Origin of the sequence: Enterobacter sp. BNK-18 (assembly GCF_047456135.1) — a bacterium.
GTDB classification, from domain to species: Bacteria; Pseudomonadota; Gammaproteobacteria; order Enterobacterales; family Enterobacteriaceae; genus Enterobacter; species Enterobacter ludwigii.
In genome coordinates this window covers 4,519,359-4,634,701 of sequence record NZ_CP179899.1, presented here as the reverse complement: position 1 = coordinate 4,634,701, position 115,343 = coordinate 4,519,359, and the positions used below count along the sequence as shown (strand labels likewise).

At 55.4% G+C, this 115,343-nt stretch carries 97 protein-coding genes and 1 riboswitch (2 of these 98 cut by a window edge); of the genes, 45 read left to right on the top strand and 52 right to left on the bottom strand.

Annotation, left to right across the window (positions count from 1 at the left end):
• Positions 1-1,373 carry the 5' portion of a dGTPase gene (gene dgt, locus ACMGG3_RS22205; protein ID WP_032679637.1) on the bottom strand. Its footprint begins 142 nt before the window's first position, so only the first 1,373 of its 1,515 coding nucleotides appear in the window; the start codon lies at positions 1,371-1,373; the stop codon falls past the left edge of the window.
• Positions 1,374-1,455: 82 nt separating this feature from the next.
• On the opposite strand from dgt, the gene mtnN reads away from it, so the two are divergent.
• From mtnN to ACMGG3_RS22190, 3 genes are read left to right on the top strand one after another with little or no spacing between them, the layout of a single operon-like run.
• Complete coding sequence (gene mtnN / locus ACMGG3_RS22200; RefSeq protein ID WP_014168692.1) at positions 1,456-2,154, top strand: 5'-methylthioadenosine/S-adenosylhomocysteine nucleosidase; 699 nt, start codon at positions 1,456-1,458, stop codon at positions 2,152-2,154.
• Positions 2,147-2,947 (top strand): vitamin B12 ABC transporter substrate-binding protein BtuF, encoded by an 801-nt coding sequence (btuF, locus tag ACMGG3_RS22195; protein WP_025205196.1) that lies wholly within the window; start codon positions 2,147-2,149, stop codon positions 2,945-2,947. Before mtnN ends, btuF begins: the two co-directional genes overlap by 8 nt.
• A gap of 27 nt (positions 2,948-2,974) precedes the next feature.
• A complete protein-coding gene (locus ACMGG3_RS22190; protein ID WP_014168690.1) occupies positions 2,975-3,598 on the top strand; it encodes a TRIC cation channel family protein in 624 nt (207 codons plus the stop codon).
• Positions 3,599-3,654: 56 nt separating this feature from the next.
• On the opposite strand, the gene erpA is transcribed toward ACMGG3_RS22190, so the two are convergent.
• Positions 3,655-3,999 (bottom strand): iron-sulfur cluster insertion protein ErpA, encoded by a 345-nt coding sequence (gene erpA, locus ACMGG3_RS22185; protein ID WP_013095643.1) that lies wholly within the window; start codon positions 3,997-3,999, stop codon positions 3,655-3,657.
• An 85-nt stretch (positions 4,000-4,084) separates the two neighbouring features.
• Positions 4,085-5,485: a H(+)/Cl(-) exchange transporter ClcA gene (clcA, locus tag ACMGG3_RS22180; RefSeq protein WP_020882610.1), complete on the bottom strand. Its 1,401-nt coding sequence runs from the start codon at positions 5,483-5,485 to the stop codon at positions 4,085-4,087.
• A gap of 177 nt (positions 5,486-5,662) precedes the next feature.
• On the opposite strand from clcA, the gene hemL reads away from it, so the two are divergent.
• Positions 5,663-6,943, top strand: a complete 1,281-nt coding sequence (hemL, locus tag ACMGG3_RS22175) for a glutamate-1-semialdehyde 2,1-aminomutase (RefSeq protein WP_414149462.1) — start codon at positions 5,663-5,665, stop codon at positions 6,941-6,943.
• Positions 6,944-6,999: 56 nt separating this feature from the next.
• Here hemL and fhuB read toward each other — a convergent pair whose 3' ends face one another.
• From fhuB to hrpB, 6 genes are all read right to left on the bottom strand, one after another.
• Entirely contained in the window at positions 7,000-8,982 is a 1,983-nt protein-coding gene (fhuB, locus tag ACMGG3_RS22170; protein ID WP_414149461.1) for a Fe(3+)-hydroxamate ABC transporter permease FhuB, read from the bottom strand.
• Entirely contained in the window at positions 8,979-9,869 is an 891-nt protein-coding gene (fhuD, locus tag ACMGG3_RS22165; protein ID WP_050737489.1) for a Fe(3+)-hydroxamate ABC transporter substrate-binding protein FhuD, read from the bottom strand. The genes fhuB and fhuD overlap by 4 nt, the downstream gene beginning before the upstream one ends.
• On the bottom strand, positions 9,869-10,666 hold the full coding sequence (fhuC, locus tag ACMGG3_RS22160) for a Fe3+-hydroxamate ABC transporter ATP-binding protein FhuC (protein ID WP_041162431.1): 798 nt from the start codon (positions 10,664-10,666) through the stop codon (positions 9,869-9,871). The genes fhuD and fhuC overlap by 1 nt, the downstream gene beginning before the upstream one ends.
• A gap of 50 nt (positions 10,667-10,716) precedes the next feature.
• A complete protein-coding gene (gene fhuA, locus ACMGG3_RS22155; protein WP_414149460.1) occupies positions 10,717-12,936 on the bottom strand; it encodes a ferrichrome porin FhuA in 2,220 nt (739 codons plus the stop codon).
• A 229-nt stretch (positions 12,937-13,165) separates the two neighbouring features.
• Entirely contained in the window at positions 13,166-15,691 is a 2,526-nt protein-coding gene (mrcB, locus tag ACMGG3_RS22150) for a bifunctional glycosyl transferase/transpeptidase (RefSeq protein WP_333062525.1), read from the bottom strand.
• 176 nt (positions 15,692-15,867) lie between these two features.
• Positions 15,868-18,297, bottom strand: coding sequence for an ATP-dependent helicase HrpB (hrpB, locus tag ACMGG3_RS22145; protein WP_414149459.1), 2,430 nt, complete (start codon positions 18,295-18,297; stop codon positions 15,868-15,870).
• 73 nt (positions 18,298-18,370) lie between these two features.
• On the opposite strand from hrpB, the gene thpR reads away from it, so the two are divergent.
• The 9 genes from thpR (at position 18,371) to panD (ending at position 25,332) form a co-directional block, all read left to right on the top strand.
• On the top strand, positions 18,371-18,925 hold the full coding sequence (thpR, locus tag ACMGG3_RS22140) for an RNA 2',3'-cyclic phosphodiesterase (RefSeq protein WP_014168680.1): 555 nt from the start codon (positions 18,371-18,373) through the stop codon (positions 18,923-18,925).
• Positions 18,915-19,619 carry a DNA/RNA nuclease SfsA gene (gene sfsA / locus ACMGG3_RS22135; RefSeq protein ID WP_014168679.1) on the top strand — a complete coding sequence of 235 codons (705 nt, stop codon included), beginning with the start codon at positions 18,915-18,917 and terminating at the stop codon, positions 19,617-19,619. Before thpR ends, sfsA begins: the two co-directional genes overlap by 11 nt.
• A gap of 176 nt (positions 19,620-19,795) precedes the next feature.
• Positions 19,796-20,251, top strand: a complete 456-nt coding sequence (dksA, locus tag ACMGG3_RS22130; protein ID WP_001155232.1) for an RNA polymerase-binding protein DksA — start codon at positions 19,796-19,798, stop codon at positions 20,249-20,251.
• Between the two features lie 59 nt (positions 20,252-20,310).
• Positions 20,311-21,201, top strand: a complete 891-nt coding sequence (gene gluQRS, locus ACMGG3_RS22125) for a tRNA glutamyl-Q(34) synthetase GluQRS (protein WP_014168677.1) — start codon at positions 20,311-20,313, stop codon at positions 21,199-21,201.
• A 42-nt stretch (positions 21,202-21,243) separates the two neighbouring features.
• Entirely contained in the window at positions 21,244-22,641 is a 1,398-nt protein-coding gene (gene pcnB, locus ACMGG3_RS22120) for a polynucleotide adenylyltransferase PcnB (protein ID WP_071842211.1), read from the top strand.
• Positions 22,638-23,117, top strand: a complete 480-nt coding sequence (gene folK / locus ACMGG3_RS22115; RefSeq protein WP_032679634.1) for a 2-amino-4-hydroxy-6-hydroxymethyldihydropteridine diphosphokinase — start codon at positions 22,638-22,640, stop codon at positions 23,115-23,117. Before pcnB ends, folK begins: the two co-directional genes overlap by 4 nt.
• Before the next feature lie 122 nt (positions 23,118-23,239).
• The gene (panB, locus tag ACMGG3_RS22110) at positions 23,240-24,031 is read left to right on the top strand and encodes a 3-methyl-2-oxobutanoate hydroxymethyltransferase (RefSeq protein WP_014168674.1); all 792 of its coding nucleotides are present in this window, start codon (positions 23,240-23,242) and stop codon (positions 24,029-24,031) included.
• Between the two features lie 11 nt (positions 24,032-24,042).
• Positions 24,043-24,894 carry a pantoate--beta-alanine ligase gene (gene panC, locus ACMGG3_RS22105; RefSeq protein WP_025205376.1) on the top strand — a complete coding sequence of 284 codons (852 nt, stop codon included), beginning with the start codon at positions 24,043-24,045 and terminating at the stop codon, positions 24,892-24,894.
• Positions 24,895-24,951: 57 nt separating this feature from the next.
• Positions 24,952-25,332 carry an aspartate 1-decarboxylase gene (gene panD, locus ACMGG3_RS22100; RefSeq protein ID WP_014168672.1) on the top strand — a complete coding sequence of 127 codons (381 nt, stop codon included), beginning with the start codon at positions 24,952-24,954 and terminating at the stop codon, positions 25,330-25,332.
• A 40-nt stretch (positions 25,333-25,372) separates the two neighbouring features.
• Here panD and ACMGG3_RS22095 read toward each other — a convergent pair whose 3' ends face one another.
• The 4 genes from ACMGG3_RS22095 to ACMGG3_RS22080 form a co-directional block, all read right to left on the bottom strand.
• Positions 25,373-26,620, bottom strand: coding sequence for a polysaccharide deacetylase family protein (locus ACMGG3_RS22095; RefSeq protein ID WP_078774278.1), 1,248 nt, complete (start codon positions 26,618-26,620; stop codon positions 25,373-25,375).
• A gap of 63 nt (positions 26,621-26,683) precedes the next feature.
• Positions 26,684-27,124, bottom strand: a complete 441-nt coding sequence (locus tag ACMGG3_RS22090) for a PTS sugar transporter subunit IIA (protein ID WP_020882597.1) — start codon at positions 27,122-27,124, stop codon at positions 26,684-26,686.
• Positions 27,125-27,229: 105 nt separating this feature from the next.
• On the bottom strand, positions 27,230-28,000 hold the full coding sequence (locus ACMGG3_RS22085; protein WP_014168669.1) for an ABC transporter permease: 771 nt from the start codon (positions 27,998-28,000) through the stop codon (positions 27,230-27,232).
• Complete coding sequence (locus tag ACMGG3_RS22080; RefSeq protein WP_014168668.1) at positions 27,997-28,923, bottom strand: ABC transporter ATP-binding protein; 927 nt, start codon at positions 28,921-28,923, stop codon at positions 27,997-27,999. The genes ACMGG3_RS22085 and ACMGG3_RS22080 overlap by 4 nt, the downstream gene beginning before the upstream one ends.
• Positions 28,924-29,030: 107 nt before the next feature.
• Between ACMGG3_RS22080 and can the strand changes: the two genes are divergently transcribed.
• Entirely contained in the window at positions 29,031-29,693 is a 663-nt protein-coding gene (gene can / locus ACMGG3_RS22075) for a carbonate dehydratase (protein ID WP_020882596.1), read from the top strand.
• A 101-nt stretch (positions 29,694-29,794) separates the two neighbouring features.
• On the opposite strand, the gene hpt is transcribed toward can, so the two are convergent.
• Positions 29,795-30,331, bottom strand: a complete 537-nt coding sequence (gene hpt / locus ACMGG3_RS22070) for a hypoxanthine phosphoribosyltransferase (protein ID WP_025205381.1) — start codon at positions 30,329-30,331, stop codon at positions 29,795-29,797.
• Positions 30,332-30,538: 207 nt separating this feature from the next.
• Between hpt and ACMGG3_RS22065 the strand changes: the two genes are divergently transcribed.
• Positions 30,539-32,929 carry a glucose/quinate/shikimate family membrane-bound PQQ-dependent dehydrogenase gene (locus ACMGG3_RS22065; RefSeq protein WP_020882595.1) on the top strand — a complete coding sequence of 797 codons (2,391 nt, stop codon included), beginning with the start codon at positions 30,539-30,541 and terminating at the stop codon, positions 32,927-32,929.
• A gap of 96 nt (positions 32,930-33,025) precedes the next feature.
• Here ACMGG3_RS22065 and cueO read toward each other — a convergent pair whose 3' ends face one another.
• On the bottom strand, positions 33,026-34,585 hold the full coding sequence (gene cueO, locus ACMGG3_RS22060; RefSeq protein ID WP_153853300.1) for a multicopper oxidase CueO: 1,560 nt from the start codon (positions 34,583-34,585) through the stop codon (positions 33,026-33,028).
• Between the two features lie 145 nt (positions 34,586-34,730).
• Here cueO and ACMGG3_RS22055 point away from each other — a divergent pair, with 145 nt between their 5' ends.
• From ACMGG3_RS22055 to speD, 3 genes are all read left to right on the top strand, one after another.
• Positions 34,731-35,078, top strand: coding sequence for a YacC family pilotin-like protein (locus ACMGG3_RS22055; protein WP_219288984.1), 348 nt, complete (start codon positions 34,731-34,733; stop codon positions 35,076-35,078).
• Positions 35,079-35,194: 116 nt separating this feature from the next.
• Positions 35,195-36,064 carry a polyamine aminopropyltransferase gene (gene speE / locus ACMGG3_RS22050; protein WP_014168661.1) on the top strand — a complete coding sequence of 290 codons (870 nt, stop codon included), beginning with the start codon at positions 35,195-35,197 and terminating at the stop codon, positions 36,062-36,064.
• Positions 36,065-36,859, top strand: coding sequence for an adenosylmethionine decarboxylase (gene speD / locus ACMGG3_RS22045; protein ID WP_014168660.1), 795 nt, complete (start codon positions 36,065-36,067; stop codon positions 36,857-36,859).
• Between the two features lie 31 nt (positions 36,860-36,890).
• Here speD and yacL read toward each other — a convergent pair whose 3' ends face one another.
• Both yacL and acnB read right to left on the bottom strand, forming a co-directional pair.
• Positions 36,891-37,253, bottom strand: coding sequence for a protein YacL (gene yacL / locus ACMGG3_RS22040; RefSeq protein ID WP_014168659.1), 363 nt, complete (start codon positions 37,251-37,253; stop codon positions 36,891-36,893).
• 188 nt (positions 37,254-37,441) lie between these two features.
• A complete protein-coding gene (gene acnB, locus ACMGG3_RS22035) occupies positions 37,442-40,039 on the bottom strand; it encodes a bifunctional aconitate hydratase 2/2-methylisocitrate dehydratase (RefSeq protein ID WP_020882592.1) in 2,598 nt (865 codons plus the stop codon).
• 412 nt (positions 40,040-40,451) lie between these two features.
• Here acnB and ACMGG3_RS22030 point away from each other — a divergent pair, with 412 nt between their 5' ends.
• The gene (locus ACMGG3_RS22030; protein ID WP_414149458.1) at positions 40,452-41,981 is read left to right on the top strand and encodes a DUF3300 domain-containing protein; all 1,530 of its coding nucleotides are present in this window, start codon (positions 40,452-40,454) and stop codon (positions 41,979-41,981) included.
• A gap of 10 nt (positions 41,982-41,991) precedes the next feature.
• The gene (locus tag ACMGG3_RS22025) at positions 41,992-42,783 is read left to right on the top strand and encodes a DUF2950 family protein (RefSeq protein ID WP_113656575.1); all 792 of its coding nucleotides are present in this window, start codon (positions 41,992-41,994) and stop codon (positions 42,781-42,783) included.
• Positions 42,784-42,835: 52 nt separating this feature from the next.
• Here ACMGG3_RS22025 and lpdA read toward each other — a convergent pair whose 3' ends face one another.
• From lpdA to pdhR, 4 genes are all read right to left on the bottom strand, one after another.
• Positions 42,836-44,260, bottom strand: a complete 1,425-nt coding sequence (gene lpdA, locus ACMGG3_RS22020; protein WP_020882589.1) for a dihydrolipoyl dehydrogenase — start codon at positions 44,258-44,260, stop codon at positions 42,836-42,838.
• A gap of 198 nt (positions 44,261-44,458) precedes the next feature.
• On the bottom strand, positions 44,459-46,354 hold the full coding sequence (aceF, locus tag ACMGG3_RS22015) for a pyruvate dehydrogenase complex dihydrolipoyllysine-residue acetyltransferase (RefSeq protein ID WP_370977569.1): 1,896 nt from the start codon (positions 46,352-46,354) through the stop codon (positions 44,459-44,461).
• Positions 46,355-46,368: 14 nt separating this feature from the next.
• A complete protein-coding gene (gene aceE / locus ACMGG3_RS22010; RefSeq protein ID WP_014168653.1) occupies positions 46,369-49,032 on the bottom strand; it encodes a pyruvate dehydrogenase (acetyl-transferring), homodimeric type in 2,664 nt (887 codons plus the stop codon).
• Positions 49,033-49,155: 123 nt separating this feature from the next.
• Positions 49,156-49,920, bottom strand: a complete 765-nt coding sequence (gene pdhR, locus ACMGG3_RS22005; RefSeq protein ID WP_013095596.1) for a pyruvate dehydrogenase complex transcriptional repressor PdhR — start codon at positions 49,918-49,920, stop codon at positions 49,156-49,158.
• A 537-nt stretch (positions 49,921-50,457) separates the two neighbouring features.
• Here pdhR and aroP point away from each other — a divergent pair.
• The 3 genes from aroP to ACMGG3_RS21990 all read left to right on the top strand — a co-directional run bounded on the left by aroP (position 50,458) and on the right by ACMGG3_RS21990 (position 54,351).
• Entirely contained in the window at positions 50,458-51,828 is a 1,371-nt protein-coding gene (aroP, locus tag ACMGG3_RS22000) for an aromatic amino acid transporter AroP (RefSeq protein WP_014168651.1), read from the top strand.
• A gap of 164 nt (positions 51,829-51,992) precedes the next feature.
• Positions 51,993-53,390, top strand: coding sequence for an MFS transporter (locus ACMGG3_RS21995; RefSeq protein ID WP_309163743.1), 1,398 nt, complete (start codon positions 51,993-51,995; stop codon positions 53,388-53,390).
• Positions 53,391-53,400: 10 nt separating this feature from the next.
• Positions 53,401-54,351: a family 43 glycosylhydrolase gene (locus ACMGG3_RS21990; RefSeq protein ID WP_032681654.1), complete on the top strand. Its 951-nt coding sequence runs from the start codon at positions 53,401-53,403 to the stop codon at positions 54,349-54,351.
• An 18-nt stretch (positions 54,352-54,369) separates the two neighbouring features.
• Here the strand turns inward: ACMGG3_RS21990 and ampE are convergent, their stop codons facing one another.
• Positions 54,370-55,224: a beta-lactamase regulator AmpE gene (gene ampE, locus ACMGG3_RS21985; protein WP_025205391.1), complete on the bottom strand. Its 855-nt coding sequence runs from the start codon at positions 55,222-55,224 to the stop codon at positions 54,370-54,372.
• Positions 55,225-55,233: 9 nt separating this feature from the next.
• Positions 55,234-55,785 (bottom strand): 1,6-anhydro-N-acetylmuramyl-L-alanine amidase AmpD, encoded by a 552-nt coding sequence (ampD, locus tag ACMGG3_RS21980; protein WP_032681656.1) that lies wholly within the window; start codon positions 55,783-55,785, stop codon positions 55,234-55,236.
• 87 nt (positions 55,786-55,872) lie between these two features.
• Between ampD and nadC the strand changes: the two genes are divergently transcribed.
• The 4 genes from nadC (at position 55,873) to hofC (ending at position 59,944) form a co-directional block, all read left to right on the top strand.
• Positions 55,873-56,766, top strand: coding sequence for a carboxylating nicotinate-nucleotide diphosphorylase (gene nadC / locus ACMGG3_RS21975; protein ID WP_047743424.1), 894 nt, complete (start codon positions 55,873-55,875; stop codon positions 56,764-56,766).
• A 173-nt stretch (positions 56,767-56,939) separates the two neighbouring features.
• On the top strand, positions 56,940-57,377 hold the full coding sequence (gene ppdD, locus ACMGG3_RS21970) for a prepilin peptidase-dependent pilin (protein ID WP_151712106.1): 438 nt from the start codon (positions 56,940-56,942) through the stop codon (positions 57,375-57,377).
• A 10-nt stretch (positions 57,378-57,387) separates the two neighbouring features.
• Positions 57,388-58,770: a type II secretion system protein GspE gene (gspE, locus tag ACMGG3_RS21965; protein WP_138014272.1), complete on the top strand. Its 1,383-nt coding sequence runs from the start codon at positions 57,388-57,390 to the stop codon at positions 58,768-58,770.
• Entirely contained in the window at positions 58,760-59,944 is a 1,185-nt protein-coding gene (gene hofC, locus ACMGG3_RS21960) for a protein transport protein HofC (protein WP_414149457.1), read from the top strand. Before gspE ends, hofC begins: the two co-directional genes overlap by 11 nt.
• Positions 59,945-59,977: 33 nt before the next feature.
• Here hofC and ACMGG3_RS21955 read toward each other — a convergent pair whose 3' ends face one another.
• The gene (locus ACMGG3_RS21955) at positions 59,978-61,021 is read right to left on the bottom strand and encodes a GMP reductase (RefSeq protein WP_014168641.1); all 1,044 of its coding nucleotides are present in this window, start codon (positions 61,019-61,021) and stop codon (positions 59,978-59,980) included.
• A gap of 228 nt (positions 61,022-61,249) precedes the next feature.
• Between ACMGG3_RS21955 and coaE the strand changes: the two genes are divergently transcribed.
• From coaE to yacG, 3 genes are read left to right on the top strand one after another with little or no spacing between them, the layout of a single operon-like run.
• The gene (gene coaE / locus ACMGG3_RS21950) at positions 61,250-61,870 is read left to right on the top strand and encodes a dephospho-CoA kinase (RefSeq protein WP_014168640.1); all 621 of its coding nucleotides are present in this window, start codon (positions 61,250-61,252) and stop codon (positions 61,868-61,870) included.
• Positions 61,870-62,613 carry a cell division protein ZapD gene (zapD, locus tag ACMGG3_RS21945; RefSeq protein WP_014168639.1) on the top strand — a complete coding sequence of 248 codons (744 nt, stop codon included), beginning with the start codon at positions 61,870-61,872 and terminating at the stop codon, positions 62,611-62,613. Before coaE ends, zapD begins: the two co-directional genes overlap by 1 nt.
• Before the next feature lie 9 nt (positions 62,614-62,622).
• A complete protein-coding gene (gene yacG, locus ACMGG3_RS21940) occupies positions 62,623-62,817 on the top strand; it encodes a DNA gyrase inhibitor YacG (protein WP_063156932.1) in 195 nt (64 codons plus the stop codon).
• 1 nt (position 62,818) lies between these two features.
• Here the strand turns inward: yacG and mutT are convergent, their stop codons facing one another.
• From mutT to leuO, 23 genes are all read right to left on the bottom strand, one after another.
• Positions 62,819-63,211: an 8-oxo-dGTP diphosphatase MutT gene (gene mutT, locus ACMGG3_RS21935; protein ID WP_014168637.1), complete on the bottom strand. Its 393-nt coding sequence runs from the start codon at positions 63,209-63,211 to the stop codon at positions 62,819-62,821.
• A 57-nt stretch (positions 63,212-63,268) separates the two neighbouring features.
• Positions 63,269-65,974: a preprotein translocase subunit SecA gene (gene secA / locus ACMGG3_RS21930; protein ID WP_014168636.1), complete on the bottom strand. Its 2,706-nt coding sequence runs from the start codon at positions 65,972-65,974 to the stop codon at positions 63,269-63,271.
• 60 nt (positions 65,975-66,034) lie between these two features.
• Positions 66,035-66,538: a secA translation cis-regulator SecM gene (gene secM, locus ACMGG3_RS21925; protein WP_072255744.1), complete on the bottom strand. Its 504-nt coding sequence runs from the start codon at positions 66,536-66,538 to the stop codon at positions 66,035-66,037.
• Between the two features lie 283 nt (positions 66,539-66,821).
• A complete protein-coding gene (gene lpxC / locus ACMGG3_RS21920; RefSeq protein WP_014168633.1) occupies positions 66,822-67,739 on the bottom strand; it encodes a UDP-3-O-acyl-N-acetylglucosamine deacetylase in 918 nt (305 codons plus the stop codon).
• Positions 67,740-67,840: 101 nt separating this feature from the next.
• A complete protein-coding gene (ftsZ, locus tag ACMGG3_RS21915; RefSeq protein WP_008501978.1) occupies positions 67,841-68,992 on the bottom strand; it encodes a cell division protein FtsZ in 1,152 nt (383 codons plus the stop codon).
• A 63-nt stretch (positions 68,993-69,055) separates the two neighbouring features.
• The gene (ftsA, locus tag ACMGG3_RS21910; protein WP_006173845.1) at positions 69,056-70,312 is read right to left on the bottom strand and encodes a cell division protein FtsA; all 1,257 of its coding nucleotides are present in this window, start codon (positions 70,310-70,312) and stop codon (positions 69,056-69,058) included.
• Positions 70,309-71,151, bottom strand: coding sequence for a cell division protein FtsQ (gene ftsQ / locus ACMGG3_RS21905; protein ID WP_014168632.1), 843 nt, complete (start codon positions 71,149-71,151; stop codon positions 70,309-70,311). The genes ftsA and ftsQ overlap by 4 nt, the downstream gene beginning before the upstream one ends.
• A gap of 1 nt (position 71,152) precedes the next feature.
• Entirely contained in the window at positions 71,153-72,073 is a 921-nt protein-coding gene (locus ACMGG3_RS21900) for a D-alanine--D-alanine ligase (protein WP_068795209.1), read from the bottom strand.
• Positions 72,066-73,541, bottom strand: a complete 1,476-nt coding sequence (gene murC, locus ACMGG3_RS21895; RefSeq protein WP_014168630.1) for a UDP-N-acetylmuramate--L-alanine ligase — start codon at positions 73,539-73,541, stop codon at positions 72,066-72,068. The genes ACMGG3_RS21900 and murC overlap by 8 nt, the downstream gene beginning before the upstream one ends.
• Positions 73,542-73,599: 58 nt before the next feature.
• Complete coding sequence (gene murG / locus ACMGG3_RS21890) at positions 73,600-74,664, bottom strand: undecaprenyldiphospho-muramoylpentapeptide beta-N-acetylglucosaminyltransferase (RefSeq protein WP_020882577.1); 1,065 nt, start codon at positions 74,662-74,664, stop codon at positions 73,600-73,602.
• Positions 74,661-75,905, bottom strand: a complete 1,245-nt coding sequence (gene ftsW / locus ACMGG3_RS21885) for a cell division protein FtsW (RefSeq protein ID WP_014168628.1) — start codon at positions 75,903-75,905, stop codon at positions 74,661-74,663. The genes murG and ftsW overlap by 4 nt, the downstream gene beginning before the upstream one ends.
• Positions 75,905-77,221 (bottom strand): UDP-N-acetylmuramoyl-L-alanine--D-glutamate ligase, encoded by a 1,317-nt coding sequence (gene murD / locus ACMGG3_RS21880; RefSeq protein WP_025205419.1) that lies wholly within the window; start codon positions 77,219-77,221, stop codon positions 75,905-75,907. The genes ftsW and murD overlap by 1 nt, the downstream gene beginning before the upstream one ends.
• A gap of 2 nt (positions 77,222-77,223) precedes the next feature.
• A complete protein-coding gene (gene mraY / locus ACMGG3_RS21875) occupies positions 77,224-78,306 on the bottom strand; it encodes a phospho-N-acetylmuramoyl-pentapeptide-transferase (protein ID WP_008501985.1) in 1,083 nt (360 codons plus the stop codon).
• Complete coding sequence (murF, locus tag ACMGG3_RS21870; protein WP_014168626.1) at positions 78,300-79,658, bottom strand: UDP-N-acetylmuramoyl-tripeptide--D-alanyl-D-alanine ligase; 1,359 nt, start codon at positions 79,656-79,658, stop codon at positions 78,300-78,302. Before murF ends, mraY begins: the two co-directional genes overlap by 7 nt.
• A complete protein-coding gene (gene murE, locus ACMGG3_RS21865; RefSeq protein WP_324285210.1) occupies positions 79,655-81,142 on the bottom strand; it encodes a UDP-N-acetylmuramoyl-L-alanyl-D-glutamate--2,6-diaminopimelate ligase in 1,488 nt (495 codons plus the stop codon). The genes murF and murE overlap by 4 nt, the downstream gene beginning before the upstream one ends.
• Complete coding sequence (locus ACMGG3_RS21860; protein ID WP_014168624.1) at positions 81,129-82,895, bottom strand: peptidoglycan glycosyltransferase FtsI; 1,767 nt, start codon at positions 82,893-82,895, stop codon at positions 81,129-81,131. Before ACMGG3_RS21860 ends, murE begins: the two co-directional genes overlap by 14 nt.
• A gap of 15 nt (positions 82,896-82,910) precedes the next feature.
• Complete coding sequence (gene ftsL, locus ACMGG3_RS21855) at positions 82,911-83,276, bottom strand: cell division protein FtsL (protein WP_008501989.1); 366 nt, start codon at positions 83,274-83,276, stop codon at positions 82,911-82,913.
• On the bottom strand, positions 83,273-84,214 hold the full coding sequence (gene rsmH, locus ACMGG3_RS21850) for a 16S rRNA (cytosine(1402)-N(4))-methyltransferase RsmH (protein WP_014168623.1): 942 nt from the start codon (positions 84,212-84,214) through the stop codon (positions 83,273-83,275). Before rsmH ends, ftsL begins: the two co-directional genes overlap by 4 nt.
• A gap of 2 nt (positions 84,215-84,216) precedes the next feature.
• Positions 84,217-84,675: a division/cell wall cluster transcriptional repressor MraZ gene (gene mraZ / locus ACMGG3_RS21845; protein WP_025205427.1), complete on the bottom strand. Its 459-nt coding sequence runs from the start codon at positions 84,673-84,675 to the stop codon at positions 84,217-84,219.
• A 599-nt stretch (positions 84,676-85,274) separates the two neighbouring features.
• Complete coding sequence (cra, locus tag ACMGG3_RS21840; RefSeq protein WP_014168621.1) at positions 85,275-86,282, bottom strand: catabolite repressor/activator; 1,008 nt, start codon at positions 86,280-86,282, stop codon at positions 85,275-85,277.
• Positions 86,283-86,461: 179 nt separating this feature from the next.
• The gene (gene ilvN, locus ACMGG3_RS21835; RefSeq protein ID WP_003856371.1) at positions 86,462-86,953 is read right to left on the bottom strand and encodes an acetolactate synthase small subunit; all 492 of its coding nucleotides are present in this window, start codon (positions 86,951-86,953) and stop codon (positions 86,462-86,464) included.
• Between the two features lies 1 nt (position 86,954).
• The gene (gene ilvI / locus ACMGG3_RS21830) at positions 86,955-88,679 is read right to left on the bottom strand and encodes an acetolactate synthase 3 large subunit (RefSeq protein ID WP_014168620.1); all 1,725 of its coding nucleotides are present in this window, start codon (positions 88,677-88,679) and stop codon (positions 86,955-86,957) included.
• A gap of 380 nt (positions 88,680-89,059) precedes the next feature.
• Positions 89,060-90,004 (bottom strand): transcriptional regulator LeuO, encoded by a 945-nt coding sequence (gene leuO / locus ACMGG3_RS21825; protein ID WP_032669418.1) that lies wholly within the window; start codon positions 90,002-90,004, stop codon positions 89,060-89,062.
• Positions 90,005-90,639: 635 nt separating this feature from the next.
• Between leuO and leuL the strand changes: the two genes are divergently transcribed.
• The 5 genes from leuL to leuD all read left to right on the top strand — a co-directional run bounded on the left by leuL (position 90,640) and on the right by leuD (position 95,499).
• A complete protein-coding gene (leuL, locus tag ACMGG3_RS21820; RefSeq protein ID WP_071530973.1) occupies positions 90,640-90,726 on the top strand; it encodes a leu operon leader peptide in 87 nt (28 codons plus the stop codon).
• A 91-nt stretch (positions 90,727-90,817) separates the two neighbouring features.
• Positions 90,818-92,389: a 2-isopropylmalate synthase gene (gene leuA, locus ACMGG3_RS21815; RefSeq protein WP_014168617.1), complete on the top strand. Its 1,572-nt coding sequence runs from the start codon at positions 90,818-90,820 to the stop codon at positions 92,387-92,389.
• The gene (leuB, locus tag ACMGG3_RS21810; RefSeq protein WP_020882572.1) at positions 92,389-93,480 is read left to right on the top strand and encodes a 3-isopropylmalate dehydrogenase; all 1,092 of its coding nucleotides are present in this window, start codon (positions 92,389-92,391) and stop codon (positions 93,478-93,480) included. Before leuA ends, leuB begins: the two co-directional genes overlap by 1 nt.
• Positions 93,481-93,482: 2 nt before the next feature.
• Complete coding sequence (leuC, locus tag ACMGG3_RS21805; RefSeq protein WP_020882571.1) at positions 93,483-94,883, top strand: 3-isopropylmalate dehydratase large subunit; 1,401 nt, start codon at positions 93,483-93,485, stop codon at positions 94,881-94,883.
• A gap of 10 nt (positions 94,884-94,893) precedes the next feature.
• On the top strand, positions 94,894-95,499 hold the full coding sequence (gene leuD / locus ACMGG3_RS21800) for a 3-isopropylmalate dehydratase small subunit (protein WP_014168614.1): 606 nt from the start codon (positions 94,894-94,896) through the stop codon (positions 95,497-95,499).
• A 201-nt stretch (positions 95,500-95,700) separates the two neighbouring features.
• Here the strand turns inward: leuD and ACMGG3_RS21795 are convergent, their stop codons facing one another.
• Positions 95,701-96,879 carry a sugar efflux transporter gene (locus ACMGG3_RS21795; protein ID WP_020882570.1) on the bottom strand — a complete coding sequence of 393 codons (1,179 nt, stop codon included), beginning with the start codon at positions 96,877-96,879 and terminating at the stop codon, positions 95,701-95,703.
• A gap of 119 nt (positions 96,880-96,998) precedes the next feature.
• The gene (sgrT, locus tag ACMGG3_RS21790) at positions 96,999-97,151 is read right to left on the bottom strand and encodes a glucose uptake inhibitor SgrT (protein ID WP_014168612.1); all 153 of its coding nucleotides are present in this window, start codon (positions 97,149-97,151) and stop codon (positions 96,999-97,001) included.
• A gap of 88 nt (positions 97,152-97,239) precedes the next feature.
• Here sgrT and sgrR point away from each other — a divergent pair, with 88 nt between their 5' ends.
• The 4 genes from sgrR to thiQ all read left to right on the top strand — a co-directional run bounded on the left by sgrR (position 97,240) and on the right by thiQ (position 102,318).
• On the top strand, positions 97,240-98,895 hold the full coding sequence (sgrR, locus tag ACMGG3_RS21785) for an HTH-type transcriptional regulator SgrR (RefSeq protein ID WP_047743405.1): 1,656 nt from the start codon (positions 97,240-97,242) through the stop codon (positions 98,893-98,895).
• Positions 98,896-98,931: 36 nt separating this feature from the next.
• Positions 98,932-99,032: riboswitch (TPP riboswitch) on the top strand.
• 31 nt (positions 99,033-99,063) lie between these two features.
• Complete coding sequence (gene thiB / locus ACMGG3_RS21780) at positions 99,064-100,047, top strand: thiamine ABC transporter substrate binding subunit (RefSeq protein ID WP_063925655.1); 984 nt, start codon at positions 99,064-99,066, stop codon at positions 100,045-100,047.
• The gene (gene thiP, locus ACMGG3_RS21775; protein ID WP_182268202.1) at positions 100,023-101,633 is read left to right on the top strand and encodes a thiamine/thiamine pyrophosphate ABC transporter permease ThiP; all 1,611 of its coding nucleotides are present in this window, start codon (positions 100,023-100,025) and stop codon (positions 101,631-101,633) included. The genes thiB and thiP overlap by 25 nt, the downstream gene beginning before the upstream one ends.
• Complete coding sequence (gene thiQ, locus ACMGG3_RS21770; RefSeq protein WP_020882567.1) at positions 101,617-102,318, top strand: thiamine ABC transporter ATP-binding protein ThiQ; 702 nt, start codon at positions 101,617-101,619, stop codon at positions 102,316-102,318. The genes thiP and thiQ overlap by 17 nt, the downstream gene beginning before the upstream one ends.
• Positions 102,319-102,345: 27 nt before the next feature.
• Here the strand turns inward: thiQ and ACMGG3_RS21765 are convergent, their stop codons facing one another.
• Positions 102,346-103,113, bottom strand: a complete 768-nt coding sequence (locus tag ACMGG3_RS21765) for a DedA family protein (protein ID WP_014168607.1) — start codon at positions 103,111-103,113, stop codon at positions 102,346-102,348.
• A 128-nt stretch (positions 103,114-103,241) separates the two neighbouring features.
• Positions 103,242-104,087 (bottom strand): arabinose operon transcriptional regulator AraC, encoded by an 846-nt coding sequence (gene araC / locus ACMGG3_RS21760; protein WP_025205437.1) that lies wholly within the window; start codon positions 104,085-104,087, stop codon positions 103,242-103,244.
• Between the two features lie 336 nt (positions 104,088-104,423).
• Here araC and araB point away from each other — a divergent pair, with 336 nt between their 5' ends.
• The 6 genes from araB to rluA all read left to right on the top strand — a co-directional run bounded on the left by araB (position 104,424) and on the right by rluA (position 114,533).
• Positions 104,424-106,133 (top strand): ribulokinase, encoded by a 1,710-nt coding sequence (araB, locus tag ACMGG3_RS21755; protein ID WP_032681674.1) that lies wholly within the window; start codon positions 104,424-104,426, stop codon positions 106,131-106,133.
• Between the two features lie 10 nt (positions 106,134-106,143).
• A complete protein-coding gene (araA, locus tag ACMGG3_RS21750) occupies positions 106,144-107,646 on the top strand; it encodes an L-arabinose isomerase (RefSeq protein WP_014168604.1) in 1,503 nt (500 codons plus the stop codon).
• Between the two features lie 52 nt (positions 107,647-107,698).
• Positions 107,699-108,394: an L-ribulose-5-phosphate 4-epimerase gene (araD, locus tag ACMGG3_RS21745; protein ID WP_032679615.1), complete on the top strand. Its 696-nt coding sequence runs from the start codon at positions 107,699-107,701 to the stop codon at positions 108,392-108,394.
• A gap of 74 nt (positions 108,395-108,468) precedes the next feature.
• Positions 108,469-110,826 carry a DNA polymerase II gene (gene polB / locus ACMGG3_RS21740; protein ID WP_414149456.1) on the top strand — a complete coding sequence of 786 codons (2,358 nt, stop codon included), beginning with the start codon at positions 108,469-108,471 and terminating at the stop codon, positions 110,824-110,826.
• Positions 110,827-110,954: 128 nt separating this feature from the next.
• Positions 110,955-113,861, top strand: a complete 2,907-nt coding sequence (gene rapA, locus ACMGG3_RS21735; protein ID WP_032681677.1) for an RNA polymerase-associated protein RapA — start codon at positions 110,955-110,957, stop codon at positions 113,859-113,861.
• Positions 113,862-113,873: 12 nt separating this feature from the next.
• The gene (gene rluA / locus ACMGG3_RS21730) at positions 113,874-114,533 is read left to right on the top strand and encodes a bifunctional tRNA pseudouridine(32) synthase/23S rRNA pseudouridine(746) synthase RluA (protein WP_014168600.1); all 660 of its coding nucleotides are present in this window, start codon (positions 113,874-113,876) and stop codon (positions 114,531-114,533) included.
• 29 nt (positions 114,534-114,562) lie between these two features.
• Here rluA and djlA read toward each other — a convergent pair whose 3' ends face one another.
• On the bottom strand, positions 114,563-115,343 hold the 3' portion of the coding sequence (gene djlA, locus ACMGG3_RS21725; RefSeq protein WP_014168599.1) for a co-chaperone DjlA. The gene runs 35 nt beyond the window's last position; only the last 781 of its 816 coding nucleotides appear in the window; the start codon falls outside the window, past its right edge — the gene reads right to left on this strand; the stop codon is at positions 114,563-114,565.

Below are 115,343 nucleotides of genomic sequence, written 5' to 3'. Positions count from 1 at the left end.
GCTTCGACATAAGCCAGACGGTGGCGGGTTGAAAGTTTCTGATAAAGCCGGGATTCGATCGGTATTCGCCGCACGCGCTCTTTTTCCACCAGCTCGCTGAACTCGTCGACGGATAACTGCAGCAGAGGTCGATAGATTTCGAGTAACCCACTGATAACCCTGTATCCCTGCAGCTCAAGCTGTTCAACATCCGGATGGCTGAAAACATGACGCACGGCCACGTTTTTATAGAGTTCAAGAAGCTGGCTAAAGCTGCTGTCATCTTCCAGCAACGCATGGTTGAATTCGCCGCTATAAATTAACGGCAGGTTGTCTATAAAGCGCGAGGCGGCATACGGCACCAGTTTATTTAATGTATTGACCCGTAAATACATAAAGAACTGATCTTCCGTGCTGCGGCTTAATGTATTTGAACGCGATTTCTCCCAGGCATTTTCGACAACCTGAGCAAACAGCGAGCCTTTTTCATGCGTTCCCCAGGCCTCATAAAGATGCTGATAAAGTTCTTCGACGCTGAATATTCTTTTCTCAACGGCGTCTTCCAGGTCGGCAACACAATATGAAATGTCGTCGGCAGCTTCCATAATCCAGGTTAAGGGGAAGCGGCCGTTTGGTGTCAGAGAAAGTTCTTTACGCAGGCGCTCAATATAGGCTTCTTCGGAAAGATAATAGCCCGGCTTTTTCATCAAATAACTGTGCGACGCGGGCGTCTCGCCCATCCACCAGGCCGGTCGCGTATATTTCAGGATGCACCCCACCTGTGCCCAGGTCAGGTTCATACGCATCAGGGAGTGGACCAGCCGGATCCCCTGCGCATTGCCTTCGAAGTGACAGAGGTCGTGACGGACTTTACGCCGCAGGTCGTTCAGCGCGTCTTCACCTTCGCGCAGGCGTAAATCCCGCACCAGGCAGCGGTCATCGCTCAGAGGCTGGCTTACCGCATCAGCAGGATAAAGCCGCTGTTTAAACCAGTCATTTATGGCGGCTTCGCCAAAATGACCAAAGGGCGGGTTGCCGATGTCATGCATCAGGCAGGCCATCTCAACGATGCTCTCAAACGGCCCGGTCAGCTCATTCAGCCCATAGGTTTCGAGAAGCTGCTGCTCTTTGAGACGGCTTAAGATCTCTTTGGCAATGTAGCGGCCAACCTGCTGAACTTCCATAGAATGCGTTAAGCGCGTGCGCACCGCAGCGTTACGTTCAAGCGGAAACACCTGGGTTTTTTGCTGTAAACGACGGATTGCCGGCGAGTTTATGATCCGCCCACGATCGCTTTCGAAGATACGCAGGATCTCATGCTCGCTCTTGTCGCCCTGCGGCGAACGGAAACGTCGGTGCCAGTTAATTTTGGTGCGAAAATCGATTGGTGACATGTGCTCCCCCGCGTGAGAATGCGTTTCCTCTTAACCGCATGATAGACTATGCATCTTAACAAGGCACATCGCGAGTAAATCTATGAAAATCGGCATTATTGGTGCAATGGAAGAAGAAGTTACGCTGCTGCGTGACAAAATTGAGAACCGTCAGACTCTCTCCCTCGGTGGCTGTGAGATCTATACCGGCCAGTTGAATGGCGTTGACGTCGCTCTGCTGAAATCAGGCATCGGTAAGGTTGCTGCTGCGCTGGGCGCGACCCTGCTGCTCGAACGCTGCAAGCCGGACGTTATCATTAACACCGGTTCTGCAGGCGGCCTGGCGTCGACGCTGAAAGTCGGTGATATCGTTGTTTCCGATGAAGCGCGTTACCACGATGCAGACGTTACCGCATTCGGCTACGAATACGGTCAGCTTCCGGGTTGCCCGGCCGGGTTTAAAGCCGATGACAAACTGATTGCGGCGGCTGAAAGCTGCATCGCTGAGCTGAACCTCAACGCGGTACGCGGCCTGATCGTCAGCGGTGATGCGTTCATCAATGGATCCGTCGGCCTGGCGAAAATTCGTCATAACTTCCCTCAGGCCGTTGCCGTTGAGATGGAAGCGACCGCCATTGCTCACGTTTGCCATAACTTCAACGTTCCGTTCGTGGTGGTTCGCGCCATCTCCGACGTGGCTGACCAGCAGTCTCATATCAGCTTCGACGAGTTCCTGACCGTTGCGGCAAAACAGTCCACCGTGATGGTGGAGCGCCTGGTGCAGAAACTGGCTCGTGGGTAACCCATACATCAGGGCGCTGGTCGCCCTGCTTTTTCTCGCACCGGCATGGCTATTTGCCGCGCCGCGTGTGATTACGCTCTCTCCGGCAAACACCGAACTGGCCTTTGCCGCCGGGATCACGCCTGTCGGCGTGAGCAGCTTTTCGGATTACCCTCCGCAAGCGGCCCATATTGAACAGGTGGCGACCTGGCAAGGGATGAACATTGAGCGCATCGTGGCGCTTAAACCCGATCTCGTGCTCGCCTGGCGCGGCGGTAATGCCGAGCGGCAGGTCAACCAGCTCTCTTCGCTTGGGATCAAGGTGATGTGGATTGATGCGGTGAGCATTGAGCAGGTCGCTCAGGCGCTGCGTTCTCTGGCCCCCTACAGTCCTACTCCAGCAAAAGCCGAGAATGCCGCGAAACAGATGCTCAGCGACTATGCCGCGCTGAAATCCCGCTACGATACCCCCGTCAAAAAACGCATCTTCCTGCAATTTGGCAGCCAGCCGCTGTTCACCACCGGGAAAGGATCCATTCAGAATCAGGTGCTGGAAATCTGCGGCGGTGAAAACATCTTTGCAGCCAGCCGGGTGCCGTGGCCTCAGGTCAGCCGGGAACAGGTGCTCGCACGCCAGCCACAGGCCATCGTGGTGGTCGGAAATGCGAGCGAGATTCCTAAAATTGAACAATTCTGGCAACGTCAGCTAAAAATACCGGTGATCCCCCTCACCAGTGACTGGTTTGAACGCGCCAGCCCGCGTATTATCCTCGCCGCAAAACAGCTCTGTGCCGCGCTGGCAGAGAGTCACTAACAACATACCCCGCTCGAGGATTTAACGATGCTCGTTTATTGGCTGGATATTCTTGGCACAGCCGTTTTTGCTATCTCCGGCGTTTTACTCGCTGGAAAACTGCGCATGGATCCGTTTGGCGTGCTGGTGCTGGGCGTGGTCACCGCCGTGGGTGGCGGGACGATACGTGATATGGCCCTGGCGAATGGCCCGGTATTTTGGGTAAAAGATCCAACCGATCTGGTGGTGGCGATGGTCACCTGTCTGTTGACCATCGTGTTGGTTCGCCAGCCCCGCCGGTTACCGAAATGGATACTCCCGGTACTGGATGCCGTCGGTCTGGCCGTCTTTGTGGGCATCGGGGTCAATAAAGCCTTCAATGCGGGAACGGGCCCGATGGTGGCCATCTGCATGGGCGTGTTAACCGGGGTCGGCGGCGGGATTATTCGCGACATTCTGGCGCGTGAAGTTCCCATGATCCTGCGTACCGAAATCTATGCCACGGCGTGTATTATTGGTGGGATTGTTCACGCGACGGCGTATTACACCTTTGCGATGCCGCTAGAAAATGCAGCCATGCTGGGTATGGTGGTCACGCTGGGGATACGGTTAGCGGCGATACGCTGGCATCTGAAGCTGCCGACGTTTGCGCTGGATGATAATGCACGATAAGCGTTGTTTATAAGCCCGGTGGCGCTACGCTTACCGGGCTTACGACTGCATCCCTGTCAGATGCTGAACGAAGAGCCACATCCACAGGTACTTGTCGCGTTCGGGTTAGTCACAACGAAGCGCGAACCTTCCAGGCCTTCAGTGTAATCCACCGAACCACCCACCAGGTACTGCAGGCTCATCGGGTCAACCACCAGCGCAACGCCCTGCTTCTCGATAGTCATATCGCCGTCGTTGACCTGATCGTCAAAGGTAAAACCATACTGGAAGCCGCTGCAGCCGCCACCGGTAATATAGACACGCAGTTTCAGATCCGGATTGTCCTCGTCGGCAATCAGGGTTTTCACTTTGTTGGCTGCTGCTTCGGTAAATTCCAGCGGCAACGCTACGTCATCACTCATCTTATGCTCCCATGAATACTGCTACTGCTATTGGGTAAAATTCACCCAATTCTTTATGTCATTATCTAATACCCTGGTAATTCATTCAAGTATTCTGCGTCGGGGCCCGCTCGGCCTCTTGTTTTGCCAGGGTACGAGCAAGAATGGTGGAGTATAGCGGTTTTCCACCCAGGAATTGGGCTAATAGTGTCGCGCCGAGACAGGTAATGATCATTGGCAAAATGAGCTGGTAATTATCCGTCATCTCCAGAACCAGCACGATGCCGGTCAACGGCGCACGCAGGGACGCCGCCAGCAGCGCGCCCATTCCGGCAATAGCAAAGGTCCCGGCGTCCAGATGATAGGCCGGAAATCCGGCAGCAGCGACCATGCCAAACGCGGTTCCCAGAAGCGTACCCAGCGCCAGCATCGGGGCAAAAATACCGCCAGGCGCACCGGAGGAGAAGCACAATACGGTGGTAATCACCCGTGAAATAAACATGAACAGCAACAGACCAATGCTGAAATTACCCGCCGCGGCAATCGGTATCAGCCCGAAGCCACCGCCTGCGGCATTGGGCTCAATGAAGCCGAGCACGCCGCAGCCGCCGCCCAGCAGTCCGCCGATCAATACCCAGCGGGTGGTATTCCCACCGTGAATGCGCTGGAACATATCCTGAGCGCGTAAGATAAGCGTGTTAAACAGCGGGCCGACCACGCCAAAAATCATGCCGAGGATCAGGTACAGCCACAGCGTATTCACCGGCGCATTGGTCAGTTTCCCCACCTCAATCACCGCACCTTCGCCATTAAAAATGCGAAAGACAATGCTCGACATAATGACGCCGGTGAATACCGCTTTTATCGAGATCAGGTTGTAGCGAAACTGTGCCCGCATCTCTTCAATAATGAACAGGATCCCCGCCAGCGGTGCGTTGAACGCCGCCGAAAGGCCGGCCGCCGCCCCCGTTGCCAGCAGTGTATGTCGCGCCTCCGCGCTGCGCATGCGAAAAAGATCGCCGACCATACGCCCAACGTTTCCGCCCAGCTGCACCGTTGGCCCTTCGCGCCCGAGCACCATGCCTGCCCCGAGCGTTCCCATGCCACCGATAAATTTTACCGGGATGACGCGCCACCAGCGAACCGGCCTCAGCTCTTCCAGTGCGCCTTCTATTTCAGGGATCCCGGAACCGCCCGCTTCCGGCGCAAATTTACGGACCAGGAAATAGCCCACCATGGCAAACAGCGCAGATAAGCCAAAGGCCCACACCCATACCCATCCACCGCTATAGGCAAAACCCGCCACGGTTCCAATTCGCCAGTTCATTATCGCGTTAACCGCTTTTTCGAAGGCGATACCCACCAGCCCGGCAACTGCGCCGACCACGGCAGCAGCCAGCAGGATAGCCAGCGGCGTTTTATCACGATTAAGCAAGCGCCGGATGCTGATACGGTGCTGCGCACGTCTGAACTGCTGTTCAGTATAAGAATGAGTGTCTGCTTTCATTACCGTTTCTTTTCGTCATACAAATAACCGCAGGGATTTTACCAGAGTGCGTAATATCATCCCGTGAAAAATACTTAACAATTGTTTGGGCATGAAAGGGGGCAAAAATTTCATTACCTTCCGAGGATCACTTAGAATAGTGTGCTTAATCATTTTATACGAACCAGGAACGACGCCATGAGCAAGTCTGAAAACCTCTACAGTGCAGCCCGCGAGCTTATCCCAGGTGGCGTGAATTCGCCTGTTCGCGCCTTTACCGGCGTAGGCGGTACGCCGCTGTTTATCGAACGTGCTGACGGCGCGTATCTGTATGATGTCGATGGCAAAGCCTATATCGATTATGTCGGCTCCTGGGGTCCGATGGTGCTGGGTCACAACCATCCTGCTATCCGCAATGCGGTGATTGAAGCCGCCCAGCGCGGCCTGAGCTTCGGCGCGCCAACCGAGATGGAAGTGAAAATGGCGGAACTGGTCACCGAACTGGTCCCGACAATGGACATGGTGCGTATGGTGAACTCCGGTACCGAGGCCACCATGAGCGCGATCCGCCTGGCACGTGGCTTTACCGGCCGTGACAAGATCATCAAATTTGAAGGCTGCTACCACGGTCATGCGGACTGCCTGCTGGTAAAAGCCGGCTCCGGCGCGCTGACCCTCGGTCAGCCGAACTCACCGGGCGTACCGGCTGACTTTGCGAAGCATACCCTGACCTGCACCTATAACGATCTGAACACCGTTCGGGCAGCCTTCGAGCAGTATCCGCAGGAGATTGCCTGCATCATCGTTGAACCTGTCGCAGGCAACATGAACTGCATTCCACCGCAGCCGGAGTTCCTGCCGGGTCTGCGCGCCCTGTGCGATGAGTTTGGCGCTCTACTGATCATCGACGAAGTGATGACCGGCTTCCGCGTCGCGCTGGCGGGGGCACAGTCTTACTACGGCGTAGAGCCGGACCTGACGTGCCTTGGCAAAATCATCGGCGGCGGCATGCCTGTCGGTGCATTCGGGGGACGTAAAGAGGTGATGGAAGCGCTGGCGCCGACTGGCCCGGTCTACCAGGCGGGAACCCTTTCCGGCAACCCGATTGCGATGGCCGCAGGTTTCGCCTGTCTGACCGAAGTCGCGCAGCCGGGTATTCACGAAACCCTGACCGATCTGACAACTCAACTGGCCAACGGCCTGCTGGAGGCCGCGCAAGAAACCAGTATTCCTCTGGTGGTAAACCACGTTGGTGGGATGTTCGGGATTTTCTTCACCGATGCGAAAACCGTGACCTGCTATCAGGATGTGGTGAAGTGTGACGTTGAACGCTTCAAGCGCTTCTTCCATCTGATGCTGGAAGAAGGCGTCTACCTGGCACCATCCGCGTTTGAAGCAGGCTTTATGTCCGTCGCGCACAGCGAAGACGATATCAATAAGACTATCGATGCTGCGCGCCGGGTCTTTGCGAAGTTGTAAGACAGAAACGATCTGCTGCCCTCTCCACCCGGAGAGGGCAATACCCCACCGCCCTTCTACCTGCTTTGCTTTCTCAACAAATAGATAAAGTACGGCGCACCGATAAACGTCGACAGCAACCCGGCAGGTATCTGGTACGGGAACAGCACCATCCGCCCCAGCCAGTCAGCAACCACCAGTATTACGCCCCCCGTCAGCGCCGACATCACAATGTGCGGCATCGTGCGACGAAATCCCATCATTCTGGCAATGTGCGGTGCCATTAAGCCGACAAAACTCAGCGGGCCGATGGTCATGGTGGCCGTTGCCGTGAGGCATGCGGCCAGCAGCAGTAACCCGATACGGGACGGCGCCAGGGCCATCCCCACCGCACGCGCGGTCTCGCCGCCCAGCGGCAGAATGGTCATCCAGCGACGGCACAGCGGCACCATCGCCAGCAATACGATCATTGCAATCCCGGAATGCACGACCTGGCTGCCGGTGGCGCTGTACGTTGAACCGGAGATCCAGGTCAGGATCTTGGCCATACGCGGATCGCCACTCGCCTGCAGCATCATCAGCAGCATGGTAAATGCCGTGCTGAGCGCCATCCCGGCAAGCAGCATCCGGTGAGGGGAAAACCCACCACGCCCGGAGGCAATGAGGATGATCAGCAGCGTCACCGCCGCGCCAACGCTCCCGGCAGGCATCAACCAGCCGAAGGCATTTCCCGGCACCAGGAACAGCATCAGGACCACGCCAAAGGCGGCACCAGAACTGATACCCAGAACCTCCGGGCTGGCCATCGGGTTACCGGTCAGACGCTGGATAATACAGCCCGCCACCGCCAGCATGACCCCGGCGATTAACGCCGAGAGAATGCGCGGCCAGCGCCACTGCATGAGTTCGTTAAGCAGCTCCCCGGACGCCCAGTGCCAGCCCACCGCATCGCGTCCGAAAGCGAGCGCGGCAAATGAGATAACAATCAGCACTGCCAGCCCGGCAAGGCTGAACCCCAGCACTGACTGGCGCTCAGCATAGACCTTATCGCCAGCATCCATCGCTGGCGCGCTGATACTGCGCAGACGCGGCAGCAGCCACAGCAGCAGCGGTGCACCGATAAGCGCCGTCATCGAACCGGTAGACACTTCCATCCAGACGCGTGCCAGCCAGAGAATGATTTGATCGGAAAGCCAGAGGATCAACGCGCCAATCAGCGGGGCTAACATCAGGCGCGCCAGCAGGCGGCGCGCACCGAGCATTTTTGCCAGCAGCGGCGCAAACAGTCCGATAAACCCGATGATGCCTACCGCATTAACCAGCAGGGCACTGAGCACAATTGCCAGCGTCAGCGCCCCCAGACGGGCCAGCGACAGCGCCAGCCCCAGATTACGCGCCACGCCATCATCAAGACCCATTAACGTCAGCGGGCGCAAGAGCAGCAGCGTCAACACGACGCCACCGGCGAGCTGCGGCCACAGACGCTGCACGACGCTCCAGTCGGTCTGGGTGAGCGTACCGGTGCTCCAGAGGAACATGCTTTGCAGCTGATCGTGATGGAACAGCACCAGCAGCTGATTAATCGCGCCGCAGTACAGGCTCACCACCAGCCCCGCAAGAATAAGCGTGACGGGGGAGAGACGTTTGCCCCAGGCGACGCCGAATACCAGCGCGCCCACCACACACGCACCGGCGAGGGCAGCAAACTGCGAGGTCAATGCCCCAGGCAACGCCCAGAGTGTGGTAATCGTGATCCCAAGCTGTGCCCCGGTCGCCACGCCAAGCGTCGTCGGCTCGGCCAGTGGGTTACGCAGTACCTGCTGGAATAAAACGCCCACCAGCCCTAATCCCGCACCGACCAGCAGCGAAATCGCAAGCCGCGGCAACAGACTGTAGTGGAACAGCATTTGCTGAATATTATCGATATCTGGCGTCACCAGCGCCGCACGCCACTGGTCGCGCGGTAAGGCCGTCGACAGATTGAACCAGGTCAATACCAGCGCGCACAGGAAAATGAGGCAAAGTAACAGTGCCGGGAAACGGGCAATACGCTTACTCATGCCTGGCCTCCCAGCGCGTTGTCCAGCACGCGGGCAAAGTGCATGGCAGAAAGCGTCGCGCCGTAGAACCATACCGCAGGTGCGCGCAGGAACCGTTTTTCACGCACAAACGGCATAGCCTGCCAGAGCGGCGTCGCCATCAGGGTTTGCATCTCCCGCTCGTTGCCGTGGTCAAAGCACAACACATCCACATCGCGAAATGCCGCAAGACGGTCAATCCCCACGGCGGTGCTGCCCCAGAAGGTCATCTCCCCTTCCCAGGCATTACGAATACCAAAACTGTCGAGCACGTCCTGGAACAGGCAGTTTTTCCCAAAGACCAGCATATGGCGGGCATCCAGCAGCGTCACCATCAGCAGCGGGCGATCGCCCCGGTGAGCAAAACGCGGCTTCAGGGTGTTAATCAGGGCATCAAAATCGTCGAGATGTTTTTTGGCCTCAACCTCACGGTTAAGGAACTGTGCCATCTCGTGGAGGGAGTTTTTCGCCATCGCCAGCGGATTTTTACCGTCGCTGAAGGAGAAACCACGGCCGGGCGCAATCCGTGCCATTGTCTCTTCTGACGGGCCGTAACCTGCAGACCAGAACAGGAATGACGGCTTCATCTGGGTGAGCAGTTCGAGGTTTGGCTCGGTGCGCAGGCCGATGTCGATTACCGAGTCCGGTAGCCTCGGCTCATTCACCCATAGCCTGTAGTTAGGAATATCCGCCACGCCATAGGGCGTAACGCCCAGCGCCATCATCAGCTCTACCGGCAACCATTCCAGCGCCACAATGCGGTGTGGATCGACCGCAGCCGCACGCGCGGTATTCATTTTTAACAGCAGCGGTGAAAGCGCCATTGCCGTCAGCAGACGACGGCGACTCATCAACATAGAATCCAGCATCAGTACACAAAGCTCACCGGTGCAGCCCCGGCAGGGTGAGGCAAAATCCCCATTGGAATACCGTAAATGTGTTCCAGCGTTTCACTGCGCATCAGTTCAGACGGCGTCCCCTGGGCGATCATTTCACCGCCGCGCAGGGCAACGAGGTAATCGCAGTAACGCGCGGCCATGTTGATATCATGCAGGACCGCGATAACCGTCAGACCGCGCTGCTGGCTTAAACGATGCACCAGCGCAAGCACGTCGACCTGATGGGCAATATCCAGCGCAGAGGTCGGTTCGTCGAGCAGCAGGCAGCGGCTGTCCTGGGCCACCAGCATTGCTATCCACGCGCGCTGACGCTCCCCTCCTGACAGGCTGTCTACCAGACGGTGGGCCAGCGGTTTTAGCCCCACCAGCGCAATCGCCTCTTCCACTTTCTCTCTGTCGGCCACGCCGAAACGGCCAAGCGCGCCGTGCCACGGATAACGCCCAATCGCCACCAGTTCACGCACGGTCATCCCCTCCGCCTGCGGCAACTGCTGCGGCAGATACGCCACTTTGCGGGCAAAGGCTTTACTGCTCCAGCTCTCCAGCGGCTGACCGTCCAGCAGGATATCGCCTTCTGACGGCAGCTGATGGCGGCCAAGCATTTTGAGCAGCGTTGATTTACCAGAGCCGTTGTGACCAATCAGGCCTGTCACTTTACCTGCCGGGAAGGTCAAAGAGAGCGGATGCAGCAGGGTGCGTCCGGGCACGCGAAAGGAGAGATTATTGAGCGTGAAGGTGGTGTCGGATTGCGTTTGATTATCCTGCATATCGGCCAACTTAAATAAAAAGGGCACGGCGAACCGTGCCCGAAGAGAGATTAGAAGCGGAAGGTCGCGGTGGCGACAACCTGACGTTCAGCACCCCAGTAGCATGCATAATCCTTGTAGCAGCTGGAGACATATTCCCGATCGAACAGGTTATTCACGTTCACCGCCACAGATGACCCCGGCAGACCCAGACGGGCCAGATCGTATTTCACCATCGCATCGGCAAGGGTGTAGCTCGCGACGTTAAACGGCTGATCTTTTTTGTCGCCGCTTGAGTAGTAGCTCACCGTGTTACCGATGTAACGGGTACCGGCACCAATCGTCAGGCCGCTTAAGGCCGTGTCGGTGAAGGTGTAATCTGCCCACAATGACGCCTGATTACGCGGCACTTCCGCCGGACGTTTACCTTCAAAGGTGCTGTCATGGGTGTACTCAGCATCAATAAAGCTGTACGCCGCGGTCACGTTGATATTGGCGTTAACCGCTGCCTTCGCTTCCAGTTCGAAACCGCGAGAACGGATCTCACCGGTCTGGATACTGTGAGTATTCGTTGGATCGTTCGGATCCGCCGTCAGGTTCTTATCCTTAGTCAGCTGGAACAGCGACGCGGTGACCACAACCGGCAGGTCTTTCGGCGCGTATTTCACACCCGTTTCATACTGCTTACCGCGGGAAGGGTCGAACGGTGTGCCGTTACGATCGGCGCCCGATACCGGCTCAAACGACTCGCTGTAGCTGAAGTAAGGCGAGATACCGTTATCAAAGAGATAGTTAATCCCCCCGCGCCAGGTGAAAGCCTGATCGTGGTTTTCAGCCAGCGAATCGGCCGTACCGCGCGTCAGCGTTGAGGCCATCACGTAGTCGTAGCGTCCGCCCAGCGTCAGCACCCACTTATCCCACTCCGCCTGATCCTGAGCATAGAGCCCGGTCTGTTCATTACGGTTAACGACGGAGTAGTTAGACCATGGCAGGTTGGTGTTGATGTTCGCGTTGCCGTAATCCGGGTTCTGGATATCAATAGGGTCGGCGGAACCGTACAGCGCATTGATATCATTACGCATACGCGAGTAATCAACGCCCGTCAGCAGCGTGTGGTCTACGGCGCCCGTCGCGAATGTCGACTGCAGCTGAGTATCCACGGTGAACATATTCAGATCTTCATCTGAACGCACATAAGCGCGGTTAATTTTGCCAGGCTCAGCGTAGCCATTGCCGTAAACAGAGCGGTAGAGCGTATGCACTTTTGCGTAACGCAGATTCTGACGCACGGTGAACGTGTCATCAAACTGATGCGAGAAGCTGTAACCAATCAACTGCTGGCGACGAGCCATCTTATTATCCGCTTCACCTTCGTTGAAATCGGTTGGGATCTTATGCTCATTGCCGTTTGCGTCACGGTATGGCACCACGGTCCCTTCCCGTGGCAACCAGCCGTAGTAGCCCGCTTCCGGATCGTTCTGGAAATTGCTCAGGAAGGTGAAATCGGTTTTGTCATCCGGACGCCAGCTAAAGGAGGGCGCAATCGCATAGCGGGTTGATTTTGACATCTCCTGCTGTGCGTTCTGACTACTGCCAAGACCGGTCAGGCGGTACGACCACACGCCATCTTCATCGATTGCATCACTGAAATCGAAGCCCGTTTGCCACAGGTTATTGGTCCCCATTTTAAACTGGACTTCTTTCAGCGGCTCGGTCAGTGGGCGTTTGCTCACCATACTGACGATACCGCCGGGATTGCTGTTGCCGTAGAGCACAGACGTAGGTCCGCGCATCACTTCTACGCGCTCAAGGAAGTACGGATCCATGGAAGCTTCGGAGTAGTTATTCCCCATCAGCTTCATGCCATCGAGATACTGGTTGGTGTTTACCGTCGAAGGCGCGGTAAAACCACGAATTGAGACCACATCATAGGTGGTGGAGCTGCCGCGGGTCGCAAACACGCTCGGCGTATAGCCCAGCGCCTCTTTTACGGTCGCTGGCTGGCGGCGTTCCATTTCATCACGCGTTACCACGGAAATAGACTGCGGGGTCTTTTCAATCGCGGTATCGGTTTTGGTCGCCGTTGCCGTGCGTTTTGCTGCGATCGTTGGCGCAGGCCCCCACGGACTTTCCTGGGCGGCAGGCGTGGCAGTGACGGTGATGGTTTCTTCTTTTTTCTGGGTTTCAGCCGCATGTGCATACGTAGACATGCCGGCAACCGCTGTGGCTACGACGACCGCGATTTTTCGCAGCGACGTGTGAATTGGCTGAGCAGTATTGGAAAGCGCCATGTTTATCTCTGATGGAAAAGTGAATGATAACGTAAACGAGAATTATTATTATGACCGCAGAATAATATGCGAAACGTTGGCTGCATAGCAAGCAGTAAGCGGCCCTACGAGAATTAAGGGTTTAAGAAATAAACAAGAGAAAACGAAGGGTTAATCAGAATGAAAACGAGGGTTAAGGAAATGGAAAGTACAGGTAAAAAAATCCCCCCTTTCGGGGGGATGTGAAGCGTTAGTTACCGCCGAACATATCTTTAATCCAGCCCGCGACACCGTCGCTGTCTTTTTTCTCATTCTGCTGCTGCGGCTGTTGTTGCGGCTGCTGCTGAGGCTGAGAAGACTGCTCGAACGGGTTACCCGTCGGTTGCTCTGGCTGGCTTTGCTGGCACAGCGAATCCGGGTTGGTGGTCCAGACAGGCAAGGTACGCATACCGCCGCCACAGACAAAGTTACCAGAACCGTCCACGCCCATATCGACGATATCTTCCGGCGCCACCAGATTCAGCGGTACCGGAGACTGATTCGCCAGATAGCGCTGGTAAATCGACATCGCCCCGCTTGCACCGTACAGTTTGGTTGGCTGGTTGTTATCGCGACCTACCCAGGTGATCACCACTTCACGGCCATCGATACCGGCGAACCAGGTATCCACGTTGTTGTTGGTGGTCCCGGTTTTACCTGCCAGATGCAGGCCCGGATACTTCGCACCCAGTTGACGTCCGGTCCCCCGCTGCACAACCTGCTGCATCGTCCACAACGTCATATAGGCTGCCTGCGCTGGCACGGCACGTTCCGCTTGCGGGAAGCTCTGATACAGCACGGAGCCATCCTCGGCAATCACCGAACGCAGAGCAGAGAGCGGTGCACGGTTACCCCCGCTGGCAATGGTCTGGAACGCCTGAGCCACTTCGATCGGCGTCAGGTTAAGCGCCCCCAGGATCATCGCCGGAACAGGATGGAGCTGATCTTTCGGCACACCCAGTTTCTGCCAGGTGTCGACAATCGCCGGCAGACCGAGCGCCATACCCAGGTTCACCGTTGGCACGTTCATCGAGCGGGTCAACGCATCCACCAGCATGACCTGGCCGCTGAACTGTTTATCGTCGTTCTGCGGAGACCATACCTGGCCGTTAGGCTGGCGCAGGGAAATCGGCGCATCGGCAATCCAGGTATTCAGGCGATACTGGTTAGGCTGACTCAGGGCGGTAAGATAGGTTGCCGGTTTTGCCAGTGAACCAATCGAACGTCGCGCCTGCATTGCACGGTTGTAGCCTGCGAACTGCGGCTCAGCACCGCCCACCATGGCGCGAACTTCGCCGGTGTTACGGTCAACCACCACCATCGCGGTTTCAAGATCGCTCAGCTTACGCTGTTTCTTCAGCGCCGGGATACCTTCCACCGCAGCTTTTTCAGCGGCTTCCTGCGCCACGGAATCGAAGGTGGTAAAGATCTTCACGCCGGAGAGATCTTTCACCTTATCACCGAGCTTGCTTTGCAGCTCCTGACGCACCAGCTGCATAAACGCAGGCTGAGGCGAGATCACGCCACCGCGCGGCTGAACGCCGAGTGGACGTGCGCTCAGCATGTCGTACAGCTCCTGGTCAATCACCTGCTGTTGTTGCAGCAGACGCAGCACCAGGTTACGACGTTCCAGCGCCAGTTTCGGGTTACGCCACGGGTTATAAATGGACGCCCCTTTCACCATGCCCACCAGCAGCGCCTGCTGGTCAAGGCTCAGCTCTTCCACCGGACGACCAAAGTAGTACAGACTTGCCAGCGGGAAGCCGCGGATTTCGTTATCTCCGCTCTGACCGAGGTACACCTCGTTCATGTACAGCTCAAGGATACGATCCTTGCTGTAACGCGCATCCATCAGTACGGCCATGTACGCTTCGTTGGCTTTACGCCAGTAAGAGCGTTCACTGGAGAGGAACAGGTTCTTCACCAGCTGCTGGGTCAGCGTACTCGCCCCCTGCACCGTCCGTCCGGCGGTCAGGTTAGCCAGCACCGCACGGCCAATTGAGTAAAGGCTGATGCCATCATGCTCATAGAAGTGACGGTCTTCGGTTGCCAGCAGGGTATCAACCAGCAGGTCCGGGAAGCCGTTACGGGCAACGAACAGACGTTGTTCGCCGTTCGCCGACGAGAGCATGGTGATCAGACGCGGATCGAGACGGAAGAAACCGAACTGACGGTTGTTATCCATGTTCTCGATGGTGTCCAGACGATCGCCGTCAAAGGTCAGACGCGCACGCACCTGGCCCTCTTTGCTGTCCGGGAAATCAAACGGACGGCGGATCATCTCAATGCTTTTCGCCTGCACGGTAAATTCGCCAGGACGCGTCATTTTCGACACCTGACGATACTGGGTGGCTTCCAGCAGTTTCACCATCTCGTTCTTGCTGATGGACATATCTGGCTCAAGGTTCACCATGCGGCCATACACCGCCGCAGGCAGTTGCCAGACTTTTCCGTCAATACGGCTACGGATCTTCTGATCCAGATAGACGCCGTAAATCGCCATCAGCACAACAAATACAATGAACAGCTTCAGCAGCAGCCAGAACCAGCCGCGCTTGCCCCGAGGCTTACGCCCTTTGCCTTTCCCTTTACGCGGCATCGGTTCTTCATCCTCATAATCGTCTTCATAGTCATCGTCATAGTCCTCATCTCTGAGGCGACGACGGCTTACCTTTTCTTTCACCGGACGCGTTGGTTTTCCCTTACGTCCTATTGGCTCGCGGTCATTCCCCGCCATGCTTTTTCTCCGCAACTTTCAGGCGCAAGGGCCCGATTCTCTTTTCTTCCACTGGCCTGTGAAAGAAGAAATCTCTCAAAGTAAACAGCAAGACCTTCCAGACAGGAACGTCTTTAGTATTTTCTCCCGCACCCTGCGGGTGAGGGCATCAAGCCGCACGTTCCCAGCCACGCCCGTCACGAATACTTCTTCGTCCGTCGTGTCGGTGCCGTATTTGCCGGATCGTCCGGCCAGACATGTTTGGGATACCGCCCCTTCATCTCTTTTTGCACGTCACGGTAGCTCCCCGCCCAGAATGCCCCCAGGTCGCGGGTAATCTGTAACGGGCGATGGGCTGGCGACAACAGCTCCAGCACCAGAGAGACGCGCCCTTGCGCCACAGAAGGCGTGGTGGCCTCTCCAAACATTTCCTGCATACGTACCGCCAGCGCCGGAGGATTATCCTCGTGATAACGAATGGCAATCCGGCTTCCGGTCGGCACAGTGTAATGCCCTGGCAGTTCACTATCCAGACGTTGACGTAATGACCAGTCCAGTAAATTCTGTAACGCGACCTTAACATCAAGCGCTTTTAGCGCACGCAGCGAGTGTACACCGTGCATTTGCGGCAGCAGCCAGCGTTCAAGCGAGGCCAGCAATGTCTCATCATCGACCGCGGGCCAGTCATACTCCGGTAGCCAGCGCGCAGCACAGTGCAGACGAATACGGTACTGTTCCGCCTCTGGCGTCCAGTTCAGCACCCCTAACCCTTTGTCCCGGATGCCGTTCAGCATGGCCAGATGCAGCACCTCTTCCGACGGTTTTGCCAGCGGCGTGGTGCCGAGGATCAGTTTACCTGTCTGGCTGCGACGAAATGCCTTCAGCGTGCCCTGAGCCTCATCCCATTCCACGGTATCGGATTGCTGAACCAACTGCGGACAGGCACGCGTCAGGGCATCAATATCCACTGCGATAGCCTGTAAAATACGCGCGTCCGGGGAGTGGCTACCCTGTAACAGTAACGGCGCAATCAGCCATTCGTGACGCGTCATGGCGTCATCGCTGTCCAGCATGGCACCCATGCCATTGGCCAGTTGATACCGCCCGTCCAGACCGCGACGACGCGCGATCCTGTCGGGAAACGCCTGCGCTAACAGAGGCGCGATAGCCGCGCTGTCTGGCGACCCGGCTTTGCCGTTAAGTCGCCGGCAAAGCTGCTGCGCCCGCTGCTGCCAGTTCCCCTGATTGCGGGAAAAGGCCTGCGCCAGATCGCTGCTGCCACCGCGCGGTGGCTCCTCAAGAATAGCCGCCAGTTTCGCCGCCGTAGCAATTTCATCCTCCCCCTGCGCGGCCACCAGCATCGCCGCCAGGCGAGGGTCATTGCCCAGCGCGGCCATTTTTTGCCCGCGGGATGACAATCGCTCACCATCAAGCGCCCCCAGGCGGTTCAGTAAGATCCGCGCAGCAGCAAGGTTCGCGGCGGGTGGAGGATTAAGCCAGGTCAGCTGTGCCGGATCCGGGCATCCCCACTGCAGAAGATCCATCACCAGCCCCGCCAGATCGCTGTGTAAAATTTCCGGCGTGCTTTGCTGTGCAGCGCGCTCAGCCTGCTCCGCGCTGGTCAAATGCAGGCAGATACCGGGCTCAAGACGTCCCGCACGGCCTGCTCGCTGAACCATTGACGCCTGGCTTATGCGCTGCGTCAGCAGTTTAGTCAGCCCGGTGCGCGCGTCAAAGCTCGCCACCCTCTCCTGCGCACTGTCCACCACCAGGCGAATGCCTTCAATGGTTAAACTGGTTTCGGCAATATTGGTTGCCAGCACCACTTTACGCTGCCCCGCGGGCGCGGGCAGGATTGCCTTACGCTGATCCGCCAGTGACAGCGCGCCGTAGAGCGGGCAAAGCAGCACGTCACTTCCCACCCGGGAAGCCAGTTGGTCCTGCACGCGCTGGATCTCGCCTACGCCTGGCAAAAACAGCAATAGCGATCCCGATTCCTGGCGGAGCAATTCGGCGGTTGCGATGGCTACCGCGTCGTCAAAACGCTGATGGGCAGGCAATGGTTGATAGCGACGCTCAACAGGAAATGCTCTGCCTTCGGAGGCGATAACCGGCGCGTCGGGCAACGTCTGCTGCAGTCGCTCGTTATCCAGCGTAGCGGACATGATAAGCAACCGGAGGTCGTCGCGTAGCCCTTGCTGAACATCAAGTAACAGCGCCAGTGCCAGATCTGCCTGCAGGCTACGCTCGTGGAATTCATCCAGAATCACCAATCCGACGCCGTTTAACTCCGGATCGTTTTGCAGCATGCGGGTCAGGATCCCTTCGGTCACCACCTCAAGGCGCGTGGACGGGCCAACGCAGGTTTCGGCGCGCATACGGTAACCCACCGTCTCGCCCGGCTTTTCACCAAGCAGTTCCGCCAGGCGCTGCGCCACGTTCCGTGCGGCCAGCCTGCGCGGCTCCAGCAGGATAATTTTCCCGCGGACAGTGCCCTCTTTAAGGATCTGCAGTGGCAGCCAGGTGGATTTACCTGCGCCCGTCGGGGCGTTAAGTAAAACCTGCGGGGCATGGTGTAAGGCAGCAAGAAGCTCAGGAAGGACGACGGCGACCGGCAATGAGGACACTAACAGCTCCAGAGGGTTAACATTAGTCGGCGTACATTGTAGCATCGGCGCATACCATTACCGAGTCCCCTGTATGTCTGAGTCGAAACGGCTGTTTTTTGCCATAGAATTGCCCTCCACGCTGCAGCGAAAAATCGTTCGCTGGCGAGCCAGCCATTTTCCCCAGGACGCAGGGCGTCCGATCGCGGCGGCAAACCTGCACCTGACGCTGGCCTTTCTGGGCGACGTCAGCGCCGAAAAACAGCGCGCGCTGGCAGCAATGGCTGGCCGCATTTCTCAGCCGGCGTTTACGCTGCACCTCGACGACGCGGGCCAGTGGCTGCGCTCACGCGTGGTCTGGCTGGGCACGCGCCAGCCGCCCCGCGGGCTTTTACAGCTTGCGAGTATGTTGCGCGCCCAGGCGGCTCGCAGCGGGTGTTACCAGAGTCCGCAGCCGTTTCATCCGCATATCACCCTGCTGCGCGATGCCGGTCAGGCCGTTGCCATTCCGCCACCCGGCTTTCACTGGGACGTTGAGGTCAATACCTTCGCGCTTTACGAATCGGTCTTTACCCAAGGACGCACCCGTTATACGCCGCTACAGCGCTGGTCGCTGGGCGATACCCTAAGGAATTCTGATGAAGTTTAGTCCTGCCCTGCAGCACGCCACGCTGGTTCAACGCTACAAACGCTTTCTCGCTGACGTGATCACCCCCGAAGGTGAACAGCTCACGCTGCACTGCCCGAACACCGGTGCCATGACCGGCTGTGCGACGCCGGGTGACACGGTCTGGTATTCCACTTCAGAAAATACTAAACGCAAATATGCCCATACCTGGGAAATGACCGAGACGCAAAACGGGGCATTTATTTGCGTGAATACCCTGCGCGCCAATCAATTAGTTAAGGAAGCATTGACCCTTGGCACCCTGCCCGAACTGGTGGGGTATGGCACGCATAAAAGTGAAGTTAAATATGGCGATGAAAGCAGCAGAATTGACTTCATGTTACAGGCGGAAGACCGGCCCGAGTGCTATATTGAAGTAAAATCAGTGACGTTAGCGGAACAGGAAAACGGCTACTTCCCGGATGCGGTCACGCTACGGGGGCAGAAGCATCTGCGGGAGCTGATGAGTGTTGCGGCGGCGGGCAAACGCGCCGTATTGCTGTTTGCGGTTTTACATTCAGCCATTGAACGATTTTCTCCAGCCCGCCATATTGATCTCAAATACGCGCAATTGTTGAATGAGGCACAAAAGCAGGGGGTGGAGGTTTTGGCTTATAAAGCGGAACTTTCTGCCGATAATATGACTCTGAGATCCTCTCTTCCCATTGTCTTATAAGGGATTAGACGATTGACTATTAAGTGTTCTGGCCGCGTGCGCAAATACGCTTTTCCTCACAGGCTTGTCAAGTGTTACGTTTAGATAATTGCCATACGGAAAAGCATCTGCTATTTATAGCGACCTGATTTTTCCCCCAACACGGGGATCGATAGTGCGTGTTAAGGAGAAGCAACATGCAAGAAGGGCAAAACCGTAAAACATCGTCCCTGAGTATTCTCGCCATCGCTGGGGTGGAGCCGTATCAAGAGAAGCCGGGCGAAGAGTATATGAACGAAGCCCAGCTGTCGCACTTCAAGCGTATTCTTGAAGCATGGCGTAATCAACTCAGGGATGAAGTCGATCGCACCGTTACTCATATGCAGGATGAAGCTGCTAACTTCCCGGACCCGGTAGACCGTGCCGCTCAGGAAGAAGAGTTCAGCCTCGAACTGCGTAACCGTGACCGCGAACGCAAACTGATCAAAAAGATCGAAAAAACGCTGAAAAAAGTCGAAGACGAAGATTTTGGCTACTGCGAATCCTGCGGTGTTGAAATCGGAATTCGTCGCCTGGAAGCGCGTCCAACCGCCGATCTGTGCATCGACTGTAAAACGCTGGCAGAAATCCGCGAAAAACAGATGGCCGGTTAATACCAGCGCTGTTTACACACTCCAAAGGCGGGAGTTTCTCCCGCCTTGTTACTGTTGATATGTCTGAATCACACTATATTGGGCGCTTCGCGCCATCCCCTTCTGGTGAATTACACTTCGGCTCATTAATTGCCGCCCTCGGCAGCTACCTGCAGGCTCGCGCCCGTCACGGTAAATGGCTGGTCCGCATTGAAGATATTGATCCTCCGCGTGAAGTTCCCGGTGCAGCAGATACCATTCTGCGTCAGCTGGAACATTACGGTCTTCACTGGGACGGTGACGTCCTCTGGCAGTCAAGGCGACATGATGCCTACCGGGAACGCCTGGCGTGGCTCCACGCACAAGGGCTCTCCTACTACTGCACCTGCACCCGCGCGCGTATTCAGAGCGTGGGTGGCGTCTATGACGGCCACTGCCGCACGCGCAATAACGGCCCAGAACTGGCCGCCGTGCGCATAAAGCAGCATGCCCCGGTGACGCACTTTACTGATTTACTCTCCGGCGAAATCCATGCGGATGAACGTCTTGCACGCGAAGATTTTATTATCCACCGCCGTGACGGCCTGTTCGCCTATAACCTGGCGGTAGTGGTTGATGACCATTTCCAGGGCGTGACGGAAATTGTGCGCGGGGCTGACCTGGTGGAACCTACCGTGCGACAAATATCGCTCTATCACCAGTTTGGCTGGAACGCGCCGGATTACATTCATCTGCCGCTGGCGGTCAATGAACAGGGCTTTAAGCTGTCAAAACAAAATCATGCGCCCGCCCTGCCAGACGGCGATCCGCGCCCTGTTTTGATCGACGCGCTGCGATTTCTCAACCAGAATGTAACCAACGAATGGCAGGATTTGCGAATTGACGAACTGCTGAAAATGGCGATCGCCAACTGGACGCTGACGACCGTGCCAAAAATCCAGCATTCTCAAATGCGTTGCGCTGAGCTATGATTAGCCGCTTTTTTCATAACAAAACACACTACGAGGTGTACTATTTTTACCCGAGTCGCTAATTTTTGCCGTAAAGTGCTAAGCCGCGAAGAGAGCATGGCGAACGACGCTATTGCGCAAAACCGCATGTCGGTTATTCCACGTGAGCAGCACAATATTTCCCGCAAAGATATCAGTGAAAATGCCCTCAAGGTGCTCTATCGTCTGAATAAAGCAGGCTACGAGGCCTATCTCGTTGGCGGTGGGGTGCGTGATTTACTGCTGGGCAAAAAACCAAAAGATTTCGACGTGACGACCAGCGCCACGCCAGAGCAGGTGCGCAAATTATTCCGTAACTGCCGCCTTGTTGGCCGTCGTTTTCGTCTTGCTCACGTCATGTTTGGGCCGGAAATTATTGAAGTGGCGACCTTCCGCGGTCACCACGAAGCGGGCGAATCCGATCGCACCACCTCCCAGCGCGGCCAGAACGGCATGCTGCTGCGTGATAATATCTTCGGTTCTATCGAAGAAGATGCCCAGCGTCGCGATTTCACGATCAACAGCCTTTACTACAGCGTGGCAGATTTCACCGTCCGTGATTACGTCGGCGGCATGCAGGACCTGAAAGAGGGTCTGATTCGCCTGATCGGCACGCCGGAAACGCGTTATCGTGAAGACCCGGTGCGTATGTTGCGCGCCGTACGTTTCGCCGCCAAACTCTCAATGCGCATCAGCCCGGAAACCGCAGAGCCGATACCGCGTCTGGCGACGCTGATTAACGACGTGCCGCCAGCCCGTCTGTTTGAAGAGGCGCTGAAGCTGCTGCAGGCCGGTTACGGCTACGAAACCTACAAGCTGCTACGCGAATACAGCCTTTTCCAGCCCCTGTTCCCGACCATTACGCGCTGCTTTACCGAAAACGGTGACAGCCCAATGGAACGCATGATTGCGCAGGTGCTGAAGAATACCGATACCCGCATTCACAACGATATGCGTGTGAACCCGGCGTTCCTGTTTGCCGCGATGTTCTGGTATCCGCTGCTGGAAGCAGCGCAGAGAATTGCGCAGGAAAGCGGTCTGGCCTACTACGATGCGTTTGCGCTGGCCGCAAATGACGTGCTGGATGAAGCCTGCCGCACGCTCGCCATTCCAAAACGTATTACGACGCTGGTGCGTGATATCTGGCAGCTTCAGCTGCGCATGTCTCGTCGTCAGGGTAAACGCGCCTGGAAGCTGATGGAGCATCCTAAATTCCGCGCTGCGTTCGATTTACTGTCGCTGCGTGCTGAAATTGAACGGAACCAGGAACTGCAGCGTCTGGCGCAGTGGTGGGGCGAATTCCAGGTTTCAGCACCGCCAGAGCAGAAAGATATGCTCGTCGACCTCGATGACGAACCGACGCCGCGTCGTCGCCACCGTCGTCCGCGCAAACGTGCGCCGCGCCGTGAAGGTACGGCATGACCCTGGCGTACATTGCCATCGGCAGCAATCTGGCCTCTCCGCTGGAGCAGGTTAATGCTGCCGTTCAGGCGCTGGGTGAAATCCCACAAAGCCGTATTGTGGCGGTCTCTTCTTTCTACCGGACACCGCCGCTGGGGCCACAGGATCAGCCTGATTACCTGAATGCCGCCGTGGTGCTGGACACAGCGCTGGATGCCGACACGCTGCTGGATAATACTCAGCGAATCGAACTGCAGCAGGGCCGCGTACGCAAAGCCGAACGCTGGGGGCCGCGCACTCTCGATCTCGACATTATGCTGTTTGGCCACGAGGTGATTAACACCCCCCGTCTCACCGTTCCGCACTACGACATGAAAAATCGCGGCTTTATGCTCTGGCCGCTGTTCGACGTTGCCCCTGACCTCACCTTCCCTGACGGCCTCTCGCTGAAGGCAGTGCTGGATAGCCTCGACGCAGAAAAACCAGCCCGCTGGTGATCCGCATTTTTACCGGTTAACCCTCACTGAATTGTGGTTAATCGGTTGCCTAAAATCATTGTTCCCTCAAATGTTACTGTTAGAATGCGCAAAGATTCGCTTTTGGGCTATCAGGAAACAGTATGAAACCAACCACCATCTCCTTACTGCAGAAATGCAAACAGGAAAAGAGACGCTTCGCCACCATTACTGCGTATGACTACAGCTTCGCTAAGCTTTTTGCCGAAGAGGGTATCACTGTCATGCTGGTCGGAGATTCGTTAGGGATGACGGTACAAGGCCATGATTCCACCCTGCCGGTGACGGTCGAAGATATTGCCTACCATACCCGTGCCGTGCGCCGCGGAGCACCTGCCTGTCTGCTGCTTTCCGATCTGCCTTTTATGGCCTACGCGACGCCAGAGCAAGCGTTCGAGAATGCGGCAACCGTCATGCGTGCCGGGGCCAATATGGTCAAAATCGAAGGCGGAGCCTGGCTTGCAGAGACCGTGAAAATGCTCACCGAACGTGCCGTGCCGGTCTGCGGTCATCTGGGTCTGACGCCGCAATCCGTCAATATTTTTGGCGGCTATAAGGTGCAGGGCCGCGGTGATGCAGCACAGACACTGTTTGAGGATGCCCTGGCGCTGGAAGCCGCTGGCGCACAGCTGCTGGTGCTGGAGTGTGTGCCGGTTGAACTGGCGAAACGCATCACCGAGGCGCTGTCGATTCCGGTGATTGGCATTGGCGCAGGCAACGTTACCGACGGTCAGATTTTAGTGATGCACGACGCCTTTGGTATTACCGGCGGTCATATCCCTAAATTCGCCAAAAATTTCCTGGCAGAAGCAGGCGACATGCGTGCTGCTGTGCGGCAGTATATTGCCGACGTTGAATCCGGTGTTTACCCGGGTGAAGAACACAGTTTCCATTAAGGAGTCTTGTTGTGCTAATCATTGAAACCCTGCCGCTGCTTCGCCAGCATATCCGTCGTGCACGTCAGGAAGGTAAACGTATCGCACTGGTTCCCACGATGGGTAACCTGCATGACGGCCATATGAAGCTTGTTGATGAAGCCAGAGCGCGTGCAGATATCGTGGTGGTCAGTATCTTCGTGAACCCCATGCAGTTTGACCGTGCCGACGACCTGGCGCGCTATCCGCGCACCCTGCAGGAAGATTGCGAAAAACTCAAAAAACGCCACGCCGACATTGTCTTCTCTCCGGCACCTGCAGACGTCTACCCGCAGGGGACCGAGGACGCGACCTACGTGGACGTGCCGGGCATTTCAACCATGCTGGAAGGCGCCAGCCGTCCGGGCCATTTCCGCGGCGTTTCAACCATCGTCAGCAAGCTGTTTAACCTGGTGCAGCCCGACGTTGCCTGCTTCGGTGAGAAGGACTTCCAGCAGCTGGCGTTGATCCGTAAGATGGTCGCCGACATGGGTTATGATATTGAGATCGTGGGCGTGCCGATTGTGCGTGCCAAAGACGGTCTGGCGCTCAGTTCCCGTAACGGGTACCTTACCGCGGATGAGCGTAAAATCGCGCCGGGATTGAGCAAGGTCATGAATACCATGGCGGAACAGCTTGTGGCTAAAGAGCTGAGTGCAGAAGAGATCGTTGCCCTCGCCGAACAGGCGCTGAACGACAAAGGCTTCCGCGCTGACGATATCCAAATCCGTGATGCCGATACGCTGCTTGAGCTGACCGATACCAGCAAGCGCGCGGTGCTTCTGGTGGCTGCATGGCTCGGTCAGGCACGCCTTATCGACAATAAAGTGGTTGAGCTGGCATAACTCTCTACCTCCCCTCGTTCGCGGGGGGTTAACGCATGATGATTAAAGGTAAACGTAATGATTCGCAAAATGCTGCAAGGTAAGCTTCACCGTGTGAAAGTCACTCAGGCCGACCTGCACTATGAAGGCTCCTGCGCCATTGATCAGGATTTTCTTGATGCAGCGGGCATCCTTGAAAACGAAGCCATTGATATCTGGAACGTGAATAACGGTAAGCGCTTCTCTACCTATGCGATCGCGGCGGAACGCGGCTCCAGAATTATCTCCGTGAATGGCGCTGCCGCTCACTGTGCCGACGTCGGTGATATCGTCATCATCGCCAGCTTCGTGATGATGTCTGACGAAGAAGCCCGTCGCTGGCAGCCAAAAGTGGCGTACTTCGAAGGCGACAACGAAATGAAACGCACCGCGAAAGCCATTCCGGTCCAGGTTGCCTGATATCCTGAAGGCTGTGAACCGTTCACAGCCTTCTCTCACCTCATCCCTGCGGCTGATTACTGATAAGCCGCGACATCGTCTCCAGCGAATCCGTCTTTAAAATATACAGTCGCTTAAGCAGGAACGGATTGTCCCCGGGCTTCACTTTGCCTTTTACCGTTGTCACCGCCAGGTGGAACCCTGCGTCATTCGCCGCTTTTACCGCTTTGTCGTCATAGGCGCCAAACGGATAAGAGAGATAGAGCACGTGCGGGTTAAATTGCGCCAGCGCCCGGCGTGAACGCGCGAAATCGAACAAAATCACGTGATGGCTACGGCTCAGTAAGATCGGGTGTTTATTGCCGTCCACCCGATGCAAGAAGTGGGTATGGGACTGGATATCAAACACATCCTGGATCTGCTCAAGCTCAGAGACACTCATAAACTGCAGGTATTTCGGCGCCCACTTCTGCGGATGACGTTTTATACGCGACGAGATGATAAACGCCGTCGCCTTGAATCCATACGCTTTGAGGACGGGATACGCATAGCGGCTCACCGACTTCAGCCCGTCATCAAAGGTGATCACCACAGACTTCGCCGGCAGGTTCATTTTGTTACGCACATACCCTTCAAGCTGAGCCATCGTCAGCGTGGTATAGCCCTGATCGCGAAGCCAGGTCATCTGGTTGCTGAACGCACGCACGCTGGTGGTCGTGGAGGTATGTCGGAAACGGGTGTTCTCTTCATCACGCAGGATATGGTGATAGGTCAGGACCGGGATGCCGTTATCTTCCTGCGCATCCAGGCTGCTGATCCACGCCAGACGATTGCCGATGCGGATCTGATACCAGGTCTGGTTCAGACGGTCTTTAAGTTTATTCAGAATGGGGTAGCGAAGGTTAGCGCTCATCGTGCCGAAAGGGGCGCTTCCGCTGCTGGGGGCGTTAAAGACAGGCGTGTCTTTCCAGGTTATCAGGTTCTGATTACTCAGCGGTTTATTCAAATCGCCAAGACTGTCTTCCACGCGCTGTTTGCCCTGCACGTCTTCCAGGTGCTCTTTATCAATAAAGCCCGTGCCGAAGCCAAAACGAAACTCGTAGTAATCAGCGGATGTGGGGACGACGGCCAGGATCTGCCCGGCACGGATATTGCCGACATTGACCACATTGTTACCTACTTGCGCCCAGATAGCCGCATCTTCGGTGGTTTGCATATATCGGGCGGGAAGCCCTTGCTGAGCGATCAGGCTGGCAGATGCGCCGCCGGAAACCAGCAGCAACAGAAGGAACACAACGCGCATGAACATGGAATATTAATCGACACGAAAAATCAGCCACCATTGTAACAAAAGCAGCATCAATACCAATGTTTAATTCTTATACAAATCATGGAGCAAGACAAAGGGAGGATTTTTTTGCTGCTGATGCCACAGGCTGCTGACGCCGGCCACTTTTTTGTCGACGATCGCATGACGGAATTCAGCGCTGCTTAAGGTTTCCCGGAAGGGATACATGGATTCCAGCAGCAAAGAGTTAATGCCTGATATCACTTCACAGTTGTCGTGCTTGTGGCTCAACAATGCCGCAGAGCGATAAGGTGCCGCGCCGGATTTATCGGTCAGGAAGATGACGCCGTCACCGGTGTCGGTTTCATGCAGGGCATCGCACATCATTCGGCTGAGCATGTTGGTGCTCAATCCACGCCAGTAGTTAACCGCACGGCATTGCGCCAGCGGACCAAATCTGGCCTCCAGTTTATCCAGCATATCCTGCGCCTGTTCATCATGGCAGGCGATCACCCATCCCAGCATCACTCTCTCCTTAGCAGGCAAGTAGTTTAGCGGAGTGAAGGTTAGCGTACGGTGATAACAATCAAAGAAAAGCACCCGGCAAACAGAATGTCGCCGGGCGGAAGATTAGCTGCGCAGACCGCGTCCACGCTGAATCAGAGACCAGCACAGCAGGTAGAAGGCGATAATAAACACCACCAGCACCGCAACCGTGGTAATCAGTGGCACATCCGTAATGCCGAGGAAACCAAAGCGGAAGCCGCTGATCATATAAACAATCGGGTTCAGGTGTGACAGCGCCTGCCAGAACGGCGGCAGCAGCGTCAGGGAGTAGAACACCCCGCCAAGATAGGTCAGTGGCGTCAGCACAAAGGTCGGGATCAGGCTGATATCATCGAACGTTTTAGCAAACACCGCGTTCAGCAGACCGGCCAGCGAGAACAAGATGGCCGTCAACAGTAACGTGAGCGCCACGAACAGCCATGAATGCACCTGGAACGGCACAAAGAACAGGGAGATCGCCGTCACCAGAATCCCCACGCAGAGACCGCGCGCCACGCCGCCGCCCACATAACCCGCAATGATCACATGCGTTGGTACCGGCGCGACCAGCAGCTCTTCAATGTTACGCTGGAACTTGGCGCTAAAGAATGATGATGCCACGTTAGCATAGGCGTTGGTGATCACCGCCATCATGATCAGGCCCGGCACAATAAACTGCATATAGGTAAAGCCGTGCATTTCACCAATGCGGGAACCGATGAGGTTACCGAAGATGATGAAGTAGAGCGTCATGGTGATCACCGGCGGTACCAGAGTTTGCACCCAGATACGCATAAAGCGGTTAATCTCTTTCGCCCAGATGCTTTTCAGCGCGACCCAGTAAAGATGCGTCATGCCTTGTCTCCTTGTTTATCCTGCACCAGAGAGACAAACAGCTCTTCCAGTCGGTTCGCTTTGTTACGCATACTTAATACCTGAACACCCTGCGCGCTCAGCTGTGAGAACACGCTGTTGATGCCCTGCTCGCGCAGCACTTCCACTTCCAGCGTTGAGGTATCCACCAGACGATAGTTATAGCCTTCCAGCGTCGGCAGCGGGCTTTTCGCCGCCAGGTCGAGAATGAAGGTTTCGGATTTCAGCTTGGCGAGCAGGCTCTTCATCGAGGTGTTTTCCACCAGCTCACCGTTCTGAATGATGCCGATATTGCGACACAGCATCTCCGCCTCTTCGAGGTAGTGCGTGGTCAAAATAATGGTCGTGCCTTTGTCGTTGAGGTCCTTCAGGAAGCCCCACATTGAACGACGCAGTTCGATATCCACGCCCGCGGTGGGCTCATCAAGGATCAACAGCTTTGGCTCATGCATCAGCGCACGGGCAATCATCAGACGGCGCTTCATCCCGCCAGACAACATGCGCGCACGTTCATTGCGTTTTTCCCACAGATCGAGCTGTTTGAGGTACTTTTCGCTGCGCTCCACCGCTTCTTTGCGCTCAACACCGTAGTAACCCGCCTGATTAACCACGATTTGCTGCACTGTCTCAAACGGGTTGAAGTTGAACTCCTGCGGTACCAGTCCGAGCTGGCGCTTAGCATTCACCACATCTTTTTGCAGGTCGTAACCAAACACGCTCACCCGGCCGGACGTTTTGTTGACCAGCGAACTGATAATGCCAATGGTGGTGGATTTCCCCGCCCCATTCGGCCCCAGAAGCGCGTAGAAATCCCCCGCTTCCACTTTGAGATCTATCCCACGCAGCGCCTGAACGCCGCCTGGATAGGTTTTTTTGAGCTGCTCAAGCTCCAGTGCAATCGCCATGAATTAAACTTACCTTAGGTTCTGACACACGTTGTGTGGTTTCATTAAAAGTCGAGTTACCCTATATTAGCGCAACGCAATCACTCGGTTACAGGTCGCTAACCTCCATGAACGACATAGATACACTCATCAGCAACAATGCACTATGGTCAAAAATGCTGGTGGAGGAAGACCCCGGATTTTTTGGAAAGCTCGCGCAGGCGCAAAACCCACGCTTTCTCTGGATTGGATGTTCCGACAGCCGCGTTCCGGCAGAGCGCCTGACAGGTCTCGAGCCTGGCGAACTGTTTGTGCACCGTAATGTTGCCAACCTGGTGATCCATACCGACCTCAACTGCCTTTCGGTTGTTCAGTACGCCGTTGACGTTCTGGAGGTCGAGCACATCATTATTTGTGGCCACTATGGCTGCGGCGGTGTGCAGGCCGCGATTGAAAATACCGAACTCGGGTTAATCGATAACTGGCTGCTGCATATCCGCGATATCTGGTTCAAACATAGCTCACTGTTGGGTGAAATGCCGCAGGAGCGTCGTCTCGATACCCTTTGCGAGCTGAACGTGATGGAGCAGGTTTATAACCTTGGCCATTCCACCATCATGCAATCGGCGTGGAAACGCGGGCAAAAAGTCTCGATCCACGGCTGGGCGTACGGTATTCACGATGGTCTGCTTCGTAACCTGGAAGTGACCGCCACCAACCGTGAAACGCTGGAGCAGCGCTATCGTTCCGGGATAGCTAACCTGAAGCTTAAGCACGTCAACCATAAATAGCTGCCTGTAAGCGGTTCAGATAAAAACAAAACGGCAACCCGGGTTGCCGTTTTTACTGTGTGTTCCCTCGTCAGAGGGCAACAGACCGCACGTCACAAACCTTACTCGTCGAGCAGGATCACTTTACCCACATACGGCAGATGACGGTAACGCTGCGCGTAGTCAATGCCATAGCCCACGACGAACTCGTCAGGGATAGAGAAGCCGACAAACTCTACCGGCACCTGCACTTCACGGCGGCTGGGTTTATCCAGCAGGGTGCAGATCGCCAGGGATTTTGGCTCACGCAGGCTCAGGATCTCGCGCACTTTAGAGAGCGTGTTGCCGGAGTCGATGATGTCCTCAACGATCAACACATCTTTGCCACGAATATCTTCATCCAGATCTTTCAGGATTTTCACATCACGGGTTGTGGACATGCCGCTGCCGTAGCTGGAGGCGGTCATAAAATCGACCTCATGGGACACCTGCACTTCACGGCACAGGTCTGCCATGAACATGAAAGAGCCACGTAAAAGACCGACCAGCACCATTTCGCTGCCGCTGTCCTTGTAATGTTCGGTGATTTGACGACCCAGTTCGGCGATACGCGCTTTGATCTCGGCTTCCGGGATCATCACTTCAACAGTATGTTTCATATTACTAACCATATGATTTTAATGAAAATCTCTCAATGCGGATGAATGTTACTCCGGCATCGATACGCAAGCCAGCCATTATATCAGTAAATGGATACACCTGGCGCATGAGTTATAAAAAGCAAATATTGTGATTCCGATCACACTTGTTAATACCTATAATTAGTTGCTAGCAAATAATTAACAAAACTGACGAGTACACTTTCTATGGCTGAAATAAAAACTCAACAGCCACGTCTACTGGTGACATTAACAGCGCTATTCGCCGCCTTCTGCGGCCTGTATCTGTTAATCGGTGGCGTCTGGCTGGCCGCAATTGGCGGCTCCTGGTACTACCCTATTGCGGGTCTGGTTATGCTTGGCGTAACCGTCCTGTTGTGGCGTAGAAAACAATCCGCGCTATGGCTTTATGCTGCTTTACTCCTCGCAACCATGATCTGGGGCGTCTGGGAAGTCGGTTTCGACTTCTGGGCACTGACGCCGCGCAGTGACATTCTGGTCTTCTTTGGTATCTGGCTGATCCTGCCGTTCGTATGGCGTCGCCTGATTGTTCCTTCAAGCGGTGCCGTTGCGGCGCTGGTGGTTGCCCTGCTGATCAGCGGCGGCATTCTCACCTGGGCCGGTTTTAACGATCCGCAGGAGATTAACGGTACGCTGAATGCCGAATCCACCCCAGCTGCGGCTATCTCGCAGGTCGCGGATGGCGACTGGCCAGCTTATGGCCGTAATCAGGAAGGTCAGCGCTACTCCCCGCTCAAGCAGATCAACGCGGACAACGTTAAGAACCTGAAGGAAGCCTGGGTATTCCGTACCGGCGACCTGAAGATGCCAAACGATCCGGGTGAACTGACCAACGAAGTGACGCCGATTAAAGTCGGTAACATGCTTTATCTGTGCACCGCGCACCAGCGTCTGTTCGCGCTTGACGCGGCCACCGGTAAAGAGAAATGGCACTTCGATCCACAGCTGAACTCCAACCCGTCGTTCCAGCACATCACCTGCCGTGGCGTCTCTTACCACGAAGCGCGTGCTGATAATGCGAGCCCTGAAGTCATTGCCGACTGTCCTCGCCGCATCATGCTGCCGGTAAACGATGGCCGCCTGTTCGCGATCAATGCCGAAACCGGTAAGCTGTGTGAGACCTTTGCCAACAAAGGTATCCTGAATCTGCAGACCAACATGCCGGACACCACGCCGGGTCTGTATGAGCCAACCTCACCGCCGATCATCACCGATAAAACTATCGTGATTGCCGGCTCGGTAACCGATAACTTCTCCACCCGCGAAACCTCTGGCGTTATCCGTGGTTTTGACGTGAACACCGGTAAACTGCTGTGGGCCTTCGACCCGGGCGCGAAAGATCCAAACGCGATCCCATCGGACGAACACACCTTTACCTTTAACTCACCTAACTCCTGGGCACCGGCGGCGTATGACGCGAAGCTGGACCTGGTCTACCTGCCGATGGGCGTCACCACGCCAGATATCTGGGGGGGTAACCGTACGCCTGAGCAAGAGCGTTATGCCAGCTCTATCGTGGCGCTGAACGCAACCACCGGTAAACTGGCCTGGAGCTACCAGACTGTTCACCACGACCTGTGGGATATGGACATGCCGTCCCAGCCGACGCTGGCAGACATTACCGTTAACGGCAAAACCGTTCCGGTGATTTATGCACCCGCGAAAACGGGCAACATCTTTGTGCTGGATCGCAGCAACGGTAAGCTGGTTGTCCCGGCACCCGAAAAACCCGTTCCGCAGGGCGCTGCCAAAGGCGACTATGTCACCAAAACACAGCCGTTCTCTGACCTGAGCTTCCGTCCGAAGAAAGATCTCAGCGGTGCAGACATGTGGGGTGCCACAATGTTTGACCAGCTGGTGTGCCGCGTGATGTTCCATCAGCTGCGCTATGAAGGTATCTTCACGCCACCTTCTGAGCAGGGCACGCTGGTCTTCCCGGGTAACCTGGGCATGTTCGAATGGGGTGGGATCTCCGTTGACCCTAACCGTCAGGTGGCGATTGCCAACCCGATGGCCCTGCCGTTTGTTTCTAAGCTTATTCCACGCGGTCCAGGCAACCCAATGGAGCAGCCTAAAGATGCTAAAGGCAGCGGTACTGAAGCGGGTATTCAGCCGCAGTATGGCGTGCCATACGGCGTCACGCTGAACCCGTTCCTGTCGCCGTTTGGTCTGCCGTGTAAACAGCCTGCCTGGGGTTATATCTCCGGCCTGGATCTGAAAACTAACCAGATCGTCTGGAAAAAACGTATTGGTACGCCTCAGGACAGCATGCCGTTCCCGATGCCAGTTCCTGTCCCGTTCAATATGGGTATGCCAATGCTGGGTGGTCCAATTTCTACCGCCGGTAACGTGCTGTTCATCGCGGCAACCGCCGATAACTACCTGCGCGCGTACAACATGACCAACGGTGAAAAACTGTGGCAAGGCCGTCTGCCAGCAGGTGGACAGGCAACGCCGATGACCTATGAAGTGAATGGCAAGCAGTACGTTGTCATCTCTGCGGGTGGTCATGGTTCGTTTGGTACGAAGATGGGCGACTACATTGTGGCTTATGCTTTACCCGACGACGCTAAATAACTAACACCGCCAACGGTAAAAAAAACGGCAACTTCGGTTGCCGTTTTTATTGCTTATCCCCTCTGAACCAAGGTCTGGGCATCAGGCCACACGATATTAAACCGTGAACCCCAGCATCATGCCCGTATCTTCATGCTCCAGCAGATGGCAGTGCGCCATATAGGCAAACGCCTTCGGTGCCTCGTGGTCAAATTTCACCAGCACCTCACTGACGCCACCTTCAACCCTGACGGTGTCTTTCCATCCCGCGCGATGCGCCTGTGGCGCGTTACCGTTTTCAGAAAGGATGCGGAACTGGGTACCGTGAATATGGAACGGATGCAGCATCATGTCGCCTTCGCCTGAAATCACCCAGCGTTCAAACTGCCCTTTTGTGGCAGCAAACATTGGCGTGTTCATGTCGAACGCTTTGCCATTGATCATGTTGGCATTGTGGAAATCGAAATCATGGCCACCGTGCCCCATGCCGCCCATTTTACCGTGGTCCATATTCATATGGCCCATCATCTCTCCGTGGTGCATGCCCGCCATCGCCTGATTGCCATATTTCGCCATCAGTGCCTGCATGCCCATCATATCGAGCATCGGGTTCATGGACAGTTGCAGCTTGCGTTGGGTCAGGCCCTCGAGAGAAGGTAGCGCCGGGAGCGTGCTCAGGGTATCCGGCAGCATGCCCGAGGCCGTGACCTGCAGCGGCTGGATCTGCAGCACCGGGTGCGGCTTATCAAAGGGTGCAACCGCCATTCCCATCTGACTGACCGGAAGCGTGACCAGGTCAAACGGTTTGCCGTCGCTGATATCCACCAGCACCTCAAAACGCTCCCCCATCAGCATCGGTAGCGCATCCACCTTCACCGGTTCAGGCAGCAGCCCCCCGTCGCTTGCGACCACGTACAGAGGGCGTTTATCGCTGGTGGCGAAATTCAGTGAGCGGGCGTTACAGCCGTTGAGCAGGCGTAAGCGCAGCCAGCCTTTCGGTGCCGCATGCTGCGGGTAAATGGCACCGTTGGTCAGCAGGGTGTCGCCGAACCAGCCTACCGCCGCGCTCATGACGTCCAGCTGGTAATCAATTTGCCCGTCAGCGGTGAATTTTTTGTCCTGCACAATGACCGGCACATCGTCGATGCCCCACTGTTTGGGCAGGCGCAGCAAACGGCTTTCGTCATCTTCGATCAGCACCAGCCCCGCCAGCCCCATCGCCACCTGATGTCCCGTTTTGCCATGCTGATGGGGGTGGAACCAGCAGGTCGCGGCGCGCTGGTCCGGGGTAAAGGTCACGCTTCGCTTACCGCCCGGTTTTATGATGCCCTGCGGCCCCCCATCCACCTCGCCCGGCACTTCCAGTCCGTGCCAGTGCAACGTGGTCTCCTCTGCCAGCGTGTTATGGATATCCACCGTCACCGCTTTCCCTTTACGTAACTGAAGTGCCGGGCCGAGAAGATTGCCGTTATAACCCCACGTTGTCGCACTGTGTGCGCCAAAGGTCGTTTTACCGGACTGGACAACAAGCTGGATGCGGCTACGGGCATCCGCGGTGAGTAAATCAGGGATCGGTAAGGCAGGTCTGTCAGCCGCAAAAGCCGCGCGGCTCCACAGCGGTAAAGCGCTGGCTACGCCAAGCGCAACGGAATATTTTAAAAAATCACGGCGTTGCATGTTCATTTCCTTATTTCCAGCAGGCGATCTTTTGAGCATAAACCCTCCCCTTACCGGAAGGTCAAGTGAAGCGGTAATAATAAAGATCGTCGGCCTGGCATCAAGTATGCTAACGTTAATTTTCCGTGATGCAGTGGTAGAAGCAATGAAGACGTTTTTCAGAACAATTTTGTTCGGTAGCCTGATGGCGATATGTGCGAACAGTTACGCGCTGAGTGAAAATGAAGCGGAAGATATGGCCGATTTGACGGCAGTTTTTGTCTTTCTGAAAAACGATTGTGGTTACCAGAATTTGCCCAACGGGCAGATTCGTCGCGCACTGGTCTTTTTTGCCCAGCAAAACCAATGGGATCTCAGCAACTACGATAGCTTCGACATGAAGGCGCTCGGCGAAGACAGCTACCGCGATTTAAGCGGTATTGGTATCCCTACCGCCAAAAAATGCAAAGCGCTGGCTCGCGATTCACTCAGCCTGCTCGCCTACGTGAAATAACCTTCCCGACGCCCCCTTGTTGAGCCTATAGCCGTGCAACCACGGTTATAGTTAGCTATCATGTTTCGCTCATTTTTTGTGAGCGTAACGGATGTTAACAAAGGAGGAGTCCGCGTATGGCCGACCACACGTTGTGGCATGAAACACTGCATGACCAGTTTGGTCAGTACTTTGCCGTTGATAACGTGCTCTATCATGAGAAAACCGATCACCAGGATCTGATCATCTTCGAGAATGCCGCCTTTGGCCGCGTGATGGCGCTGGACGGTGTCGTGCAAACGACCGAGCGTGACGAATTTATCTATCATGAGATGATGACCCACGTCCCACTGCTGGCACACGGGCATGCGAAGCATGTTCTGATTATCGGTGGTGGTGATGGCGCAATGCTGCGTGAAGTCTCCCGCCATCAATCCATCGAAACCATTACGATGGTGGAAATTGATGCCGGCGTGGTCTCTTTCTGTCGTCAGTACCTGCCGAACCATAACGCCGGTAGCTATGACGATCCGCGCTTCAGTCTGGTCATTGATGATGGGGTTAACTTCGTTAATCAGACGACCCAGACCTTCGACGTTATTATCTCCGACTGTACCGACCCGATCGGTCCCGGCGCATCGCTGTTTACCTCCGATTTCTACGAAGGCTGCAAGCGCTGCCTGAAGCCGGGCGGGATTTTTGTGGCACAAAACGGCGTCTGCTTCCTGCAGCAGGATGAAGCCCTCGACAGCCATCGCAAGCTGAGCACCTATTTTGGCGATGTCAGCTTCTATCAGGCCGCTATTCCGACGTACTACGGCGGGATCATGACCTTTGCCTGGGCGACAGATAACGACGTACTGCGCCATCTTTCCACCGAAATTATTCAGGCCCGCTTCCACCAGGCCGGTCTTACGTGCCGTTACTACAATCCGGCAGTTCATACCGCAGCGTTTGCCTTACCGCAGTACCTGCAAGACGCATTATCCACTAAGGGGGTGAGCTAATTGAAAAAGCTTAAACTGCATGGCTTTAACAACCTGACCAAAAGCCTGAGTTTTTGTATTTACGATATCTGCTATGCCAAAACAGCGGAAGAACGCGATGGTTACATCGCCTATATCGATGAACTCTACAATGCCAACCGTCTGACCGAGATCCTGTCAGAAACCTGTTCGATTATCGGCGCGAATATCCTGAATATCGCCCGTCAGGATTATGAACCTCAGGGTGCCAGCGTCACGATTCTGGTCAGCGAAGAGCCGGTCGACCCTCAACTTATCGATAAAACAGAACATCCGGGCCCGCTGCCGGAAGTGGTCGTCGCCCATCTCGATAAAAGCCACATCTGCGTGCACACCTACCCGGAGAGCCATCCTGAAGGCGGGCTGTGTACCTTCCGTGCCGATATCGAAGTGTCGACCTGCGGCGTGATCTCCCCGCTGAACGCGCTGAACTATTTAATCCACCAGCTGGAATCCGATATCGTGACGATTGATTATCGCGTGCGAGGCTTTACCCGTGACATTAACGGCATGAAGCACTTTATCGATCACGAGATCAATTCCATTCAGAACTTTATGTCCGACGACATGAAGTCGCTGTATGACATGATGGATGTGAACGTGTATCAGGAAAATATCTTCCATACCAAGATGTTACTTAAGGAGTTCGACCTTAAGCACTACATGTTCCATACCCGACCAGAAGATTTAAGCGAAGAAGAGCGCAAGGCCATTACTGACCTGCTCTGGAAAGAGATGCGCGAAATCTACTACGGCCGCAATATTCCGACCGTGTAAGCCGCGCTGGGAGCAAGGACGCTCCGGTGTGCTATTTCTGTTTCATGAACGCCCGGTACGCCGTCACGACTTGTAAAAAGTCTTCTACGCCGCACAGCGACAGACTCTCTTCATCGTAGTAGCTCATCCCCTCTTCCATCTCATCACCGGAGAATTCAAGCTGGTTGGCACGCACCATCACCTCTTCGCCATCCATCCACAGCGTGTATTCGTGCCCGGCACGTTGCCAGGAGCGTTCACTGCCTTTCACCGTATTTGCCGCCTGTTCAACTTCGTCCAGAAGGGCGAGATTCTCTTTCACCTCTTCGTTGAACCAGTGTCCAACAGCTTCGTGGCCCATCGACATACGCACTTTCACCACTCCGGTGATGTCGCGCAGAAATTCGTAATCCATAGTATTTTCCTCTGCAAAGCCATTACGCTAATTATCGCAGCAGAGAGGAAGAAAAAAAGCGTGGGAGGCAGGAGGAATGAAAATAAAAAGGTGAGAGCAAGACCTTGCGGTCTGATGCCCTCACCCTGTCCCTCTCCACAGGAGAGGGTGCAAACACAAAACCGCCTCCGTGAAGACGGTTTAGCTGTTTATACTGCCGTCTGGAAGATAACCCCGTCAGCCTTCTCGGTGTACTGAGAGAGCTGGTCGAAGTTCAGATAGCGATAGGTATCTACCGCCGTCTTATCCACCTGAGCTACAAAGGTCTGGTACTCTTCCGGCGTTGGCAGTTTACCAATCAGTGCCGCAACCGCCGCCAGCTCCGCAGAGGCCAGGTAGACGTTTGCACCGGTACCTAAACGGTTCGGGAAGTTACGGGTAGAGGTGGAAACCACCGTCGCACCGTCAGCCACGCGCGCCTGGTTACCCATACACAGGGAACAGCCAGGAATTTCGATACGCGCACCGCTCTTACCGAACACGCTGTAGTAGCCCTCTTCGGTCAGCTGAGCCGCATCCATACGGGTTGGCGGAGCCACCCACAGACGCGTTGGCAGCTGGCCTTTGTGGGTATCCAGCAGCTTACCGGCAGCACGGAAGTGGCCGATGTTGGTCATACAGGATCCGATGAACACTTCGTCGATCTTGTCGCCCTGAACGTCGGAAAGCAGACGCGCGTCGTCCGGATCGTTTGGTGCACACAGGATCGGCTCTTTGATATCCGCCAGATCGATGTCGATCACTGCCGCGTATTCTGCGTCAGCATCGGCTTCCAGCAGCTGTGGATCCGCCAGCCATTTTTCCATGCCCTGGATACGGCGCTCCAGCGTACGACGGTCGCCGTAGCCTTCTGCAATCATCCACTTCAGCAGCACGATGTTAGAGGTCAGATACTCAATAATCGGTTCTTTGTTCAGCTTGATGGTACAGCCAGCAGCAGAACGCTCCGCGGACGCATCGGTCAGTTCGAATGCCTGCTCGACTTTCAGATCCGGCAGACCTTCAATTTCCAGAATACGGCCAGAGAAGATGTTTTTCTTCCCTTTCTTCTCAACGGTCAGCAGACCCTGTTTGATGGCATATAGAGGAATAGCATGCACGAGGTCACGCAGGGTGATACCCGGCTGCATTTTGCCCTTGAAGCGCACCAGAACCGATTCTGGCATATCCAGCGGCATCACGCCGGTCGCAGCAGCAAACGCCACCAGCCCCGAGCCCGCCGGGAAGGAGATACCGATTGGGAAACGGGTATGGGAATCACCACCGGTACCGACGGTATCAGGCAGCAGCATACGGTTCAGCCAGGAGTGAATAACACCGTCACCCGGACGCAGCGACACACCGCCACGGTTCATGATGAAGTCAGGCAGCGTGTGGTGCGTGGTCACGTCAACCGGCTTCGGATACGCGGCAGTGTGACAGAAGCTCTGCATCACCAGGTCAGAAGAGAAGCCCAGGCACGCCAGGTCTTTCAGTTCATCACGGGTCATTGGGCCAGTGGTGTCCTGAGACCCCACAGAGGTCATCTTCGGTTCGCAGTACGCGCCAGGACGGACACCGGCGACGCCGCAGGCGCGACCCACCATTTTCTGTGCCAGGGAGTAACCACGATTGCTTTCCGCCACATCTTTCGCATGACGGAACACGTCGCTGTGCGGCAGACCCAGCGCTTCACGCGCTTTGGTCGTCAGGCCACGACCGATGATCAGCGGAATACGGCCACCGGCACGCACTTCGTCAATCAGCACGTCGGTTTTCAGCTCAAAACTCGCCAGCAGTTCGTTGGTTTCGTGGTTGCGCACTTCACCTTTGAACGGGTAAACGTCAATCACGTCGCCCATATTCAGGTTAGAGACATCCACTTCGATCGGCAGTGCGCCCGCATCTTCCATGGTGTTGAAGAAGATTGGCGCAATTTTGCCGCCCAGCACCAGGCCGCCGCCACGTTTGTTAGGCACATGAGGAATGTCATCGCCCATGAACCACAGTACGGAGTTGGTCGCGGACTTACGGGACGAACCGGTACCCACTACGTCACCGACGTATGCCAGCGGGAAACCTTTTTCCTGCAGGGCTTCGATCTGTTTGATCGGGCCAACGCTGCCCGGCTGATCCGGCTCAATACCTTCACGGGCGTTTTTCAGCATCGCCAGCGCGTGCAGAGGAATATCAGGACGAGACCACGCATCCGGTGCCGGAGAGAGGTCATCGGTGTTAGTTTCACCGGTCACTTTGAAGACGGTAACGGTGATTTTTTCAGCCAGTGCAGGACGGTTCAGGAACCATTCGGCATCGGCCCAGGATTGCATAACCTGTTTCGCGTAGGCGTTGCCGGCTTTGGCTTTTTCTTCTACATCGTAGAAGTTATCGAACATCAGCAGCGTTGAGGAGAGCGCTTTGGCGGCAATCGGTGCCAGCGTGTCGTTATCCAGTGCGTCAATCAGCGGATGAATGTTGTAGCCACCCTGCATGGTACCGAGCAGTTCAATAGCTTTTTCAGGAGTAACCAGTGGGGAGGTTGCTTCGCCTTTGGCGACGGCGGCAAGGAATCCGGCTTTTACGTAGGCAGCTTCATCTACGCCAGGCGGTACACGGTTGATCAACAGATCTAACAGGAATTCTTCTTCGCCCTTAGGCGGGTTCTTCAGCAGCTCGACGAGCGCGGCCATTTGGGTTGCATCTAAAGGTTTGGGTACAATTCCCTCGGCGGCACGTTCTGCTACGTGCTTACGGTATTCTTCTAGCACGACGGTTCTCCTCGCTCTCATTGTCATATGCGGCGGGCGTTCTCTTCACGCTCCTGTGAGACAGCAGTTTGTAGGGTAAATGCCCGATACCGCGTCGGGCAGCATAGCAGGATTTCTGCACAGTGTTAATCCGTTTACAAAAAAGCAACATTAAAAAATTTGCTGAATCGTTAAGCATGGTGTAGCGGGCAGGTGCAACGAATTCTGACTGCAAAAACCGTGAGTGCGACCTTCTGAATATTCCGGCGGCATTTCAGCCATCCGATATAATTGTGTAATAAATACTCACACTCTTTATCCGGACGTACCGGATGATTCCCCACAAAAGTCAAAACAGTAAAAGACGGGTGATTGATACTCACGCCAACCGTAACGCCTCACGGCACAGCGCTTGTCTCGTTGGAGTCATTTTATGAAGTTGCCCTCTAAGCCACAACTGCTTGTCCTTCTGTGCAGTGCCGGGCTGTTTGCCGCCTCAGGCGTCATGTTCGTTAAAAGCCGCGCAACGGAGCCTGTGGCTCCTGCCACCGTCGCACAACAACCGGCTGCGCCGCCTGCCGCTCAGCCAGCACCGGTCGTCGCGCCAGCCTACACGGCCGCGCAAATTGATCAGTGGGTTGCCCCCATCGCGCTCTACCCGGATGCCCTGCTATCGCAAATTTTGATGGCTTCGACTTACCCGGCCAACGTCATCCAGGCGGCACAGTGGTCAAAAGACAACCCTAAACTGCAGGGCGATGCCGCCATTCAGGCCGTGGCGAATCAACCCTGGGATCCGAGCGTAAAATCACTGGTGGCGTTTCCTCAGCTGATGTCCCTGATGGGCGAAAATCCACCCTGGGTGCAGAGCCTGGGCGACGCGTTTCTCGCGCAGCCGAAAGATGTGATGGATTCCGTGCAACGTCTGCGTTTGCTGGCGCAGCAAACCGGTGCATTGCAATCAACACCGCAGCAAACGGTCACCACCGAGACAAAACCGGCCCCGGCGAAAACGGCCACCGGCCAGACAACAAACACCGCCACGACGTCAGCCCCGACGGTCATTAAAATTGAGTCTGCCGACCCGCAGGTGGTTTACGTTCCCACCTACAACCCGAATACCGTGTATGGCACCTGGCCGAACACCGCTTATCCGCCCGTCTATTTACCGCCCTCTCCGGGAGAGCAGTTTACGGACAGTCTGGTCAAAGGCTTAGGGTTCAGCCTGGGCGTGGCGACCACCTACGCTATTTTCAGCAACATCGACTGGGATGATGACGATGACTGGGATCACCACCATGATGACGACTGGGATCACCACGGCGGCTATAACCGCAACGGTGATAACAACATCAATATCAACGTCGAGAACTTTAATAAAATCAGCGGCCAGCGCCTGACGGACGCCAACCGCACCTGGCAGCATAACCCGGCCTATCGTGAAGGAGTGCCCTATCCCACTAACACGCTCAACAATCGTTTCCACTCAACGAACACGGCAACGGGGCTAAGCGCGACGCAGCAAAAACCGGTCAACCGGGACAGCCAACGACAGGCTGCACTGAGCCAGATGGAGAAATCAACGGGAAAAACCTTCCCGCAGACCGCGCGTCCGGGCACCAAAGATGCACAGCGTCAGGCGTCAACCGCCCAGCTGAAGCAAATTTCTCAGCGCAACAACTACCGGGGCTACGACACCAAACCGCAAACGGCACAGCGGACAGCCACTAAGACGCGAGACAGCCGCCCGACCACCACCCAAAGGCAAGAGAAACGGGTTTCGCAGCCTGCGCGGAGTAGCCAGCCGCGCGCCAATGCGCTCAGCGGTAACGACAGTCGTTCCGCCAACTGGCAAGCCCAGCAGCAGCGAGGCGCCCAGAGCCGGCAACAGGCTGCCCGCCATCAGCAACCGCGCCAGACGTCTACCGGGCGTGCTGAACACCGTGAATTCCGTCACCGTTAAGGAAGCCGACATGAAAAGCAAATTACTCAGTGGGATCGCGTTATTCATGCTGTCGGCCGCCGCAATGGCGCAGCAATCTTTCAGCACGCCAGACCAGGCAACCGATGCGCTGGCCAGCGCCATCAGTGAGCAAAATGAAAGCGCGATGAACACCCTGCTCGGTGAGAACTGGCGTGATTTCCTGCCGCCGGAAGGGGTGGATCCTGATGCCGTGGATCGCTTCCTGCGCGACTGGAAAGTTCGGCACAATACGGTCGTTGACGGGAATAAGGCACATCTGGTGGTCGGTGCCAGCGACTGGCAGCTACCGATTCCGGTGATCAAAACCGCCTCTGGCTGGCAATTTGATATCAAAGAAGGGGCTGAAGAGATCCTGACCCGCGAGATTGGCCGCAACGAGCTCGCCGCCATCGAGGCGCTGCACGCGTATGTGGATGCACAGCAAAGCTATTTTGCGCTGAACCAGAAATATGCGCAGAGGATTGTCAGCTCAGCCGGCAAAAAAGACGGCTTATACTGGCCGGCCTTGCCCGGCGAAGCCCCCAGCCCACTCGGTCCGGCCTTCAGCCCGAAAGAACCCGGCACTGGCTATCACGGCTACCGCTTTCGCATCCTGCCGGATAAAAACGGTTTTGCCATGGTGGCCTGGCCAGTCAGCTACGGCCAGACGGGCGTGATGAGCTTTGTAATAAACCAGACCGACAAGGTGTACCAGTCGGACCTCGGCAGCGAGTCAGAGAAGAAAGCGCAGGCGTTACCTGCTTATCACCTGGATCACACCTGGCAACCGGTCGCCCCATAACGCAGGCAAAAAAAACGCCTCCGGAGGAGGCGTTTCGCAATCATGAAGAAACTTATTTCTTCTTCGCTTTCGCGTTAGGCAGGTCGGTGATGCTACCTTCGAACACTTCTGCCGCCAGGCCAACAGACTCGTGCAGAGTCGGGTGAGCGTGGATGGTCAGCGCGATGTCTTCAGCGTCACAACCCATTTCGATAGCCAGACCGATCTCACCCAGCAGCTCGCCGCCGTTGGTACCAACAATCGCACCACCGATCACACGGTGAGTCTCTTTGTCGAAGATCAGTTTGGTCATACCGTCTGCGCAGTCGGAAGCGATAGCACGGCCAGAAGCAGCCCACGGGAAGGTGGCGGTTTCGTAGCTGATGCCTTTCTCTTTCGCTTCTTTCTCAGTCAGACCCACCCATGCCACTTCTGGCTCGGTGTAAGCGATAGATGGGATCACTTTCGGATCGAAGTAGTGTTTCATGCCGGCGATAACTTCAGCGGCAACGTGACCTTCGTGAACACCTTTGTGCGCCAGCATTGGCTGACCGACGATATCGCCGATAGCAAAGATGTGCGGCACGTTGGTGCGCAGCTGTTTGTCAACGCGGATGAAGCCACGGTCGTCCACTTCCACGCCAGCTTTGCCCGCGTCGAGGTTTTTACCGTTCGGCACACGGCCGATAGCCACCAGCACGGCGTCGTAACGCTGTGGTTCGGCAGGGGCTTTTTTGCCTTCCATGGAAACGTAAATACCGTCTTCTTTCGCTTCAACGGCAGTCACTTTGGTTTCCAGCATCAGGTTGAATTTCTTGCTGATACGTTTGGTGAAGACTTTAACGATGTCTTTATCGGCAGCCGGGATAACCTGGTCGAACATTTCAACCACGTCGATCTCTGAACCCAGCGCATGGTACACGGTACCCATTTCCAGACCGATGATACCGCCACCCATAACCAGCATACGCTTAGGTACGGATTTCAGCTCCAGCGCATCGGTGGAATCCCACACGCGTGGATCTTCATGTGGAATGAATGGCAGCTGAATTGGACGGGAACCCGCAGCGATGATCGCGTTGTCGAAGTTGATAACGGTTTTGCCGTTTTCGCCTTCCACTTCCAGGGTGTTCGCGCCGGTGAATTTACCCAGACCGTTTACCACTTTCACTTTACGGCCTTTGGCCATACCTGCCAGACCACCGGTCAGCTGAGTGATAACTTTCTCTTTCCAGGTACGAATCTTGTCGATATCGGTTTTCGGCTCGCCGAAGACGATACCGTGTTCAGCCAGTGCTTTGGCTTCTTCGATAACTTTCGCAACGTGCAGCAGAGCTTTAGAAGGGATACAGCCTACGTTCAGGCAAACACCACCGAGGGTGTTGTAGCGTTCTACGATTACGGTTTCCAGACCTAAATCAGCGCAACGGAAGGCAGCAGAGTAACCCGCCGGGCCTGCCCCAAGTACCACGACCTGAGTTTTGATTTCAGTACTCATCATGACCTCTTATTGATTTCCGGCGGTCCAGGTACTTGTCGCCCTTCATCCACCGGGACGTTCTATCCGCCCGCAGTTTACAAAATTGTTAACAATTTTGAAACAACAAACGGCTCACGAATTGTCGCTTTTCGCCAATAACCTCACAGACCACATGAGATTAACAGAAAAAAGCCGGCCGACTGGCCGGCTTTTCGATTACATCACCAGGCGGCGAATGTCGCTCAGGGTGTTGTTGATGATGGTGATGAAACGCGCACCATCAGCACCGTCGATCACGCGGTGGTCGAAGGACAGAGAGATTGGCATCATCAGACGCGGCACGAACTCTTTGCCATTCCATACCGGTTCCATCGCGGACTTGGACACACCGAGGATAGCCACTTCCGGCGCGTTAACAATCGGTGCGAAGTGGGTAGTACCCAGGCCGCCGATGCTGGAGATAGTGAAGCAGCCGCCCTGCATTTCGCCGGCAGTCAGCTTACCATCACGCGCTTTTTTGGAGATGGTGGTCAGTTCACGGGACAGCTCAGTGATGCTCTTCTTGTTCACGTCTTTAAAGACCGGAACAACCAGACCATTTGGCGTATCAACCGCAACACCGATGTTGATGTATTTCTTCAGCGTCAGCTTCTGCCCATCTTCGGACAGGGAGCTGTTGAAGCGTGGCATCTGCTCAAGCGCCGCAGCAACGGCTTTCATGATGAAGACGACTGGGGTGAATTTCACGTCCAGTTTACGCTTCTCAGCTTCGGCATTCTGCTGTTTACGGAACGCTTCCAGATCGGTGATATCCGTTTTGTCGAAGTGCGTAACGTGCGGGATCATCACCCAGTTACGGCTCAGGTTGGCACCAGAGATTTTCTGGATACGACCCAGTTCCACTTCTTCGATTTCACCGAACTTGCTGAAGTCCACTTTCGGCCATGGCAGCATGCCCGGGATACCGCCGCCAGCGGCAGCAGCAGGGGCAGCTTCAGCGCGTTTCACCGCGTCTTTCACATAGGCCTGAACGTCTTCGCGCAGGATACGACCTTTACGGCCAGTCCCTTTCACTTTCGCCAGGTTTACACCGAATTCGCGCGCCAGGCGACGAATCAGTGGCGTAGCGTGAACGTAAGCGTCGTTCTCAGCGAACTCAGATTTACCTTCTGCTTTTGCAGCAGGGGCAGCAGCAGGTTTAGCCGCCTGAGCCGGTGCAGCGGCATGTGCTGGTGCAGCAGCGGCTGCCGGAGCAGCAGCTGGCGCAGCGCCTTCCACTTCGAAGACCATGATCAGAGAGCCCGTAGACACTTTGTCGCCGGTGCTAATTTTGATCTCTTTAACGGTACCCGCGAATGGCGCGGGTACTTCCATAGACGCTTTGTCGCCTTCAACGGTGATCAGTGACTGTTCAGCAGCAACTTTGTCGCCCACTTTCACCATCACTTCGGTGACTTCAACTTCGTCACCGCCGATGTCAGGTACGTTGACATCTTTCGCACCGCCAGCAGCAGGTGCAGCGGCCGGCGCTGGCGCAGCAGCCTGAGCAGGCGCGGCAGCAGGTGCAGCACCTGCCACTTCGAAGATCATGATCAGAGAGCCGGTAGAAACTTTGTCACCGGTGTTGATCTTGATCTCTTTAACCGTACCCGCGAATGGCGCCGGCACTTCCATAGAGGCTTTGTCGCCTTCTACGGTGATCAGGGACTGCTCAGCCGTAACGCTATCGCCCACTTTCACCAGGATTTCAGTGACTTCAACTTCGTCACCGCCGATGTCAGGCACGTTGACTTCTTTTGCCGCAGCAGCTGCTGGTGCAGCAGCCGCAGGAGCAGCTTCTTTCTTCTCTTCCTGCGCAGGTGCAGCAGCAGCTGCACCGTCGGCGGAATCGAAAATCATGATCAGTTTGCCAGTCTCGGTTTTATCGCCAACAGAGACTTTGATCTCTTTAACGATGCCAGCCTGAGGAGACGGAACTTCCATAGAGGCTTTATCGCCTTCTACAGTGATCAGCGACTGTTCAGCTTCAACTTTGTCGCCCACTTTGACCAGGATCTCGGTGATTTCAACTTCATCAGCCCCGATGTCCGGTACTTTGATTTCGATAGCCATTCTTCTTTTACCTCTTACGCCAGACGCGGGTTAACTTTATCTGCATCGATGTTGAATTTGGTGATTGCGTCCGCAACCACTTTCTTATCGATTTCGCCACGTTTAGCCAGTTCGCCCAGTGCTGCTACAACCACGTAAGATGCATCCACTTCGAAGTGGTGACGCAGGTTTTCGCGGCTGTCAGAACGACCGAAGCCGTCAGTACCCAGTACGCGGTAATCATCAGCCGGTACGTAAGTACGAACCTGCTCAGCGAACAGTTTCATATAGTCAGTAGACGCAACCGCAGGCGCGTCGTTCATCACCTGAGCGATGTATGGAACGCGTGGCGTTTCCATTGGGTGCAGCATGTTCCAGCGCTCACAATCCTGACCATCACGCGCCAGTTCAGTGAAGGACGTTACGCTGTACACGTCAGAGCCAACGCCGTAGTCGTTCGCCAGGATCTGTGCCGCTTCACGTACGTGACGCAGGATAGAACCGGAGCCCAGCAGCTGAACTTTACCTTTGCTACCTGCAACGGTTTCGAGTTTGTAGATACCTTTACGGATACCTTCCTCGGCACCTGCTGGCATGGCCGGCATGTGGTAGTTTTCGTTCAGCGTGGTGATGTAGTAGTAAATGTTCTCTTGCGCTTCACCGTACATGCGCTGCAGACCGTCATGCATGATGACTGCCACTTCGTACGCGTAAGACGGGTCGTAAGAGATACAGTTAGGGATAGTCAGAGACTGAATATGGCTGTGACCATCTTCGTGCTGCAGACCTTCACCGTTCAGGGTCGTACGACCAGAAGTACCACCGATCAGGAAGCCGCGAGCCTGCTGGTCGCCTGCCTGCCAGCACAGGTCACCGATACGCTGGAACCCGAACATGGAGTAGTAAATGTAGAACGGGATCATCGGCAGGTTGTTGGTGCTGTAAGAGGTCGCAGCAGCCAGCCAGGATGCGCCTGCGCCCAACTCGTTGATACCTTCCTGCAGGATCTGACCTTTCTCGTCTTCTTTGTAGTAAGCAACCTGCTCACGGTCCTGCGGGGTGTACTGCTGGCCGTTCGGGCTGTAAATACCGATCTGACGGAACAGACCTTCCATACCGAAAGTACGCGCTTCGTCGGCAATGATTGGAACCAGACGATCTTTGATCGACTTGTTCTTCAGCATCACGTTCAGGGCACGAACGAAAGCGATAGTGGTAGAGATCTCTTTGTTCTGCTCTTCCAGCAGCTGAGAGAAATCTTCCAGCGCTGGCAGTTCCAGCTTCTCGGTGAAGTTAGGCTGACGAGCTGGCAGGTAGCCTTTCAGCGCCTGACGACGTTCGTGCAGGTACTTATGCTCTTCAGAACCTTCAGGGAAGGTGATGTAAGACAGGTTTTCTACCTGCTCATCGGTCACTGGAACGTTGAAACGGTCGCGGATATAACGCACGCCGTCCATGTTCATTTTCTTAACCTGGTGAGCGATGTTTTTACCTTCAGCGGTATCACCCATGCCGTAACCTTTGATGGTATGGGCCAGGATTACAGTCGCTTTACCTTTGGTTTCACGCGCTTTTTTCAGTGCAGCGTAAATTTTCTTCGGATCGTGGCCGCCACGGTTCAGAGCCCAGATCTGTTCGTCAGTCCAGTCTGCAACCAGTGCTGCGGTTTCAGGATATTTACCGAAGAAGTGCTCACGAACGTAGGCACCGTCTTTGGATTTGAAGGTCTGGTAGTCACCGTCAACGGTTTCGTTCATCAGCTGGATCAGTTTACCGCTGGTGTCTTTACGCAGCAGTTCGTCCCAACGGGAACCCCACATCACTTTGATAACGTTCCAGCCAGCACCTGCGAAGATGCCTTCCAGTTCGTTGATGATCTTGCCGTTACCGGTTACCGGACCATCCAGACGCTGCAGGTTACAGTTGATGATGAAGCACAGGTTGTCCAGTTTCTCACGGGTCGCAATGGTGATTGCGCCTTTCGATTCTGGCTCATCCATCTCGCCATCGCCCAGGAAGGCGTAGACGGTCTGTTCAGAGGTGTCTTTCAGACCACGGTGTTCCAGATATTTCAGGAACTTAGCCTGATAGATAGCACCGATTGGGCCCAGACCCATGGATACTGTCGGGAACTGCCAGAATTCTGGCATCAGTTTAGGGTGTGGGTAAGAAGACAGACCTTTACCGTGAACTTCCTGACGGAAGTTGTTCATCTGCTCTTCAGTCAGACGACCTTCCAGGAATGCACGTGCATAGATGCCCGGAGAGATGTGGCCCTGGAAGTACACCAGATCGCCGCCGTCTTTCTCGTTAGCTGCACGGAAGAAGTGGTTGAAACACACTTCGTAAACGGTCGCAGAAGACTGGAAGGACGCCATGTGGCCACCCAGCTCCAGGTCTTTCTTGGACGCGCGCAGAACGGTCATGATGGCGTTCCAGCGGATTGCAGAACGGATACGGCGTTCCAGATCCAGATTGCCCGGGTATTCCGGTTCGTCTTCAACGGCAATCGTGTTTACGTAGTTGCTAGCCCCTGCACCTGAAGCAACCTTCACACCGCCTTTGCGGGCTTCAGAAAGCAGCTGATCAATCAGATACTGAGCACGCTCAACACCTTCTTCACGGATGACCGATTCGATCGCCTGTAGCCAGTCGCGAGTTTCGATCGGATCCACGTCATTTTGGAGACGTTCTGACATGGGGGTATTCCTTATCTATCTAATACGTTGATTTGTCTGGAACCTGTCCCATTGTGCTCTTGGGCAAGAACACAATAAGACAGGTTCTGCGTTTAGTTGCCGCGCTCTAAAAAACCCTGGCGCTTAATCCTTTCGTTGCTGTATGCGGCGTAATGAACGTTCGCGACGCGATTGTTCACGGCTGCGGTCCAGCAAGATTTCCTCAATGAAAGCCAGATGTCGGTGCGACGCTTCGCGCGCCTGCTCCGGTTCCCCGGCCATTATCGCCTCGAATACTCGGGTGCGATGGTTGCTTACCAATGGGAGCATGTCCCGACGGGCATACAACAATTCAAAATTCTGACGAACGTTCTGGGCCAGCATCGGCTCCATGCAGCGTAGCAGATGGAGGAGCACAACATTGTGTGCAGCTTCGGTGACGGCGATTTGATACTGGACAACGGCATTGGACTCGGCGTCTAAATCGCCGGATTGCTGTGCCCGTTCAATGGCCTGATGAAGTTCGCGGATACGCACGCGATCTTCATCAGTGCTACGAAGTGCGGCGTAATAGGCCGCGATACCTTCTAGCGCGTGACGGGTCTCAAGCAGATCAAACTGGGATTCTGGGTGGTCAGAGAGAAGTTCTACCAGCGGATCGCTGAAGCTCTGCCACAGGCTGTTTTGCACAAAGGTTCCGCCGCCCTGGCGACGAAGCAGCAAGCCCTTTGCTTCGAGACGTTGAATCGCCTCACGCAGAGAGGGACGTGAAACGTCGAACTGTTTTGCCAGCTCGCGTTCTGGCGGAAGTTTCTCACCCGGGCGCAGTGTCCCTTCGAGGATTAAAAACTCCAGCTGCTGCTCAATCACATCAGATAGTTTTGGTTGGCGAATTTTGCTGTAGGCCATATTCCCTGTCTTACGCCTTTTTGCCCGGAGTCAATTGGTCTTACCAATTTCAAGTTCGTATCGCTAAAGTAACAAAGTATTCACCTTCTGTCCATATTGGTTTTGATTGAAATCAGTAAACCCTGCACATTTTAACAACCTTACAGAAATAACGTTTCAGAAATGTAACTTCGCACAAATGAGTTAGTTACTCCCTTAGTGGGAGTTTTAACCTTAATGAAACGAGGGTTTTTGCAATCTGAAGCGATTCAACAACGCAAAATATGAAATTTTGCCCACTTACGGAGCATTTCTATTCTATAGGTTGGGGTATGAAGGGTTAGCGGGGTGATTTACAAATGCTTTCTTTTTATTCAACTCGTCATCGCCCCGGCATAAAGCAGGTGCAATCGGTGGCGCCTACCACTATTCTGGCGCTTACGGAAGACATCTCCGCTTTTTTCGGTCTCATTGACTGTAAAGAAATAAATACAGAAAACGGATATTCATAATTACACACGCGTCGCGTGAACATAACAACCACACACGAGGTTTCAAATGGAAGCTCAACAGCACGGCGATCAGCTAAAGCGCGGTCTGAAGAACCGCCATATACAGCTAATCGCACTGGGCGGTGCTATTGGCACTGGACTGTTTCTGGGAAGTGCATCCGTTATCCAGTCTGCCGGTCCCGGCATTATTTTGGGTTACGCCATTGCCGGTTTTATCGCTTTTCTGATTATGCGCCAGTTAGGTGAAATGGTCGTTGAAGAGCCGGTTGCGGGCTCTTTCAGCCACTTTGCCTATAAGTACTGGGGCAGTTTCGCCGGTTTCGCGTCAGGCTGGAACTACTGGGTGTTGTACGTTCTGGTTGCCATGGCTGAACTGACCGCCGTCGGGAAATACATTCAGTTCTGGTACCCGGAGATCCCCACCTGGGCTTCTGCTGCGGCCTTCTTCGTCATTATTAACGCCATCAACCTCACCAACGTTAAAGTCTTCGGTGAGATGGAGTTCTGGTTTGCCATCATCAAAGTGGTTGCCGTCGTGGCGATGATCATCTTTGGCGGCTGGCTGCTGTTTAGCGGCAACGGTGGCCCGCAGGCCACGGTACGCAACCTCTGGGAACAGGGCGGCTTCCTGCCTCACGGCATGACGGGCCTCGTGATGATGATGGCAATCATTATGTTCTCCTTTGGTGGTCTGGAGCTGGTCGGCATCACCGCAGCTGAAGCCGACAACCCGGAACAGAGCATCCCGAAAGCGACCAACCAGGTTATCTACCGTATTCTGATTTTCTATGTGGGCTCACTGGCCGTTCTGCTCTCTCTGCTGCCGTGGACGCGCGTTACTGCAGACACCAGCCCGTTTGTCCTGATTTTCCACGAGCTGGGCGATACCGTCGTGGCGAATGCGCTCAACATCGTGGTGCTGACGGCGGCGCTGTCGGTCTATAACAGCTGCGTATACTGCAACAGCCGTATGCTGTTCGGCCTGGCCCAGCAGGGTAACGCGCCGAAGATGCTGCTCAACGTCGATAAGCGTGGCGTTCCGGTGAACACCATCATCGTTTCGGCGATCGTAACGGCGCTGTGTGTCCTGATTAACTATCTGGCCCCGGAATCGGCGTTTGGCCTGCTGATGGCGCTGGTGGTCTCTGCCCTGGTTATCAACTGGGCGATGATCAGCCTGGCACACATCAAGTTCCGCCGTGCCAAGCATCAGCAGGGCGTGAAGACTCGCTTCCCTGCCCTGCTCTATCCGCTGGGCAACTGGATCTGCCTGCTGTTTATGGCGGGAGTGCTGGTCATCATGCTGCTGACCCCGGGTATGGCAATCTCGGTGTACCTGATCCCAGTCTGGGTTGCCGTTCTTGGTATCGGCTATCTGTTTAGCCAGAAAAGCCGCAACGCCCTGAAAGCTCACTAAGTCTCCCCCGCGGTATCTGCGTTTTGCAGGTACCGCGTGTTGTTACCTCCCTCACAGTTTCACGCCAACAGCGCATTTATCCATATCACCGCCCTGATACTGCAACGCATATATTCGTTTGCCAGCAAATAATTCTCTCCATACCGTAACCCGGAGAGCAGTCTATGGATAACGCTAAACTGTCAGTAAAAGAAAAGATCGGCTATGGGATGGGCGATGCAGGTTGCAACATCATCTTTGGCGCCATCATGTTGTTTGTTAATTATTTTTATACCGATATTTTTGGCCTGGCGCCTGCACTGGTCGGCGTACTGCTGCTGTCTGTCCGCGTAATTGATGCCGTAACGGATCCGATTATGGGGGCCATCGCCGACCGTACCCGCAGTAAATATGGCCGGTTTCGTCCATGGCTGCTGTGGATTGCCTTTCCCTATGCGCTGTTCAGCATCCTGATGTTCACCACGCCAGAGTGGAGCTACAACAGCAAAGTTATCTATGCCTTCGTCACCTATTTCCTGCTCTCTTTAACCTATACGGCAATCAACATTCCTTACTGTTCGTTAGGCGGCGTGATTACCAACGATCCGCAGGAACGTGTTGCCTGCCAGTCCTATCGCTTTGTGCTGGTAGGTATCGCCACGCTGCTGCTGTCGCTGACGCTGTTACCGATGGCCGACTGGTTTGGTGGCGACAACAAAGCCAAAGGCTACCAGATGGCAATGACCGTGCTGGCGCTGATTGGTACCGGTATGTTCCTGTTCTGCTTCTATACCGTTCGCGAGCGTGTACGCCCGGCGGTACAGACTCATGACGAGCTGAAAAACGACCTGAAAGACGTGTGGAAGAACGACCAGTGGGTGCGCATTCTGCTGCTGACCCTGTGCAACGTATGCCCGGGCTTTATCCGCATGGCGGCCACGATGTACTACGTGACCTGGGTTATGGGCCAGAGTACCCATTTCGCCACGCTGTTTATCAGCCTGGGCGTGGTTGGCATGATGCTCGGCAGTATGCTGGCGAAAGTCCTCACCGACCGCTGGTGTAAGCTGAAAGTGTTCTTCTGGACCAACATCGTGCTGGCGATTTTCTCCTGCGCCTTCTATTTCTTCGATCCGAAAGCCACGGTCACCATTGTGCTGCTCTACTTCCTGCTGAACATCCTGCACCAGATCCCATCTCCGCTGCACTGGTCGCTGATGGCCGACGTCGATGACTACGGTGAGTGGAAAACCGGTAAGCGCATCACCGGGATCAGCTTCTCCGGTAACATCTTCTTCCTCAAACTGGGGCTGGCGATTGCCGGTGCGATGGTTGGTTTCCTGCTCTCCTGGTACGGTTATGACGCGGGGGCGAAAGCGCAAAGTCCGGATGCCATCAACGGCATTGTATTGCTGTTTACCGTGATTCCGGGCGTCGGGTATCTCATTACCGCAGGCGTGGTACGTCTGCTGAAGGTTGACCGCGAAACGATGAAGCAGATCCAGGAAGACCTCGAGAAGCGCCGCAACAATTATCGCGAGCTGAATAATTATCAGGAACTCAAAGCCGCTGAGACGAAATAAGGAAAGCCGAATGCACACCTGGCCAAACCCGTTTATTGAACAACGTGCCGACCCCTACATTCTGCACCACGAGGGGCTGTACTACTTTATCGCCTCCGTGCCGCAGTACGACAGGCTCGAGATCCGCCGCGCCGACTCCCTGGAAGGACTACGCGATGCCGAAGAGGTCGTGGTCTGGCGTAAACCGGAGACCGGGCCGATGAGCCAGTTGATCTGGGCACCGGAACTGCACCACATTGACGGTAAGTGGTATATCTATTTTGCCGCCACCCATACCCAGGCGCTGGACAGCCTCGGTATGTTCCAGCACCGTATGTTTGCGCTGGAGTGTGCGGACCACGATCCCCTCACCGGGACGTGGATCGAGAAAGGCCAGATTACCACCCCGTTCGACACCTTCGCACTGGACGCCACCACGTTCGTCCATCAGGGAAAACGCTGGTATTTGTGGGCACAAAAAGCCCCGGATATCTCCGGAAACTCCAACCTCTATCTGTGCGAAATGGCGAATCCGTGGACGCTCAAAGGCGAGCCGGTGATGCTCAGTAAACCGGAGTATGACTGGGAATGCCGCGGATTTTGGGTCAACGAAGGTCCGGCAGTGCTGTTTCACGAAGATAAGCTGTTTATCAGCTACTCCGCCAGCGCCACGGATGAGAACTATTGCATGGGGTTACTGTGGATAGACATGAATGCCGATCCGCAAAATCCGGCGAACTGGCATAAAGCGTCGCGTCCGGTTTTCCGAACCAGCGTCGAGAATCGTCAGTTTGGGCCCGGGCATAACAGCTTTACGCAAACGCCGGAGGGAGAAGACGTGCTGGTCTACCACGCGCGAAACTACACCGAGATTGAAGGCGACCCGCTCTATGACCCGAATCGTCACACGCGTCTGAAACACGTGCGCTGGGACGAAAACGGGATGCCTGACTTTGGCATCCCGCCTGCTGATACGCTCTGACCGGTACGGCGCGCTGGCTTAGACCAGCGTGCCGTAAATGGTCAGCAACGCCACGACCACGACCACCACAAACGACGTTTTCTTCGCCATGGAGACAGCCGCTTTCGGCGTTTCAATCTTGTCGGTATGCGGCTCACGCGCCAGCGAGAACTGCGCCAGACGTGTTAACACCTGATACTGAGACGTGTGGCGGTCGGCAAGCGAAGCAAACCATGCCGGCAGCGCTTTTTCACCGTGGCCAATTAACGCATAAACGACGCCCACCAGACGTACCGGGAGCCAGTCCAGCACATGCAGAATGGCATCGATTCCCGACAATAAACGTTCATGCGGGGTAAGGTAACGGGCAAGCCAGGTCTGCCAGGCGCGCAGAAACGCATAGCCCATCAGCAGTACCGGCCCCCACGGGCCGCCCACCACAAACCAGAACAGCGGTGCCAGGTAGTAACGGAAGTTGATCCACAGCAGCGCATTTTGCAGTTCGCGCAAAAATTCACGCTCATCGCAATCCGGCGGCACGCCGTGGATCATCGTCAGCTCACTCGCCATGGCGCCCCGCGCATGGGCATCGTCACGAGATGCGGCTTTCAGATAGGCGTGGTAGTGCATACGCACCTTGCCCGCGCCAATACAGAGCACGCCGAGCAGGATCCACACCACCAGCAGCGGCACGTTGAAAAAGAGGCCGTAAAGCGAACGCAGCAGTAAAAACGTTATAACCATCACGCCAGCGGTCATCAGCAGCGTGCGCAGCATGGAAAAATGTTTAATCCGGCGGAAAAGCACCTCCAGCCGATGATCCAGATGCCAGTGCTCACCGAGTTTGAACAGGCGTTCAGCGATGATAACCAGCAGCATGGTAAACAACGTCATGTTATCTCCTTATTCTGACGACGCGGTAAGCAAGGCGCGAAACCGGGGCCAGTCAAAAGCCGGGCCGGGATCGGTTTTTCTCGCCGGAGCAATATCGCTGTGTCCCGTAATATTCCCGGCTATCGCGGGATAGAGCCCGATCAGTGTTTGGGTTACAGCCACCAATTGTTGATACTGTGAATCGGTGTAGGGGGTGGTGTCAGTGCCTTCCAGCTCAATCCCGATGGAAAAATCATTGCAGCGTTCGCGTCCCTGGTACATCGACACGCCGGCATGCCAGGCGCGCTTATCAAAAGGGACGTACTGAACCACTTCGCCGTCGCGACGGATCAGACAGTGAGCCGACACGCGCAGATGCGCAATCTCAGCAAAGAAAGGATGGGCATCAGGATCCAGGGTCCCCGTGAATAACGCGTCGATCCACGGGCCGCCAAACTCACCCGGCGGGAGACTGATATTATGAACAACCAGCAGTGTGGGCTTTTCATCCTCCGGGCGGCAGTCGTGGTGGGGCGAGGGCACATGCCGCGCATCCACCAGCCATCCGTTTTCTAACAACATGCTGGAACTCCTTATGTATGGTGCTGTTACTCGGTTCAGAGTAGCATGTTTCAATATTATGATTCGTTACCAATTTGGAGTTTTATCATGCCGCCTCGCCGTTACAACCCCGACAACCGACGTGAAGCGCTTCTGGAACGTATTAGTATGGATATTCCGGCAAGTGTTGCCCATGCCCTGAAAGAAGATCTGGGCGGTGACGTCAGCGCCGACAGGGATATTACCGCACAATTATTGCCAAAAGAGACTCGCTCACATGCGGTCATTATTACGCGCGAAGAGGGTATTTTTTGCGGTAAGCGTTGGGTTGAAGAGGTCTTTACCCAACTGGCAGGCGATGAGGTGCAGATCACCTGGCATGTCGACGACGGTGATGCGATTACGGCAAATCAGCCGCTGTTCGAACTTGATGGACCTTCCCGTGTACTGCTGACCGGCGAACGAACCGCGCTGAACTTCGTGCAGACGTTGTCCGGTGTGGCAAGCGAAGTACGTCGCTACGTTGACCTGCTGGCGGGTACCCGCACGCAGTTGCTGGATACCCGCAAAACGCTACCAGGTCTGCGCACTGCGTTGAAATACGCGGTGCTCTGTGGCGGCGGTGCAAACCATCGTCTGGGGTTGTCTGACGCGTTCCTGATTAAAGAGAACCATATCATTGCCTCAGGATCCGTGCGTCAGGCGGTCGAAAAAGCCTTCTGGCTGCATCCGGATGTGCCCGTCGAAGTGGAAGTCGAAAACCTGGAGGAGCTGGAGCAGGCTATCAAGGCCGGCGCCGATATCATCATGCTTGATAACTTCGAAACCGAGCAGATGCGCGAGGCGGTAAAACTGACTAACGGCAAAGCCCAACTTGAAGTATCCGGCAACGTGACGTTTGATACGATCCGTGAATTCGCCGAGACCGGCGTTGATTTCATCTCCGTTGGGGCGCTGACCAAGCACGTTCGCGCCCTCGACCTCTCGATGCGCTTCAAATAATGTCCCTCCCCTCTCGTTGCGGAGAGGGGAAATTCACTCCCGCTCGCAAAAGCATTGCCCTACCCTGCAACACGCCACGAATTCCCTGAAAGCCCCTTCACGTTCCTTTTTTTGCCCCTCGTTTCTGCGCTGTCTCACTGCCAGAGTAGCCCTACTTAACGTAAGGAGCAGACATGGACAGACAACAAGGATTCACACTCATTGAGCTGATGGTGGTGATCGGCATTATTGCCATTCTGAGCGCCATCGGCGTTCCCGCGTACCAGAACTACCTGCGAAAAGCAGCGTTGACCGATATGCTGCAAACCTTCATTCCCTACCGCACCGCCATTGAGCTTTGCGCCCTGGATCACGGTGGCGTGGAGAGCTGTGACGGAGGCAGTAATGGCATCCCGTCCCCCACCACTACCCGCTACGTTTCAGGCATGAACGTGGCGAAAGGCGTCGTGATCTTAACCGGCCAGGAGAGCCTTAATGGGCTGGAGGTGGTCATGACGCCACAATGGAGTGATGGCAACGGCATGACAGGGTGGACGCGTGACTGCAACATCGGTACCGACAGCGCGCTCAAGCAGGCCTGTGAAGACGTTTTCCGCTTCGACACCCACTGAGGAGCGGATGATGAATACCGATCAGCTTGTCGCACTTTGTCTGCGTCACCATGCCCTTCTGCTGAGCAGCGATAGCGACATGATTAGCATTGCCGTCGTGGGAAACCCCGGCCCTGAACTGATGGAAGCCCTGCGTTTCGCTACCCAGAAACGGATTGATATCGAGTGCTGGAGCACCGAGCGCATGGAAAAACACCGGCAGTTAACCACACAAACGCATCTGCCCGTCGTTACGCCGACACACTCAGCGGTGGATATTCTTAACCACACGCTGCAGCAGGCGATAAACCAACGCGCTTCTGATATTCATATTGAACCGATGGAGCAGACTTGCCAGATTCGCCTGCGCATCGACGGCGTGCTTTGCCCGCAGCCCCCACTGTCAGCCGCGCTGGCGACCATGCTCAGCGCCCGGTTAAAAGTGCTGGGTAACCTCGATATTGCGGAGCGCCGCTTACCGCAGGACGGTCAGTTTACGATTGAGCTGGCAAACGAGCCGGTCTCATTTCGCATCGCCACGCTTCCCTGCAGCGGGGGTGAAAAAATTGTACTGCGCCTGCTGCATCAGGTTCAGCAATCTCTTGAGCCAGAAACGTTGGGGATGAATGCTAAACAGCTGGCCGGCTTTAGCGAAGTGCTCCACCAGCCGCAGGGGCTGATTCTGGTTACCGGCCCCACCGGCAGCGGTAAAACCGTGACGCTGTATAGCGCGCTGCAGGCTCGAAACACGCCGGATGTGAACATCTGCAGCGTGGAAGACCCGATAGAGATCCCGCTTGCAGGATTAAACCAGACGCAGATAAACCCGCGTGCGGGCCTCACCTTCCAGACGGTGCTGAGAGCGCTGCTACGTCAGGATCCTGACATCATTATGGTCGGCGAAATTCGTGATGGCGAAACGGCAGAGATTGCCATTAATGCCGCACAAACCGGGCATCTGGTGTTGTCGACGCTACACACCAACTCGACGGCGGAAACCCTGATCCGCCTGCAGCAGATGGGGGTGGCGCGATGGATGATCTCTTCCGCCCTCTCGCTGGTCATCGCCCAGCGACTGGTGCGCCGTTTATGCCCCCATTGCCGCCAGGAAACCGACAAGCGGGCAGAACTGCCTCGCTCCGTTTGGCCCCGGCCGCTACCGCGCTGGCAACCCACCGGCTGTGAGCGCTGTTATCACGGTTTTTATGGTCGCGTCGCCATTTTTGAAGTGCTCGTCATTGACCAGACACTCCGGCAGGCCATTGCCAGCGGAGCGGGGTCAGAGGTGATTGAGGCCAGCGCCCGTCAGGCAGGAATGACATCCCTTTTCGAACATGGCTGTATGGCTGTTGAACAGGGACTGACCACGCTCGAAGAGTTGCTGCGTATCCTGGGAATGCCCGATGGCTGCTAATCACCTCTGGCGCTGGCGTGCGCTATCCGTTGAAGGAGAGCCCCGAAGCGGGGCTCTGTGGGCAACTGACCGTAATGCGGCTTTCGACAGGCTGATGCGCAAAGCGCTACATCCTCTGACAATCACCCGCTGCACGCAGAGGTATCGCTGGCGACCATATCACCGCTACGAGGTATTTCACCAGCTCGCCACGCTTTTGCAGGCGGGCCTGACACTGTCTGACAGCCTGCAGATGCTGGCGGACCAGCATCCGATAACGCCCTGGCAGGCACTCCTGCAAAGCCTTGCCGATGAGCTGAGTGAAGGATGCCCTTTTTCTGAGGCGCTGAAGCGCTGGCCCGCGGTATTTAGCCCACTGTATGTGTCGATGGTGAAGACCGGCGAGCTAACCGGGAAGCTGGAGACGTGCTGCCGTGAGCTTGCCCAGCAACAAAAATCACAGCAGCAACTCAATGCGAAAGTGAAAAAGGCACTGCGTTACCCGATGGTAATCCTGGCACTGGCGGTACTCGTGGTGCTGGCCATGGTCACTCTGGTCTTGCCCGAGTTCGCTGCCATCTACAAAACGTTTAATACCCCACTCCCGATGCTGACACAGATAGTCATGGGAATGGCAACGTTTATACAGTCCTATGCCCTCGCGCTGTTCGCGGGGCTACTCCTTCCCATGATCATCGCCTGGGGTTTGCGGCAGGATCCGCGCTGGCAACACGTACTGCTGCATATCCCCGTCATGGGCGCGCTGGCTAAAGGACAAAAGCTGGGGCAAATTTTTACCGTACTGTCGCTCACGCAGCAGGCGGGCATCGCTTTTTTAAAGGGTCTGGAGAGTGCAGAAGAGACGGTTGAGAGCAGGTACTGGCAGGGGATACTCCGCGCCATCCGGGAAGACATTGAAAAGGGTTATCCCCTTTGGGCATCCTTTCAAAAGGCGGCGGTTTTTACTCCGCTGTGTATTCAGCTATTACGAACCGGTGAAACGTCAGGTGCGCTCGATATCATGCTGGTAAACCTGGCGCGTCACCACACGGAGCAAACCTTTCAGTCAGCAGATAACCTGGCTGCCGTGCTGGAGCCTGTGCTGCTGATCGTGACGGGTGTGATTATCGGCACGCTGGTGGTGGCAATGTATCTGCCTATCTTCCATCTCGGGGATGCGATGAGTGCGGGATAGCGCTGGCACACGGATGCGCGCCAGCTTACGCGATTACAGGCTATTGAAAACGCGGTTTTCCTGTTCCTGAACGCGGATAAAGGTCGTGCGTTTCGTCAACTCTTTCAGGCGGGATGCCCCCACATAGGTGCAGGCCGAACGCAGGCCACCAAGAATGTCACGTGCGGTATTCTCAACCGGGCCGCGCAGCGGCAGCTTCACGGTTTTGCCTTCTGCCGCACGGTATTTTGCAACGCCACCCACGTGACGGGTCATCGCCGATTCAGAGCTCATACCGTAGAACAGCATAAATTTCTCGCCGTTCTCTTCCACCACGGTACCGCCACTCTCTTCATGACCTGCCAGCATACCGCCAAGCATCACGAAGTCTGCTCCGCCGCCGAAAGCTTTCGCGACATCACCCGGGGTAGTACAACCACCGTCACTGATGATCTGGCCGCCCAGGCCGTGCGCAGCATCGGCACATTCAATAACCGCAGAAAGCTGCGGATAACCGACACCGGTTTTGACACGCGTGGTGCACACGGAACCCGGGCCAATGCCCACTTTGACGATATCTGCGCCAGAGAGGATCAGCTCCTCACACATCTCGCCGGTCACTACGTTACCCGCAATGATGGTTTTGTTCGGCCAGGCTTCACGCGCCTTGCTCACGAACTGCACGAAGTGTTCGGAATAACCATTCGCTACATCAATACAGACGAAGTTCAGCGCGGGGTTACTCTTGAGGATTTGTTTGGTCTTTTCGAAATCGGCATCTGAGGTTCCGGTAGAGACCATCACATGCTTCACGACCTCAGCAGAAGCGGATGCCACAAAGGCGTTCCACTCTTCAGGGCTGTAGTGTTTGTGAACTGCCGTGAGGATGTCGAACTGTGCCAGCGCGGTTGCCATCTCGAAGGTTCCCACGGTGTCCATATTGGCAGCGATGATCGGCACGCCAGACCAGGTCTGACCGGAATGTTTAAAGGTGAATTGACGTTCGAGTTCAACGTCTGAGCGACTTTTCAGTGTAGAGCGTTTAGGGCGGATAAGAACGTCTTTGAAACCTAACTTCAGATCTTCTTCGATACGCATGTGCGGATTCCTGGGGTTAGAGGCAAATATGTTAAAAGCACAACTCCAGTGACGTTATCATACGCACTAATACCTGCTCCGCAAGACTGCGAAATTCTCTTTTTTTACGCTACAATCCTATAAATTTACCTGGTAAAAAGCCGGTAAAGAGAGCTAAACATTGGCTGGCATACGTTTGAATTTCAACCAACTGATTTTAATAATGAATAATTCCCAGGATTTGATTTAATGGGGTATACCGTCGCATTAACCGGCGGCATCGGTAGTGGCAAAAGTACCGTTGCGGACGCTTTCGCTCGCCTGGGTATCGCGATTATCGATGCCGATATCATTGCCCGTCAGGTGGTAGAACCGAATACACCCGCGTTAAAGGCCATTGAAGAACATTTTGGTCCGGCCATCATCAATGCAGACGGCACGCTAAATCGCCGACAGCTTCGCGAATGCATTTTTTCCGATTCTGCAGAAAAGGTCTGGCTTAATGCCCTGCTCCACCCCATTATCCACCAGGAAACCCAGCGTCAGATTGCCGCCGCCCGCTCACCGTATGTGCTGTGGGTCGTTCCGTTGCTGGTAGAAAATCAGCTGCAGAAGAAAGCCGATCGGGTTCTGGTCATTGATGTCCTTCCCGAAACGCAAATCCAGCGAACCATGACGCGCGATCGCGTCTCGCGCGAACATGCCGAACAAATTCTTGCCGCTCAGGCCACGCGCGATCAGCGCCTGGCCGTTGCGGATGATGTTATTGATAATAACGGCGCACCAGATGCCATTGCATCGGATGTTGCCCGTCTGCACGCGCAGTATTTGACCTTCGCCGCGCAGGCCGTTGCACAGGAAAAACCATAATGTCGACTCACATCCTTTTTGAGCATCCGCTTAACGAAAAAATGCGTACCTGGCTGCGTATCGAATTTCTTATTCAACAACTCTCGCAACATCTGCCTGTCAACGATCACGCCACTGCGTTGCACTTCTTCCGCAATGTGGGCGACCTGCTGGATGTGATTGAGCGTGGAGATGTTCGCACCGAATTACTGAAAGAACTTGAGCGTCAGCAGCGTAAACTGCAGGCATGGGCGGAAGTCCCGGGTGTTGATCAAAGCCGTATCGATTCCCTGCGTCAGCAGTTAAAAAGCAGTAGCAGCACGTTAATGGCTGCCCCTCGCGTTGGCCAGTTTTTGCGTGAAGATCGCTTGATTGCCCTGGTACGCCAGCGCCTGAGTATTCCCGGTGGATGCTGCAGCTTTGACCTGCCAACGCTTCATATGTGGCTGCACATGCCGCAAACGCAGCGTGATGCGCAGGTGAATATCTGGCTGGAAAGCCTGGAGCCGATGCACCGGACGTTATCGCTGATCCTCGATCTTATCCGTAACTCTGCGCCGTTCCGCAAGCAGACCAGCCTGAACGGTTTTTACCAGGATAACGGGGACGATGCCGATCTGCTGCGACTGAACCTTTCGCTCGACGTGCAGCTTTACCCGCAAATTTCCGGGCATAAGAGCCGTTTTGCGATTCGCTTTATGCCGCTGGACAGTGAAAATGGCACCGTGCCGGAACGCCTCGATTTTGAACTGGCCTGTTGTTAAGGAGTGCCAATGTCTGACGTAACCATCGTAAACTGCCCAACCTGTGGCAAAAATGTTGTCTGGGGCGAAGTGAGCCCATACCGCCCATTCTGCTGTAAACGCTGTCAGTTAATTGACCTGGGCGAATGGGCGGCGGAAGAGAAACGCATTCCGAGTGAAGGCACTCTTTCGGACAGCGATGACTGGAGTGAAGAACAGCAGTAAATTAAACGCCCTGCACTAACCGGGTAATCACAGGCTCATTTGCCGGCGGGAATTTGTCGGCATCGCTTGCCTGCAGTTCAACCCAGTTACCCGGTTGCCCCTCTTTGCCCCAGGGATCCCCCTCCCAATTTTCCACCAGCCAGAACCAAAGTGTAATGTGACGATCGGGAAACTGGTATTCGAGCTTGTCAAACAGCGTTGCGCCAAGCGGGGTGATCCCCACTTCTTCCTGAAGCTCACGGATCAGCGCCTGTTCCGGCGTTTCGCCTGACTCGATTTTCCCGCCCGGAAACTCCCATTTGTTCGCCATATGGGCGTCGGCGGCGCGCTGGGTGATAAAGAACTGGTTTTGCGGGTTGCGAATAATCCCGACGGCAATTTGCAGTATTTTCATATTGTCACTTCCATAAAAAAGGCGCAGATTTCTGCGCCTTTTTGTTTTGTTATGAATTTAGCTCAGACGACCGTGGCACGCCTTGTATTTTTTACCGGAACCACACGGGCACGGATCGTTGCGGCCAACTTTACGATCGCCAGTCTGGGCCGCGATCGCTGCCGCAGCTTCGCTCTCGTCAGTCTGGTGGCTCAGCTGTTGCATCTGTGCCAGACGCTCAGCTTCTTCACGGCGCTGTTGCTCCATTGCTTCCACTTCTTCTGGCATGCGTACCTGAACTTTGCTCAGGGTGCTGATCACTTCATACTTCAGTGACTCCAGCATGGACGCAAACATGGCGAAGGATTCACGCTTGTACTCCTGCTTCGGATCTTTCTGCGCGTAACCACGCAGGTGGATACCCTGACGCAGGTAGTCCATCGCCGCCAGGTGCTCTTTCCACAGGGAGTCCAGCGTTTGCAGCATCACGCCTTTTTCGAAGTGACGCATCATCTCAGCGCCAACGACTTCTTCCTTACGCTTGTATACGTCCAGCGCGGTTTCGAAAATACGTTCACGCAGGGTCTCTTCGTGCAGCTCAGGCTCTTTGTCCAGCCACTCTTTGATTGGCAGTTCGAGGTCGAAGTCGTTTTTCAGGCGTTCCTGCAGACCTTCGATATCCCACATTTCTTCCAGAGACTGCGGTGGAATATGCGCGTCGATAGTCGCTTTGAATACGTCTTCGCGAATGCTGTTGATGGTGTCGCTCACGTCGGACACGTCCAGCAGTTCGTTACGCTGGGTATAGATGGCACGACGCTGGTCGTTGGCCACATCATCATATTCCAGCAGCTGCTTACGAATATCGAAGTTGCGGCTTTCCACTTTACGCTGGGCGTTAGCAATCGCTTTGGTGACCCACGGGTGTTCAATGGCTTCGCCAGGTTTCATACCCAGTTTACGCATCATGCCGGAAACACGGTCGGAGGCGAAAATACGCATCAGCGCATCTTCCATAGACAGGTAGAAGCGGGAAGAACCGGCATCGCCCTGACGACCCGCACGGCCGCGCAGCTGGTTATCGATACGACGAGATTCGTGACGTTCGGTACCAATAATATGCAAACCACCGGATGCCAGCACCGCGTCATGGCGTACCTGCCAGTCCGCTTTAATCTGAGCAATCTGCTCCGGCGTTGGGTTTTCCAGCTCGGCAATCTCTGCCTGCCAGCTACCACCCAGCATAATGTCGGTACCACGACCCGCCATGTTGGTGGCGATTGTTACCGCTGCCGGGTAACCCGCCTGCGCAACGATATCGGCCTCTTTGGCGTGGAATTTGGCGTTCAGTACGTTGTGTTTGATGCCCGCTTTGGTCAACTCATTGGAAACCACTTCGGATTTCTCGATGGAGATTGTCCCCACCAGCACCGGCTGGCCATTAGCGGTACGATCGCGAATATCTTCAATGATCGCCTGAATTTTTTCCGCTTCGGTCATGTACACCAGGTCCGGCATATCCTTACGGATCATTGGGCGGTTGGTTGGAACGACCACGGTATCCAGTTTGTAGATGGAGCTGAATTCAAATGCTTCGGTATCTGCAGTACCGGTCATCCCCGCCAGCTTCTCGTACAAACGGAAGTAGTTCTGGAAGGTAATAGAAGCCAGCGTCTGGTTTTCATTTTGAATATCAACGCCTTCTTTGGCCTCAACGGCCTGGTGCAGACCATCAGACCAGCGACGTCCCTGCATGGTACGGCCGGTGTGCTCATCAACGATGATAACTTCACCGTCTTTCACGATGTAGTCGACATCGCGGGTGAACAGCGCGTGGGCACGCAGCGCGGCAGTGACGTGGTGCATCAGCATAATGTTCGTCGGCGAGTACAGAGACTCGCCCTCTTCCATGATGCCTTCAGCCACCAGCAGCTCTTCAATTTTCACCAGACCGCGTTCGGTCAGGTTCACCTGGCGCGCTTTTTCATCGACAGAGAAGTGGCCTTCACCCTGGAAGGTGTCGGAATCTTCTTTCTCCTGACGCAGCAGGTGCGGAATGATTTTATCGACTTTACGGTACATCTCGGAGCTGTCTTCGGCCGGGCCGGAGATGATCAGCGGGGTACGCGCTTCATCGATCAGGATGGAGTCCACCTCATCCACCAGCGCATAGTGCAGTTTACGCTGGACGCGCTCTTCAGGGCTAAACGCCATGTTGTCACGCAGGTAGTCGAAGCCGTATTCGTTGTTGGTACCGTAGGTGATATCCGCGTTATAGGCTTCACGTTTGGCGGGTGCCGGCAGACCGGACATGTTGATGCCAACGGTCATGCCCAGGAATTCGAACAGGGGACGGTTGTTTTCGGCATCACGCTGTGCCAGATAGTCGTTGACGGTAACGACGTGAACGCCTTTACCGGTCAGTGCGTTCAGGTAGGCGGGCAGCGTTGCGGTCAGGGTTTTACCTTCACCGGTACGCATTTCCGCGATGCAGCGCTCGTTAAGCACCATACCACCCAGCAGCTGAACGTCGAAGTGACGCATGCCAAACACACGTTTACTGGCCTCACGCACAACGGCGAAGGCTTCAGGGATCAGGCTTTCCAGCGTTTCGCCTTTTTCAAGACGCGCGCGGAATTCTACGGTTTTCGCTTTCAGCTCGTCATCAGAGAGCTTCTCCATCGCCGGCTCCATGCCATTGATGACGGTAACAGCTTTGCGCATACGGCGCAGGGTACGATCGTTACGACTACCAAAAACTTTTGTTAACAATTTGATTAGCATAATAAATTCTCAAACGCCCCAGGTTGGGCAGATAAATTAAGGTATTGAAAAAAGGTTAATTTAGCTGAGGCGTTGAGGCCCGGCGCGGATGCCGTGAACCTGGCTAATCCATGTCGAAACGGAGAAGGTCGCAGGAGGAACGTGCGCGATTTGTGTGGTCTGACGCACCATGACGGGTGGCTGACTGTCCTGCGTAAGCAGCGCGTTAAGCGTGTCCAGCAGAGCAAGATGCTGCGCCTGTACCGGCAGCGTCTCTTCAGCAACAGGCAGTGCCTGCGGAGCCATCGCAAATGACAGATGGCGAATAACGGTACGGATCGCATGCTGGTGCCAGTAATCCACCGAGAAATTCGGGCGGCGATTGGCTTCAAGCCACGCCAGGTTAGTAAAATTAACCCGCGTGTTGAGATCGTGTTTGGTTGTGGAGGTCTTCGTCGGCGTCGCCGCTTCCGCACTGTTGCTGAGCGCAGGCAAGCCGAAACTCGCCGCGACCATCCCTAATAAGAGATGCGGCCAGAAGTAACGTCTGCCAAATTGTCGCCAGCGCGTCAGTATTCCGCTCACTTGCTCCACCACATTAAGCCAGCCTTCAACAGGCTGAATTCAATTATTCTTTTAAGCGCCCAGATATTACCACTAAAGCCAATACACAGCAGCAGGAATGACGTATTGCTGCGGGGAAAAACGGTCAAGAATGCAGCTAACGCACAGATTTTCCGCACCGGGCAAACGAGAAGTGACGCTGGGGCAAATAAATAAAGAAGGGTAAAAATAAAAACGACTGGTCTCCCTGGTCGGAGAGAGTACCAGGTTAACCAGTCGATTTTTTACGAAACGGCTTTAACCGTTACGCCAGTACCGTGTTTGGTGCTTTGAAGGCCAGCGGCAGCTCAGCTTCATCTTCAAAGGTCACATATTCCCAGGCTTCCTGTTTTGCCAGGACTGCCTGCAACAGTTTGTTGTTCAGTGCATGACCGGATTTAAACGCGGTAAATGCACCAATGATGTTGTGACCACACATAAACAGGTCGCCGATAGCATCCAGCATTTTGTGACGAACGAATTCATCTTCAAAACGCAGACCGTCTTCGTTCAGTACGCGATAATCGTCAACAACGATGGCACAATCGAAGCTGCCGCCCAGGCACAGGCCGCGGGACTGCAGATATTCGATATCACGCATGAAGCCAAACGTACGGGCACGGCTGATCTGGCGCATAAACGCATCAGCAGAGAAGTTCATCGCATAGCGTTGGGTGCTGGCATCAATCGCCGGATGGTTAAAATCGATGGTAAAGTCCAACGAGAAACCATTGTACGGTTTGAATTCAGCCCATTTGTCGCCATCTTCGACGCGAACGGTCTCTTTGATACGAACAAATTTTTTCGCGCAGTTCAGTTCTTCGATGCCGGCATCCAGCAACAGATAGACGAACGGAGCAGCACTACCATCCATGATCGGGATTTCTGGCGCATCGACTTCAACCATAATGTTGTCGATACCCAGACCCGCCAGGGCGGCGTTCAGGTGCTCTACGGTAGAAATCCGCACGTCATGCTCGTTCACCAGACAAGTACAGAGCATAGTATCACGCACAGATTTGGCATCGGCCGGAAAGTCTACCGGTGGATTCAAGTCGGTGCGACGATAGATGACCCCGGTATTGGCCGGCGCAGGGCGTAACGTCAGTGTGACTTTCTTGCCGGTATGTAAACCGACACCAGTCGCCTGAACGATACGTTTAAGTGTCCTTTGTTTGATCATCGTATAATCTCGCCAAATTAACTATCCAACCGAAAGTGTATATCACTGACGGTGGGCCAGTTTAGCACAAAGAGCGAAAATCCCCAAATTCCAGCCAATTCTTAGTCAGCTTGCTTGCGCAGGAACGCCGGGATATCCAGATAATCTGGCTCTTTCGCCGTTTGCGGAGTGGGGTCGTTAACCACTTTCGCGGCCGGTTTCTGCTCCTGAGTCAGAGGAGACATACCGTGCTGCTGGTAACGATCCATAACCGGCTGTTGAGTCTGTTTGTTGGTCACCAGGGTGATCTCAGGACGCTTGTCCATACCGATACCGGTAGCAACAACAGTAACACGCAGCTCGTCGTTCATTTCCGGGTCAAGGGAAGTACCGATTACCACGGTAGCGTTGTCAGAGGCGAACGCACGGATAGTGTTACCCACGGTTTCAAACTCATCCAGACGCAGGTCGAAGCCAGCGGTAATGTTGACCAGCACGCCGCGCGCACCAGACAGGTCGATATCTTCCAGCAGTGGAGAAGATATAGCCATTTCAGCCGCTTCTTCTGCACGGTCTTCACCGCTTGCCACGCCAGAGCCCATCATCGCGTAGCCCATTTCGGACATCACGGTACGAACGTCTGCAAAGTCAACGTTCATCAGACCCGGACGGGTAATCAGTTCAGCGATACCCTGCACCGCGCCTTTCAGCACGTCGTTGGCTGCGCCAAAAGCGTCCAGCAGAGAGATACCGCGACCCAGAACTTTCAACAGTTTGTCGTTCGGGATGGTAATCAACGAGTCCACGTGCTTGGACAGTTCAGTGATACCCTGCTCCGCGAAAGCCATACGCTTCTTGCCTTCAAAGTTGAAAGGCTTGGTCACAACAGCAACGGTCAGGATACCTAAATCTTTCGCTACTTCAGCCACAACAGGTGCTGCGCCGGTACCCGTACCGCCACCCATACCCGCTGCGATAAAGACCATGTCCGCACCTTCCAGTGCAGCGCGCAGGGCCTCACGATCTTCTTCAGCCGCATTACGACCGACTTCCGGGTTAGCCCCAGCGCCCAGCCCTTTGGTGATGCCACCGCCGATCTGGATAGTCTGGCCTACAGCCGTCTTACGCAGTGCCTGTGCATCGGTGTTAACTGCAAAGAACTCAACACCTTCAATGCGTTCACGCACCATATGCTCTACGGCGTTACCGCCGCCGCCACCGACGCCGATGACTTTAATCACCGCGTCGTTGGTCAGTTCCATAGGTTCAAACATAATTTCTCTCTCCGTTGTGCCTGTCGCCCGAGACCGCTAATTCTCTCCGGTCTCTTAAAAAAATTAAAACTCTTTTCGCAACCAGTTGTTCAGTCGTTTGACCCACGACCCAACTGAGACGCGTTTTTCCACTTCTGCTTCACCACTGAGATGAGATTCTTTCCCGTAGTGGAGCAGGCCCACGGCCGTTGAATAGTACGGCTCCTGAGCATAATCCGTTAAACCGGTAATATTCAGCGGAGCACCGATACGCACTTGCGTATGGAACACGCGCTGAGCGCAGGCCGCAAGACCTTCAATTTGCGCTGCCCCGCCGGTTAATACAATCCCCGCTGCAAGATGATGTTTCACGCCCTGCTGGCGAAGCTGTTCCTGTAACTGCAAAATCTCTTCGTTGACCAGGTTAAGCAGCTCGGTATAACGCGGCTCAATGACCTCTGCCAACGTCTGGCGCTGCAGGCTGCGCGGTGGACGTCCGCCCACGCTCGGCACTTCAACGCTCTCATCTTTGCCAACGATAGACCCCAGCGCACAGCCGTGGCGTACTTTAATCGCTTCTGCATCACTCGGTGGCGTACCAAAAGCGTAAGCAATATCGCTGGTCACAACGTTCCCGGCATACGGGATCACTTTGGTGTGGCGCAGTGCACCGCCGGTATACACGGCCATGTCCATTGTACCACCACCAATATCGACCACACAGACACCCAGTTCACGTTCATCTTCGGTCAGCACGGAATAGCTCGCTGCAAGACCGGCGAAAATGAGTTGGTCAACTTTCAGGCCACAACGTTCAACGGCTTTTACAATGTTCTTCGCCATATCGTTGTGACATGTGATCAAGTGCACTTTTGCCTGCATACGTACGCCGGAAAGACCGACCGGGTTTTTGATCCCTTCCTGGTAGTCAATCGCATACTCCTGCGGGATCACGTGCAGCACGCGATGCTCATCGCGAACGCGCACGGATTTCGCCGTATGCACAACGTTTTCAACGTCTTCCTGCGTCACTTCTTCTTCGGAAATCGGCACCATGCCGATTTCGTTCTGGCAGCTAATGTGCTTACCCGAAAGCGCCAGATAAACAGAGGAAATCTGGCAATCTGCCATCAATTCAGCCTGATCGATGGCGCGCTGTACGCACTTCACCACCGACTCAAGATCGTTAACCCCACCTTTATCCATACCACGGGACGGGCAACTGCCCACGCCAATGATATTGACCATACCGTCGGGCAGAACTTCCCCTACTAAAGCGGCAACCTTCGCGGTGCCAATCTCCAGTCCAACTACCAGTTTTCTGTCCGTCGCCTTGATCATTGTTGTTCTGCCTGTACCTGTGCCTGATTCTGTTGCTGATTAGGTTCCTCGACCGGAGCCGGTTCCCAACCGACTGCTGCGCCTGAGTCATAGCGCAAATCAACGTAGCTTATCCGTTTGCCGTCAGTCTGTGCCTGCTGCTGTAAAACCGGGTAAAGTTCTACAAATCGCGCCAGACGTTTCATTGTGTCCCCGCGACCCAGGTTGAGCTTAATGCCATTCGTTAACGTCAGTTGCCAGGAGCGGCGCGCCGTCATTGCAGCATCTTTTAGCGTAAACCTGTCCTTCGCCAGCACCTGCCCCATTTCACGAAAACCTTGTAACACTTCGTTTTCGCTACCTTCCGGGCCATACAACATCGGTAAATTTTGCTTGTTGACACGATCGGCCGGGACGCTGAAGGAATTTCCGTCTACGTCAACCATGTGCTGATCATTCCAACGCGCAATGGGCACATATTCAACCAGATGAATCTTCAATTCATCAGGCCATTGCTTTCTGACACTCGCCTGTTTTATCCATGGCAGACGTTCAATCTGACTCTGGATAATATTGACGTCCTGCGTCATAAAGGTGCCAGGCGATCCCAGCGCCAGAATTGTCTGGCGAATGTCATCGTTACGGGTGTAATGACGCTCACCGGTGACCACCAGCTTCGAAAGTGGCAACCGTTGCGCATCTTCCATCCAGCCCAGAACCATCCAGCCGCTGATAAACACGGTGCACAGCACCCCGAGAAGGAAAATAATACCTGCAAGACGCGTTCCATTACTCCGGCGTGAAGAAGAGTATTCTTCTTCGTCATCGCGGTTGCGCGTGTTCAATGCAGCCTGAGACATATCAGCCCGCCTGGTCCAGAATACGTACGACTAATTGCGAGAAGCTCATCCCCGCCTGACGCGCTGCCATCGGCACAAGGCTGTGGCTGGTCATTCCCGGAGAAGTATTTGCTTCCAGCAGATAAAATTGTCCATCACTGTCGAGCATCACGTCGATGCGGCCCCATCCACGGCAACCCAGAACATGCCAGGCTTTAACCACCAGGGACTGTAAATCGGTTTCACGCTCAGCTTCAAGACCACTTGGGCAGAAATATTGCGTCTCATCAGAGAGATACTTCGCCTCATAATCATAGAAGGTTCCGGCCGGTTGGATACGAATTGACGGTAAAATTTCTTCGCCAAGCATCGCGACGGTAAATTCCGGCCCGCTGAGCCATTTTTCAATCAGAACTTCTTCATCATGTTGAAATGCCAGGGCTAAAGCGGAAGATAAATCCTCAGCTTTCTCAACTTTGGACATGCCAACGCTCGACCCTTCGCGGCTGGGCTTTACAATAACCGGTAAGCCCAGCTCAGCAATGCGTGCATTAACGCTATCGGAGAGGCCCATTTCAAATTCGCGACGCGTCAGGGCAATCCAGGGAGCAACGGGTAAACCCGCGCCCTGCCACAGCAGTTTGCTGCGCAGTTTATCCATAGAAATGGCGGAGGCCATCACACCGCTGCCGGTGTACGGCATGCCGGTGAGTTCCAGCAGCCCCTGAAGGGTGCCGTCTTCGCCACCACGGCCATGTAACGCGATAAAGACTTTATCGAAGCCCATCGCCTTTAACTGGGTTACGTCAGTCTCTTTCGGATCGACCAGGTGCGCATCCACACCCCCTTCACGCAGGCCCGCCAGTACAGCGGCACCTGAATTCAGGGAAACCTCGCGCTCGGCGGATGTGCCGCCAGACAGGACAGCAATCTTATCAGCCATGATGCTCATCCTCCTGAGTTTGCGGCTTCAGTTTGATTTCAGCTAAGGTACGGGCGATTTTGCCGATATTTCCCGCGCCCTGAATCAGTATTAAATCGTTGCCGGTCAGCACCGGGGCCAGAATTTCAGCCACCTGGGCAGGATCGGAAACCAAAATAGGGTCTACTTTACCGCGTCCGCGGATGGTACGACATAAAGAACGGCTGTCTGCACCAGGAATAGGAGTTTCGCCCGCTGCATAAACATCCAGCATCAGGAGCGTATCCACCTGTGACAGGACGCTGGCGAAATCGTCATACAGGTCACGGGTACGCGTGAAACGGTGCGGCTGGAAGATCATGACCAGATTTTTTTCTGGCCAGCCTGCACGCGCGGCTTTGATCGTCGCGTCCACTTCCGTCGGGTGGTGTCCGTAGTCATCAACCAGCATGGCAGTACCGGGTTTACCGTTCACCGCCTCCAGCGGGTATTCACCGAGGAAGTCGAAGCGACGCCCGGTTCCCTGGAAGCTTTCCAGTGCACGAAGAATGGCTTCGTCATCAATGCCTTCTTCTGTCGCCACGGCCACTGCCGCTGCGGCATTCAGGGCGTTGTGACGCCCTGGTGCATTCAGGGTGACATGCAGCAGTTCTTTGTCCTGACGCGCCAGGGTGAAATGCCCCTGCGCACCCAGCTGTTTGTAATCTTCCACGCGGACATCAGCGTCTTCGCTGAAGCCGTAAGTCGTGATTTGACGTCCGACGCGCGGCAACAGCTCGCGAATCACCGGATCGTCTACACACATTACCGCGCGTCCATAGAACGGCAGGTTGTGCAGGAAATTAATAAAGGTCTGCTTTAAGTTCTCGAAGTCGCCCTGGTAAGTATCCATATGGTCGGCTTCGATATTGGTGACGATGGCGACCATCGGCTGCAGATGCAGGAACGACGCATCGCTCTCATCCGCTTCGGCAATTAAATAACGGCTGTGTCCGAGACGCGCATGCACGCCTGCCGCTTTTACCAGACCACCATTGACGAACGTCGGATCGAGGCCCGCTTCTGCATAAATGCTGGAGACCATCGCCGTGGTGGTGGTTTTGCCGTGGGTTCCGGCAATCGCAATGCCATGTCGAAAACGCATCAACTCCGCCAGCATTTCCGCACGGCGGATCACCGGAATACGCGCTTCGTGCGCGGCCACGATTTCCGGGTTATCAGAGGAGATGGCGCTCGACACGACCACCACGCTCGCATCGCGCACGTTTTCCGGGCGATGATTGAAATAGATAGTCGCCCCAAGCGACGCCAGCTGCTGCGTAACAGGGTTTGGCGCCAGGTCAGACCCGCTGATCTGATAGCCTTCGTTAGCTAACACTTCGGCAATACCGCCCATGCCAGCACCACCGATGCCAACAAAGTGAATGTGCCGGACGCGACGCATCTCGGGCACGATAGAACGCAGTTTTGCCAGTTGTTGTGTATTCATTCTCTAAACGCCATCGACTACTTAAAAAATTCGTGCAGCGCAACACGCGCTGCGAGGGTTAAGCCTGGGCTGCCAGGCTCACTTCTTTTGCCACCCGTTCCGTTGCATCAGGAATAGCGGTCGCGCGTGCGCGTTGCGCCATCTCCAGTAATGCCTCTCTGTTCCAGCCCGCCAGGGTGGTGGCGACCGCATCGGCGGTAAATTGTGGCTGTTCAAATATTTTCGCGGCGCCGGCTTTCTCAAGCGGCAGCGCATTCCAGTACTGCTGTCTGTCTTTGTGCTGGAACGGCACAAACAGAGCCGGCAACCCGGCGGCGGCAATTTCGCTCACCGTCAATGCGCCAGAGCGGCAGACCACGACATCGGCCCAGGCATACGCTGCGGCCATGTCGTCGATAAATTCCGTCACTTTATGCTGCGGCTGGCCTTCATCGGCGTAAGCCTGCTCAACCATCTGCTGAGCACCTTTTCCGCTTTGGTGCCAGATTGTCACCGCATCACCCAGCTTTGCTGCAACCTGCGGCATCGTCTGGTTTAAAATGCGTGCGCCCTGAGAACCGCCAACGACCAGCACACGGACCGGCCCTTCACGACCAGGCAGGCGCGCATCCGGTAATGGCAGCGCCAGCACGTCTACGCGCACCGGGTTACCCACCACGTCCGCCTTCGGGAAGGCTCCCGGGAAAGCCTGCATCACTTTGGTGGCAATTTTCGCCAGCCATTTATTGGTCAGACCGGCAATGCCATTCTGCTCATGCAGCACCACGGGGATGCCCAATGACCAGGCCGCCAGCCCACCCGGGCCAGAAACATAGCCGCCCATCCCCAGCACCACATCAGGCTTAAAACGCTTCATGATGGCACGCGCCTGACGCCAGGCGTTGAAAATACGCACCGGTGCCAGAAGCTGGGCCTTAATGCCTTTTCCGCGTAAGCCGGAAATGCGAATAAAGTCGATCTCGATACCGTGCTTCGGTACCAGGTCGGCTTCCATGCGGTCCGCGGTTCCCAGCCAGCGTACCTGCCAGCCCTGATCCATTAAATGGTGCGCAACTGCGAGCCCCGGGAACACATGTCCACCGGTACCGCCTGCCATCACCATTAACCGCTTCGGTTGATTCATCGTGAACCTCGTGTAAACGCCTGGGCTTTTTCCAGACGCGTTTCATAATCTATGCGTAACAACATCATGATGGCCGTCGACATAATCAGCAGACTGGAACCACCATAACTGATCAACGGCAACGTCAGGCCTTTGGTCGGCAGCATACCCGCTGCGGCCCCGACGTTAACCAATGCCTGGAAACTAAACCAGATACCTATTGAGCAGGCTAAGAAACCTGAAAAGCGGTGATCGATCTCCAGCGCTTTCCGCCCAATCGACATGGCGCGGAAAGCGACGAAGAATACCATTAATAGCGCTAATACCACACCGATATAACCCAGTTCTTCCCCAATAATGGAGAAGATGAAGTCAGTGTGCGCTTCGGGTAAATACTCCAGTTTTTGTACCGAGTTGCCCAGGCCCTGACCCCAGACTTCACCGCGACCAAAAGCCATCAGCGACTGCGTCAGCTGATAACCGCTGCCAAACGGGTCTTCCCACGGGTTCCAGAATGAGGTCACACGGCGGATACGGTAAGGCTCGGCGAGGATCAGCAGCACAACCGCTGAGATACCCATTCCGATGATGGCGATGAACTGCCACAGCTTCGCCCCGGCCAGGAACAGCATTGCCAGCGTGGTGACAAACAGCACGACCACGGTACCAAGGTCAGGCTGCGCCAGCAGTAAGACCGCCAGCACCAGAATAACGCCCATGGGTTTTAAGAAGCCGCGCAGGTTATTACGCACTTCATCCACTTTACGTACCAGGTAGTTAGCCAGGTAGCAGAACAGAGAGAGCTTGGTAAATTCCGCGGGCTGAATACGCAGTGGGCCAAAGGCAATCCAGCGCGATGCCCCGTTTACGGAGCTCCCCACCACCAGTACGATCAGCAGCATAATGATGGAGGCGATCAGCATCGCGGTACTGTGCCGCTGCCAGAACTCCATCGGCAGACGTAATGTCACCAGCGCCAGACAGAACGCCAGGATGATGTACAGGCCATCACGTTTCGCAAACAGGAACGGATCGTTCGCCAGCCGCTGCCCGACAGGCATTGACGCCGAGGTCACCATGATAAAACCAACCGCCGCCAGTCCCAGCGTGAGCCAGAAGAGCGTACGGTCGTACATGACCAGGCTGTCGTTATCTTTTTGACGAGAGCCCATCACCCAGCCTTTGAGTGCCGCAAACACCCACGCCAGAACGCCAAATCCTGGCAGGCGCGGCATTTTCAGGCGAGGGAGAGATAAACGCATCAGCCTAACTCCTTCGCCAGACGGGTAAAGAGATCGCCACGCTGTTCGAAATTCTTGAATTGATCGAGGCTGGCGCAGGCCGGAGAGAGCAGGACCATATCACCCGGCTTCACGCGAGGGGCAATCAGCCGCATCGCCTGCTCCATGGTCTCGGTTTGCTCGGCAATGTCAGGACGCAGCTCAGCCAGCTCACTGCCGTCGCGACCAAAGCAGTACAAGCGGATATTATTCCCGGCGAGATACGGTTTCAGCGTGGAGAAATCCGCCGATTTACCGTCGCCGCCGAGCAGTAAATGCAGGGTACCTTCAACGTGCAGGCCGTTCAGGGCGGCCTCGGTACTGCCGACGTTGGTGGCTTTTGAGTCGTTAATCCAGCGCACACCGTTGTGCTCCAGCGCCAGCTGGAAACGGTGCGCCAGGCCGGTAAAGGTGGTCAATGCTTGCAGGCTGGACGAACGCGGCAGCCCTACGGCATCCGCCAGCGCCAGCGCCGCCAGAGCATTGGTGTAGTTATGCTGGCCGGTAAGCTTCATCTCTTTCACGTTCAGCACTTTCTCACCCTTCACGCGCAGCCAGGTTTCGCCCAACTGACGGTTAAGATGATAGTCACCCATGGTGATGCCAAAGCTAATGCAGCGATCGTCCGCCCCGCGCACCGGCATGGTCAGGGCATCATCCGCGTTAACGACGCAGACCTTCGCATTTTCATAAATGCGCAGTTTGGCAGCGCGGTACTGCTGTAGACCAAACGGATAGCGATCCATATGATCTTCAGTAACGTTAAGGATAGTCGCCGCGGCCGCACGAAGGCTGGAGGTCGTTTCCAGCTGGAAGCTGGAAAGCTCGAGGACGTACAATTCACAGCCCTTATCCAGCAGCATTAGCGCTGGCAGGCCAATATTGCCTCCCACGCCCACGTTCATGCCCGCCGCTTTCGCCATCTCACCCACAAGGGTGGTGACGGTGCTTTTACCGTTAGAGCCGGTAATCGCGATAACGGGTGCCTGCGCTTCACGGCAGAACAACTCAATATCACCGACAATCTCAACGCCCGCATCGGCCGCAGCGCTGAGAGAAGGATGCGCCAGCGCCATACCGGGGCTGGCGACAATCAGATCGGCTGCCAGCAGCCAGTCATCATTCAGACCACCAAGGTGGCGTTCAACCTGTTCCGGCAGTTTATCCAGACCCGGCGGAGAAACACGCGTATCCATTACGCGAGGCGTCACGCCGCGCGCGAGGAAAAAGTCCACGCAGGAGAGGCCTGTCAGCCCCAACCCGATGATAACGACTTTTTTGCCCTGGTAATCTGCCATGATTAACGTACCTTCAGCGTTGCCAGGCCAATCAGCACCAGCATCAGCGAAATAATCCAGAAGCGCACAATCACGCGCGGTTCCGGCCAGCCTTTCAGTTCATAGTGATGGTGAATCGGTGCCATACGGAAAATGCGCTGACCGCGCAGCTTGAAGGACCCGACTTGCAAAATCACTGAAAGGGTTTCAACCACAAATACCCCACCCATAATCACCAGCAGGAACTCCTGGCGCAGCAGTACGGCAATAATGCCCAACGCGCCGCCCAGAGCCAGTGAACCGACGTCACCCATAAAGACCTGCGCCGGGTAGGTGTTGAACCACAGGAAGCCCAGTCCCGCCCCGACAATCGCCGTACAGACGATAACCAGTTCGCCTGCGTGTCGCAGGTATGGAATGTGCAGATAGTTAGCAAAGTTCATGTTACCGGTGGCCCACGCCACCAGCGCAAAACCGGCGGCGACGAAGACGGTTGGCATAATCGCCAGGCCATCCAGACCGTCGGTCAGGTTTACGGCGTTACCGGTGCCCACGATGACGAAGTAGGCCAGCAGAATGTAGAACAGCCCCAGTTGCGGCATCACATCTTTAAAGAACGGCACCACCAGCTCGGTGGCGGGGGTGTCTTTTCCTGCCAGATACAGCGCGAAGGCCACGCCCAGCGCAATCACCGACATCCAGAAGTATTTCCAGCGGGCGATCAGGCCCTTGGTGTCTTTACGCACGACCTTGCGGTAATCATCAACAAACCCAATGATGCCGTAGCCCACCAGCACGGTAAGTACGCACCAGACGTACGGGTTAGAGGGATAAGCCCACAGCAGTACGGAAACAACGATCGCGGTCAGGATCATGATCCCGCCCATGGTCGGCGTACCTCGCTTGCTGAAGTGCGACTCCGGACCGTCGTTACGCACAACCTGACCGAAGGAGAGTTTTTGCAGACGGGCAATCATGCGCGGGCCCATCCACAAAGAGATGAACAGCGCAGTCAGCAGGCTGACAATGGCGCGAAACGTCAGATAGGAAAAGACGTTAAAGCCTGAATAATATTTGACCAAATGTTCGGCCAGCCAAACTAACATGTCCCGTTCTCCTGTAATGCGTGCACAACCTCTTCCATGGCGGCACTACGTGAACCTTTCACTAACACAGTCACAATTTGTTTTTCTGTCATCAATGCCTTAAGGCGTTCAATCAGCGCGGCTTTATCGGCAAAGTGCTCGCCAACACCGCTGGCATGGCTAATCGCCTGGCTCAGTTTTCCAGCGCTCAGCACGCAATCAATACCTGCCGCTTTCGCCGCGTCCCCCACCTGGACATGACACGCTTCGCTTTCATCACCCAGCTCAGCCATATCGCCCACCACCAGCACGCGATAACCTGGCATCTCAGACAACACCTGCACCGCCGCGGTCATTGAGCCGACGTTCGCGTTATAGGAGTCATCCAGAAGCAGTTTGTTTTCCGCAAGCTGGATCGGGAACAGACGCCCCGGCACGGCTTTTAAATTTGCCAGACCGGTTTTAATCGCCTGATGCGACGCACCAACCGCCATCGACAGCGCCGCTGCCGCGAGTGCATTGGCGATATTATGACGACCCGGCAATGGCAGAAGCACCTCAATGCCCCCGGTTGGGGTATTAAGGGTGAATTCCGTGCCATGCGAAGTCACATGAATATTGGTCGCGGTAAAATCACTGTTGGCCGCGTTCGGCGAGAAGCGCCAGGTCTTGCGGGAACCAATGATCTGTTGCCAGTTAAGCCAGTCATTGTTGTCGGCATTCATAATGGCGATACCATCTTCCGGCAGGCCGGTATAGATCTCGCCTTTAGCTTTCGCCACGCCTTCCAGCGAACCAAAACCTTCCAGATGTGCAGCGGCCAGGTTATTCACCAGCGCTGCTTCCGGGCGCGTCAGTCTCACGGTCCAGGCGATTTCGCCCTGGTGGTTTGCCCCTAACTCGATCACGGCAAATTCATGCTCTTTGGTCAGGCGAAGTAATGTCATCGGCACGCCGATATCATTGTTAAGGTTGCCTGCTGTATAAAGCGTATTTCCGCACTGGCTCAGGATGGCCGCAGTCATCTCTTTCACAGAGGTTTTGCCTGATGAACCGGTCAGCGCGACGACGCGCGTCGGCACCTGCTGACGAACCCAGGCCGCCAGCTCGCCGAATGCCAGACGGGTATCTTTCACCACGATCTGCGGCAGATCGACAGCGAGTTTACGGCTGACCAGCAGCGCCCCTGCACCATTCTCCCTGGCCTGTTGTGCAAAATCATGCGCGTCAAAACGTTCGCCCTTCAGCGCCACAAACAGACAACCCGGGGTCACTTTGCGGGTATCGGTCGTCACGGCCTCGATGGTCAGATCGTGACCCAGCAGCTCGCCCTGCAGTACCGCAGCGGCCTGACTTAAGGTGATGCTAATCATGCCACGACTCCCAGCAGACGCGCGGCCGTGACGCGGTCCGAATAATCGAGACGACGGTTGCCAACAATCTGATAATCCTCATGGCCTTTCCCGGCCAGCAGCACAACGTCGTTTTCCTGAGCCTGCATGATGGCGTTGGTCACGGCTTCCGCACGGCCTTCCACCACGCGGGCGCGGCCTGCATCCAGCATGCCCGACAGAATGTCGTTAATAATGGCGCGCGGCTCTTCAGTACGCGGGTTGTCATCGGTCACAACCGGAATATCCGCGAACTGTTCAGCAATGGCACCCATCAGTGGACGTTTGCCCTTATCACGGTCGCCACCGCAGCCAAACACACACCAGAGCTTACCGGTGCAGTGCAGACGCGCCGCTTCCAGTGCTTTTTCTAGTGCGTCCGGCGTGTGGGCATAATCGACCACCACGGTCGGTTTGCCCGGCGCGCTGAACACTTCCATACGGCCGCATACCGGCTGCAGACGCTCAGCCGTTTCCAGCAGCGCGTTCATCGGATAACCCAGCGCCAGCAGCGTCGCCAGCGCCAGCAGCAGGTTGCTGACGTTAAACGCGCCCATCAGTCGGCTTTCAATTTCACCGTCACCCCATGAGGAGCTAAAACGAATGGTGGCGCCACTGTCGTGATAATCCACCGCAACCGCCTTCAGCCAGCGGCCGTGGCAGTTCGGGTTGATATGGTCTTCCATCGACACCGCAACCGCATCCGGCAGCTTCGCCAGCCAGCGGCGACCGACTTCGTCGTCAGCGTTGATGATGGCCTGTCCGCTATGGTGGGTGGAGTAGAGCAGCCATTTCGCCGCTTCGTAATGCTCCATATCACCATGATAATCAAGATGATCGCGGCTCAGGTTAGTGAATACTGAGGCGGCAAACTTCAGCGCCGCCACGCGGTGCTGCACCAGACCGTGGGAAGAGACTTCCATGGCGGCAAAGGTTGCCCCCTGCCCTGCCAGGCCGGCCAGCACGTGCTGTACGTCGACCGCGGAGCCGGTGGTGTTTTCGGTCGGGCTCACTTTGCCCAACAGACCGTTACCGACAGTTCCCATGACCGCACCGGTTTCACCCAGCAGCTGCGCCCACTGCGCCATGAGCTGCGTGGTTGTGGTTTTGCCGTTTGTACCTGTCACGCCCACCAGACGCAGCCGATCGGACGGTTCGTGATAGAAACGTCCGGCCAGCGCAGAGAGACGCTCGTTTAACTGACTGAGATAGATGACCGGCACCCCGTGCATTTCACGGATTTCACCGTCAGTTGCCTCATCTTTAGCCTCAGCAATAATGGCAGCAACACCTTGCGCAATCGCCTGCGGGATATAACGACGCCCGTCCGCCTGATGACCGACCACCGCCACAAAAAGATCGCCAGAAGCAGCCGCACGGCTGTCCAGTACCATCTCTCGCAGTGCTCGCTCCGGTGCATTAAGCACCCACGGAGCGAGAAGGTCGCGCAAATTACGATCTGCCACCTGTACCCTCGCCTTGATTAATTACAAATTCACTTTTCTCGCCCGTTGCCAGCGCATCCGGTTCGATGTTCATGGTGCGCAACACGCCGCCCATGATGGCCCCGAACACAGGCGCGGAAACGGCGCCGCCGTAGTATTTACCCGCCTGTGGATCGTTAATGACGACCACCAGCGCAAAACGCGGATTACTGGCAGGCGCAACGCCTGCGGTATAGGCAATGTATTTGTTGATGTAACGGCCGTCTGGCCCCACTTTTTTCGCGGTACCGGTTTTGATGGCGATGCGATAGCCTTTGATCGCCGCCTTCACGCCGCCGCCGCCAGGCAGCGCCACGCTTTCCATCATATGAACGACGGTACGAACGATGGATTCCGGGAAGATACGCTCACCTGGAACCGGTGGATCAACTTTGGTAATGGACAGCGGACGATAGACGCCATAGCTGCCAATCGTTGCGTAGACTCGCGCTAACTGTAACGGCGTTACCATTAGCCCGTAGCCGAAAGAGAAGGTGGCCCTCTCTATGTCAGACCACCGTTGTTTTTGAGGATATAAGCCACTGCGTTCTCCGACCAACCCCAAATTGGTCGCCTTTCCAAGCCCAAAACGTGAGTAAGTCTCTACTAACGCTGAGGACGGCATCGCTAACGCCAGCTTTGAAACGCCAACGTTACTCGACTTCTGTAAAACCCCGGTCAGGGTCAATTCGCTGTAGCGCGCCACGTCTTTAATCTCGTGGCCGTTAATACGGTAAGGGATCGTGTTCAGAACCGTGTTTTCATTGACGATGCCACGCTGGAGCGCCGTCATGACCACCATCGGTTTTACCGTGGAGCCCGGTTCGAACACGTCGGTAATTGCCCGGTTACGCATCGCATCTTTTGCGGTGCCGGTAAAGTTGTTCGGGTTATAGGACGGACTGTTGGCCATCGCCAGCACTTCGCCCGTACTGACGTCCACCAGCACGGCGCTGCCGGATTCCGCCTTGTTGAAGGCGACGGCGTTGTTCAGCTCGCGGTAGACCAATGCCTGCAGACGCTCATCAATACTCAGCGCCAGGTTGTGTGCCGCCTGACTGTCCGTGGAAGAGATATCTTCGATAACGCGGCCGTAGCGGTCTTTACGAACAATTCGCTCGCCAGGCTGACCAGTGAGCCATTTATCGAAGCTTTTTTCAACGCCTTCAATCCCCTGGCTATCAACGTTGGTAAAGCCAATGAGGTGAGCGGTTACTTCGCCGGAAGGATAGTAGCGGCGGGATTCTTCACGAAGGTGAATACCCGGCAGCTTCAGCTTACGAATGTAGTCCGCCATGTCAGGGTTGACCTGACGCGCCAGATAGATAAAACGCCCTTTTGGATTGGCGTTGACGCGGGAAGCGAGCTGATCCAGCGGCATTTTCAGGGCATCCGAGAGCGCCTTCCAGCGGTTATCAAGCGTAATGCCACCCGCATCGTGCAGCTCTTTCGGATCGGCCCAGATGGCTTTAACCGGTACGCTCACGGCCAGTGGACGGCCTGAGCGGTCGGTGATCATCCCGCGGGACGTCGACACTTCCTGAACGCGAAGGGAACGCATGTCGCCCTGTCTAACCAGCATGTCAGGGGCGATGATTTGCAACCACGCCACGCGTCCCAGCAGGAAACCCAGCGCCAGTAAAATGCAGCCGCAAAGCAACGCAAAACGCCAACTGATAAAGTTGGCCTGTTCTTCCTGACGTTTTGGTTTAAGCGTTTTTGCCGCTGCTCTCATGCGTCGCGTTTTCCCTTATTTTTGTACTACAATATTTTCCTGAGAAGGATCAACATGCTGCAATTGCAGCTTTTCCGTTGCGATCCGTTCAACCCGGCTGTGATCGCCGAGCGCATTTTCTTCAAGGATCAGGTTTCGCCATTCAATATCCAGCGCATCGCGTTCCAGTACCATCTGCTCGCGTTGCGCAGTTAATAAGCGTGTGTGGTGGGCAGTCGTGACCACCGTGACGGCCGTGACAATGATGCAAATGAACAGACAGAGTGGCAGTTTCCCAAACCGCAAAAGATCGTCGCCGATCACGCCAGGCAAGGCATGGCGCTCGTTGCTTCCTAACGAATCCTTAACTTTGCTTAGGGTCTCTGTCACTCTGCCGATCATGCGTTCGTCCTCTCTGCAACACGCAGCACTGAACTACGGGCGCGTGGATTCTGTGCCACTTCTTCTTCGCCCGGCATCAACTTGCCTAATGCTCGCAACTGACGGCCACCCAGCTTCCTGAGTTGTTCTTCCGTCATCGGCAGCCCCGCTGGAACCTGTGGACCGCGGCTTTGTTCACGCATAAAGCGCTTCACAATGCGGTCTTCCAGCGAATGGAAGCTGATGATGGATAACCGCCCACCCGGGGCCAACACGTCGAGCGAGCTTTTTAGCGCCAGCTCTATTTCCTCCAGTTCACTGTTTACCCAGATGCGAACCGCCTGGAAGGTACGGGTCGCGGGATGTTTGTGCTTATCCTTCACCGGCGTCGCCGCCGCGATCACCTCGGCCAGCTCTTTCGTGCGGGTCATCGGCTCAATGCGATTACGCTCAACGATGGCGCGCGCGATACGCTTGCCAAAACGCTCCTCGCCGAAGGTTTTGATCACCCAGGCAATATCCGCTTCGTCCGCGGTCTGTAACCACTCGGCGGCAGACTGACCGCGAGTAGGATCCATGCGCATGTCCAGTGGACCATCGCGCATAAAGGAGAAGCCGCGTTCAGCATCATCAAGCTGGGGTGAAGAGACGCCAAGATCGAGAAGGATTCCGTCGATCTTGCCCGTCAGGCCGCGCTCGGCAACATAATCAGCGAGCGCAGAGAAAGGTCCATGCACGATGGAAAAGCGTGGGTCATCGATGGTTTGCGCAACGGCAATCGCCTGCGGATCGCGATCGATTGCCAGCAGACGCCCTTCCGCTCCAAGCTGGGAGAGGATTAAGCGCGAGTGGCCACCGCGACCAAAAGTGCCATCAATGTAGATGCCGTCCGGACGAATATTCAGGCCGTTAACGGCCTCATCCAGCAGCACCGTTTTATGTTTGTAATTTTCCATCATATTTATAGAGACAAGTCCTGCAGCCGTTCCGATAATGTCGCGGAATCAGACTGCTCAGCGTCGATATCTTCCTTGACCTGTTGATACCAGGTCGTTTCATCCCACAGTTCAAACTTGTTGAACTGCCCGACCAGCATCACTTCTTTGGTCAGACCGGCATGTTGCCGTAACACAGGGGCAATCAGTAACCGGCCTGCGCTATCCATCTGACATTCACTGGCATGTCCCAATAACAACCGCTGCACGCGGCGTTCCTGCGGGTTCATGCTCGACAGTCGCGACAGCTTTTGCTCAATAATTTCCCATTCAGGTAAGGGGTAAAGCAGCAGGCAGGGGGAGTTGATGTCAATGGTGCAAACCATTTGACCCGTAGCGTTCTCAATCAGCTGGTCGCGGTATCGGGTTGGTACCGATAAACGCCCTTTGCTGTCGAGATTGACTAACGTAGCTCCACGGAACATGCCAGTCTCACCCCTCCTCACCACTTTAACCCACAAATTCCCACCTAAAGGAGTTTACGGAGCGAGGGAAAAGCTTGTCAAGCCAGGACTCTCCCTATACAGGCCCGAAAGGCCTCTATTTACAGAGATAAACAGTCCTGGTTAATAACTGCACAACTGGCGAGGCAAAATTAACGTTATGAATATTTGTAAGAAAAAAACCGAATATGCACACTAGCGTTAAGGCTCACTCAATATCATCGCAGATAAATATAAAGTGTCAGTTTGCGACGCGGGCAGCATTTTATGACAGATTCTCAGGGGATAACAGCGCCAGATTCACCCCAGGGCTCGCGAAACGCGGAGGTTGCCGTGCAAGCTGGCACAGGAGAAGAAAAAACGTCTGAATATTCATCGCCGGAAGAGGGTTTGTAACAAAATAATACAAAGACAGGCATTTAAAATCGTTTAAACGTCCTTTAAAGGAACCCTTAAACGCCAAAATGAATTAAGAAAAATAGCAGAATGTAAATTCGCAAGAATTATCCTAATTTCTCTACGGGAATTATCCCGGCGAATTATTTCGTCAAAAGGGGGCAGATTTCTCCGCCCCCGTCATTTCATTTATGGCGGCTCAAAATTCCGCGATGGTAAAGATTACGTTTAATACGCGTCAGACCCGGCTTCGGTTTACGCGGCTCGTCCAGACTTGCCAGCACAATTTCCAGCACGCGTTCAGCCACATCACGATGGCGTTGAGCCACCGCCAGAACCGGGCACTGGAGGAAGTCGAGCAGCTCGTTATCACCGAAGGTCGCGATGGCCAGGTCGGAAGGCAGTTTACCCTCACGGCGTAAGGTCACATCCATCACCCCCTGCAGCAGAGCAAATGAGGTGGTGAATAGCGCCTGCGGCATCGGGTGCGTTTCCAGCCATTTCTCGAAAAGCTGTGCGGCCGCTTCACGTTCATAGCTGTTGGCATAGAGGTAGTGCACCTCACGGGGATCGTCTTTCCAGGCGGTTCTGAACCCCTGTTCACGCAGGAAGCTGACTGACAGTTCAGGCAGCGCCCCCAGATACAGCACCGTTTCAGCCGGGAAGGTTCTCAGCTCTGCCGCCAGCATCTCGGCATCATCCTGATCGGCACCGACGACGCTCGTGAAATGCTCCCTGTCGAGCGCACGATCCAGCGCCACAATCGGGAATGGGTCGTTCGCCCAGCGTTGATAGAATGGGTGTTCAGGCGGTAAAGAGGTGGAGACGATGATGGCATCGACCTGACGCTGGAGCAGATGCTCAATACAGCGCATCTCGTTGTCGGGCTGGTCTTCCGAGCAGGCAATCAGCAACTGATAGCCACGCTGGCGCGCCTGACGTTCAAGATAGTTGGCGATACGGGTATAGCTGGTGTTTTCCAGATCCGGGATCACCAGGCCAATAGAGCGGGTGCGTCCGGCACGCAGGCCAGCTGCGACAGCATTCGGATGGTAGTTATGTTCACGAACCACCGCCATAACTTTTTCAACGGTCTTATCGCTGACACGGTACTGCTTTGCTTTACCGTTAATCACATAGCTGGCCGTTGTTCGTGACACGCCGGCTAGCCGGGCGATTTCATCCAGTTTCACAATTGCCCCTTAAAAAATGAAAAGAGTCCATGGCCTTGGCAAGGTTATGGTTAAATCTTTTAACATCTAAACGCAGAATAGCCTTCGCGGCAACCGCTTTTATCTCTGTTGTCGGCTGATTACACAAAAAAAAGCCCGGCTTTGGTGACCGGGCAGAAAGAGGCGAACCTTTTAGACAACTAACGCATGATCTTATCGCCGCGTGACAGGCCAACAACGCCCGATCTCGCAACCTCAACAATTTTTGCCACATCCCGCACAGATGCCAGGAAGGCATCCAGCTTGTCACTCGTTCCGGCCAACTGAACCGTATATATAGAAGGCGTAACGTCTATAATCTGCCCACGGAAGATATCCGTGTTACGTTTCACTTCCTCGCGCCCGTAACCGCTGGCCTGGATTTTCACCAGCATGACCTCTCGCTCAACGTAGGCACCCTGCCCCAGCTCGCTGACGCGCAGAACATCGACCAGCTTATGCAGCTGTTTCTCGATCTGCTCAAGCACTTTGGCATCGCCGACGGTCTGGATGGTCATGCGCGACAGCGTCGGATCGTCAGTCGGCGCAACGGTCAGGCTTTCAATGTTATAGCCGCGCTGTGCAAAAAGGCCAATGACGCGCGACAGTGCGCCAGACTCGTTTTCCAGTAAAACAGATAATATCCGGCGCATATCAGGTTCTCTCCGTTTTGCTTAACCACATTTCATCCATACCACCACCGCGAATATGCATCGGGTATACGTGCTCGGTGCCATCAACAATGACATCCATAAAAACGAGGCGGTTATTTTTAACGTGCTCAAGCGCTTCACCGAGCTTCGTTTCGAGCTCTGCCGGATCGGTCACTCGCATCCCAATATGGCCGTAAGCTTCAGCCAGACGAACAAAGTCAGGCAGTGACGTCATGTAGGACTGAGAGTGACGACCAGAGTAGATCATGTCCTGCCACTGCTTCACCATCCCGAGATAACCGTTATTCAGGTTCAGCACCAGTACCGGCAACTCATACTGAAGGGCCGTCGACAGCTCCTGGATGTTCATCTGAATACTGCCGTCTCCCGTCACGCAGACGACGGTTTCGTCAGGCAGAGCCAGCTTGACGCCCAGTGCGGCAGGCAAGCCAAAGCCCATCGTTCCTAATCCTCCGGAGTTAATCCAGTGGCGCGGTTTATCAAACGGATAATAAAGGGCGGCAAACATCTGATGCTGACCCACGTCAGACGTCACGTATGCCTCGCCTTTCGTCAGCCGCCAGATAGTTTCGATCACCGCCTGCGGCTTAATGCTGTCGCTTTGCGTGTCATACTTCAGGCACTGACGCGCGCGCCATTGTTCGATCTGCTGCCACCAGTCACGGATCTCATCCAGCGGCTGGGAAGGCGGCTCCTGTGCCAGCAGATCCAGCATTTGCTCCAGCACCTGGCGGGCATCACCGACGATCGGCACATCCGCAGACACCGTTTTCGAAATAGAGGTGGGATCGATATCAATATGAAGCACGGTAGCGTTCGGGCAGTATTTCGCCAGATTGTTGGTGGTGCGATCGTCAAAGCGCACGCCGACGGCAAAGATCACATCGGAATGGTGCATCGTCATGTTGGCTTCATAGGTACCGTGCATACCCAGCATCCCCAGAGCCTGACGGTGAGTTGCCGGGAAAGCACCCAGCCCCATCAGCGACGACGCAACGGGAAGATTGAGTTTCTCGATAAGCTCCCGAAGCTGCCCTTCACAGGCAGAATTGATTGCCCCACCACCGACATAGACTACCGGTTTTTTGGCGGCCAGCAGCGTTTGCAAGGCACGTTTGATCTGCCCCTTGTGGCCCTGCGTCGTTGGGTTATATGAGCGCATGCTCACCGACTCCGGCCAGACATAAGGAAGCTTGTTCGCCGGGTTCAAGATATCTTTCGGCAGATCGACCACCACCGGGCCGGGACGCCCGCTTGCTGCCAGCCAGAAGGCTTTTTTCAATATCCCCGGGATGTCTTCAGTTTGCTTAACCAGGAAGCTGTGCTTCACAACGGGACGCGAAATCCCCACCATGTCGCACTCCTGAAACGCGTCGTAGCCGATCAGTGACGTCGCCACCTGGCCGGAAAGAATAACCAGCGGGATAGAGTCCATATACGCCGTGGCAATGCCGGTGATGGCGTTTGTCGCGCCGGGACCGGACGTCACTAATACCACGCCTACTTCACCTGTCGCGCGGGCCAGCCCGTCAGCCATATGCACCGCCGCCTGCTCGTGGCGTACTAAAACATGGTCAATGCCGCCTACCGTATGAAGCGCATCATAAATATCCAGGACTGCGCCGCCGGGATAACCGAACACTTGCTTCACGCCCTGATCGATTAACGATCGGACGACCATTTCCGCGCCAGACAACATCTCCATGCTTTGCCTCCAGGCATTTTGTTATAGACGAGCAGCAGAATTCATTTCCGCACCGTCTTACGACTGGGTTAAACCAATCTTATATTTTGCAGAGTGATCGTTACCTTAACCGCTCGTTATGAGGCAGGCAATTAGCAGACCGGGTGAGCTAAACGGTTCGCAAAGCAGAAAAAACAGGTATTAAGGAAGGATATGGTCAATTCATCTGGTATTAGAGGATGAGATGATTAATCATCGCTGAAAAGCGCGTCGATTCAGGAAATCATCTATTTTTGCGAGCCAGAGAGCAGTAAGAAAAAATTCACAACAGAATAAAATAACAATAACAGAGAAAAAACCAGGATAAATCACACGCGAAGATGCAATTTATCCTGATGCGCTTATCGACGGCAAATACTGATCAGCAACTCTTCCATCCACTGGTGCCCTTTATCCCGACCGGCGGCTTCATGCCAGGAGAGATAGCAGGTACGGCTATTCAGCTTGAGCGGCAACGGCAACATTTGCAGTTGTAGTTGACCGGAAAACTCTTCAGCCAGCCAGCGTGGTGCAATAGCCACCAGATGTGTCTGCGAGACCACGTTCAATACGCTGACCATTGCCATTCCCTGATAAGCAACGCTTGCCTGTTTATCCGCCGTGTCATACCACGGCAGGCTAAAGGAAGCATATCTGTCGAGCGCAACAACAGCATGCTGCTCGCTATAAACGTCACTTTCCCGAAGCGGAGAATTGAGTCGGGGGTGTTTTTTACTGGCGACCAACACCATTTCATCTTTAAAGAGCGGAACGCAAGAAAATTCAGGACGTCGAAATTCTTCATATCCCAGAACGAACTCGGTCTCCTGGTAGCGTAACTGATGCTCGGTGTTTTGATTTAAGGATGATTTAAAAACCAGATGGATATTGGGAGCGATCTCTTCAACTTTATTATAAATAATCGACGTCAAATAATTATCTAACGGACTGCAAACACAAAGATTGAATACACGCTCACTGCTTAAAGGTTCAAAGCCTGACCCTGGCAGCTCGTTCTGAACCAGCTGCAACGCCTGACGGATAGAGCCGAATAACTGGAATGCCCGTGCGGTAGGCTGTATTCCTCTCCCGTAACGAACGAATAACTCGTCGTTAAACATAACCTTAAGTCTGGCAACAGCATTACTGACCGCGGGCTGAGACATCCCCAACGTATGGGCCGCCCGGGTGATATTCTGCTCCTGCATGACAGCATCAAATACCGTGAGCAGATTAAGGTCCACCGTACGTAACTGCGGTTTAATCCCATCAGTAGTTTGAGGTTGTTTAATATTAATTTCTGGCACTTCTGACTCCACTGTCACGCTACACTCCCTTTGCCAACGTACTGTAATAATTCCGAAGAATATGATTTACCATGCATATACGATCAGCGAAAGAGAATTATTTTAAATTCGGAAAATATAAAGAACAGTTTAGCGAAAATGACTTTTCGCCACTGACAAACGATAAAATAAACACCACTGCAAATGATATGCTTCACTTTAGGATTTGAATGAAACCATAAACTAGACCAATATACAATCGCCAGCGAGTTAATGATGTCTTAAGTATTATTAAACTGTTATTGCAACCCCGATTAAATAAGTTAACAGTCTGTAATAACCATAAGAACTCCGAAGTGATAAAAAACATTCACCGCATTTATAACTTAATGATATCAAACCCATTTGCGTCCCACACAATTGGGTAGCGAACTTTTAATTTATTCATCACAATTATATTCAATTATTTCTGCAACCTTTTTCTCAGTCCAAAATTAGACAATTTGTAGGGTCGGAAAAGCAAAACCCAGCACAATTAGCTAAAGCACATATCCTGTCAACCTAGCCAGCCGGGTGCGTTTTTGCCTGCAGGGGTTGACATGCACAGTCGTATCCAGTACCACTAAAAGCATATTGAATTTAACGGAGCACGATTCATGATTCGCACCATTCGTTTCACCGGTCTACTACTACTAAACGCATCCACTGTGCGCGGTAGACTGGCGGGCGAAATTCAGCGTTGAATCGTCACCAGTAAGACTAAAAACCCGCGCCACTGCGCGGGTTTTTTTATGCTCGTAGCAAGGCGCCCTAAGACTGACAAGGACCTAACCCATGAGCCAGCAAGTCATTATTTTCGATACAACTTTACGTGACGGTGAACAGGCATTACAGGCAAGCCTGAGTGTGAAAGAGAAACTGCAGATCGCGCTGGCTCTCGAACGTATGGGTGTCGACGTGATGGAGGTCGGTTTCCCTGTCTCTTCTCCGGGTGACTTCGAATCCGTGCAGACCATAGCGCGTACCATTAAGAACAGCCGCGTCTGTGGCCTGGCACGCTGTGTGGAAAAAGATATCGATGTTGCGGCCGAGTCGTTGAAGGTTGCCGAAGCATTCCGTATTCATACCTTTATTGCTACCTCTCCTATGCACATTGCCACCAAGCTGCGCAGCACGCTGGATGAGGTCATTGAGCGCGCGGTCTACATGGTCAAACGTGCCCGTAACTACACGGATGACGTTGAATTCTCCTGTGAAGATGCAGGCCGTACGCCGATTGAAGATTTGGCGCGCGTGGTGGAAGCTGCCATCAATGCGGGCGCTAAAACCATCAACATCCCGGACACTGTCGGCTACACCATGCCGTTTGAGTTCTCCAACATCATTACCGGTCTGTATGAACGCGTACCAAACATTGATCAAGCGATTATCTCCGTACATACCCACGATGACCTGGGGCTGGCCGTTGGCAACGCCATCGCTGCGGTGCACGCCGGTGCACGTCAGGTAGAAGGCGCGATGAACGGCATCGGTGAACGTGCGGGTAACTGTTCACTGGAAGAAGTGATCATGGCGATCAAAGTGCGCAAAGACATCATGAATGTGCATACCCGCATCAATCACAACGAAATCTGGCGTACCAGCCAGACCGTCAGCCAGATCTGCAACATGCCCATCCCGGCTAACAAGGCGATTGTGGGTACCGGCGCTTTTGCGCACTCCTCAGGTATTCATCAGGATGGCGTGCTGAAAAACCGTGAAAACTACGAAATCATGACCCCGGAATCCATCGGCCTGAACCAGGTTCAGTTGAACCTGACCTCCCGTTCCGGTCGTGCGGCGGTGAAACACCGTATGGAAGAGATGGGTTATAAGGACAGCGATTACAACATGGATCAGCTGTACGACGCCTTCCTGAAGCTGGCCGATAAAAAAGGTCAGGTATTCGACTATGACCTGGAAGCGCTGGCCTTCATCAATAAACAGCAGGAAGAGCCTGAGCACTTCCGCCTCGATTACTTCAGCGTGCAGTCAGGCTCCAGCGACATTGCGACTGCCTCGGTCAAACTGGCCTGTGGCGAAGACATTAAGGCCGAAGCGGCAAACGGCAATGGCCCGGTTGATGCCATTTACCGCGCAATTAACCGCGTCACCGAATACGACGTAGAGCTGGTGAAATATGACCTGACAGCCAAGGGCCACGGTGAGAATGCCCTGGGTCAGGTTGATATCGTGGTCACCCACAATGGCCGTCGTTTCCACGGTGTGGGCCTGGCGACGGATATTGTTGAATCCTCCGCGAAGGCGATGGTCCACGTGCTGAACAACATCTGGCGCGCCGCTGAAGTTGAAAAAGAGTTGCAACGCAAAGCTCAGAATAAAGAGAACAACAAGGAAACCGTGTAATGTCGAAGAATTACCATATTGCTGTGTTACCGGGTGACGGTATTGGCCCGGAAGTGATGGCACAGGCGCTGAAAGTACTGGAAGCCGTTCGTTCACGTTTTGCGATGAAAATCTCCACCAGCCACTATGATGTGGGCGGTATCGCCATCGATAATCACGGTACTCCGCTGCCAAAAGCGACCGTTGAAGGGTGTGAAAATGCGGATGCAGTGCTGTTTGGCTCCGTGGGTGGCCCTAAATGGGAACACCTGCCGCCCGCCGGGCAGCCTGAGCGCGGCGCGCTGCTGCCACTGCGTAAACATTTTAAATTGTTCAGCAACCTGCGTCCGGCGAAGCTGTACCAGGGGCTGGAAACGTTCTGTCCGCTGCGTGCAGATATCGCGGCTAACGGCTTTGACATCCTGTGCGTGCGTGAACTGACCGGCGGGATCTACTTCGGGCAGCCTAAAGGGCGCGAAGGCAGCGGTCAGCATGAAAAAGCCTTTGATACTGAGGTCTATCACCGTTTTGAAATTGAACGTATCGCCCATATCGCCTTTGAGTCGGCGCGCAAACGCCGCCATAAAGTGACGTCTATCGATAAAGCGAACGTTCTGCAGTCTTCTATTTTGTGGCGTGAAATCGTCAGTGAAGTCGCGAAACAGTATCCGGATGTCGAACTGTCCCATATGTACATCGACAACGCGACCATGCAGCTGATTAAAGATCCGTCGCAGTTTGACGTTCTGCTGTGTTCCAACCTGTTCGGCGATATTCTCTCGGACGAGTGCGCAATGATCACAGGCTCTATGGGGATGTTGCCATCAGCCAGCCTCAATGAAGAGGGATTTGGCCTGTACGAACCTGCTGGCGGCTCCGCGCCCGATATCGCCGGCAAAAACATTGCCAACCCGATTGCGCAGATCCTCTCCCTGGCCTTGCTGTTGCGCTACAGCCTTGATGCCGGTGATGCAGCAACCGCAATTGAAAACGCCATTAACCGTGCGTTAGAAGAAGGTGTCCGTACCGGTGATTTAGCACGCGGCACGGCGGCAGTCAGTACCGATGAAATGGGCGACATTATTGCCCGCTATGTCGCTGAAGGGGTGTAATCATGGCGAAAACGTTATATGAAAAATTGTTTGATGCGCACGTAGTTTACGAGGCACCAAACGAAACCCCACTGTTGTATATCGATCGCCATCTGGTGCACGAGGTTACCTCCCCTCAGGCATTCGACGGACTGCGTGCGCATAAGCGCCCGGTGCGCCAGCCAGGTAAAACCTTCGCGACAATGGATCACAACGTCTCCACGCAAACCAAAGATATCAATGCGTCGGGTGAAATGGCGCGTATCCAGATGCAGGAGCTGATCAAAAACTGCAATGAATTTGGCGTCGAGCTCTACGATCTGAACCACCCGTATCAGGGTATCGTCCACGTGATGGGGCCAGAACAGGGCATCACCCTGCCAGGCATGACCATTGTCTGCGGTGACTCCCACACGGCCACCCACGGCGCGTTTGGGGCCCTGGCGTTCGGTATTGGTACCTCTGAAGTTGAACATGTTCTGGCGACGCAGACCCTGAAACAGGGCCGCGCCAAAACCATGAAGATTGAAGTGAAAGGCAAAGCGGCCCCGGGCATTACCGCCAAAGACATCGTGCTGGCCATCATCGGTAAAACCGGCAGCGCAGGCGGCACCGGTCACGTGGTTGAATTCTGCGGTGAAGCCATCCAGGCACTGAGCATGGAGGGCCGTATGACGCTCTGCAACATGGCCATTGAGATGGGGGCAAAAGCAGGCCTGGTCGCGCCAGACGAAACAACCTTCAGCTATGTAAAGGGCCGTCTGCACGCGCCGAAAGACCAGGATTTTATTGAGGCAGTTGCGTACTGGAAAACCCTGAAAACCGACGATGGTGCGACGTTTGACACCGTGGTTACGCTGCAGGCGGAAGACATTGCGCCACAGGTCACCTGGGGAACCAACCCGGGCCAGGTGATTTCCGTTAACGATAACATTCCTGACCCGGCCTCTTTCAGCGATCCGGTCGAGCGCGCCAGTGCGGAAAAAGCGCTGGCCTATATGGGTCTGAAGCCAGGCATTCCGTTGACTGACGTGACCATTGATAAAGTGTTTATCGGCTCCTGCACCAACTCCCGTATCGAAGATTTGCGCGCGGCGGCCGAGATTGCCAAAGGCCGTAAAGTGGCACCGGGCGTTCAGGCGCTGGTTGTGCCGGGCTCTGGCCCGGTGAAAGCCCAGGCGGAAGCTGAAGGCCTGGATAAGATCTTTATCGAAGCGGGCTTCGAATGGCGCCTGCCTGGCTGCTCCATGTGCCTGGCCATGAACAATGACCGCCTGAATCCTGGCGAGCGTTGTGCCTCCACCAGTAACCGTAACTTTGAAGGCCGTCAGGGCCGCGGTGGGCGTACTCACCTGGTCAGCCCGGCAATGGCCGCCGCTGCGGCAGTGACCGGTCATTTCGCCGATATTCGCAGCCTGAAATAAGGAGACAATCATGGCAGAGAAATTTACCCAACATACGGGCCGGGTTGTCCCACTGGACGCCGCTAACGTCGACACTGACGCCATCATTCCAAAGCAGTTTTTGCAGAAGGTGACACGTACCGGGTTTGGCGCGCATCTGTTTAACGACTGGCGCTTCCTGGATGACAAAGGCGAAGTGCCCAATCCCGAGTTCGTGCTGAACTTCCCGGAGTTTAAAGGCGCATCGATTCTGCTGGCGCGTGAAAACTTTGGCTGCGGCTCTTCCCGTGAACATGCACCCTGGGCGCTCACCGACTACGGGTTCAAAGTGGTTATCGCCCCAAGCTTTGCCGATATCTTCTACGGCAACAGCTTTAATAACCAGCTGCTGCCGGTGACGCTGAGCGATGCGCAGGTAGACGAATTGTTCGCCCTGGTGAAGGCAAATCCTGGGATTTCGTTTGAAGTGGATCTGGAAGCGGAAGTGGTGAAAGCGGGTGATAAATCCTACAGCTTCAGCATTGACGCCTTTCGTCGTCACTGCATGCTGAATGGCCTGGACAGTATTGGCCTGACGCTGCAGCACGAAGATGCCATCTCCGCCTATGAGCAAAAACAGCCTGCGTTTATGGGGTAGGCTGCGTACCATCCCGGTGAAGATCAACATCGTCCAACAAAATGGTGCAGTACACCCTCAGTGTTAATTGATGTGGGCCTCATCACTGTTTGCCTCTTGCGTCAGCCTGAGGCAAACAGCCTCGGCTGACGCCACGCGCTCTATGCGCCTTCTCAGACCCTGTCAGAAAATCGTTTTATTTCGTGAAGCAGCCTTCCAGAATCACACATCTTTTACCCGGCAGGTTAGCACCAGCGTCACCACGGAAATGGCCGCAATCATCCAGTACACTGACGCGTGACCGTAGGTTTGTGACAACGCCCCCTGAATCACCCCTGCCAGAATAACGCCCGTTGAAATGCTGTTGGTAAAGAGCGTAGTGGCAGAGCCTGCCCGTCCCGGCATTAAGTCCTGGAACCAGAGCATCCCAATCCCGGCCACGATGCCAATAAACACGGCATTAAACAGCTGCAGCGCAAGCAGTGCTTCGCGCGAATGGAAGACGATCAGCCCCAGATAAAAAAGCACTCCCGCCGCCACGGCGACGATCATCATGCGACGCTTTCCAAAACGCTTAACGTAATAACCCGCCAGGATCATCGCCGGAATTTCCAGGCCGGCAGCCGTCCCCATCAGGATCCCCGCAAGCTTGTCCGGCAACCCCAGATCGCTGCTGATCCACAGCGGCATATCAATGATGTACATGGTGTTGCAGGTCCACATCAGCATGGACGCGATAAACAGCATGCGGACGTTTTTATCCTGCCAGCCGCTCACCTGGGTGATGGGTTTATCGGTCGTCTGCTCCACTCGCGCCACCGAGGGTAGCGCAAAGGCAATCAGTATCAGGCTGATGACAAAAATGCCGGCAGCGATAGAAAACATGGTGGTAAAGCCATAGTTCAGCGCCAGCATAAACGCCAGCGGCGGGCCGATCACCCAGGCCAGAGAGAGCTGCGCACGCATGACCGAGCTGAACATCACCACTTCCCGCGCCGAGTTATCCGCGTATTCACGGGCCAGCGCGAACAGCTGCGGCATGGCGGTATTGGCGAGGGACGCCAGAAGCACGCCGCAGGTAATCAGCGTCAGGTAATGGCGATTGAAGGCAAACAGCAGCGCGTTACCCACGGCCATGGCGCAGCAAAAGAGGATCAGTTTGCGACGATCGCCCCGATTGTCCGATCGTTTTGCCAGTGCCAGACTGACCAGGATCCCGGCGATGGCGTTCACGGTATAAAACAGCCCCACCCAAAACGGCTGCGCCCCCACCTCACGGCTGAGAAACAGACTCAGCGTCGGAGCCTGCAATGCCCCCGCCACGCCCATCATAAAGGCCACCAGCATAAAAGCGGCATACACGCCGTTCAGGCGTCGCCCCATCGTCATCAACCAGAGCATGCGCAAGTCCTTGTGAAAGCGAATCGAAAGTGGGTGAATAGTAAACGAAAAAAGCCAGCAAAAACATTTTGCTGGCGGGTGATAAGCACCAATACTCAGTCACACATGATCGAGGCGAGTTAGCAAGAAGAGGTCGGTTTCGTAACGTCCCACTGCATCAGATCTTCCAGGATTTTCAACCGTTGCTCTGCACACTGGCGGGCCAGCCAGGACGCTCCCTGCGTCGCTGAAAAATAACGCTGATAAAACTGACGTGCGGTAGACCTCTTCATAATTTACCTCCTCACTTCATCGGGAAGAATTATTGGCCTAATATAGGGATTAATAAATTGCTGATTTTTTGTCAGGAGTTCCCCTTTTATGCCCTCTGGTCGTCTGCAACAACAATTTATCCGCCTCTGGCAATGCTGCGAGGGGCGATCGCAGGAGACCACGCTGAACGAGCTGGCGGACCTGCTCAGCTGTTCGCGCCGGCACATGCGCACGCTGCTTAATACCATGCAGCAGCAGGGCTGGCTCAACTGGGAGGCCGAGGCGGGTCGCGGAAAACGCTCGCGCCTGACCTTCCTGTATACCGGGCTGGCGTTGCAGCAGCAGCGGGCGGAAGACCTGCTGGAACAGGACCGCATCGACCAGCTGGTGCAGCTGGTGGGGGACAAAGCGGCAGTACGCCAGATGCTGGTGTCGCATCTCGGGCGCAGCTTTCGTCAGGGTCGCCACATTCTGCGGGTGCTCTACTATCGACCAATGAAAAACCTGTTACCCGGCACGGCGTTACGCCGCTCTGAAACCCATATGGCCCGACAAATATTCAGCGGCCTGACGCGCATAAATGAGGAAAATGGGGAACTGGAAGCGGATATTGCGCACCACTGGCAGCAACTTTCTCCTCTTCACTGGCGCTTTTTTCTACGTCCTGGTATTCATTTCCACCACGGCCGCGAGCTGGAGATGGTCGATGTGATTGCCTCTTTAGAGCGCGCCTGCACGCTACCGCTCTATTCCCATATTTCACGCGTTCACTCCCCTACGGCATGGACACTGGATGTTGAACTGTCTCAGCCGGACAAATGGCTTCCGTGGCTGCTGGGCTATGTGCCGTCGATGATTTTGCCCGGTGAATGGGAGTCGATGAATAATTTTGCCAGCCTGCCGATTGGCACCGGCCCCTACTCTGTATCGCGCAATAACAACAACCAGCTGAAAATCCGCGCTTTTGATGACTATTTTGGCTACCGGGCGCTGATCGACGAAGTGAACGTGTGGGTATTACCGGATCTCAACGAAGAGCTGAGCGCCGGGCTGACGCTGGAAGGGCCCACCACGGGCGAAAAGGCCGTGGAGAGCCGGCTCGAAGAAGGGTGCTACTACCTGCTGTTCGACAGCCGTACCCATCGCGGGGCAAACCATGAGGTGCGCAAATGGATAAGCCACGTGTTGTCGCCCTCCAGCCTGATTTATCATGCGGAGGAGCAGTACCAGACCTACTGGTTCCCGGCGTATGGTCTGCTTCCTCGCTGGCATCACGCCCGCCCGACATACTGCGACAAGCCCGCCGGGCTGGAGTCCATCACCCTGACCTACTATCGCGAGCACGTTGAACACCGCTTTATCGCCAGAATCATGACCCGACTGCTGGCCGCCGTTGGGGTGAGGCTGGATGTCAAAGAGGTGGATTACGATGAATGGCATCAGGGGGAGATCGTCAGCGACATCTGGCTCAACAGCGCCAACTTTACCCTGCCGCTTGATTTCTCGCTCTTCTCTCACCTGTATGAGGTCCCGCTTATCCAGCACTGCATAGACCGGGACTGGCAGCAGGACGCGGCCCTCTGGCGCGCTGGCGACATGAATCTGGCCTCATGGTGCCAGCAGTTGCTGGCTGAACAAGCGATCGTGCCGTTGATCCACCACTGGCTGATGATCCAGGGGCAGCGTAGTATGCGCGGTGTCAGAATGAATACGCTGGGCTGGTTTGATTTTAAATCCGCCTGGTTTTCGCCGCCGGAGCCATAACACTTTCGTAATATTTGCCAAATCATTACAATAGCGCCGTTCTCAACGGGGTGCTGCATCACTGATGTGCGCTGAGATAATACCCGTCGAACCTGATCCGGATAACGCCGGCGAAGGGATTTGAGGCTGTCACTCAAAATCCTTTGCCACTCAACCTTGAGGTGCAAAGTGTTAAAAAAAGTTCTCCCCCTTCTGGCGCTGTTTGCGCTGCCTGCTGTCGCGAAGCCCGTCCTGACGGTCTACACCTACGACTCCTTCTCAGCCGACTGGGGTCCGGGTCCGGTGGTGAAAAAAGCCTTTGAAGCTGACTGTCAGTGCGAACTGAAGTTCGTGGCGCTGGAAGATGGCGTCTCGCTGCTTAACCGCCTGCGCATGGAAGGCAAAAACAGTAAAGCCGATGTGGTGCTTGGGCTGGATAACAACCTGCTGGAGGCCGCCTCGAAAACCAGACTGTTTGCCAAAAGCGGCGTCGCCACCGATGCCGTCAGCGTCCCGGGCGGCTGGCAGAACGACACCTTTGTGCCGTTCGATTACGGTTACTTCGCGTTTGTTTACGACAAAAACAAGCTTAAAAACCCGCCGAAAAGCCTGAAGGAACTGGTCGAAAGCGAGCAGAAATGGCGCGTTATTTATGAAGATCCTCGCACCAGTACGCCAGGCCTGGGTCTGCTGCTGTGGATGCAGAAAGTCTACGGCGATGACGCTCCGCAAGCGTGGCAGAAGCTGGCCGCCAAAACCGTCACCGTGACAAAAGGCTGGAGCGAAGCCTACGGTCTGTTCCTGAAAGGGGAAAGTGATCTGGTTCTGAGCTACACCACCTCCCCGGCTTATCACATCATCGCCGAGAAAAAAGACAATTACGCCGCCGCCAGTTTTGCTGAAGGGCACTATCTGCAGGTCGAAGTGGCAGCCCGCACGGCATCCAGCAAACAGCCCGAACTGGCCGAGAAGTTCCTGAAATTTATGGTCTCCCCGGCATTCCAGAACGCGATTCCAGCGGGTAACTGGATGTACCCCGTGACCAGCGTGGCGTTGCCAGCGGGCTTTGAGAAACTGACCAAACCGCAAACCTCGCTGGAGTTTACGCCTCAGCAGGTTGCCGCGCAGCGAGCAGCATGGGTAAGTGAATGGCAACGCGCCGTCAGCCGTTAATTCCCGGCTGGTTAATTCCTGGGCTGCTCGCCGCCGTATTGATGGTGGCGGTCAGTCTGGGCGCATTCCTTGCCTTGTGGTTTAACGCGCCAGAGAGCGACCTGTTCGCGCTCTGGCACGACAGCTATCTCTGGCACGTTATCCGTTTCTCTTTCTGGCAGGCCTTTCTCTCTGCGCTGCTGTCGGTTATCCCCGCCATTTTCCTGGCACGCGCGCTTTATCGTCGCCGTTTCCCCGGCAGGCAGGCCCTGCTGCGCCTGTGCGCCATGACGCTGATCCTGCCGGTCCTGGTGGCCGTGTTTGGCATCCTGAGCGTCTATGGTCGTCAGGGGTGGCTGGCTTCACTTTTCAGCCTGCTGGGTCTGGAGTGGCGCTTCTCGCCCTACGGACTGAAGGGCATTCTGCTGGCGCACATCTTTTTCAATATGCCGATGGCGACCAGACTCTTTTTACAGGCACTGGAAAACATCCCCGGTGAACAGCGCCAGCTTGCCGCCCAGTTGGGCATGCGCGGCGTATCCTTCTTCCGCCTGGTCGAATGGCCGTGGCTGCGTCGTCAGATCCCGCCGGTTGCGGCTCTGATCTTTATGCTCTGTTTCGCCAGTTTTGCCACCGTGCTTTCACTCGGCGGCGGCCCGCAGGCCACCACCATCGAACTGGCAATTTACCAGGCGCTCAGTTACGACTATGACCCCGGCCGCGCCGCGCTGCTGGCGATGGTGCAGATGGTTTGCTGCCTGTGCCTTGTGCTGCTGAGCCAGCGTCTGAGCAAAGCCATCCCGCCGGGCAGTAATCAGATAACCGGCTGGCGCGACCCGCAGGACAGCATGCATAGCCGGATCGCTGACCTGCTGCTTATCACGCTGGCGCTGCTGCTGCTGCTTCCGCCGCTGATGGCCGTCATCGTCGATGGCCTGAACCTGAATCTCGTTACCGTGTTGCAGCAGCCCGTTCTCTGGCAGGCAACGTGGACCTCGTTACGGATCGCGCTGGCCGCCGGGCTGCTGTGTGTCATGCTGACCATGATGCTTTTATGGAGCAGCCGCGAGCTTTACGCGCGTCAGGCCCGTAAAGCCGGGCATGCCCTGGAGCTGACAGGCATGCTAATCCTGGCGATGCCCGGCATTGTACTGGCGACGGGGTTCTTTTTACTGTTCAACAGCACCATTGGCCTGCCGGAAAACGCCGACGGCATCGTGATTTTCACCAATGCCCTGATGGCGATCCCCTACGCGCTGAAGGTGCTGGAAAATCCGATGCGAGACATCAACAGCCGCTACGCGCTGCTGTGCCAGTCGCTCGGTCTGCAGGGCTGGCAGCGGCTAAAGATTATCGAACTGCGTGCGCTGAAACGCCCGCTGGCCCAGGCCCTGGCCTTCGCCTGTGTGCTCTCAATTGGTGATTTTGGTGTCGTGGCGCTCTTCGGTAATGAAGATTTCCGCACCCTGCCGTACTGGCTGTACCAGCAAATTGGCTCCTATCGTAGCCAGGAGGGAGCCGTCACGGCGCTGCTGTTACTGGTGCTCTGCTTTGCCTTATTTACCGTTATCGAAAAACTTCCGGGGCGTAATGTTAAAACTGACTGATGTAACCTGGCTCTACCAGCATCTGCCAATGCGCTTCTCCCTTTCGGTTCGTCAGGGAGAGATGATTGCGGTTCTGGGTCCGAGCGGGGCCGGAAAGAGTACTTTGCTCAATCTGATTGCCGGTTTTCTGCAACCGGCGAGCGGGTCGATAGTGATTGAAAACCGCGACCATACGCGCACGCCACCCGCCCGACGTCCGGTGTCGATGCTGTTCCAGGAAAACAATCTGTTCATGCATCTGACGGTGCGGCAAAACATCGCCCTGGGTATGGATCCTGGCCTGAAACTCAACGACGGTCAGCGCCAGAAGCTGGAGCTGATTGCCGCTCAGATGGGCATTACCGCGTTTATTGATCGCCTCCCCGAAGCCCTCTCCGGCGGGCAGCGTCAGCGGGTGGCGCTGGCGCGCTGCCTGGTGCGCGAGCAGCCCATACTGCTTCTGGATGAGCCCTTCTCTGCACTCGATCCTGCCTTGCGCCAGGAGATGCTTACCCTGGTGCAGGACGTGTGCCAGCGTCAGCAACTGACAATGCTGATGGTTTCGCACAGCATTGAGGATGCCGCGCGGATTGCGCCACGATCGGTGGTCATTGCAGAAGGGCGAATTGCCTGGGATGGCGGCACAGAGGAACTGCTCAGCGGTCACGCAGGGGCGTCTTCATTGTTAGGCATCAGTGCGGGCTGACCCTCTCCCACGGGAGAGGGAAACAGATTAACGGCTCACCACCTTCAAGAGGATTTCACCGTACACCGGCATCAGCGGGTGGCGAATCAGGGCGACCAGCGCCACCACGGCAACCCCCAGCATTAACGGCGCGAGCCACAGCAGGCGCGAGCGTGGCAGATAACGCGTCAGGCGATCAACATTCGCTTTCGCGCTGCGCCACAGTCGCCAGCACAACCAGGCAGCGATCCACAACAGCAGGGCCGTAGCCAGCAACAACCACTTAAATTCACCGCTTTGCATTCCGTCAGGAATATCAACGGTGGCCCCTGCCAGGATCCCCGGCAGAAAATAGAACGGCGGCCAGAAAACACAGCCGATGATGTTCGGCACCACGAATTTCGCAACAGGCAGATCCAGCATCCCCGCGACCATCGGCACCAGCGGACGCGTTGGTCCAACAAAGCGACCGACGAGGATCGTGAACATGCTGTGCTGATGCAGCGCATGTTCGGTTTTATCCAGCAAGGCTTTGTTCTTTTTCATGAACGACCAGCGGTGCAGCGGTTTCTTAAAGCGCCAGCCCAGCCAGAAGGAGATCCAGTCGCCGAGCAAACAGCCGATAATCCCCGCCATCCACGCCTGCCAGAAATTCACTTCACCGCTGCCAATCAACGCGCCCAGCCCCGCCATCATCACCGTGCCGGGGAGGATCAACCCAACAAGTGCAAGCGATTCCAGAAACGCCACCAGCGCAACGGCGATAAGCGAATACATAACGGACTGGGTGATAAAATGTTCCAGCAATGCCTGCATAACTATTCCGGTCAGAAAACGAATCAGGGATTCTGCTTAGCGCCCTGCACCGCGTCAAGACAACAATTGTCTGAATAGTTTACAGGTTGCTTCCACAGTTCACCTGCTTGTTTATCTTTTTTTACCGTTTATTCACATCCTGCCCGGAATTCACTGGGGCTGGCACCGGTGCATTTTTTAAATACCCGGGAGAAATAGAGCTGATCTTCAAAGCCCACATTGCGCCCCACGGTGGCAATGGGCATGCGGGTGGTGCTGAGCAGGAGCTTCGCCTGGCTGATACGCTGGTCCTCACGCCAGCTCAGGACGCTAACGCCCAGCTGCTGACGGAACAGATGTGACAGCCGCGACGGTGAGAGACACACATGCTGGGCGACGCTGGCGATATCGAACTGGCTGTCGGCCAGATGGTCGCTGATGTACTGGCAGGCGTCGCGCACGCGGTTGTCCAGCGGAGGATTAAGTGACGCGTTTATCGCCTCCATCCGGCGCAACAGCACCTGTTCAAGCAGGTTAATCGCCAGCAGTTCGGCATACCGGCCACCCGCCTGCCCCGCTTCAATAATTTGGGCAAAGAGTTCGCGGAACTGAGCCAGATGAACCTCGTCCGGGCGATAAAAACCGGTGTGCGCAAAAATAGCCGGCCACGAGAGCCACTCCTGCCAGTAGGCGCGCGGGCGGAAGTAGACCCACTGGTGATACCACTCTTTGGCCTCCGGGTGACGCCCGTAGTGGTGGATCTCTCCCGGCGGAAACAGCAGCATATCGCCCGGACGGCAGACAAACTGCTGATCGTTATTTTTGATAATCCCTTCCCCACGCACCGTCAGGTTCAGAATATACCCTTTCATCCCGAGCGGTCGGTCGACGTAAAAATCGAGATATCCCTCAGCCTCAATAGGGGTCAGCCCCGCCACCAGGTGAGCATTAAACGAGTAGCCCGGTAATAAGGGATCGTTTTGCGTTTCGGCCATAGATTCAGTTCTCCCAAGGGTCCTGAAGGAAACCAATTGTCCATATCGATAAAAGCAGTATAAAAATGGCCCGCGAAAAGATCCAAAAAGCATCACGCCTCTTTTACGTCCGCCATGTTTCAGCCTTTCCCCCTGATTTATCCGCCCACGGGGGCAGATCAGCAGTAACAAAAGTGTCTATAAGTGCGGCAGAAATGTCCACATTGATTATTTGCACGGCGTCACACTTTCTATTGCAACAGCAATTTAGTCCATAAGATTAGCGGATCCTGCCTGACGATTTTCGCCTCCAGTCTCTAATGTTCTCTCATACCTGTTTTTTGATGGAGCAACACCATGGCAATTGCGATTGGCCTCGATTTTGGCAGCGACTCGGTTCGCGCTCTGGCAGTGGACTGTACAAGCGGCCAGGAAATAGCAACCAGCGTTGAGTGGTACCCGCGCTGGCAAGAGGGGCGCTACTGCGATGCGCCAAATAACCAGTTCCGTCACCATCCACGTGACTACATTGAGTCGATGGAAGCGGCAATCAAAACCGTGCTGGCTGAACTGACCGACGCCCAGCGGGCAGAGATCGTCGGGATTGGCGTCGACAGTACCGGCTCAACGCCTGCCCCTGTGGATGCCGAAGGCCATGTCCTGGCGCTGCGTCCGGAGTTTGCTGATAACCCAAACGCCATGTTCGTGCTGTGGAAAGATCACACCGCCGTTGAAGAGGCCGAAGCCATTACCCGCTTGTGTCACCAGCCCGGTAAAACGGACTACTCGCGCTACATCGGCGGTATTTACTCCAGTGAATGGTTCTGGGCCAAGATCCTCCACGTAACCCGCGCGGACGCATCCGTTGCGCAGGCCGCGGTATCGTGGATTGAACTGTGCGACTGGGTACCAGCCCTGCTCTCCGGTACCACGCGTCCGCAGGATATCCGCCGCGGACGCTGCAGCGCCGGACACAAATCCCTGTGGCATGAAAGCTGGGGTGGCCTGCCACCGGCGGCGTTCTTCGATGAACTCGATCCCGTCATCAACAAGAGTCTGCAATACCCGCTGTTTACCGACACTTTCACCGCCGATATTCCGGTGGGTACGCTTTGTGAAGAGTGGGCGACGCGCCTGGGTCTGCCGCAAAACGTGGCCATCTCCGGCGGGGCGTTTGACTGCCACATGGGCGCGGTGGGTGCCGGTGCCCAGCCAAACACGCTGGTGAAGGTTATCGGCACCTCCACCTGCGACATTCTCACCGCGGATAAAGCCAGCGTAGGCGATCGGGCGGTAAAAGGCATCTGCGGCCAGGTTGACGGCAGCGTCGTACCGGAGTTTATCGGTCTGGAAGCGGGTCAGTCCGCCTTTGGCGATATCTACGCCTGGTTTGGCCGCGTGCTGGGCTGGCCGCTGGATCAGCTTGCGGCGGCACATCCTGAGCTGAAGACCCAGATTGCCGAAAGTAAAAAGCAGCTTTTGCCGCAGCTCACCGCCGCGTGGGCAAAGAATCCTTCTCTCGATCACCTGCCGGTGGTGCTCGACTGGTTCAACGGTCGCCGTACGCCATTTGCCAACCAGCGCCTGAAAGGGGTGATCACCGATCTTAACCTCGCCACCGACGCACCAGCGCTGTTTGGCGGCCTGATTGCCGCAACTGCCTTTGGGGCGCGCGCCATTATGGAGTGCTTCACCGAGCAGGGCATCGACGTCAACAACGTGATGGCACTGGGCGGCATCGCCCGTAAAAACCCGGTAATCATGCAGGCCTGTTGTGACGTGCTGAACCGTCCGCTGCAGATTGTCGCCTCCGATCAGTGTTGTGCCCTCGGTGCAGCGATCTTCGCGGCCGTTGCGGCAGGCGTTCATGCCGATATCCCGACCGCGCAGCAGCACATGGCGAGCGCTGTCGAAAATACCCTCCAGCCGCGTGCTCAGCAGGCGCAGCGTTTTGAACAGCTTTATCAGCGCTATCAGCAATGGGCAAAAAGCGCCGAACTTCACTATCTCCCTGTCGCCGCCCCGGCCAAACACACCGCGGACACTACGGCAACCCTGACACATTAAGGACACAATAATGACCATTTTTAATAATTATGAAGTGTGGTTTGTCATTGGCAGCCAACATCTGTACGGGCCGGAAGCGCTGCAACAGGTGACGAAACATGCTGAGCACGTGGTCAACGCGCTCAATGCAGAGGCTAAACTGCCGTGCAAACTGGTGCTCAAACCGCTCGGCACGACCCCGGATGAGATCACGAACATCTGCCGCGACGCGAACTACGACGATAAATGCGCCGGCATGGTGGTGTGGCTGCACACCTTCTCACCGGCCAAAATGTGGATCAACGGTCTGGCCATCCTCAATAAACCACTGATGCAGTTCCATACCCAGTTCAACGCGTCCCTGCCGTGGGACAGCATTGATATGGACTTTATGAACCTGAACCAGACCGCGCACGGCGGCCGCGAGTTCGGCTTTATCGGCGCACGTATGCGCCAGCAGCATGCGGTCGTCACCGGCCACTGGCAGGATCAGCATGCGCAAAAACGTATCGGCTCCTGGATGCGCCAGGCGGTGTCCCGACAAGATACTCGCCACCTGAAAGTGGTGCGCTTCGGCGACAACATGCGTGAAGTGGCGGTCACCGACGGCGATAAAGTTGCCGCACAAATTAAATTTGGTTTCTCGGTGAATACCTGGGCCGTGGGCGACCTGGTGCAGGTGGTGAATGAAATCAGCGATGGCGACGTAAGCGCGCTGGTCGACGAATACGAAAGCAGCTACCGTCTGACCCCTGCGGCACAAATTCACGGTGACAAACGCCAGAACGTGCTGGATGCAGCACGTATCGAACTGGGCATGAAACGCTTCCTGGAACAGGGTGGCTTCCATGCTTTTACCACCACCTTTGAAGACCTCCACGGTCTGAAACAACTGCCCGGCCTGGCGGTACAACGTCTGATGCAGCAGGGCTACGGCTTTGCCGGCGAAGGCGACTGGAAAACTGCCGCTCTGCTTCGCATTATGAAAGTGATGTCAACCGGTCTGCAGGGCGGCACCTCCTTTATGGAGGACTACACCTACCACTTCGAAAACGGCAACGACCTGGTACTGGGCTCGCATATGCTGGAAGTGTGTCCTTCCATTGCCGTTGAAGAGAAACCGATCCTCGACGTGCAGTACCTTGGCATTGGCGGAAAAGCCGACCCGGCACGTCTGATCTTCAACACCCGTACCGGTCCTGCCATCAACGCCAGCCTCATTGACCTGGGCGACCGTTTCCGCCTGCTGGTGAACTGTGTGGATGCGGTTGAAACCCCGCATTCTCTGCCAAAACTGCCGGTCGCCAACGCCCTGTGGAAAGCGCAGCCTGACCTGCCAACCGCCTCGGAAGCCTGGATCCTGGCCGGTGGCGCGCACCACACCGTCTTCAGCCACGCGCTGGATCTGAACGACATGCGTCAGTTCGCCGAACTGCACGACATCGAACTGACCGTCATTGATAACGATACCCGCCTGCCCGCGTTCAAAGACGCGCTGCGCTGGAACGAAGTCTATTACGGTTCAAAACGTTAACAGGGGAACCTTTGGCCTGCCGCAGAGCGGGCCTCTTTTCCTGGAGGATTGCATGTTAGAAGATCTCAAACGTCAGGTACTGGAAGCCAACCTGGCGCTGCCCAAACACAATCTGGTGACGCTGACCTGGGGCAACGTCAGCGCCGTTGACCGCGAGCACGGCGTCTTCGTGATAAAGCCGTCAGGGGTGGATTACACGGTAATGACCGCAGAAGATATGGTTGTCGTCAGCATCGCCACGGGCGAAGTGGTGGAAGGAAAGAAAAAACCCTCCTCCGACACGCCAACGCATCGCCTGCTCTACCAGGCCTTCCCGACCATTGGCGGTATTGTGCATACCCATTCGCGTCATGCGACCATCTGGGCGCAGGCCGGCCAGTCCATTCCAGCGACCGGAACCACGCACGCAGACTACTTTTACGGCACCATTCCCTGCACCCGTTTGATGACTGATGAAGAGATCAACGGCGAGTATGAGTGGGAAACCGGCAACGTTATCGTCGAAACGTTTGAAAAACAGGGTATCGACGCTGCGCAAATGCCCGGCGTGCTGGTGCACTCCCATGGACCTTTTGCCTGGGGCAAAAACGCCGAAGATGCGGTACATAACGCGATTGTGCTGGAAGAGGTCGCGTATATGGGCATCTTCTGCCGCCAGCTGGCACCGCAGCTTCCGGATATGCAGCCAACCCTGCTGGATAAACACTACCTGCGTAAACATGGCGCAAAAGCCTATTACGGACAGTAAACTGTATATATACCCAGCATAAAATATTCAACCAGGCTATAATCAAGCCTGGTTTTGTTTTATGGGATAGCGGCGTGGCGCAGGCGCAAGAAGGTTTTTTACTTACCCGACACTGGCGGGATACTCCTCAGGGCACCGAGGTGGCATTCTGGCTGGCGACGGACAACGGCCCGCTGCACGTGACCCTGCCGCCGCAGGAGTCCGTGACTTTTATCCCGAACGATCACGTTGAGAAAGTAAAGCAACTGCTGCGCGGTGAAAATGGCTGGCGCCTGACGCCGCTTGAACTGAAAGATTTCCACCGTCAGCCCGTACATGGCCTTTACTGCCGCGCCCATCGCCAGCTGATGCGTTATGAAAAACTGCTGCGCGACGCTGGCGTGACGCTGTACGAAGCCGATATCCGCCCGCCAGAACGTTTTCTGATGGAGCGGTTTATTACTGCCCCCGTCTGGGTCGACGGCACCGCGCAAAACGGCAGCCTTATTAACGCCCGTCTCAAACCCAACCCTACCTACCGGCCGCCGTTGAAATGGGTCTCGCTGGATATCGAAACCACTCGCCACGGTGAGCTGTACTGTATCGGCCTTGAAGGCTGCGGGGATCGGGTTGTTTATATGCTTGGCCCCCCGAATGGCAACGCATCCGCGCTGGATTTCCGGCTGGAGTATGTCAACAGCCGGCCACAGCTTCTGGAAAAGCTTAACCAGTGGTTTGCCGATCGCGATCCCGATGTGTTGATCGGCTGGAACGTGGTGCAGTTCGATCTGCGCGTGCTGCAAAAACATGCTGAACGTTACCGCATCCCCCTGATGCTGGGGCGCGGAAACAGCGAGCTGGAATGGCGCGAGCACGGTTTTAAAAACGGTGTGTTTTTCGCGCAGGCCAATGGCCGCCTGATTATCGACGGCATTGAGGCGCTCAAATCTGCCTTCTGGAATTTTTCCTCTTTCTCTCTGGAAGCGGTGGCGCAGGAGCTGCTCGGCGAAGGGAAATCCATCGACAATCCGTGGGACAGAATGGATGAAATCGACCGGCGCTTTAACGAAGACAAACCGGCGCTCGCCACCTACAACCTGAAAGATTGTGAACTGGTGACGCAGATTTTCCACAAAACGGAGATCATGCCCTTCCTGCTCGAGCGCGCGACGGTGAACGGCCTCGCCGCTGACCGGCACGGTGGCTCCGTGGCCGCCTTTAGCCACCTCTATTTCCCGCGTATGCACCGGGCGGGCTATGTCGCCCCCAACCTCGGTGACGTGCCGCCGCAGGCAAGCCCAGGCGGTTACGTGATGGATTCCCGGCCCGGGTTGTATGACTCCGTGCTGGTGCTGGACTACAAAAGCCTCTATCCGTCCATTATTCGCACCTTCCTGATCGATCCCGTCGGGCTGGTGGAAGGGATGGCGCAGCCTGACGATTTGCACAGCACAGAAGGTTTTCTCGGGGCCCGCTTCTCACGGGAAAAGCACTGTCTGCCGGAAATCGTGGGAAACATCTGGCACGGTCGCGACGAGGCTAAGCGTCATGGCAACAAGCCCCTTTCTCAGGCGCTGAAAATTATCATGAACGCGTTTTACGGGGTTCTGGGGACCAGCGCCTGCCGCTTCTTCGACCCACGACTGGCGTCATCTATCACCATGCGCGGTCACGACATCATGCGCCAGACCAAAGCGTTGATTGAATCCCAGGGTTATGACGTTATTTATGGCGATACGGATTCCACCTTTGTCTGGCTTAAGGGCGCGCATTCAGAAGAGGATGCCGCGCGAATCGGCAAATCACTGGTGACTTTTGTGAACGCCTGGTGGCAGGAAAGTTTGCAAAAAGAGCGGTTAAGCAGCGCGTTAGAACTGGAGTTTGAAACCCATTTCAGCCGCTTTTTAATGCCCACCATTCGCGGTACCGACCAGGGCAGTAAGAAGCGCTACGCCGGTCTTATTCAGGAAGGTGACAAGCAGCGAATGGTCTTTAAAGGGCTGGAAACCGTGCGCACCGACTGGACGCCGCTGGCACAGCAGTTTCAGCAAACGCTTTATCTGCGTATCTTTCGCAACGAGCCTTATCAGGACTACGTGCGTGAAACAATTGCCAGCCTGATGGCCGGTGAACTCGACGCCCAGCTGGTGTACCGCAAGCGCCTGCGCCGCCCACTGGCGGAATACCAGCGCAACGTTCCGCCGCACGTCCGCGCCGCGCGTCTGGCGGATGAGGAGAACGTGCGCCGGGGGCGTGCCCCGCAGTATCAGAACCGGGGAACCATCAAATACCTCTGGACCACCAGCGGCCCGGAACCCGTGGATTACCAGCACTCGCCTCTGGATTACGAGCACTATCTTACGCGTCAGCTTCAGCCGGTCGCGGACGGAATTTTGCCCTTCATCGACGACGACTTTGCTACACTAGTGACAGGGCAACTTGGCCTATTTTGACACGTGACGAAATGGCTGCCATCCAGTACCATAGCGCCCTTTCCATTCCCGGACCCATTTTTCAATGACTGTCTTTTTTGACGGTGGTTGAACTATTGCCTGCAATTTACGATTAGAGCCGAACAAATATGCCTTTTACACTTGGTCAACGCTGGATCAGCGATACAGAAAGCGAACTTGGATTAGGAACCGTGGTTGCCGTGGATGCACGAATGGTTACCCTCCTTTTCCCTGCTACCGGTGAAAACCGCCTGTACGCCCGCAATGATTCCCCTGTGACCCGCGTGATGTTCAACCCGGGTGACACCGTGACCAGCCACGACGGCTGGCAGCTAAAGGTCGAAGACGTAAAAGAAGAGAATGGACTGCTCGCCTACATCGGGACTCGCCTGGACACCGACGAGGCCAATGTCATCCTGCGTGAGGTGCTGCTCGACAGCAAACTGGTATTCAGTAAGCCGCAGGATCGCCTGTTTGCCGGGCAAATCGACCGTATGGATCGCTTCTCCCTGCGCTATCGCGCGCGCAAGTTCCAGAGTGAACAGTACCGTATGCCGTGGAGCGGCCTGCGCGGTCAGCGTACCAGCCTTATTCCCCACCAGCTGAACATCGCCCATGACGTGGGCCGCCGTCACGCACCTCGCGTTCTGCTGGCAGATGAAGTGGGCCTGGGGAAAACCATTGAAGCGGGCATGATCCTGCATCAACAGCTGCTTTCCGGCGCAGCCGAGCGCGTGCTGATTGTGGTACCGGAAACCCTGCAGCATCAATGGCTGGTCGAGATGCTGCGCCGCTTTAACCTGCGTTTCGCTCTGTTTGATGACGAGCGCTATGCAGAAGCCCAGCACGATGCGGACAACCCGTTTGAAACGGAACAGCTGGTGATCTGCTCTCTGGATTTCGTACGCCGCAGCAAGCAACGTCTTGAGCATCTGTGCGACGCCGAATGGGACCTGATGGTGGTCGATGAAGCGCACCATCTGGTCTGGAGCGAAGATGCACCAAGCCGGGAATACATGGCTATCGAACAGCTTGCCGAGCGCGTACCAGGCGTCCTGCTGCTGACCGCAACGCCGGAGCAGTTAGGTCTGGAGAGCCACTTCGCCCGTTTGCGCCTGCTCGATCCAAACCGCTTCCATGACTTTGAGCAGTTCGTTGAAGAGCAGAATAACTACCGTCCGGTCGCCGATGCCGTTGCCCTGCTGCTGGCGGGTAAACATCTCTCGAATGACGAGCTCAACACCCTGAGCGATCTGATTGGCGAGCAGGATATTGAGCCTCTGCTGCAGGCGGCCAACAGCGACAGTGACAACGCGGATTCCGCGCGTAAAGAACTGATCGATATGCTGATGGATCGCCACGGCACCAGCCGCGTCCTGTTCCGTAACACCCGTAACGGGGTGAAAGGTTTCCCGAAACGCGAACTGCATACCATCAAATTGCCACTGCCGACGCAGTACCAGACAGCCATTAAAGTTTCCGGCATTATGGGCGCACGCAAAACTGCAGAAGAGCGTGCACGCGACATGCTCTACCCGGAACAGATTTACCAGGAATTTGAAGGCGATACCGGCACCTGGTGGAACTTCGACCCGCGTGTTGAGTGGCTGATGGGCTATTTGACCGCGCACCGTTCTCAGAAAGTGCTGGTGATCTGCGCCAAAGCAGCCACCGCACTGCAGCTGGAGCAGGTCCTGCGCGAACGCGAAGGTATTCGCGCCGCCGTGTTCCACGAAGGGATGTCCATCGTCGAGCGTGACCGTGCCGCGGCATGGTTTGCAGAAGAGGACAGCGGTGCCCAGGTTCTGCTGTGCTCTGAAATCGGGTCTGAAGGCCGTAACTTCCAGTTTGCCAGCAACCTGGTGATGTTCGATTTGCCGTTCAACCCGGATCTGCTGGAACAGCGTATCGGCCGTCTGGATCGTATTGGACAGGCGCATGATATTCAGATCCACGTTCCTTACCTGGAAAAAACCGCCCAGTCCGTACTGGTGCGTTGGTTCCACGAAGGTCTGGATGCGTTTGAGCACACCTGCCCGACCGGCCGCCCGATTTACGATCAGGTGCACGCCGATCTGATCGGCTATCTGGCCGCGCCAGAGAACACCGACGGGTTTGATGAATTGATCAAAGCCTGCCGTGATAAGCATGAAGCGCTGAAATCTCAGCTGGAACAGGGCCGTGACCGCCTGCTGGAGATCCACTCCAACGGCGGTGAAAAAGCCCAGGCGCTCGCTGAAAGCATTGAAGAGCAGGATGATGACACCAGCCTGATCAGCTTCTCCATGAACCTGTTCGACATCGTTGGCATAAATCAGGACGATCGTGGCGAGAATTTGATTGTCCTGACCCCATCCGACCATATGCTGGTCCCGGATTTCCCTGGCCTGCCGGAAGATGGATGCACCATCACCTTTGAACGTGATGTGGCGCTGTCGCGCGAAGATGCGCAGTTCATCACCTGGGAGCACCCGCTGATCCGCAACGGTCTGGATTTGATCCTCTCAGGCGATACCGGCAGCAGCACCATCTCGTTGTTGAAAAACAAAGCGCTGCCAGTGGGTACTCTGTTGCTGGAACTGATTTACGTTGTCGAAGCGCAGGCGCCGAAACAGCTGCAGCTCAACCGCTTCCTGCCGTCAACGCCTGTGCGTCTGCTGCTGGACAAAAACGGCACGAACCTCGCCGCTCAGGTTGAATTCGAGAGCTTTAACCGCCAGCTGAGCGCCGTGAACCGCCATACCGGCAGTAAGCTGGTCAATGCGGTACAGCAGGATGTGCACGCTATTCTGCAGCTGGGTGAAACGCAGATCGAAAAAGCGGCCCGGGCGCTGATTGATGCCGCACGTCAAGAAGCCGACGACAAACTGTCCGCGGAACTCTCCCGTCTGGAAGCGTTGAAAGCGGTAAACCCAAACATCCGCGATGACGAGCTGGCAGCGATCGAGAGCAACCGTAAGCAGGTGCTGGAAAGTCTTAATCAGGCAGGCTGGCGTCTGGATGCCTTGCGTCTTATCGTTGTGACGCATCAGTAAACGGAGCGCAAGATGGTGATGGAGCCTTACAATCCACCTCAGGATCCCTGGCTGGTGGTGCTTTATCAGGATGAGCACATTATGGTGGTCAACAAGCCCAGCGGCTTGTTGTCCGTGCCAGGGCGTCTGGATGAGCACAAAGACAGTGTGATGACGCGTATTCAGCGTGATTATCCTCAGGCGGAGTCTGTCCATCGTCTGGACATGGCCACCAGCGGTGTGATTGTAGTGGCGCTGAATAAAGCGGCGGAACGCGAGCTGAAACGCCAGTTCCGCGATCGCGAGCCGAAAAAGCAGTATGTCGCACGTGTCTGGGGGCATCCTCAGCCGGCGGAAGGGCTGGTGGATTTACCGCTGATCTGCGACTGGCCGAACCGACCAAAACAAAAGGTCTGTTACGAAACCGGCAAAGCAGCACAAACCGAGTATGAAGTGCTGGAGTACGCGCCAGATAACACTGCGCGCGTACTGCTTAAACCGATTACCGGGCGCTCGCACCAGTTGCGTGTCCATATGCTTGCGCTGGGGCACCCGATTCTGGGGGACAGATTTTACGCGCCGCCCGATGCACTGGCGCTGGCGCCACGCCTGCAGCTGCATGCGCAGACGCTCACCATCACCCATCCGGTTTTTGGCAATGCAATGACGTTTAAAGCCCCAGTCGACTTCTAAAAAAAAGGCCCGACAGTGTCGGGCCTTTTTTATTTGAAACTTTTCTTCTCTTTAATCAACTCGTACGCTTTCTGAATTTCCTGCGCTTTTTGCTTCGCCATCTCCATCATCTCCGGCGGTAAGCCTTTCGCGACCAGTTTGTCCGGGTGGTGCTCACTCATCAGCTTACGATAGGCACGCTTGATAGTGGTCACATCGTCCGATGGCTTCACCCCCAGCACATTACAGGCATCCTCCAGCGTCGGACCCCGCTGCGCCTGCTGCCAGGCACCGCCAGAGGACTGCTGGTGATAGCCGCCGCCAAACTGCGCACCGCCCTGCATCATGCGCAGGAACTGGTCGAACTGCATACGGGAGATGCCCAGTTCTTCCGCAATAACATATAAAACATCGCGTTCATTCGGATGAAGTGAACCATCGGCAAACGCCGCCTGGATTTGGATCTCCAGAAACATCCGAATTAAATCAAAACGGCCGAAGCAGATGCTGCGGAACTGTCGCATTTTATCGCGCAGCGGATAGTTATCCGCTTTACCGATGCGAAACGCATTTTGTGCCGCGAGACGGGAGTCACCATGCAGATTCATGCGGTCCATAAAGACGCTGGCTATCTGAATATCGGCTTCCGTCACACGCCCTTTTGATTTGGTTAAGTGCCCCATCACCTCAAACGTGGTGGAGAAAAAGAGGGACTGACGCTCACGCTGATTGGCAAACCAGGCCATTTTGCGGCTGCGAGCCTTATCAAACATATGGCCGATAATAAGCCCCAGTACGATCCCCCAGAACCCGGCACCCATGATGATGGCG

Coding starts and splice junctions, on each gene's coding strand:
- mtnN (WP_014168692.1), top strand. CDS start 1,456: ATGAAAATCGGCATTATTGGTGCAATGGAAGAAGAAGTTACGCTGCTG.
- ACMGG3_RS22190 (WP_014168690.1), top strand. CDS start 2,975: ATGCTCGTTTATTGGCTGGATATTCTTGGCACAGCCGTTTTTGCTATC.
- erpA (WP_013095643.1), bottom strand. CDS start 3,999: ATGAGTGATGACGTAGCGTTGCCGCTGGAATTTACCGAAGCAGCAGCC.
- clcA (WP_020882610.1), bottom strand. CDS start 5,485: ATGAAAGCAGACACTCATTCTTATACTGAACAGCAGTTCAGACGTGCG.
- hemL (WP_414149462.1), top strand. CDS start 5,663: ATGAGCAAGTCTGAAAACCTCTACAGTGCAGCCCGCGAGCTTATCCCA.
- fhuB (WP_414149461.1), bottom strand. CDS start 8,982: ATGAGTAAGCGTATTGCCCGTTTCCCGGCACTGTTACTTTGCCTCATT.
- fhuD (WP_050737489.1), bottom strand. CDS start 9,869: ATGCTGGATTCTATGTTGATGAGTCGCCGTCGTCTGCTGACGGCAATG.
- fhuC (WP_041162431.1), bottom strand. CDS start 10,666: ATGCAGGATAATCAAACGCAATCCGACACCACCTTCACGCTCAATAAT.
- fhuA (WP_414149460.1), bottom strand. CDS start 12,936: ATGGCGCTTTCCAATACTGCTCAGCCAATTCACACGTCGCTGCGAAAA.
- mrcB (WP_333062525.1), bottom strand. CDS start 15,691: ATGGCGGGGAATGACCGCGAGCCAATAGGACGTAAGGGAAAACCAACG.
- thpR (WP_014168680.1), top strand. CDS start 18,371: ATGTCTGAGTCGAAACGGCTGTTTTTTGCCATAGAATTGCCCTCCACG.
- sfsA (WP_014168679.1), top strand. CDS start 18,915: ATGAAGTTTAGTCCTGCCCTGCAGCACGCCACGCTGGTTCAACGCTAC.
- dksA (WP_001155232.1), top strand. CDS start 19,796: ATGCAAGAAGGGCAAAACCGTAAAACATCGTCCCTGAGTATTCTCGCC.
- gluQRS (WP_014168677.1), top strand. CDS start 20,311: ATGTCTGAATCACACTATATTGGGCGCTTCGCGCCATCCCCTTCTGGT.
- folK (WP_032679634.1), top strand. CDS start 22,638: ATGACCCTGGCGTACATTGCCATCGGCAGCAATCTGGCCTCTCCGCTG.
- panB (WP_014168674.1), top strand. CDS start 23,240: ATGAAACCAACCACCATCTCCTTACTGCAGAAATGCAAACAGGAAAAG.
- panD (WP_014168672.1), top strand. CDS start 24,952: ATGATTCGCAAAATGCTGCAAGGTAAGCTTCACCGTGTGAAAGTCACT.
- ACMGG3_RS22095 (WP_078774278.1), bottom strand. CDS start 26,620: ATGTTCATGCGCGTTGTGTTCCTTCTGTTGCTGCTGGTTTCCGGCGGC.
- ACMGG3_RS22090 (WP_020882597.1), bottom strand. CDS start 27,124: ATGCTGGGATGGGTGATCGCCTGCCATGATGAACAGGCGCAGGATATG.
- ACMGG3_RS22085 (WP_014168669.1), bottom strand. CDS start 28,000: ATGACGCATCTTTACTGGGTCGCGCTGAAAAGCATCTGGGCGAAAGAG.
- ACMGG3_RS22080 (WP_014168668.1), bottom strand. CDS start 28,923: ATGGCGATTGCACTGGAGCTTGAGCAGCTCAAAAAAACCTATCCAGGC.
- can (WP_020882596.1), top strand. CDS start 29,031: ATGAACGACATAGATACACTCATCAGCAACAATGCACTATGGTCAAAA.
- hpt (WP_025205381.1), bottom strand. CDS start 30,331: ATGAAACATACTGTTGAAGTGATGATCCCGGAAGCCGAGATCAAAGCG.
- ACMGG3_RS22065 (WP_020882595.1), top strand. CDS start 30,539: ATGGCTGAAATAAAAACTCAACAGCCACGTCTACTGGTGACATTAACA.
- cueO (WP_153853300.1), bottom strand. CDS start 34,585: ATGCAACGCCGTGATTTTTTAAAATATTCCGTTGCGCTTGGCGTAGCC.
- ACMGG3_RS22055 (WP_219288984.1), top strand. CDS start 34,731: ATGAAGACGTTTTTCAGAACAATTTTGTTCGGTAGCCTGATGGCGATA.
- speE (WP_014168661.1), top strand. CDS start 35,195: ATGGCCGACCACACGTTGTGGCATGAAACACTGCATGACCAGTTTGGT.
- yacL (WP_014168659.1), bottom strand. CDS start 37,253: ATGGATTACGAATTTCTGCGCGACATCACCGGAGTGGTGAAAGTGCGT.
- ACMGG3_RS22030 (WP_414149458.1), top strand. CDS start 40,452: ATGAAGTTGCCCTCTAAGCCACAACTGCTTGTCCTTCTGTGCAGTGCC.
- ACMGG3_RS22025 (WP_113656575.1), top strand. CDS start 41,992: ATGAAAAGCAAATTACTCAGTGGGATCGCGTTATTCATGCTGTCGGCC.
- lpdA (WP_020882589.1), bottom strand. CDS start 44,260: ATGAGTACTGAAATCAAAACTCAGGTCGTGGTACTTGGGGCAGGCCCG.
- aceF (WP_370977569.1), bottom strand. CDS start 46,354: ATGGCTATCGAAATCAAAGTACCGGACATCGGGGCTGATGAAGTTGAA.
- aceE (WP_014168653.1), bottom strand. CDS start 49,032: ATGTCAGAACGTCTCCAAAATGACGTGGATCCGATCGAAACTCGCGAC.
- pdhR (WP_013095596.1), bottom strand. CDS start 49,920: ATGGCCTACAGCAAAATTCGCCAACCAAAACTATCTGATGTGATTGAG.
- aroP (WP_014168651.1), top strand. CDS start 50,458: ATGGAAGCTCAACAGCACGGCGATCAGCTAAAGCGCGGTCTGAAGAAC.
- ACMGG3_RS21995 (WP_309163743.1), top strand. CDS start 51,993: ATGGATAACGCTAAACTGTCAGTAAAAGAAAAGATCGGCTATGGGATG.
- ACMGG3_RS21990 (WP_032681654.1), top strand. CDS start 53,401: ATGCACACCTGGCCAAACCCGTTTATTGAACAACGTGCCGACCCCTAC.
- ampE (WP_025205391.1), bottom strand. CDS start 55,224: ATGACGTTGTTTACCATGCTGCTGGTTATCATCGCTGAACGCCTGTTC.
- ampD (WP_032681656.1), bottom strand. CDS start 55,785: ATGTTGTTAGAAAACGGATGGCTGGTGGATGCGCGGCATGTGCCCTCG.
- nadC (WP_047743424.1), top strand. CDS start 55,873: ATGCCGCCTCGCCGTTACAACCCCGACAACCGACGTGAAGCGCTTCTG.
- ppdD (WP_151712106.1), top strand. CDS start 56,940: ATGGACAGACAACAAGGATTCACACTCATTGAGCTGATGGTGGTGATC.
- gspE (WP_138014272.1), top strand. CDS start 57,388: ATGAATACCGATCAGCTTGTCGCACTTTGTCTGCGTCACCATGCCCTT.
- hofC (WP_414149457.1), top strand. CDS start 58,760: ATGGCTGCTAATCACCTCTGGCGCTGGCGTGCGCTATCCGTTGAAGGA.
- ACMGG3_RS21955 (WP_014168641.1), bottom strand. CDS start 61,021: ATGCGTATCGAAGAAGATCTGAAGTTAGGTTTCAAAGACGTTCTTATC.
- coaE (WP_014168640.1), top strand. CDS start 61,250: ATGGGGTATACCGTCGCATTAACCGGCGGCATCGGTAGTGGCAAAAGT.
- zapD (WP_014168639.1), top strand. CDS start 61,870: ATGTCGACTCACATCCTTTTTGAGCATCCGCTTAACGAAAAAATGCGT.
- yacG (WP_063156932.1), top strand. CDS start 62,623: ATGTCTGACGTAACCATCGTAAACTGCCCAACCTGTGGCAAAAATGTT.
- mutT (WP_014168637.1), bottom strand. CDS start 63,211: ATGAAAATACTGCAAATTGCCGTCGGGATTATTCGCAACCCGCAAAAC.
- secA (WP_014168636.1), bottom strand. CDS start 65,974: ATGCTAATCAAATTGTTAACAAAAGTTTTTGGTAGTCGTAACGATCGT.
- lpxC (WP_014168633.1), bottom strand. CDS start 67,739: ATGATCAAACAAAGGACACTTAAACGTATCGTTCAGGCGACTGGTGTC.
- ftsZ (WP_008501978.1), bottom strand. CDS start 68,992: ATGTTTGAACCTATGGAACTGACCAACGACGCGGTGATTAAAGTCATC.
- ftsA (WP_006173845.1), bottom strand. CDS start 70,312: ATGATCAAGGCGACGGACAGAAAACTGGTAGTTGGACTGGAGATTGGC.
- ftsQ (WP_014168632.1), bottom strand. CDS start 71,151: ATGTCTCAGGCTGCATTGAACACGCGCAACCGCGATGACGAAGAAGAA.
- ACMGG3_RS21900 (WP_068795209.1), bottom strand. CDS start 72,073: ATGGCTGATAAGATTGCTGTCCTGTCTGGCGGCACATCCGCCGAGCGC.
- murC (WP_014168630.1), bottom strand. CDS start 73,541: ATGAATACACAACAACTGGCAAAACTGCGTTCTATCGTGCCCGAGATG.
- murG (WP_020882577.1), bottom strand. CDS start 74,664: ATGAATCAACCGAAGCGGTTAATGGTGATGGCAGGCGGTACCGGTGGA.
- ftsW (WP_014168628.1), bottom strand. CDS start 75,905: ATGCGTTTATCTCTCCCTCGCCTGAAAATGCCGCGCCTGCCAGGATTT.
- murD (WP_025205419.1), bottom strand. CDS start 77,221: ATGGCAGATTACCAGGGCAAAAAAGTCGTTATCATCGGGTTGGGGCTG.
- mraY (WP_008501985.1), bottom strand. CDS start 78,306: ATGTTAGTTTGGCTGGCCGAACATTTGGTCAAATATTATTCAGGCTTT.
- murF (WP_014168626.1), bottom strand. CDS start 79,658: ATGATTAGCATCACCTTAAGTCAGGCCGCTGCGGTACTGCAGGGCGAG.
- ACMGG3_RS21860 (WP_014168624.1), bottom strand. CDS start 82,895: ATGAGAGCAGCGGCAAAAACGCTTAAACCAAAACGTCAGGAAGAACAG.
- ftsL (WP_008501989.1), bottom strand. CDS start 83,276: ATGATCGGCAGAGTGACAGAGACCCTAAGCAAAGTTAAGGATTCGTTA.
- rsmH (WP_014168623.1), bottom strand. CDS start 84,214: ATGATGGAAAATTACAAACATAAAACGGTGCTGCTGGATGAGGCCGTT.
- mraZ (WP_025205427.1), bottom strand. CDS start 84,675: ATGTTCCGTGGAGCTACGTTAGTCAATCTCGACAGCAAAGGGCGTTTA.
- ilvN (WP_003856371.1), bottom strand. CDS start 86,953: ATGCGCCGGATATTATCTGTTTTACTGGAAAACGAGTCTGGCGCACTG.
- ilvI (WP_014168620.1), bottom strand. CDS start 88,679: ATGGAGATGTTGTCTGGCGCGGAAATGGTCGTCCGATCGTTAATCGAT.
- leuL (WP_071530973.1), top strand. CDS start 90,640: ATGATTCGCACCATTCGTTTCACCGGTCTACTACTACTAAACGCATCC.
- leuA (WP_014168617.1), top strand. CDS start 90,818: ATGAGCCAGCAAGTCATTATTTTCGATACAACTTTACGTGACGGTGAA.
- leuB (WP_020882572.1), top strand. CDS start 92,389: ATGTCGAAGAATTACCATATTGCTGTGTTACCGGGTGACGGTATTGGC.
- leuC (WP_020882571.1), top strand. CDS start 93,483: ATGGCGAAAACGTTATATGAAAAATTGTTTGATGCGCACGTAGTTTAC.
- leuD (WP_014168614.1), top strand. CDS start 94,894: ATGGCAGAGAAATTTACCCAACATACGGGCCGGGTTGTCCCACTGGAC.
- ACMGG3_RS21795 (WP_020882570.1), bottom strand. CDS start 96,879: ATGCTCTGGTTGATGACGATGGGGCGACGCCTGAACGGCGTGTATGCC.
- sgrT (WP_014168612.1), bottom strand. CDS start 97,151: ATGAAGAGGTCTACCGCACGTCAGTTTTATCAGCGTTATTTTTCAGCG.
- sgrR (WP_047743405.1), top strand. CDS start 97,240: ATGCCCTCTGGTCGTCTGCAACAACAATTTATCCGCCTCTGGCAATGC.
- thiP (WP_182268202.1), top strand. CDS start 100,023: ATGGCAACGCGCCGTCAGCCGTTAATTCCCGGCTGGTTAATTCCTGGG.
- thiQ (WP_020882567.1), top strand. CDS start 101,617: ATGTTAAAACTGACTGATGTAACCTGGCTCTACCAGCATCTGCCAATG.
- ACMGG3_RS21765 (WP_014168607.1), bottom strand. CDS start 103,113: ATGCAGGCATTGCTGGAACATTTTATCACCCAGTCCGTTATGTATTCG.
- araC (WP_025205437.1), bottom strand. CDS start 104,087: ATGGCCGAAACGCAAAACGATCCCTTATTACCGGGCTACTCGTTTAAT.
- araB (WP_032681674.1), top strand. CDS start 104,424: ATGGCAATTGCGATTGGCCTCGATTTTGGCAGCGACTCGGTTCGCGCT.
- araA (WP_014168604.1), top strand. CDS start 106,144: ATGACCATTTTTAATAATTATGAAGTGTGGTTTGTCATTGGCAGCCAA.
- araD (WP_032679615.1), top strand. CDS start 107,699: ATGTTAGAAGATCTCAAACGTCAGGTACTGGAAGCCAACCTGGCGCTG.
- rapA (WP_032681677.1), top strand. CDS start 110,955: ATGCCTTTTACACTTGGTCAACGCTGGATCAGCGATACAGAAAGCGAA.
- rluA (WP_014168600.1), top strand. CDS start 113,874: ATGGTGATGGAGCCTTACAATCCACCTCAGGATCCCTGGCTGGTGGTG.